96 protein-coding genes, 2 rRNA genes, 1 other RNA gene and 2 pseudogenes (2 of these 101 only partly in view) are annotated in these 115,343 nt (G+C 43.4%); 54 read left to right on the top strand and 47 right to left on the bottom strand.

What is annotated here, in order from left to right:
• A protein-coding gene (locus ABDD95_RS09495) for a transketolase C-terminal domain-containing protein (protein WP_345951648.1) crosses the window boundary here: on the top strand, window positions 1–625 show its 3' portion. It extends 332 nt beyond the left edge of the window; only the last 625 of its 957 coding nucleotides appear in the window; its start codon lies off the left edge, out of view; its stop codon occupies window positions 623–625.
• Between the two features lie 119 nt (window positions 626–744).
• Here ABDD95_RS09495 and uxuA read toward each other — a convergent pair whose 3' ends face one another.
• Window positions 745–1,941 carry a mannonate dehydratase gene (gene uxuA / locus ABDD95_RS09490; RefSeq protein ID WP_345951647.1) on the bottom strand — a complete coding sequence of 399 codons (1,197 nt, stop codon included), beginning with the start codon at window positions 1,939–1,941 and terminating at the stop codon, window positions 745–747.
• Between the two features lie 468 nt (window positions 1,942–2,409).
• On the opposite strand from uxuA, the gene ABDD95_RS09485 reads away from it, so the two are divergent.
• From ABDD95_RS09485 to ABDD95_RS09475, 3 genes are all read left to right on the top strand, one after another.
• Window positions 2,410–3,468: a LacI family DNA-binding transcriptional regulator gene (locus ABDD95_RS09485; protein ID WP_345951646.1), complete on the top strand. Its 1,059-nt coding sequence runs from the start codon at window positions 2,410–2,412 to the stop codon at window positions 3,466–3,468.
• A gap of 4 nt (window positions 3,469–3,472) precedes the next feature.
• Window positions 3,473–5,638 (top strand): alpha-glucuronidase family glycosyl hydrolase, encoded by a 2,166-nt coding sequence (locus ABDD95_RS09480; protein ID WP_345951645.1) that lies wholly within the window; start codon window positions 3,473–3,475, stop codon window positions 5,636–5,638.
• A 184-nt stretch (window positions 5,639–5,822) separates the two neighbouring features.
• On the top strand, window positions 5,823–6,971 hold the full coding sequence (locus ABDD95_RS09475; protein ID WP_345951644.1) for an MFS transporter: 1,149 nt from the start codon (window positions 5,823–5,825) through the stop codon (window positions 6,969–6,971).
• Window positions 6,972–7,068: 97 nt separating this feature from the next.
• On the opposite strand, the gene ABDD95_RS09470 is transcribed toward ABDD95_RS09475, so the two are convergent.
• From ABDD95_RS09470 to ABDD95_RS09455, 4 genes are all read right to left on the bottom strand, one after another.
• A complete protein-coding gene (locus ABDD95_RS09470; RefSeq protein WP_345951643.1) occupies window positions 7,069–7,422 on the bottom strand; it encodes a hypothetical protein in 354 nt (117 codons plus the stop codon).
• A gap of 707 nt (window positions 7,423–8,129) precedes the next feature.
• Window positions 8,130–9,800 (bottom strand): sodium/solute symporter, encoded by a 1,671-nt coding sequence (locus tag ABDD95_RS09465; protein ID WP_345951642.1) that lies wholly within the window; start codon window positions 9,798–9,800, stop codon window positions 8,130–8,132.
• Window positions 9,801–9,850: 50 nt separating this feature from the next.
• Window positions 9,851–11,182: a xylose isomerase gene (gene xylA, locus ABDD95_RS09460; protein WP_345951641.1), complete on the bottom strand. Its 1,332-nt coding sequence runs from the start codon at window positions 11,180–11,182 to the stop codon at window positions 9,851–9,853.
• A gap of 129 nt (window positions 11,183–11,311) precedes the next feature.
• Window positions 11,312–12,823 carry an FGGY family carbohydrate kinase gene (locus ABDD95_RS09455; protein ID WP_345951640.1) on the bottom strand — a complete coding sequence of 504 codons (1,512 nt, stop codon included), beginning with the start codon at window positions 12,821–12,823 and terminating at the stop codon, window positions 11,312–11,314.
• Window positions 12,824–13,205: 382 nt separating this feature from the next.
• On the opposite strand from ABDD95_RS09455, the gene glgX reads away from it, so the two are divergent.
• The 3 genes from glgX to treY are packed head-to-tail and all read left to right on the top strand — an operon-like array spanning window position 13,206 to window position 21,388.
• Window positions 13,206–15,338 carry a glycogen debranching protein GlgX gene (gene glgX, locus ABDD95_RS09450; protein ID WP_345951639.1) on the top strand — a complete coding sequence of 711 codons (2,133 nt, stop codon included), beginning with the start codon at window positions 13,206–13,208 and terminating at the stop codon, window positions 15,336–15,338.
• Window positions 15,322–17,163, top strand: coding sequence for a malto-oligosyltrehalose trehalohydrolase (gene treZ / locus ABDD95_RS09445; RefSeq protein ID WP_345951638.1), 1,842 nt, complete (start codon window positions 15,322–15,324; stop codon window positions 17,161–17,163). The genes glgX and treZ overlap by 17 nt, the downstream gene beginning before the upstream one ends.
• Entirely contained in the window at window positions 17,156–21,388 is a 4,233-nt protein-coding gene (treY, locus tag ABDD95_RS09440; RefSeq protein ID WP_345951637.1) for a malto-oligosyltrehalose synthase, read from the top strand. Before treZ ends, treY begins: the two co-directional genes overlap by 8 nt.
• Before the next feature lie 97 nt (window positions 21,389–21,485).
• Here the strand turns inward: treY and ABDD95_RS09435 are convergent, their stop codons facing one another.
• Complete coding sequence (locus ABDD95_RS09435; RefSeq protein ID WP_345951636.1) at window positions 21,486–22,541, bottom strand: fatty acid desaturase; 1,056 nt, start codon at window positions 22,539–22,541, stop codon at window positions 21,486–21,488.
• Between the two features lie 113 nt (window positions 22,542–22,654).
• Between ABDD95_RS09435 and ABDD95_RS09430 the strand changes: the two genes are divergently transcribed.
• Entirely contained in the window at window positions 22,655–22,873 is a 219-nt protein-coding gene (locus ABDD95_RS09430; RefSeq protein WP_345951635.1) for a hypothetical protein, read from the top strand.
• Between the two features lie 52 nt (window positions 22,874–22,925).
• Here ABDD95_RS09430 and ABDD95_RS09425 read toward each other — a convergent pair whose 3' ends face one another.
• Both ABDD95_RS09425 and ABDD95_RS09420 read right to left on the bottom strand, forming a co-directional pair.
• A complete protein-coding gene (locus ABDD95_RS09425; RefSeq protein ID WP_345951634.1) occupies window positions 22,926–25,766 on the bottom strand; it encodes a TonB-dependent receptor in 2,841 nt (946 codons plus the stop codon).
• A gap of 28 nt (window positions 25,767–25,794) precedes the next feature.
• Window positions 25,795–26,631 carry a hypothetical protein gene (locus ABDD95_RS09420; protein ID WP_345951633.1) on the bottom strand — a complete coding sequence of 279 codons (837 nt, stop codon included), beginning with the start codon at window positions 26,629–26,631 and terminating at the stop codon, window positions 25,795–25,797.
• A gap of 401 nt (window positions 26,632–27,032) precedes the next feature.
• On the opposite strand from ABDD95_RS09420, the gene ABDD95_RS09415 reads away from it, so the two are divergent.
• Window positions 27,033–27,680 (top strand): hypothetical protein, encoded by a 648-nt coding sequence (locus ABDD95_RS09415; RefSeq protein WP_345951632.1) that lies wholly within the window; start codon window positions 27,033–27,035, stop codon window positions 27,678–27,680.
• 53 nt (window positions 27,681–27,733) lie between these two features.
• Here ABDD95_RS09415 and ABDD95_RS09410 read toward each other — a convergent pair whose 3' ends face one another.
• The 3 genes from ABDD95_RS09410 to ABDD95_RS09400 form a co-directional block, all read right to left on the bottom strand.
• A complete protein-coding gene (locus tag ABDD95_RS09410; protein WP_345951631.1) occupies window positions 27,734–28,234 on the bottom strand; it encodes a peptidylprolyl isomerase in 501 nt (166 codons plus the stop codon).
• A 23-nt stretch (window positions 28,235–28,257) separates the two neighbouring features.
• Window positions 28,258–30,273 carry a thioredoxin domain-containing protein gene (locus ABDD95_RS09405; RefSeq protein WP_345951630.1) on the bottom strand — a complete coding sequence of 672 codons (2,016 nt, stop codon included), beginning with the start codon at window positions 30,271–30,273 and terminating at the stop codon, window positions 28,258–28,260.
• Window positions 30,274–30,397: 124 nt separating this feature from the next.
• Window positions 30,398–31,306, bottom strand: a complete 909-nt coding sequence (locus tag ABDD95_RS09400) for an SDR family oxidoreductase (protein ID WP_345951629.1) — start codon at window positions 31,304–31,306, stop codon at window positions 30,398–30,400.
• Between the two features lie 217 nt (window positions 31,307–31,523).
• On the opposite strand from ABDD95_RS09400, the gene ABDD95_RS09395 reads away from it, so the two are divergent.
• The 3 genes from ABDD95_RS09395 to ABDD95_RS09385 all read left to right on the top strand — a co-directional run bounded on the left by ABDD95_RS09395 (window position 31,524) and on the right by ABDD95_RS09385 (window position 35,009).
• Window positions 31,524–33,794 carry a UvrD-helicase domain-containing protein gene (locus tag ABDD95_RS09395; protein ID WP_345951628.1) on the top strand — a complete coding sequence of 757 codons (2,271 nt, stop codon included), beginning with the start codon at window positions 31,524–31,526 and terminating at the stop codon, window positions 33,792–33,794.
• A gap of 338 nt (window positions 33,795–34,132) precedes the next feature.
• Complete coding sequence (locus tag ABDD95_RS09390) at window positions 34,133–34,501, top strand: helix-turn-helix transcriptional regulator (RefSeq protein ID WP_345951627.1); 369 nt, start codon at window positions 34,133–34,135, stop codon at window positions 34,499–34,501.
• Window positions 34,502–34,709: 208 nt separating this feature from the next.
• A complete protein-coding gene (locus tag ABDD95_RS09385; RefSeq protein WP_345951626.1) occupies window positions 34,710–35,009 on the top strand; it encodes a hypothetical protein in 300 nt (99 codons plus the stop codon).
• 25 nt (window positions 35,010–35,034) lie between these two features.
• Here ABDD95_RS09385 and ABDD95_RS09380 read toward each other — a convergent pair whose 3' ends face one another.
• Complete coding sequence (locus ABDD95_RS09380; protein ID WP_345951625.1) at window positions 35,035–36,492, bottom strand: tetratricopeptide repeat protein; 1,458 nt, start codon at window positions 36,490–36,492, stop codon at window positions 35,035–35,037.
• Window positions 36,493–36,662: 170 nt separating this feature from the next.
• Here ABDD95_RS09380 and ABDD95_RS09375 point away from each other — a divergent pair, with 170 nt between their 5' ends.
• The 8 genes from ABDD95_RS09375 (at window position 36,663) to ABDD95_RS09340 (ending at window position 44,782) form a co-directional block, all read left to right on the top strand.
• Window positions 36,663–36,866: a hypothetical protein gene (locus tag ABDD95_RS09375; RefSeq protein WP_345951624.1), complete on the top strand. Its 204-nt coding sequence runs from the start codon at window positions 36,663–36,665 to the stop codon at window positions 36,864–36,866.
• Between the two features lie 33 nt (window positions 36,867–36,899).
• Window positions 36,900–37,106 carry a hypothetical protein gene (locus tag ABDD95_RS09370; RefSeq protein WP_345951623.1) on the top strand — a complete coding sequence of 69 codons (207 nt, stop codon included), beginning with the start codon at window positions 36,900–36,902 and terminating at the stop codon, window positions 37,104–37,106.
• 307 nt (window positions 37,107–37,413) lie between these two features.
• Entirely contained in the window at window positions 37,414–38,787 is a 1,374-nt protein-coding gene (locus ABDD95_RS09365; RefSeq protein ID WP_345951622.1) for a dipeptidase, read from the top strand.
• A 117-nt stretch (window positions 38,788–38,904) separates the two neighbouring features.
• A complete protein-coding gene (locus ABDD95_RS09360; RefSeq protein ID WP_345952100.1) occupies window positions 38,905–40,251 on the top strand; it encodes a deoxyguanosinetriphosphate triphosphohydrolase in 1,347 nt (448 codons plus the stop codon).
• 178 nt (window positions 40,252–40,429) lie between these two features.
• Complete coding sequence (locus ABDD95_RS09355; protein ID WP_345951621.1) at window positions 40,430–41,167, top strand: DUF4290 domain-containing protein; 738 nt, start codon at window positions 40,430–40,432, stop codon at window positions 41,165–41,167.
• Window positions 41,168–41,390: 223 nt separating this feature from the next.
• Entirely contained in the window at window positions 41,391–42,698 is a 1,308-nt protein-coding gene (gene murA / locus ABDD95_RS09350) for a UDP-N-acetylglucosamine 1-carboxyvinyltransferase (protein ID WP_345951620.1), read from the top strand.
• Window positions 42,699–42,823: 125 nt separating this feature from the next.
• Window positions 42,824–44,059 (top strand): MFS transporter, encoded by a 1,236-nt coding sequence (locus ABDD95_RS09345; protein ID WP_345951619.1) that lies wholly within the window; start codon window positions 42,824–42,826, stop codon window positions 44,057–44,059.
• Between the two features lie 81 nt (window positions 44,060–44,140).
• On the top strand, window positions 44,141–44,782 hold the full coding sequence (locus ABDD95_RS09340) for an HAD family hydrolase (RefSeq protein WP_345951618.1): 642 nt from the start codon (window positions 44,141–44,143) through the stop codon (window positions 44,780–44,782).
• Here the strand turns inward: ABDD95_RS09340 and ABDD95_RS09335 are convergent.
• The gene (locus tag ABDD95_RS09335) at window positions 44,776–45,291 is read right to left on the bottom strand and encodes a DinB family protein (RefSeq protein WP_345951617.1); all 516 of its coding nucleotides are present in this window, start codon (window positions 45,289–45,291) and stop codon (window positions 44,776–44,778) included. The two genes, ABDD95_RS09340 and ABDD95_RS09335, sit on opposite strands and share 7 nt — an antisense overlap.
• Window positions 45,292–45,374: 83 nt before the next feature.
• On the opposite strand from ABDD95_RS09335, the gene ABDD95_RS09330 reads away from it, so the two are divergent.
• From ABDD95_RS09330 to ABDD95_RS09280, 11 genes are all read left to right on the top strand, one after another.
• Entirely contained in the window at window positions 45,375–46,952 is a 1,578-nt protein-coding gene (locus ABDD95_RS09330) for a PQQ-dependent sugar dehydrogenase (RefSeq protein WP_345951616.1), read from the top strand.
• 179 nt (window positions 46,953–47,131) lie between these two features.
• On the top strand, window positions 47,132–48,565 hold the full coding sequence (locus ABDD95_RS09325; RefSeq protein WP_345951615.1) for a L,D-transpeptidase family protein: 1,434 nt from the start codon (window positions 47,132–47,134) through the stop codon (window positions 48,563–48,565).
• 171 nt (window positions 48,566–48,736) lie between these two features.
• The gene (gene ssb, locus ABDD95_RS09320; RefSeq protein WP_345951614.1) at window positions 48,737–49,072 is read left to right on the top strand and encodes a single-stranded DNA-binding protein; all 336 of its coding nucleotides are present in this window, start codon (window positions 48,737–48,739) and stop codon (window positions 49,070–49,072) included.
• Window positions 49,073–49,900: 828 nt separating this feature from the next.
• On the top strand, window positions 49,901–50,326 hold the full coding sequence (locus ABDD95_RS09315) for a response regulator (RefSeq protein ID WP_345951613.1): 426 nt from the start codon (window positions 49,901–49,903) through the stop codon (window positions 50,324–50,326).
• Window positions 50,301–51,410, top strand: coding sequence for a sugar transferase (locus ABDD95_RS09310; RefSeq protein ID WP_345951612.1), 1,110 nt, complete (start codon window positions 50,301–50,303; stop codon window positions 51,408–51,410). The genes ABDD95_RS09315 and ABDD95_RS09310 overlap by 26 nt, the downstream gene beginning before the upstream one ends.
• Before the next feature lie 19 nt (window positions 51,411–51,429).
• Window positions 51,430–52,113, top strand: coding sequence for a TolC family protein (locus tag ABDD95_RS09305; RefSeq protein WP_345951611.1), 684 nt, complete (start codon window positions 51,430–51,432; stop codon window positions 52,111–52,113).
• A complete protein-coding gene (locus ABDD95_RS09300; RefSeq protein WP_345951610.1) occupies window positions 52,113–54,395 on the top strand; it encodes an AAA family ATPase in 2,283 nt (760 codons plus the stop codon). Before ABDD95_RS09305 ends, ABDD95_RS09300 begins: the two co-directional genes overlap by 1 nt.
• A gap of 157 nt (window positions 54,396–54,552) precedes the next feature.
• Window positions 54,553–56,034 (top strand): O-antigen ligase family protein, encoded by a 1,482-nt coding sequence (locus ABDD95_RS09295; RefSeq protein WP_345951609.1) that lies wholly within the window; start codon window positions 54,553–54,555, stop codon window positions 56,032–56,034.
• On the top strand, window positions 56,031–57,275 hold the full coding sequence (locus ABDD95_RS09290; protein WP_345951608.1) for a glycosyltransferase: 1,245 nt from the start codon (window positions 56,031–56,033) through the stop codon (window positions 57,273–57,275). Before ABDD95_RS09295 ends, ABDD95_RS09290 begins: the two co-directional genes overlap by 4 nt.
• A 48-nt stretch (window positions 57,276–57,323) precedes the next feature.
• Window positions 57,324–58,226, top strand: a complete 903-nt coding sequence (locus ABDD95_RS09285) for a beta-1,6-N-acetylglucosaminyltransferase (RefSeq protein WP_345951607.1) — start codon at window positions 57,324–57,326, stop codon at window positions 58,224–58,226.
• 52 nt (window positions 58,227–58,278) lie between these two features.
• Window positions 58,279–59,916, top strand: a complete 1,638-nt coding sequence (locus tag ABDD95_RS09280) for a hypothetical protein (protein WP_352432933.1) — start codon at window positions 58,279–58,281, stop codon at window positions 59,914–59,916.
• A 4-nt stretch (window positions 59,917–59,920) separates the two neighbouring features.
• Here the strand turns inward: ABDD95_RS09280 and ABDD95_RS09275 are convergent, their stop codons facing one another.
• Window positions 59,921–60,859, bottom strand: coding sequence for a glycosyltransferase family A protein (locus tag ABDD95_RS09275; protein ID WP_345951605.1), 939 nt, complete (start codon window positions 60,857–60,859; stop codon window positions 59,921–59,923).
• On the bottom strand, window positions 60,852–62,327 hold the full coding sequence (locus ABDD95_RS09270; RefSeq protein ID WP_345951604.1) for a flippase: 1,476 nt from the start codon (window positions 62,325–62,327) through the stop codon (window positions 60,852–60,854). Before ABDD95_RS09270 ends, ABDD95_RS09275 begins: the two co-directional genes overlap by 8 nt.
• 499 nt (window positions 62,328–62,826) lie before the next feature.
• On the opposite strand from ABDD95_RS09270, the gene ABDD95_RS09265 reads away from it, so the two are divergent.
• The gene (locus ABDD95_RS09265; protein ID WP_345951603.1) at window positions 62,827–63,477 is read left to right on the top strand and encodes a response regulator transcription factor; all 651 of its coding nucleotides are present in this window, start codon (window positions 62,827–62,829) and stop codon (window positions 63,475–63,477) included.
• Between the two features lie 43 nt (window positions 63,478–63,520).
• Here ABDD95_RS09265 and ABDD95_RS09260 read toward each other — a convergent pair whose 3' ends face one another.
• The 3 genes from ABDD95_RS09260 to ABDD95_RS09250 all read right to left on the bottom strand — a co-directional run bounded on the left by ABDD95_RS09260 (window position 63,521) and on the right by ABDD95_RS09250 (window position 67,441).
• Window positions 63,521–65,392 (bottom strand): sugar-binding domain-containing protein, encoded by a 1,872-nt coding sequence (locus tag ABDD95_RS09260; protein WP_345951602.1) that lies wholly within the window; start codon window positions 65,390–65,392, stop codon window positions 63,521–63,523.
• A 714-nt stretch (window positions 65,393–66,106) separates the two neighbouring features.
• Window positions 66,107–66,988 carry a manganese catalase family protein gene (locus ABDD95_RS09255; protein WP_345951601.1) on the bottom strand — a complete coding sequence of 294 codons (882 nt, stop codon included), beginning with the start codon at window positions 66,986–66,988 and terminating at the stop codon, window positions 66,107–66,109.
• A gap of 192 nt (window positions 66,989–67,180) precedes the next feature.
• Complete coding sequence (locus tag ABDD95_RS09250; RefSeq protein WP_345951600.1) at window positions 67,181–67,441, bottom strand: hypothetical protein; 261 nt, start codon at window positions 67,439–67,441, stop codon at window positions 67,181–67,183.
• A gap of 269 nt (window positions 67,442–67,710) precedes the next feature.
• Here ABDD95_RS09250 and ABDD95_RS09245 point away from each other — a divergent pair, with 269 nt between their 5' ends.
• The gene (locus ABDD95_RS09245) at window positions 67,711–68,853 is read left to right on the top strand and encodes a glycosyltransferase family 1 protein (RefSeq protein WP_345951599.1); all 1,143 of its coding nucleotides are present in this window, start codon (window positions 67,711–67,713) and stop codon (window positions 68,851–68,853) included.
• A 243-nt stretch (window positions 68,854–69,096) separates the two neighbouring features.
• Window positions 69,097–69,464, top strand: a transfer-messenger RNA (tmRNA) gene (gene ssrA, locus ABDD95_RS09240).
• Window positions 69,465–69,708: 244 nt separating this feature from the next.
• Here ssrA and ABDD95_RS09235 read toward each other — a convergent pair.
• The 12 genes and pseudogenes from ABDD95_RS09235 to ABDD95_RS09180 form a co-directional block, all read right to left on the bottom strand.
• Complete coding sequence (locus ABDD95_RS09235; protein WP_345951598.1) at window positions 69,709–70,947, bottom strand: hypothetical protein; 1,239 nt, start codon at window positions 70,945–70,947, stop codon at window positions 69,709–69,711.
• 123 nt (window positions 70,948–71,070) lie between these two features.
• Window positions 71,071–71,642 (bottom strand): annotated as a pseudogene (locus ABDD95_RS09230) (TlpA disulfide reductase family protein).
• Window positions 71,643–71,729: 87 nt separating this feature from the next.
• Window positions 71,730–72,443 (bottom strand): DUF4625 domain-containing protein, encoded by a 714-nt coding sequence (locus tag ABDD95_RS09225; protein ID WP_345951597.1) that lies wholly within the window; start codon window positions 72,441–72,443, stop codon window positions 71,730–71,732.
• 11 nt (window positions 72,444–72,454) lie between these two features.
• Window positions 72,455–73,144 (bottom strand): hypothetical protein, encoded by a 690-nt coding sequence (locus ABDD95_RS09220; RefSeq protein WP_345951596.1) that lies wholly within the window; start codon window positions 73,142–73,144, stop codon window positions 72,455–72,457.
• A gap of 31 nt (window positions 73,145–73,175) precedes the next feature.
• Window positions 73,176–73,655 (bottom strand): DUF4625 domain-containing protein, encoded by a 480-nt coding sequence (locus ABDD95_RS09215; RefSeq protein ID WP_345951595.1) that lies wholly within the window; start codon window positions 73,653–73,655, stop codon window positions 73,176–73,178.
• A gap of 13 nt (window positions 73,656–73,668) precedes the next feature.
• Window positions 73,669–74,604, bottom strand: a complete 936-nt coding sequence (locus tag ABDD95_RS09210; protein WP_345951594.1) for a DUF4625 domain-containing protein — start codon at window positions 74,602–74,604, stop codon at window positions 73,669–73,671.
• 28 nt (window positions 74,605–74,632) lie between these two features.
• Window positions 74,633–75,976, bottom strand: a complete 1,344-nt coding sequence (locus tag ABDD95_RS09205) for a TonB-dependent receptor (RefSeq protein WP_345951593.1) — start codon at window positions 75,974–75,976, stop codon at window positions 74,633–74,635.
• A complete protein-coding gene (locus ABDD95_RS09200; protein WP_345951592.1) occupies window positions 75,958–77,046 on the bottom strand; it encodes a carboxypeptidase-like regulatory domain-containing protein in 1,089 nt (362 codons plus the stop codon). The genes ABDD95_RS09205 and ABDD95_RS09200 overlap by 19 nt, the downstream gene beginning before the upstream one ends.
• A 253-nt stretch (window positions 77,047–77,299) precedes the next feature.
• Complete coding sequence (locus tag ABDD95_RS09195; protein WP_345951591.1) at window positions 77,300–77,647, bottom strand: hypothetical protein; 348 nt, start codon at window positions 77,645–77,647, stop codon at window positions 77,300–77,302.
• 509 nt (window positions 77,648–78,156) lie between these two features.
• Complete coding sequence (locus ABDD95_RS09190) at window positions 78,157–78,987, bottom strand: hypothetical protein (protein ID WP_345951590.1); 831 nt, start codon at window positions 78,985–78,987, stop codon at window positions 78,157–78,159.
• Window positions 78,988–79,015: 28 nt separating this feature from the next.
• Window positions 79,016–79,468 (bottom strand): nuclear transport factor 2 family protein, encoded by a 453-nt coding sequence (locus ABDD95_RS09185; protein WP_345951589.1) that lies wholly within the window; start codon window positions 79,466–79,468, stop codon window positions 79,016–79,018.
• 7 nt (window positions 79,469–79,475) lie between these two features.
• The gene (locus ABDD95_RS09180; RefSeq protein ID WP_345951588.1) at window positions 79,476–79,934 is read right to left on the bottom strand and encodes a nuclear transport factor 2 family protein; all 459 of its coding nucleotides are present in this window, start codon (window positions 79,932–79,934) and stop codon (window positions 79,476–79,478) included.
• 221 nt (window positions 79,935–80,155) lie between these two features.
• On the opposite strand from ABDD95_RS09180, the gene ABDD95_RS09175 reads away from it, so the two are divergent.
• The gene (locus tag ABDD95_RS09175) at window positions 80,156–81,334 is read left to right on the top strand and encodes a histidine kinase (protein WP_345951587.1); all 1,179 of its coding nucleotides are present in this window, start codon (window positions 80,156–80,158) and stop codon (window positions 81,332–81,334) included.
• Window positions 81,297–82,031, top strand: coding sequence for a response regulator (locus ABDD95_RS09170; RefSeq protein WP_345951586.1), 735 nt, complete (start codon window positions 81,297–81,299; stop codon window positions 82,029–82,031). Before ABDD95_RS09175 ends, ABDD95_RS09170 begins: the two co-directional genes overlap by 38 nt.
• A 665-nt stretch (window positions 82,032–82,696) precedes the next feature.
• On the opposite strand, the gene ABDD95_RS09165 is transcribed toward ABDD95_RS09170, so the two are convergent.
• Together ABDD95_RS09165 and ABDD95_RS09160 are read right to left on the bottom strand one after the other, a co-directional pair.
• Window positions 82,697–83,599: an AraC family transcriptional regulator gene (locus ABDD95_RS09165; protein ID WP_345951585.1), complete on the bottom strand. Its 903-nt coding sequence runs from the start codon at window positions 83,597–83,599 to the stop codon at window positions 82,697–82,699.
• A gap of 21 nt (window positions 83,600–83,620) precedes the next feature.
• Window positions 83,621–84,550, bottom strand: coding sequence for an alpha/beta fold hydrolase (locus ABDD95_RS09160; RefSeq protein WP_345951584.1), 930 nt, complete (start codon window positions 84,548–84,550; stop codon window positions 83,621–83,623).
• A 340-nt stretch (window positions 84,551–84,890) separates the two neighbouring features.
• Between ABDD95_RS09160 and ABDD95_RS09155 the strand changes: the two genes are divergently transcribed.
• Together ABDD95_RS09155 and ABDD95_RS09150 are read left to right on the top strand one after the other, a co-directional pair.
• Entirely contained in the window at window positions 84,891–85,469 is a 579-nt protein-coding gene (locus ABDD95_RS09155; RefSeq protein WP_345951583.1) for a TetR/AcrR family transcriptional regulator, read from the top strand.
• 50 nt (window positions 85,470–85,519) lie between these two features.
• Window positions 85,520–86,296: an SDR family oxidoreductase gene (locus tag ABDD95_RS09150; RefSeq protein WP_345951582.1), complete on the top strand. Its 777-nt coding sequence runs from the start codon at window positions 85,520–85,522 to the stop codon at window positions 86,294–86,296.
• Between the two features lie 82 nt (window positions 86,297–86,378).
• Here ABDD95_RS09150 and ABDD95_RS09145 read toward each other — a convergent pair whose 3' ends face one another.
• Window positions 86,379–87,491 (bottom strand): FAD-dependent monooxygenase, encoded by a 1,113-nt coding sequence (locus ABDD95_RS09145; RefSeq protein WP_345951581.1) that lies wholly within the window; start codon window positions 87,489–87,491, stop codon window positions 86,379–86,381.
• A gap of 99 nt (window positions 87,492–87,590) precedes the next feature.
• On the opposite strand from ABDD95_RS09145, the gene ABDD95_RS09140 reads away from it, so the two are divergent.
• Window positions 87,591–88,562 (top strand): AraC family transcriptional regulator, encoded by a 972-nt coding sequence (locus tag ABDD95_RS09140; RefSeq protein WP_345951580.1) that lies wholly within the window; start codon window positions 87,591–87,593, stop codon window positions 88,560–88,562.
• Here ABDD95_RS09140 and uvrA read toward each other — a convergent pair.
• A complete protein-coding gene (gene uvrA, locus ABDD95_RS09135) occupies window positions 88,554–91,079 on the bottom strand; it encodes an excinuclease ABC subunit UvrA (RefSeq protein WP_345951579.1) in 2,526 nt (841 codons plus the stop codon). The two genes, ABDD95_RS09140 and uvrA, sit on opposite strands and share 9 nt — an antisense overlap.
• A 186-nt stretch (window positions 91,080–91,265) precedes the next feature.
• Between uvrA and ABDD95_RS09130 the strand changes: the two genes are divergently transcribed.
• The 5 genes from ABDD95_RS09130 to ABDD95_RS09110 are packed head-to-tail and all read left to right on the top strand — an operon-like array spanning window position 91,266 to window position 93,926.
• Window positions 91,266–91,685 (top strand): MarR family transcriptional regulator, encoded by a 420-nt coding sequence (locus ABDD95_RS09130; RefSeq protein ID WP_345951578.1) that lies wholly within the window; start codon window positions 91,266–91,268, stop codon window positions 91,683–91,685.
• The gene (locus ABDD95_RS09125) at window positions 91,686–92,087 is read left to right on the top strand and encodes a DoxX family membrane protein (RefSeq protein WP_345951577.1); all 402 of its coding nucleotides are present in this window, start codon (window positions 91,686–91,688) and stop codon (window positions 92,085–92,087) included.
• A 23-nt stretch (window positions 92,088–92,110) separates the two neighbouring features.
• Entirely contained in the window at window positions 92,111–92,788 is a 678-nt protein-coding gene (locus tag ABDD95_RS09120) for a type 1 glutamine amidotransferase domain-containing protein (protein ID WP_345951576.1), read from the top strand.
• Between the two features lie 25 nt (window positions 92,789–92,813).
• Window positions 92,814–93,236, top strand: coding sequence for an organic hydroperoxide resistance protein (locus tag ABDD95_RS09115; protein ID WP_345951575.1), 423 nt, complete (start codon window positions 92,814–92,816; stop codon window positions 93,234–93,236).
• Between the two features lie 57 nt (window positions 93,237–93,293).
• Window positions 93,294–93,926, top strand: coding sequence for an NAD(P)H-dependent oxidoreductase (locus tag ABDD95_RS09110; RefSeq protein ID WP_345951574.1), 633 nt, complete (start codon window positions 93,294–93,296; stop codon window positions 93,924–93,926).
• Window positions 93,927–94,257: 331 nt separating this feature from the next.
• Here the strand turns inward: ABDD95_RS09110 and ABDD95_RS09105 are convergent, their stop codons facing one another.
• The 6 genes from ABDD95_RS09105 to ABDD95_RS09080 form a co-directional block, all read right to left on the bottom strand.
• Entirely contained in the window at window positions 94,258–95,145 is an 888-nt protein-coding gene (locus ABDD95_RS09105) for an NAD(P)H-binding protein (protein WP_345951573.1), read from the bottom strand.
• A 27-nt stretch (window positions 95,146–95,172) separates the two neighbouring features.
• On the bottom strand, window positions 95,173–96,237 hold the full coding sequence (locus ABDD95_RS09100; RefSeq protein WP_345951572.1) for an alkene reductase: 1,065 nt from the start codon (window positions 96,235–96,237) through the stop codon (window positions 95,173–95,175).
• Between the two features lie 79 nt (window positions 96,238–96,316).
• Window positions 96,317–97,360, bottom strand: a complete 1,044-nt coding sequence (locus ABDD95_RS09095; protein ID WP_345951571.1) for an AraC family transcriptional regulator — start codon at window positions 97,358–97,360, stop codon at window positions 96,317–96,319.
• A 492-nt stretch (window positions 97,361–97,852) separates the two neighbouring features.
• Window positions 97,853–98,575, bottom strand: coding sequence for a LytTR family DNA-binding domain-containing protein (locus ABDD95_RS09090; protein ID WP_345951570.1), 723 nt, complete (start codon window positions 98,573–98,575; stop codon window positions 97,853–97,855).
• A complete protein-coding gene (locus ABDD95_RS09085; RefSeq protein WP_345951569.1) occupies window positions 98,572–99,609 on the bottom strand; it encodes a histidine kinase in 1,038 nt (345 codons plus the stop codon). Before ABDD95_RS09085 ends, ABDD95_RS09090 begins: the two co-directional genes overlap by 4 nt.
• Window positions 99,606–101,021 (bottom strand): alpha/beta fold hydrolase, encoded by a 1,416-nt coding sequence (locus ABDD95_RS09080; protein ID WP_345951568.1) that lies wholly within the window; start codon window positions 101,019–101,021, stop codon window positions 99,606–99,608. The genes ABDD95_RS09085 and ABDD95_RS09080 overlap by 4 nt, the downstream gene beginning before the upstream one ends.
• Window positions 101,022–101,485: 464 nt before the next feature.
• On the opposite strand from ABDD95_RS09080, the gene ABDD95_RS09075 reads away from it, so the two are divergent.
• The 8 genes and pseudogenes from ABDD95_RS09075 (at window position 101,486) to ABDD95_RS09040 (ending at window position 107,951) form a co-directional block, all read left to right on the top strand.
• The gene (locus tag ABDD95_RS09075) at window positions 101,486–102,499 is read left to right on the top strand and encodes an SDR family NAD(P)-dependent oxidoreductase (RefSeq protein ID WP_345951567.1); all 1,014 of its coding nucleotides are present in this window, start codon (window positions 101,486–101,488) and stop codon (window positions 102,497–102,499) included.
• Between the two features lie 24 nt (window positions 102,500–102,523).
• The gene (locus tag ABDD95_RS09070; protein ID WP_345951566.1) at window positions 102,524–103,351 is read left to right on the top strand and encodes an AraC family transcriptional regulator; all 828 of its coding nucleotides are present in this window, start codon (window positions 102,524–102,526) and stop codon (window positions 103,349–103,351) included.
• 294 nt (window positions 103,352–103,645) lie between these two features.
• Window positions 103,646–104,431, top strand: a pseudogene (locus ABDD95_RS09065) (TonB-dependent receptor).
• 140 nt (window positions 104,432–104,571) lie between these two features.
• Window positions 104,572–105,408: an AraC family transcriptional regulator gene (locus ABDD95_RS09060; protein WP_345951565.1), complete on the top strand. Its 837-nt coding sequence runs from the start codon at window positions 104,572–104,574 to the stop codon at window positions 105,406–105,408.
• A gap of 73 nt (window positions 105,409–105,481) precedes the next feature.
• Window positions 105,482–106,021 carry a YbhB/YbcL family Raf kinase inhibitor-like protein gene (locus tag ABDD95_RS09055; protein WP_345951564.1) on the top strand — a complete coding sequence of 180 codons (540 nt, stop codon included), beginning with the start codon at window positions 105,482–105,484 and terminating at the stop codon, window positions 106,019–106,021.
• 1 nt (window position 106,022) lies between these two features.
• Window positions 106,023–106,943 (top strand): ketopantoate reductase C-terminal domain-containing protein, encoded by a 921-nt coding sequence (locus ABDD95_RS09050; RefSeq protein ID WP_345951563.1) that lies wholly within the window; start codon window positions 106,023–106,025, stop codon window positions 106,941–106,943.
• Between the two features lie 83 nt (window positions 106,944–107,026).
• The gene (locus ABDD95_RS09045; protein ID WP_345951562.1) at window positions 107,027–107,623 is read left to right on the top strand and encodes a DUF1572 family protein; all 597 of its coding nucleotides are present in this window, start codon (window positions 107,027–107,029) and stop codon (window positions 107,621–107,623) included.
• Complete coding sequence (locus ABDD95_RS09040) at window positions 107,586–107,951, top strand: nuclear transport factor 2 family protein (protein ID WP_345951561.1); 366 nt, start codon at window positions 107,586–107,588, stop codon at window positions 107,949–107,951. The genes ABDD95_RS09045 and ABDD95_RS09040 overlap by 38 nt, the downstream gene beginning before the upstream one ends.
• A 119-nt stretch (window positions 107,952–108,070) precedes the next feature.
• On the opposite strand, the gene ABDD95_RS09035 is transcribed toward ABDD95_RS09040, so the two are convergent.
• Window positions 108,071–108,988, bottom strand: a complete 918-nt coding sequence (locus ABDD95_RS09035) for a helix-turn-helix transcriptional regulator (RefSeq protein ID WP_345951560.1) — start codon at window positions 108,986–108,988, stop codon at window positions 108,071–108,073.
• A gap of 91 nt (window positions 108,989–109,079) precedes the next feature.
• A complete protein-coding gene (locus tag ABDD95_RS09030) occupies window positions 109,080–109,847 on the bottom strand; it encodes an SDR family NAD(P)-dependent oxidoreductase (RefSeq protein WP_345951559.1) in 768 nt (255 codons plus the stop codon).
• Window positions 109,848–110,070: 223 nt separating this feature from the next.
• Here ABDD95_RS09030 and ABDD95_RS09025 point away from each other — a divergent pair, with 223 nt between their 5' ends.
• The gene (locus tag ABDD95_RS09025) at window positions 110,071–110,811 is read left to right on the top strand and encodes an SDR family oxidoreductase (RefSeq protein WP_345951558.1); all 741 of its coding nucleotides are present in this window, start codon (window positions 110,071–110,073) and stop codon (window positions 110,809–110,811) included.
• Between the two features lie 48 nt (window positions 110,812–110,859).
• Window positions 110,860–111,768, top strand: a complete 909-nt coding sequence (locus tag ABDD95_RS09020) for a helix-turn-helix transcriptional regulator (protein WP_345951557.1) — start codon at window positions 110,860–110,862, stop codon at window positions 111,766–111,768.
• A gap of 36 nt (window positions 111,769–111,804) precedes the next feature.
• Here ABDD95_RS09020 and ABDD95_RS09015 read toward each other — a convergent pair whose 3' ends face one another.
• The 5 genes from ABDD95_RS09015 to ABDD95_RS08995 form a co-directional block, all read right to left on the bottom strand.
• Window positions 111,805–112,380 (bottom strand): Crp/Fnr family transcriptional regulator, encoded by a 576-nt coding sequence (locus ABDD95_RS09015; protein ID WP_345951556.1) that lies wholly within the window; start codon window positions 112,378–112,380, stop codon window positions 111,805–111,807.
• Window positions 112,381–112,396: 16 nt separating this feature from the next.
• On the bottom strand, window positions 112,397–112,750 hold the full coding sequence (locus ABDD95_RS09010) for a DUF1330 domain-containing protein (protein ID WP_345951555.1): 354 nt from the start codon (window positions 112,748–112,750) through the stop codon (window positions 112,397–112,399).
• 9 nt (window positions 112,751–112,759) lie between these two features.
• Entirely contained in the window at window positions 112,760–113,116 is a 357-nt protein-coding gene (locus tag ABDD95_RS09005; protein ID WP_345951554.1) for an isomerase, read from the bottom strand.
• Between the two features lie 405 nt (window positions 113,117–113,521).
• Window positions 113,522–113,633: ribosomal RNA gene (gene rrf / locus ABDD95_RS09000) — 5S ribosomal RNA — on the bottom strand.
• A gap of 154 nt (window positions 113,634–113,787) precedes the next feature.
• Window positions 113,788–115,343: ribosomal RNA gene (locus tag ABDD95_RS08995) — 23S ribosomal RNA — on the bottom strand (it continues 1,329 nt past the right edge of the window).

The following is a 115,343-nucleotide window of genomic DNA, read 5'->3' as shown; positions in this document are numbered from 1 at the left end:
TCACGCCGGCTTAACCCTGGGCGAAGATGGCGCTACCCACCAGATATTGGAAGACTTGGGTATGATGAAAATGCTGCCGGGTATGACCGTTATCAACCCGTGCGATTATAACCAAACCAAAGCTGCTACTATTGCCATTGCCGAGCATCATGGCCCGGTTTACCTGCGTTTTGGCCGCCCGGTAGTCCCTATCTTTACCCCTGCCGATCAGGTTTTTGAGATAGGTAAAGCATGGATGGTAAGCGAAGGTACCGATGTTACCATTATTGCAACCGGCCACCTGGTATGGGAAGCCATACAAGCCGGCGAGCAACTGGAGGCTATGGGGATTTCTGCTGAAGTAATCAACATTCATACTATTAAACCGTTGGACGAAGAAGCCATCCTTAAATCGGTCAGCAAAACACGTTGCGTGGTAACTGCCGAAGAGCATAACCGTTTAGGTGGTCTGGGCGACTCGGTAGCACAGGTACTTGTTAAAAACATCCCCGTACCACAAGAGTATGTAGCTGTTAACGATTCATTCGGCGAGTCGGGTACACCTGAGCAACTGATGGAAAAATATAAACTAAATGCTCCTGCTATTGTAGCAGCTGCGCAAAAAGCTATACAGCGTAAAGGATAATCATTTACAAAATACGTAAACCCCCAAGGCCGTCAATACTAATGGCCTTGGGGTTTATAATTAGCCGGTTTTTAGGTTAACCCTAGGCGTTGTCGGCCGGCTGAGTGGATCACCGACTGTTAATCTGCGAATAACGTACGTTTAATACCCATCTCCAGTCCGCGCAGCTCGGCCAGCCCTTTTAAGCGGCCAATAACCGAATACCCGGGATACGTATTGTAATTGTAATCGTCGAGTAATTTGTGACCATGATCCGGGCGCATAGGCATGGCAACATCCGTACGGCCGCTGTCGAGGCGTTTCTTTTGTTCCAGTATAATGTTCTTCATTACCGCATACATATCCGTACTACCCTCCAGATGATCGGCTTCATAAAAGCTGCCGTCTGCCTCGCGATGCACATTGCGCAGATGCAGAAAATGAAAATGCTCACCCAAACGGGTCACAATACCAGGCAGATCATTGGCCGGATTAGCGCCTAAAGAACCGGTGCAAAATGTAAGGCCATTACTTGGCGATGGACAAGCGTTAACAACGTCGACCAAATCCTGCTCAGTAGATACTACACGAGGCAAACCTAAGATAGAGAATGGTGGATCGTCTGGATGCACACACATCTTAACGCCCAGTTTTTCAGCATCAGGGATAATAGCTTTTAAAAAGTAGGCCATGTGCTGCTTTAATACTTGCGAATCTATGTGTTCATATTTTTTAAGATACACCTTAAATTCATCAATCGTAAACACATCATCAGTGCCGGGCAAACCAGCCATTATAATATTCGTAAGCTTGATTTTTTCCTCGGCGCTCAAGCTGTCAAAATACTTTTTAGCTGCTTCTTGCTGGGCGGGTGTAAACTCCTGATAGGCTTCGGGCCGCTGTAATATGAAAAGATCAAACGCGGCGAGTGCAGGTGCATCATAGCGTAAGGCGGATGCATTGTTTGGTAAACGATAATCGAGGTTGGTACGTGTCCAATCCAGCACGGGCATAAAATTGTAGCACACTGTACTCAGGCCGGCCTCAGCCAGATTTTTAAGCGTTTTGATATACTTGTCAATGTATTCATCACGCTCAGCACTGGCTATGCGGATACTCTCATGTATATTCACACTTTCCACTACCGACCAGCGCAAACCTGCTGCTTCAATTTCAGCTTTACGTTTATTGATTTCTTCCAGGCTCCACTCCTCGCCTGCAGGTATATGATGCAGCGCATTTACAATGCCGGTTGCCCCGGTTTGTATAATGGCTTGTAACGTAACCGGATCAGACGGACCAAACCAGCGGAAAGTTTGTTCAAGGTTGTTTATCATATTTCTTTTAAATTATCAGACCTGTATGAAATCACTAATCTAATTTCCGAACCACAGCAAGGTAGCTTTCTAAAATGCTTGACGAAAATATTTTTCCTTCCTATTTGTAAACATGGCAACTACCAGCAAAATGCCACTGCCAATTTCAACAAGCCTGCTAAATAATTACTTATAAGACGTATTGCTACTAACAGTGACTGGTAACTGTCTTAACAGAACAAGGCGCAATTTACAATGCAGAACGTAATTTGGGTTTCGGTTTTTAAAACTGCAAACATTTATTTACAATTGCAATCGATTGTATTGATTATTTTGTACTTTCGCTAATAGCGTTTCAATAGCGCGAAAACCAATTTAATGATTAACTAATTTTCAGACAACAAATTGCTTAATGTGGGGAGACCTTGTGAACGTTGACGGTGCTTATTGAGTATTAAATAACAATTAATAGCTATTAATACTAACTTTATGCTGTTAAACACTGATACTGACATGAGTAATCCGGAAAAAGAAGTTACTATATACGACATAGCTAAAAAGTTAAATATATCGGCCGCTACAGTTAGCCGTGGTTTGATGGACCATCCATCGGTAAACATCAACACCAAACAAAGGGTACTGGAGGCCGCCCAAAGTATGGGTTACCGGTCTAATCACTTAGCAAGTAACCTGCGGAAGAAGAAGAGTAACATTGTAGGAATAATTGTGGGTAACCTTAATAGTAGCTTTATGTCGAATGTAATTTCGGGTGTTGAAAAAGTACTGAGCGATGCAGGCTATAACCTGATCATTAGTCAATCGCTGGATAATATTGCCAAAGAGGTAAATATTGCTCAAGCGATGTATAACAACCGTGTTGATGGTTTGCTGGTATCACTAGCTTATGATACTGAGAATGCAGACCACTTTGAGAGCTTTGTTAAGCGAGGTATTCCACTGGTGTATTTTGACCGTGTATGGCCCCACCCACAGTGCCCGGGTATTGAAATTGATAACGTTAAGGCGGCTTATGAAATTACCGAACACTTGATAAATCAAGGTTGCAAGCGTATAGCACACGTTACCGCCTATAAATTAAGCGCCGTGGCAGCTGATCGTTTTAAAGGTTTTAAGCAAGCGCTGGACGACCATAATATAACTTTTGACGAAGACCTGGTTTTGCTCACGCAGCTTACACTACAAGCTGGCCGGGAGGCAGCTCATACAATACTAGCTATGCCTGAGCGCCCTGACGGCGTTTTTGTAACGAACGATGCCTGTGCGGTTGCATGTATGCAGGAGCTCAAGCGTCATGGTATCCGCATTCCGGAGGACATTGCCTTCGCCGGTTTTAATAATGATACAGAAGCCAGCATTATCGAGCCTAATTTAACCACTGTAAACTACAAGGGGTACGATATGGGCGAAGTGGCTGCAAAAATATTAGTTAACCGATTGCATAATAACAAACACCATGTAGCCGCCGACAACCGACTGATACAAAAGTCTGAGTTGATTATACGCGACTCGTCTCTTAAAAAAAAATAAAACCATGACCAGACCATCTGCCTGCGTTATCCTGTTCCTCTTTTTGTTCAACATCACCAACACTAAAGCCGAAGATGGATACCGCCTGTGGCTGCGTTATGATAAGGTTAAAAGTACCGCTTTGTATAACGGCTACCGGCAGTCGGTTAAACAACTAGCGTTTACTGGTTCATCAGCAACTGCACAGGCCGCAAAAAAAGAATTGTTAGATGGCTTGCAGCAAATACTGAGTTTGCAACCTGCACAGGTAAGTAACATAACCGCAAATGGAACGCTGATTATTGGCACGCCCAAAAGTTCGAAAGTTATTGCTACTTACAGCCCGGAACTTCATGAGTCGGGCGATGAAGGCTATTTTATAAAATCAGCAACTATAGCTGGTAAAAGCTGCCTCATTATTGGCGGCAACACAGATAAAGGTATTTTATACGGCGTATTTAACTTCTTAAGACTGTTGCAAACCGGTCAAAGCCTACAGCAAGTATCCATCAATGAAAGTCCAAAAATTAAGTACCGTTTACTAAACCATTGGGACAACCTCGACCGTACGGTAGAACGAGGGTATGCAGGCTCTTCCATTTGGAAATGGCATAAGCTGCCCGGATATATCGATCCTCGGTATCTTGATTACGCTCGTGCCAATGCTTCTATTGGAATCAACGGTGCAGTAGTTAATAACGTAAATGCAAGTGCGATATCTTTAACTAAAGACTACCTAATTAAAGCGGCAGCATTAGCCAATGTGTTTCGCACTTATGGTATGAAAATTTACCTGACCGCACGTTTCAGTGCGCCTATCGAAATTGGCGGTCTCAAAACTGCAGACCCGCTGGATGCAGGCGTACAAAAATGGTGGAAAGACAAAGCCGATGAGATTTACTCTTATATACCCGATTTTGGTGGCTTTATTGTAAAAGCTAATTCCGAAGGCCAGCCCGGCCCGCAAACTTATAACCGAAACCATGTTGATGGTGCCAACATGTTAGCCGATGCCTTAAAACCACATAACGGCATTGTAATGTGGCGCGCGTTTGTATATGACGATAAGGTGCCGGACGACCGTGCAAAACAGGCTTATAATGAGTTTAAACCGCTCGACGGGCAATTTCGCAGCAATGTTATTGTGCAGGTAAAAAATGGTGCTATTGATTTTCAGCCGCGCGAACCTTTTCATCCACTTTTTGGTGCTATGCGCAAAACGCCGCTTATGATGGAATACCAGGTTACGCAAGAATACCTGGGATTTTCTACTCACCTGGTTTACCTGGCGCCGTTGTTTAAAGAATGTCTTGAATCGGATACCTATGCAAAGGGCAAAGGTTCAACCGTGGCTAAAGTAATTGAAGGGAAAGTAGATAACCATGCACTTACGGGTATGGCCGGTGTAGCAAATATTGGCTCAGATGTGAACTGGACCGGTCATCCTTTTGCCCAGGCTAACTGGTATGCATTCGGCCGCCTGGCCTGGAACCCGGCATTGAGCTCAGATGCGATAGCTGATGAATGGCTGCGCATGACGTTCAGTAACGACAACACCTTCATAGCCCCGGTAAAACGACTCATGCTCAGCTCACGCGAAACTGCGGTTGACTACATGACCCCGTTGGGCTTACACCATATTATGGGCACCGGCGCGCACTATGGCCCAGGGCCGTGGGTTAGCGATTTAAGCCGCCCCGACTGGAACCCTGTGTATTATCACAAAGCCGATTCGGCTGGGGTAGGTTTTGACCGCACCTCAAAAGGCAGCAATGCTGTTGGCCAATATTTCCCCGAGGTGCGCGAGCAATTTGAGAACATACAGACCACTCCTGAAAAATACCTGCTCTGGTTCCATCACGTGAGTTGGAACTATCCTATGCCATCGGGCAGAACCTTGTGGCAGGATTTAGTGCATCATTATTACCGGGGTGTGGATTCTGTTCGCAGCATGCAAAAAACGTGGAGCCTGATGCAAGGCAAAATCGACAATTCGCGTTTTAACGAGGTGAAACAGCTCCTGGCCATACAGGAGCAGGAAGCCGTATTTTGGCGTGATGCCTGCGTGTTATACTTTCAGAGCTTTTCTAAACAGCCTATACCTGCCGGTTACGAAAAGCCTGAACATGATCTGGCGTATTACCGCAACAAAAAATATTTCTTTCTGCCTGGCATAGGTGGTGTGCAGTAATACATGAAGGTAAAAGCTAGCAGAACAGGGGTGTTTCATCCAGCAAGATCTCTACTTTAATAGTTTTTAAGGGACGTTCTGCAAAACCAGTCCAGCGTACGATAGAAATATCTTTATACAGCACCTTCCACAATTCTGAAATTCTTTACACCATCACCCCGGTATAATCTTATTTTTGCCGGCAATGACAGAGGTTAGGAACAGGTCGCCGCGGGAGTTGCGGATAGGATGTGCTGTATTTTTTTTTATTTCAGGCTTCGGCTACTCTTCCTGGGCCTCGCGTATACCATCGGTGCAGCAACACCTAAATTTGTCTGAGGCGCAATTAGGAACCTTATTATTTGCTTTGCCTATAGGCCTTATGTTAACTCTGCCAGTTACCGGGCGTTTGTTAAGCCATTATGCCAGCCGCACCATCATGATGACGGGTGCACTGCTTTTCAACATTGTATTATTCTTTTTAGGCTTAGGAACCGAGGTATGGCAATTCTATATCATTTTATTTGCCTTTGGTGCTGCGCGCAACCTGTTAAACTTGTCGGTTAATGCTCAATCGGTAGGTGTACAATCGTTATATACCAAATCTGTAATCACCACCTTTCATGGTATATGGAGCCTGGCTGGCTTTGCCGGGGCTGCTGTTGGCTACCTCATGGTTCGCTTTAATATTGGTTTATTTTACCACTTGGGCGCAGTTAGTATTTTGCTTTGTATTACATCCTTATATTTTTATTCGTACAGCTTTTACGAAAAGCCCAAGCCGGTTGAGCGCAAGCCATTTTTGATACTGCCCGACCGTTACATGCTTAAATTTGCCATCATCTCTTTTGCTTGTATGGCCTGTGAGAATACGATGTATGATTGGAGCGCTATTTATTTTGATAAGGCCATACATGCAGGTCAATCAGCTTCAACGGCAGCCTTTGTTGTTTACATGGTAGCCATGACCACCGGCCGTTTTGTTGGCGACAAATTGGTAGTACTTACTGGCATTAAAAACCTTTTAAATTACAGTGGCTGGTTTATTTTTTGCGGGCTTACATTAGCTGTTGCCCTTCCCTACCCTGTTACCGCTGGTTTGGGATTTATACTGGTTGGTTTGGGTGTATCATGCGTTGTGCCGCTGGTTTTCAGTATTGCAGGCAAATCGGCTAAACTAAGCAGCGGTGCCGCTATCGCGTCTATATCTACCATCGGTTATTTTGGTTTTTTGCTCGTGCCGCCTGTTATTGGTTACATGGCGCAAGCTTTTAGTATGCGGTGGTCGTTCGGATTAATTGCCTTATTGGGTGGGCTGATTGTGTTGACGGTTAGGAAGATTGAGGAAGAGTAAATATCCTGCCGCTTCATTAACGATTAAGAGTCTTTGAGTAACAAATGTACATGGAATGGTTCCAGAAACAATTTTCGGTATAATAACTTAGGCACTTTTACACAATTGGGAAATATTTAACACTCCACTCGTTACCATCCTTCATATATAAGGTAAATGTATAATTGTCAGTCCACCTGCATTTTGCATAATATATAAACTCCCCATTATAAGCTTCAACATTTACCAGCAGTTCTTGTTTGATTATTTCACCATTCTTCCTTTTTATAATTCCGGTTGCCATAAAGCGTTCTATGTCCCAATAACATTGTATATAGCCCAATAAGTCTTTAGAGGGTGACATCAATGACTTCAAAGTAAATTTGTATTCAAGATTCAAACGGATACAGGAATCAAATGCATTGATTAAAGGTTGCTTCTCCCAATCATTTACATCGGCTAATAAAAGCATAGAAGTATGCAGTAATGTCAACAATAACCTTTTTTTTTCGATGCTCCCAAGTTTTAAGAAGGCCGAAATACAAAATATCTTTCGACTACTGCTACATTGCCATAGTCATTATCTTTTATTAGAACACCGCTTTCCTCTTCCCGTCTATCATTAACCAAAATAACTACATTTCGATACGGTCCGGTATCATACTTTTTTAAATATGACCAATAATGTTCCTGTATGCACCATGTATACCGGTTAAATTCTGATAATGGATGTTTAAAGACCGTTTTGACTGAAATTTCTTTTAACTGCATACTACTGCATCACTGGATGGGTTAGATGATGAGCAAGGTGTAGAATGAGTATAATAGTTGACTGTTGTATAAGATGTATTTGATAGAAGCATAATCCACTTTATATGTCATTTAAAGCATTGTTGTAAATTACCAATGGTCAGAGTGAAGTAAAACAATAAAAATATGAACCTGTAATAAGGCAAATATAGTCAAACCCAGAACTATCTTGCTGACCACTTTAATTATCTCAACGCTTGCAAAAACGACGAAGTGCCAAATACTATACTTAGAATACTTCGAAGCACAAACTTGTAGATTATTTAACCCCATACTGGGTTTATATTACTGTACAGTCTTAAAATCATGCTATTAAAAAAAGGCGGCTATATTAAAGATAGCCGCCTTTACAATTATTCTAAATGCTGCTTACCAAAGTAAGGTATAAATAGCTACTAGAATACCACAGATAATCAATGAACCTATGGCAAACGAGTTAGATGTTTTGAACATTGATGCATCCACATCCAAGCCGTTGGTTTTAACGCCACGAGCGGTTTCGATGGTGCTGATGATCCACATACCAATTATACAGATGATGAACACAAAGCCCATACGGTCAAGGAATGGTATTTCGTATAAACCACTGTCTTTGTTAACCACTGCAAATCCAACCGGACTTAGGAACGATAGATCCATAAACTCTGGTAAAAATTTAAATAATACCGAGAAGATGAAACCGCCTATAGTTGCGAAAAGAGCTGCATTTGATGTTGCTTTTTTCCAGAAGAAGCCTAGGATAAACATGGCGAAAATACCGGGGGATACAAATCCTGTATACTCCTGAATAAAGGTAAAGCCACCTTTTTTGTCAATACCCAGGAATGGAGAGATAACCACACCTAATATCATGGCCACAACAACGGTTATTTTACCTACCGTTACCAATTTATAGTCCGGCGTTTCAGGCTTCAGCTTTTTGAAAATATCAAGCGTAAAGATGGTTGCAATACTGTTTGCTTTACCTGCCAAAGAAGCTACCACCGCCGCTGTTAACGCCGCAAATGATAAGCCTTTAAAGCCGGTTGGCAGTAAGTTTAACAACACTGGATAGGCGTTATCGGGATTAGCTTTTAAGCTATTCTGCGCATCACCTGCAAACACTTGATCTTTATACAACACGTAGGCTGCAATACCAGGTAACACCACAATTAGCGGCATCAGTAGTTTCAGGAAGGCCGCAAACAAGATACCGCCACGAGCCGTTTTTAAGTTGGCACCCAGCGCACGTTGGGTAATGTATTGGTTACATCCCCAATAGTTCAGATTCACGATCCACATACCGCCTAAAAGTACAGTTAAGCCCGGCAGGTCAATATATTTAGGATTATCACGTTTTAAGATCATGTGGAAGTGGTCGTTAGCCTTTTCGCTCATCACCTTCAACCCGTTAAATATACCTGTAGTACCATTATGCTCGGCAACCAGGGTAACCGCAATATAGGTGGTTACCAAACCGCCTAGTATGAGGAAGAACACCTGTATTACGTCAGTAAAGCCAATTACCTTCATACCGCCCAGTGTAATAATTACGGCAAAGAATGCAAGCGCAATTAAACACACGGTAAAGTTGATGCCTGAGATACCATTAACTGCAATTGCACCCAAGTACAAAATAGAGGTAAGATTCACAATTACATACAGCAACAACCAAAACACAGCCATAATCATGGCTACGGTGCTGTTGTAGCGCTGATGCAAAAACTGCGGCATGGTAAAGATTTTATTGCGCAGATAAACCGGAATGAAGAATATTGCCACGATTACCAATGTAATAGCTGCCATCAGCTCATAAGCTGATACTGCTAACCCCATTGTAAAGCCGTTACCGCTCATGGCCACAAACTGCTCGGCGGATATGTTAGAAGCAATCAGCGATGAACCTATGGCCCACCAGGTTAACGACCCCTCCGCTAAAAAGTAATCTTTAGATGTTGCATCAGCATTACGCTTGCGGCGATATACCCACAAACCATAAACGGCTACAATCAGGAAGTAAATCAGGAATACAGCGTAGTCTCCCGTGGTTAATTCTTTCATTTTTTAAATGTATACTTTGGATTAATTGGTTTAACTGGCAACAAGTATAATTAAATATACCGGTTAATCAAATTTTCGAGATACTCCTGTTTTCCACTAATGGTGGCAGGTTCGCCGTTTTCAATGGCGTAAGCTCTCAAATCTTCTAAAGTAAGCTTGCCTTCTTCAAATTCCTTACCTTTTCCACTGTCGAATGAGGCATAGCGGTCGGTAACAATTTTGGTATAATCTGATTTTTGCAGAATGTTATCGGCAATGATCAATGCCCTTGCAAACACGTCGGCTCCACCAATGTGCGCATAAAACAAATCGGCCGGATCAGTTGAGTTACGGCGTATCTTAGCATCAAAGTTAATACCACCACCTTTTAAGCCGCCGGCACGCAGCAATACCATCATATACTCAGTTACCTCGGTTATATCATTCGGGAACTGATCGGTATCCCAGCCGTTCTGGTAATCGCCGCGATTTGCATCCAGTGAACCCAGTAAGCCAGCATCAGCAGCTACCTGCATCTCATGCTGAAAGGTGTGACCGGCCAGCGTAGCGTGGTTTACTTCCAAATTCAACTTAAAGTCGTTCATCAAATCGTATTTCTGCAAAAAGCTTAAGCAGGTTGCCGCATCATAATCATACTGATGTTTGGTTGGCTCACATGGTTTTGGCTCTAAAAAGAAATTACCGGTGAAACCGTTCTTGCGGGCATAATCCTTAGCCGCATGTAAAAACTTGGCCAGGTGTTCCTGCTCACGTTGCATGTTGGTATTTAGCAGGCTCATGTAGCCTTCTCTGCCACCCCAAAACACGTAATTCTCGCCGCCCAGGGCAATGGTTGCATCCAGGGCCGCCTTTACTTGTGCAGCGCCATGGGTTAACACGTGAAAATCGGGGTTGGTAGCTGCACCGTTCATATAACGCTTGTGCGAAAACAGGTTTGCCGTTCCCCACAGTAATTTAATGCCACTGGCTGTTTGCTTCTCTTTGGCGTAATCAACCAGGGTTTGCAGCCTGCGGTCGTTTTCGTTAACATCGTTGGTATAATCAACCACGTCTACGTCATGAAAGCAATAGTATGGCAGGCCCAATTTGGTAAAAAACTCAAATGCTGCATCCATCTTATCTTTAGCACGTTCTACCGCATCAGCTTTTTCATCCCAGGCGAAATCATGCGTTGCACCGCCAAAAGGATCACTACCATTACCGTTAAAAGAATGCCAGTACGAAACGGCAAATTTGAAATGGTCTTTTAAAGATTTGCCTGCTACAATACGGTTTTCGTCATACCAGCGGTAAGCCAATGGATTATCGCTCTCCGGACCTTCGTATTTGATCTGATCAATACCTTGGAAATACTCGCGGTCGCCTGTTAAAATGCTTGCCATTATAATTGTTATTAAGTGTTTGTTTTATATTAAGTTAATTTTGATATATCGAATTGTATAAGAGCCAATTACCCGGCAAAATAATTGTAACATTACACATTAATCGAATGCATAGCTACTAAGCTTGAATTACTTGAGGCTTTCTGTCTCAATGGCTTGTTCTGCAATAAGTTGCTTTTCGAGCAGTAACTTCCATTGCTGGTATACCTCTTCAATTTTGTTACCCCCCTGCGGTTCTATTACCTGCACCTTTTCCATACCGGTAAAGGCTTCGGCCGGTGAGGTGAATATACCTGCGCCAATACCCGCACCTAACGCAGCACCTACGCTGCCGTCGTTGTTATACAATTCAACCGGTACGCCGGTTACGTTTACAAACGTTTCGGCAAATAAATCACTTAAAAAGAGGTTTGCTTTGCCGGCGCGTATTACCGTAGGGTTCATGCCATTTTCGCGCATTATATCCAATCCATAACGGAAAGCGCAGGCTATCCCCTCCTGCACCGCCCTGAATATGTGAGACTGGCCATGCAGGTTTAAATCAATATGATGAAAGTGTACACCTACCAGCTTGTTGTTGAGCATGCGTTCGGCACCGTTACCAAAAGGCAAAATGCGTAAGCCGTTACTGCCAACAGGGGCTTGCCGGGCAAGCTCATTCATTTGGCCGTATCCAATATTAGCGCCGAACAGGTTTTTAGCCCAACGGTTTAAACTACCGGTGCCGTTGATGCATAACAATATGCCTAACCGCTTTTGCTCTTCCGCATAATTAACATGCGCAAAAGTGTTTACACGCGATTGCGGGTCGTACGCCAGTTGGTCGCTTACACCGTAAATAACACCCGAAGTTCCGGCTGTAGCAGCCACCTCGCCAGGGTTTAAAACATTTAGGGAAAGTGCGTTATTGGGCTGATCGCCAGCTTTGTAAGCAACCGGTATACCGGCTTTAAGTTTAAATTGAGAAGCTACAGATGATGTTAAGGTACCATGACCAGAGAAAACCGGGTTTACTGTTGGTATCAGTCCATCAGCAAAACCAAAGAAACGCATTACATCATCAGAGAGGCCATTTTCGAGGAAATCGTAAAATATCCCCTCAGATAATGCAGATACCGATGTAGTGATCTCGCCGGTTAACTTCATGGCAATAAAATCACCGGGCAGCATAATTTTGTCTATGCGGGCGTAAAGCTCTGGTTCATTCTCTTTTACCCAAGCCAGCTTGGCCGCCGTAAAGTTACCGGGTGAATTGAGCAAGTGCGACAGGCTTCTTTCCTCACCTATGGCTTCAAAGGCTTTATCTCCGTATTCAACCGCACGGCTATCGCACCAAATTATACTGTTACGCAAAACCTCCTGGTTTTTATCAACCAGTACCAGGCCATGCATCTGGTAGGCTATACCTATCGCAGCTATATCCTCCGGATTGTATAAGCCGGTAGCATGGCACCGTTGAAGAGCCTGCTGAGCCTGCTCCCACCACATATCTGGCGATTGCTCGGCCCAACCCAGCTGAAGGGAGATAATGGGTGATTCCGTATCCGGATATTGCGCCGATGCCAGGGCCTTTTGCGAATCAGCATCAACCACCGATACCTTTACGGATGACGTGCCGATATCAATACCTAATAGTAACATGGTTTATGTATATGTAATTTAAATTCAAAAACAGTGGTTAGTGTATCAATTGGGGCTTACAAAAACGAAGGTAATCTAAAATTTTTGCCTTTTGCAATCGATTGTCAAAGATAGTTTGATTTTGTTACCAAGCAAGAGTTAGTGTAAAAAAAACACATCAGTATTTTTCAAATTCAGGATAATTTTTGTAACTAAACGTAAGAGCCGTCCCTAGCATCGGCTCCCTTACAAGTCAGCTCTTGGTGTAATTTACCCTCTGGGCCAATTATTCTGATTGTTACCTATTAACTATTGATGCTTTCGTCAGCTCCAGTTACAACTTTGTTGTGTATTTTTTTTGTGTAAGCCCAAACATTTTTTACGGCAAAACCTTCATTGCTTTATGAAAGTAAATAGTTTTCCGGGCAAACCATTTCCGTTGGGTGCCACACCAGATAGCAAGGGAGTAAATTTTGCCATTTATGCCAGCAATGCCACCAAAATCGAATTATGTTTATTTAAAACAGCCGATGATGAAATAGAATATACTAAAATAGAGCTCACCGAACGTTCACACTATATTTGGCATACTTATATACCCCACTTAAAACCGGGACAACTGTATGGCTACCGTGTACATGGCCCGTATGAGCCTGAAAATGGCTTACGCTTTAATGCGAACAAGTTACTTATAGATCCCTATGCAAAAGCCATATCGGGTGTTATTAACTGGCACGATGCGCTATTCAATTATGATGTTTACAGCGAAGAGAAAGACTTAAGCTTTAGTGAAACAGACAGCGCGCCTTTTATTCCCAAAAGTGTGGTAGTTGATCCTAAGTTTGACTGGGAAGGCGATTGTCCGCCGAAAACACCTTACCACAGCACCATCATCTACGAAACGCACGTTAAGGGATTCACCAAATTACATCCTGAAATTCCGGAAGAGATCAGAGGTAGCTATGCGGCTATTGGTCATCCGGTTACTATTGAGTATTTAAAAAAGCTGGGGATAACCGCTATTGAGCTGATGCCGGTACACCAGTTTGTGGCCGACAGGCATTTGGTTGAGCAGGGTCTTACTAACTACTGGGGTTACAACACTATCGGCTTTTTTGCGCCTGATGTACGTTACGCCAGCAGTGGCAATTGCGGCGAGCAGGTTACCGAGTTTAAGCAAATGGTAAAGGAGCTGCACAAAGCTGGTATTGAAGTAATACTCGACGTGGTATATAATCACACTGCCGAAGGTAACCAGTTAGGTCCAACGTTGTCATTTAAAGGCATTGATAACGAAGGTTACTACCGCCTTACCGAAGATAAGCGCTACTACATGGACTATACCGGCACGGGCAACACGCTAAATGCCAACCTGCCCAATGTACTTCGTTTAATTATGGACAGCCTACGCTACTGGATTACCGAAATGCACGTGGACGGCTTTAGGTTTGACCTGGCCTCTACCCTGGCGCGCGAGTTGCACGAGGTAAACCGTCTGAGCGCTTTCTTTGACATTATCCATCAGGATCCTATTATATCACAAGTAAAGTTAATTGCCGAGCCATGGGATATTGGAGAGGGTGGCTATCAGGTTGGTAAATTCCCACAGGGATGGGGTGAGTGGAACGGTAAGTACCGCGATTGTGTGCGTGATTACTGGCGTGGTGAGAACAGCACCCTGGCCGAATTTGCGTCACGTTTTACCGGCAGTGCCGATTTATACCAGGAAGATTTAAGAAACCCTACAGCCAGTATCAACTTTGTAACCGCACATGACGGCTTCACGCTAAATGACCTGGTAAGCTATAACGAAAAACATAACGAAGCTAACGGCGAGGATAATAACGATGGCGAGAGCCATAACCGCTCTAATAATTACGGTGTAGAAGGTCCGACTGATGATCAGGAGATTAATCAGATCCGCGAACAACAAAAAAGGAATTTCATTACTACGTTGTTCCTGTCGCAGGGTGTGCCCATGCTAGTAGCCGGCGATGAAATAAGCCGCACACAGGGGGGTAATAACAATGCCTATTGCCAAGACAATGAAATATCTTGGCTTGATTGGGCCAATGCCGACATGGAGCTGTTCGATTTTACTTCTAAGCTTATACATTTCCGCCGTAAGCACCCGGCTTTCGCTCGTAAGCGCTGGTTCAGAGGAACGCCTATTAAAGGAGTGGAAGACATTGCCTGGTTTTTGCCTGAGGGAAGCCAGTTAAGTGACGATCACTGGAATAATGACTTCGCCAAATCGCTGGCTGTGTTTATAAACGGCAGAGCGCTACGCACACGTAACGAGGTTGGTGAAGCTTTAATTGACGACGGGTTCTATGTAATATTTAATGCACACTGGGAATCAGTTGATTACAAATTACCTGAAACATTATACGCCAAAAACTGGACGAAGATCATTGACACTACCGAGAATGAAGTGGCCGATGATGAAACTTACGAAGCCGAATCTGTAATTACGGTTAAGGGCCGTTCCATTGTTGTATTACACCATCCGGTAATTTATGACCAAAGCAACTAAAGTAATTGATATACGCCCTGGTATTAGCGTAAACGGTGGCGAGGCCAACGTGTGGTTATGGGCGCCTAAGGCCAAAAGTGCAAGTGTTAAAATACACGAAACAGGCGATAATTTACCTTTAACGCCTCAAGAATATGGTTACTGGCATATAAGCACCAATCAGCTCAAAGATGGTAGTCTGTACCAAATTGTGCTGGATGGCCAGGACCCCTTGCCCGACCCTGCATCTTTGCACCAGCCGGAAGGTGTACACGGTGCATCGGCCGTAGTTGACCTGAACGCACAGCAATGGACCGACGGCAGCTGGGATAACGTAAACCTGTCAGACTATATCATATACGAACTACACACCGGTACATTTAGCAACGAAGGCAATTTTGAAGGCATTGAAAAAAAGCTGGATTACCTGGTAAACCTAGGCATTAACGCCATTGAGATTATGCCGGTCGCGCAGTTCCCCGGCAATCGCAACTGGGGATACGATGGTGTGTTTCCGTACGCAGTTCAAAATTCGTACGGTGGCGCCAAGGGCTTACAAAAGCTGGTAAATGCTTGCCATAGTAAAGGACTGGCTGTAGTGTTGGACGTAGTTTATAATCACTTAGGCCCCGAGGGTAATTACTTTAACGAGTATGGGCCCTACTTTACTGATAAATATAATACGCCTTGGGGCAACGCCGTAAATTTCGACGACGCAGGTAGTGATGCTGTAAGGCATTATTTTATCGAAAACGTACTGATGTGGTTCCGCGATTTTCACATTGATGCCTTGCGGATGGATGCCGTGCACGCCATCAAAGATTTCGGAGCGCAACACATTCTGGCTGAAATTAAAAGCCGTGTTGACGAACTGATGGCGCAAACCGGCAAACGGCACTACCTCATTATTGAATGTGATTTGAACGACACCCGCTTTATCAACCCGCTTGATAAGGCTGGGTTTGGTATGGACAGCCAGTGGATCGATGAATTTCATCATGCTCTGCGCATTACAGCTGGCGGAGAGCAAACGGGCTACTACAGCGATTTTAACGGCATTGCCGATCTGGCTAAGTCATACAATGATGCTTATGTATACGATGGCCAGTATTCGCCGCACCGCGATAAACATTTCGGTATAAAAGCGACAGATAATCCGGGACAGCAATTTATCGTTTTCTCACAAAATCATGACCAGGTGGGCAACCGCATGCTTGGCGAACGCAGCAGCGAGTTGTTCAGCTTCGAGATGCAAAAACTGATGGCCGGTGCCGTATTGACTGCGCCCTACCTGCCTATGCTGTTTATGGGTGAAGAATGGAGCGAACCGAACCGCTTTATGTACTTTGTAAGCCATACTGATGCTGAACTGGCAGAGGCGGTGCGCAAAGGCCGTAAAGCTGAGTTTGCAGCATTTCATGCTCAGGGCGAAGCGCCCGATCCTGTGGCCGAGGAAACTTTTAATAATTCGAAGCTGCAATGGAATTTAACCGAGGGGGGGCAGCACCAAATTATGCTCAACTTTTACCGCCAACTGATAGCTTTACGCAAACAGCTGCCGGTATTACATATTTTAAACCGCAAGCGGTTAAATGCGACAGCTAATGAGGAACAAAAAACGCTGATTTTGCACCGTAAACACCACGTGCAGGAAGCTGTCATTCTCATGAACTTTTCTGTTAACATACAGACTGTATATTTACCCGATACAACATCATCCTGGAACAAACAATTTGACTCAGCAGACGCACAATGGAACGGACCAAAAGCGGCAGCCAATACATTGGCCGGCGGCACAAGCGTTCAGTTACAACCCGAGTCTTTTTTAATATATATCAATGAATAACCCTGTTGCTACCTATCGAATTCAGTTTCATTCGGCATTTACGTTTGATGAATTTGAACGCATCATTCCTTACCTGCAAAAGCTTGGCGTAAGTACTATTTATGCTTCACCAGTTTTTGAAGCGGCGCCAGGCAGCACCCATGGCTACGATGGCGTAAACCCGCACCACATCAATCCAGAGGTGGGTACCGAAAAGCAACTCAAAACCATTAGCCAAAAGCTAAAGCAAAATAACATCGGCTGGCTGCAGGATATTGTTCCTAATCATATGGGGTTTCATCCAAACAACCCTTGGTTAATGGATCTGCTCGAAAAAGGCAAAATGTCCTTATATGCTAATTTTTTTGATGCCGTTTGGACCAGTGCCTTATTCAGAGATGAACCTTTAATGGTTCCTTTTTTGGGCAGCCCGCTTGAAGAAGTTATCAAAAATAATGAGATTACGGTTGATTTCCAGCCACAACAGGGACTTGTGCTGGAATATTATGACAATTATTACCCCTTAAGTCCGGCATCTTATCCACAAATTTTACAAGCAACCGGTGAAGAAGTGCCGCAAGCGCTTCAAACTCTGGTAAAGCAGGTAAGCAGTGTACAGCTAATTACCGAGACCGGAAGCTGCGCACTAAAATGGTCGGCCTGGAAACAGCGATTGATTAAGGCTTTAAAAGATGAAGAAGTAAAACGATACTTTGATCAATGCTTATCAGCTGTTAATGATGATAAGGAAAAGTTAAATCAGTTGGCTAACAGCCAGGCTTACCGGCTGTGTAGCTGGCAGGAAACAGATAAGAGCATTAACTTTCGCCGATTCTTTACAGTAAACAGTCTTATATGTCTTAACATTCAGGACAAGGCCGTATTTGACCACTTTCATCGCCAGATCAAAAACCTGGTAGAGAACGGCACATTCCAAGGGTTGCGTATCGACCACATTGACGGCTTGTACGACCCTACCCAATACCTGGAACGCCTGCGCGAGCTGGCGGGCGATGATACTTACATAGTAGCCGAAAAAATACTGGAAGAAGGCGAAGAACTGCCCGAACATTGGCCTATTCAAGGTACGTCCGGCTATGACTTTCTAGCACAGGTAAACAATGTACTAACCAACCAAACGGCCGAAAAGCGCTTCACTGCATTTTACAGACACTTGGTTGGCAGCGAGCAACCCATACCCGAACAAATTGCCGAAAAGAAAGCTCACATCTTATCGGAACATATGGGCGGTGAGTTGGAAAACGTGTATCAGCTGTTTAACAAACTTAAATTAGCCGATAAAAAGCTTTTAACTGGACTTGACGGAAAAAGCATAAAAGATGCTATTGGTCAGCTGTTAATCTACTGCCCTATCTATCGTTATTACGGCAACCAGTTACCGCTGCAAGGCAAAGAATACAGCGCTGTAAAATCGCTATTTAAGCAAGCAAAAAAGCAGCAGCCAGAATTGAAGGCTGCGTTGAACTTGCTGGAGGTAGTTTTGCTGGAAAAACCAAAGCTGGGCAATAACGATTACAACAAACGAGCGTTACAATTTTATCAGCGGCTAACACAGTTTAGCGGTCCTTTAATGGCTAAAGGCGTTGAGGATACATTAATGTACACCTATAACCGCTTTATTGGGCATAACGAGGTTGGCGATGCGCCCGATGCTTTTGGTGTGAGTGTTAAGCACTTCCATCAGCTCATGACACAGCGGCAAAAGCTTTGGCCACTGGCATTAAACGGCACCTCAACCCATGATACTAAACGCGGCGAAGATGTACGCGCACGTTTAAACGTATTGACCGATCTGTCCAAAACCTGGTTTAAAACGGTTAAGCAATGGCAGGAACTCAATGCTGGCTTAAAGCACGACAACGCACCTGATGCCAATGACGAATATTTCATCTATCAAACTATTGCAGGCGCCTACCCCATGCCCGGCGAACCGGATGATGACTTTGCCAACCGACTACAGGAGTATTTGACGAAGGCGTTACGTGAGGCTAAAGCACACTCCGACTGGGCTAATCCTAACGAAGCTTACGAACAGGCTACGCTTAATTTTGCAGCAGCATTGCTGGATACCGACAGCGAATTTTGGGCCTCATTTGAGAAACTGCAGGAAAAGATAGCCGACCATGGCATCATCAACTCACTCTCACAGGTTTTGCTTAAGTTTACCTGCCCTGGCGTACCTGATGTTTACCAAGGCTGTGAGTTGTGGGATTTTAGTTTGGTTGACCCAGATAACCGCAGACCAGTTGACTATGAAAAGCGTGGTGAATTTTTAAATGACATTATCAGTAACATTCATAACGAAGAACAGGTAGAACAGCTTTGGCAAAACCGGTACAACGGCCAAATTAAGCAATGGCTTACTTATAAATTATTTATTAAAAGGCAGCAGTCGGCCGATTTGTTTGCACAGGGTAGTTACATACCACTGCGTGTAAAAGGTGCCTACCAGGATTATGTAATGGCCTTTGCACGCCGTTACCAGCAACAATGGTATATTACTGTTGTACCGCTGCACCTGGCCGAATTATGCCGCGAGCAAGACCGCGACCTGAAGAACCTAAAGTGGAAAAACACACGCATATTATTACCTGAAGAAGCGCCATCATCCTGGAAAAATGTCCTATCGGGCGCTGAAGGACAAATAGACAGTAGTAGCATCCGCATCAAAGATGTATTTGGTGAGTTGCCTATAGCTCTACTTAAACTCGAACATCAGGAAAACACAAGAGGCGCTGGTATACTGATGCATATCACTTCGCTCCCATCACCTTTCGGTATTGGAGACATGGGGCCAGAGGCTTATAACTTTGCAGACTTTTTAAGCAGGGCGGCGCAAAAGTACTGGCAATTGCTGCCGCTTAATCCCACAGGGCCCGAGCAAAACTTCTCGCCGTACAGTTCGGTAAGCAGCATGGCCGGAAATCCATTGCTCATCAGCCCAGAACTATTGGTACAAGCTGGTTTACTTACCGATGGAGATCTGAAGGATTTGCATTTGGACGTAAAAGAGCAAGTAGATTTCCGCAAAGCTTTGAAACACAAGAGCGAATTGCTTAGCCAGGCGTATCAAAATTTCAAAAGCGGAAATTTCAGCGTCTTAAACCAGCAATTTCAAAAGTTTTGTGAACGCGAGGCGTACTGGTTAAATGACTTTGCCTTGTACATAGCCATTAAACAGCATCATGATAACAAAGCATGGTATGAGTGGCCTATAGATTTGCGCCAGCGCAAAACTGCTGCGCTTAAACGCTACGCCGTACAAAATGACGCCGAAATTGAGCAGGTAAAATGGATACAGTTCATTTTTAATGAGCAATGGCTGGCTTTAAAAAATTACTGTCATATACAAAACATCAAGCTATTTGGCGATCTGCCATTTTATGTAAGTCATGATTCGGTTGATGTTTGGGCTAACCCCGAAAGCTTTAGCCTCGATGCTGAAGGTCAAATGATAGGTATAGCCGGCGTTCCACCCGACTACTTTAATGCGGATGGCCAACTGTGGGGCATGCCTGTTTACCGTTGGGATGTTATGAAAGCGCGCAACTACGACTGGTGGGTTAAGCGCCTGCGCAAAAACATGGAGCAGTTTGACCTCATAAGGCTCGATCACTTCCGTGCATTTTCGGCCTACTGGGATGTGCCCGCCGGTGAGGAAACGGCCAAAAACGGCAAATGGAGAACCGGTCCTGCAAGCGACTTTTTTAGAGTTGTTAAAGAAGCATTAGGTAGTTTACCGTTCGTGGCAGAAGACCTGGGGGATATTGATGCTCCTGTTTTTGAATTGCGCGATGAGTTTGCATTTCCGGGTATGAAAGTGCTACAATTTGCCTTTGGCGATGAACTGCCAGACTCGTTGTACATTCCGCATAATTACCAGGAGAACTATTTGGTCTATACCGGTACACATGATAATAACACAACGGTAGGTTGGTATAACCAGGATGCTAATAAGAACGTACGTAAGCAAATAGAGCAGTATACGGGTCAATCGGTTAAAGCTAAAAACATTCATGCAGTACTGGCTCGCACCGCTTATGCTTCAACAGCTAAAATAGCCATACTGCCCATACAGGATGTAATAGGACTTGACGAAAGCGCCCGCATGAACAACCCATCATCGGCAAAAGATAACTGGGGCTGGCGCTTACTACCGGCCTACCTAAAGCCCGATGAAGAAGAGCGCTTACGGGAATGGGTGAAGCTGTACAACCGCCTGTAAAGGTTATTGGATGCGTGCAGATATAAACTGCAAATCAGCAATCAGTATTAACAACAAAGGATGTGAAAATTCACATCCTTTGTTTGGTTTACTTTCCTTAGCCTATTACTTTATCCAGCACTACGTCTTTAGCCTTTTTTTGTGGGTGGTAATACTCCTTTAAAAACTTCTTTTTAGAGTCATGATACTCTGTAACACCGCCCATTAAACTAAGGAGTCTGATGTAACACCACGCCAAATCTACCTGATGCGGTAAAAATCCGGAACGGGCGCTTTTAGGGTATAAATGATGGTTGTTATGCCATTCGCCGGCTACAATACCAGGCCAGATCTGGTTAATAGACATATCACTGCGGTTATAATCTGTTCCTTCGCGGCGCTTATCTTCGCCTTTACCGTGGCCTTCATAATTAAAGGTGCGTACGCCTACAGCCCAAAAGCCGGCAGCACCAAATAAGGTACAGGCAAGAGGGTGTCCACCAATCATATAAAACACGAAGTACCAAAATCCCCAGTTAAGCAATATACCGCCAATAGTACGCATAGGATTAGCTAAAGTACCCCACTTTTGATATTGCGCATAAGTATTAGATATTTGCCCGGTGTGCTGCATTAATTTAACGCAACGATTGTACGCGTTTTCGTCCATATTACGGGCAATAGGCTGGTGATTTACGTCGGCCAAAAAACAATACAAAAACCCGCCCTGCGCATTGTAAGGATCACCTGGCTGGTCTGATTTGGCATGATGCACGTGGTGCGAGATCACATATATTTCTTCGGGAATAATTTTAAGAGTAATATTCTGCGTAATAAAACGCCAAACCGGGTTACGAAACTTATAGGCCCTGTGGGTACAATAGCGGTGGTACCAAACTGTGCCATGCGAACCCATTACAACCATGCTGTAAACTGCAGCTATGGCTAACAATTTAATACTGAAAAATTTAAAAATGAAAAAGCCAAGCGGCACCGCCAGGCAAACAATCATCATCCAACTGGTAAAAGACAACCAGTTCTTCTTCGTCTTGAAAATGTTTAATCTTTTAAAAAACTCCCTGAATATATCTCCCGCTTTAGGCTTTGATAAATTTCCGTCTCCGTCTGTCCAACCATAAGAAGGCTGTTCTAACACACTATCTATAAATGCCATAAATCCTGGGTGTCTGTTTTAAATTAATTAGTGGTCTGTAAGGTAGGTATATTATTTGGACTATTTCTAAATTTGTTTACAACCTTGCGCGGTATTAAGCGTTATTTAGCATTATGGAAGACTTTGGAATAACACTGGCTGTAAACGGCCAGCAAATAGCAGCTACCGTGCATCCGCATATTGAAGGCGAAAGCACTTATTACGATATTGTAACTGATGATTTTACCATCAGCATTTACAAAGATACCATGTACACTTGGGCTGCCGATGTGAATGCAGGCTTCAGCAATGAGGAAATACAAACCATTGGCGAGCAGTTGAACGATTATTAATAAAAAGGGCTTCTGTAAGAACAGAAGCCCTTTTTATATTGATTATATGCTTTTAATAAAAGCTGCCATCTCCCCTTCGACGCATTGGCCGGCCGTTACGGCTTGGCGAGCCCGACCATTTTTGAAGGTTGGTGCGCACGCTAAACATAAAATAACGACTAAGGGCATTTGATAATGTATTTGTATAGCCGTTATCATTAATAACCTGGTTGGTAAAGTTGTTTTGCTTTAAAATATCGAATACTTGTATCCTGAAAGTAAGGTTACGGCGCGCTAGAAAATCTTTTTCGATATACCCGTTTATAACCAGCGGATTACTTGAAACACTTTGCTGAATATTACCTCCGATGAAGTTTTTACTTGCTTCGTAGCCAATAGTCAAAGACCTTTCTTTCATTAAAAAGAAGCGTCCGTCTATAGCGAGTGCCGTACGCTGCAACGTTGTTGTTGATATGCTGCCCACTGTCAGAAACGTTTTGGTATAATCATAAGAAATAAACGGATTAACCTCTATTGATTCGTTGGGGTTAATGCGTGGGCCAAAGCGCTGGTTTAAACGCCATGCATTGGTTGTGGTAGGCAAGTTATCAACCATAGCCAGGCTGTGGTTAAAGGTTACACTGCCATTTAATGATAAGTTATACTTACGATCGGCCAGTTGCTTAGCTAAATTATAGTTACCCCCGGCACTATAAGAACCGCTAAGGTTAACATAATTAGTTTGGTTAATGTAAGCTTTTTTGTTAGGATCGGCAGGGTCAAGTATCCTTACGTTATTGGTTGCAATTTGATTGCGAACGGTACTTCCGTACAAATTAACTGATATGTTAAACTTTGAATTAGAGAGGTAGTTATTATACTGTGCATTTACATTATGCCTGAAAGAGACCTTCAAGTTAGGGTTACCCACAATAGGATTTTGCCTGTTAGAAGTATCTATGATGGGTTGTATTTGTGTAAATGATGGCTCAACCGGGCTGCCCGAGTAGTTGATTGACGCCCTGTGCTGCCTTGACCACTGGTATTGAAAACGTGCAATGGGAATTACAAAAAAATTATTTCTTGTTGTTCTGATATTGCCCCTGCTTACATTGTCGCCGGTAAGGCTGGTAGGCACCGCAGTAACACCGAACGACAAGTTATATTTTGTTTGATTAAGCCGATAGTTGAAAGCTAAACGCGATTCTGTAAAAGCATAATTATATACATTGTTTAAGCCTTCGCCCATGGGTAGTCGTAAACCGCTGGGTGCTATACTATCTGTTAAAGCATTGTTGTCATATCCGCGGTAATTAACTTGGGCATTAAATTCAAACTGTGAAATTAAAGACAAGGGCTCAACGTAAGTTACGCTCGTTCTGAAATTACGCGTGAGATTGTCACGTGTAATAAGCCGGTGTGTATTTAAATTGCCAGTAACTAAACCCAGATTGTTTTTATAGCCAATAAGCGTGTTTTGCTCATTATCTTGCTGCTGATTGGTGTGGTTATAGCTTAATTGAATTGACGCATTACGCCGTGGTTTCTTAAATATATGTTGATAAAAAATTATTCCTCCAAAATTAGGCGTCGTATTGGAGCTGATGTTGCTTCCATTATTATTCTGAAAGCGCAAGCCGCTATCAGCCCTGCTTGAGTTGCTGCTGGCACTACTACTGTTGATGTTAATAGTTGGAGTAACCCTTAAAAAGTTAGAGCTATCGGGGCTGTACTCAAACTCAAAACTGAAGTTGTGCTGTTTGTTGTTATTAAGCTGATTGCTGTTTCTAACAAAAAAAAGTGTATCTGATTGAGCCGTTCCATTGGGTAAACGGCTTTGATAATAGCTCTGACCGTAACTGTTATTTACAGAATTTACGTTAGTATAATTATAACGATAATTCATGTTTACCTCAATTTTAGGGGTCCACTGATCGCGGTAAGTAATGCTCGGGCTTCCTGATGTCGTAGTTCCACCAGATCCTGTAGCGCCGGGAGCACCGTTATTGCCGCCGCCAGCACCACCTGCACCACCAGCTATGCCACTTGAGGCCACGCCATTTACGGTGTTTCTGAAGTTGCCATTTATATTCAACACCTTATTACCATCCCGTCTTTCGAGTGCAACACGGCTTTCGTACCTGCTGTTGTTGCCTCCGCCGGCATTTATCCGCGCCGTATTACCTACAGACCGGTCAGCGCGGGTTGTTATGTTTAATACTTTTTGTGGATCTCCATCCTTAATACCGGTACGAGCGGCCTGGTCGCCATAATCATCCACAACCTGTATTTTTTCCACCACGTCTGCCCCTAACGATTGGATAGCCCTGGCTAAATCACCGCCGGCATAATCCTTTCCATTTAGTTTAGCTTTAGTAATTTGCTGACCTTGATGCGTTACCGAGCCATCGCTGCCCACTTCCATACCTTCCATCTTCTTTAACAACTCGTCGACTGTAGCATTAGGCCTTACTTTGTAATCGCTTGCACGGTATTCTACGGTATCGGTTTTGTAAGTGATGCTGGGTGCGTTAACTACTACTGCCGCTAACTGATTGGATTGAGCTCCAAGAATAATAGGATCGAGTACCAGGCGGGCCACGGCATCGTTATTAAGCATGCGCCTCACCAGTGGCTTAAAGCCAATACTTGTGATGCTTAGCACAAACGTAGCCGACTTTATATTTTTAAATACAAAAATACCATCGGCATTTGTGGTCGTTACGGTACTGTCGGTAGCTGTTTTTAATTTTACGGTAGCACCTATTATGGCTTCGTCAGTACTGTCTTTGACTATACCGCTTACCTCGCGAACGGGCAAGGGCGGCCGGGCATTGCCACCACGGGCTGGCACCTGCGCAAACAGTTTGGCCGCGAATAAAATAAAGGTAATTATCAGTAAGGTTTGTTTCATGTGTAAGGTTTAAAGTTGTAGTAAGGTATTAAGGCTTAGCCAGTTTGTATTTGCCCCAAAAATCGGTAGCTGTCATCATATCCATCATCTGGCCTCCAAAGCCGCCACCGCCAAAGCCGCCACCATTTCCGCCGCCGTTGCCGCCACCGCCGTCTCCTCCACCCTGGCGGTTAGCGATGCGCATACCGCCGCCGTTGCCCATTTGTATGCCATTCAGTTTGACATTGTAAGCCAGCTCGGTTTGCTTTGACGCATCGAGTTCAAGCAACTTTAGCGGAATGGCCAGTTCGTAAAACAAATTGCCCTTTGTATCGAAGTTTATGACCGTTTTAATACCGTAAGTATTATAGATAGAAACTAATGTGTCAGTAATTTCTTTAACCCCGGTTACGCTGAGTTCTTTCATTCCGGCAACTGCTTGCTTACGCGACGCTACTAAGGCAACGGTATCAACGTCGCCTCCACCCTGGCGGCCTCTACCGCCCCCGCCCATGCGAAAACCGCGGCCACGGGTTACAAACGGATAAACAAAGGTAGCGGCATCTTTCTCCTTCTTCTTTCCGTCTTTGTTAATAGTAAAGGTTAACCCACCGCCCAATAGCTTATTTATATTAATTTGATCGGTAGAAGTAATGGCCAAATAAAGATTGTTAGCGTCATTAGCAAGTGTGTATCTTAACGATGTGCTTTTGTTATACTCGGGTAAAGTTCCCCACTCGTTATGTTTGCCATCTATCTTAACAGCTGCAGGCGCTTTAACGCCCTCGGCCATACCCGGTTTCTTTTGGGCTAAAACGCTGCCTCCAAGCAACAGGCAAAGGCCTATGATTTTCCACGACTTTTTATAAGTGTTGTTTAGCAACATAAGTATTTATGTATGTACAGATGAGCCGGTTTTGTATATATACGCCGAACTAACCTTAGGTTTATAATATGATGCGCTATTTTTAAAAACATTGCATATTTTAATTATTGCGCTTACCAAATTTAACGGTAAATACACTAAGTATTAAAAATTACTAAGTAATAAATTGAATACAAAAGCATAAATTATAAACTTGTTACACTAAAATTCACGTAGGAAAAATATTTTTTTAAACCGGTTAAACCTACATCCGTCAATACACTCTATCATCAGTTATGACAATTAACTTCTTGGCGTTTACAACCAAACATCACACCCTTTGTTTATTATTGCGTAATAAGCTAGCCATGGTAAAACATATCAATTTATGCCTTTTTTTCTTATTTGCTACCAGCTGTTGCATGGCCCAGGAGACTGTTGCGCGTGAGCGTAAACTAACCCCAGAGGTTGTTGAGGAGTACACGGTTTTAAAAAGCAATTATGATGTAATGCAAGGCACCTATGCTGCTTATTTAAAAAAGACGCTCATTGCAGCGGGCCGTTACAACAACAATAAGAAAGTTGGTACATGGTCTTTTTTTGATAGTAAAGGCGTAGTAAAGCAACGCTTTAATTACGACGAGATGTCCTTAACCTATGAAGCCCCGCAAGAGCAAGGCAGCCAGATCACATATGTTGTAGATGATTCCTTAAAAAACGATTACAAGTTTTCGCGTCCGATCAGAATTGGGGGTAACTATTACGGCTATTTACCTTATATTAATCTGGTGCGACTGCCCGCAGAGCTAAAAAACCTCCAAAATGAAACGGAGAAGGTAAGAATGGAGCTCTTAGTAAGTCCGGGTGGCAGACTTGCCGAATTTAAACTACGCATACGCTCTGTTAATGCGGTGGATGATGGAGATGATGTACTTTTGAATGTAAATGTTAACCTGCTGGCCGATGAAGACAAAATATATATGGCCGGCAAGCTGAACGACAATCCAGTACCAGTACGCATACTAATTCCTTGTCAATTTTACAGGACCGACAGAATAAGATTACCATAAAAAAAGCCGCCGGAGAAGTTCCGGCGGCTTTTTTTATGGTATGTCTCGTTTTCTTAGTGCTGATGAAGGCCATCTGGACCATGAGCATGCCCGTGCGACAATTCCTCAGCATTGGCCGGGCGCACGTTAATGATCTCACCTTTAAAGTGTAATTCCTGGCCCGCCATTGGATGGTTGAGGTCTACAATAACTGAGTCTTCAACTACTGATACCACCTGACCTTGAAAACGGTTGCCTTGGTTATCTTGCAAAGGCAAAACTGCACCCACTTCTGGCATATCTGTACCATCAAACATTTCTTTAGGCAAATTAGCTACAGCTTCATCGTTATATTCACCGTAAGCATCTTCGGCGCTCAATTTAAAATCAAAGCTATCGCCGGTTGAAAGTGTGCTCAGGTTTTCTTCGAACCTTGGCAGCATCTGACCTGCGCCATACAAAAAAGTTAATGGCTGCTCCTGGGTTGCACTTTCAACCAAAGCTTCTGAGCCGTCTTCCTGGTTAACATACAAATCGTAGGTTAACGATACGACGTGTTGTGATTCAATTTTCATTAGATAAATTTTTAATTAATAAGCTACGAAAGCAAAATTTGTTTTAAAGCCTCCGTTACCGAGTAAGCCGGTATTCCGCAAGTTTTGTCCTTACAGATAAATATACGGCTTTGTGCAGCTACCCTGTTTTGCAGTAAAGGTAAGTTTTCTTGCGTACCGCCCAAGATTATTTTGTTAGGTATATAGTGCTTTTCCCACTCCTGGCGCACAGCATGTGCATCATTACCAGTTATAGCAACCTCATATAAGCCAGCTATTTCCTCCAATAACAACAAGGTCCAGTTGGCGTAAGATGAACCATAGTTGGCCATATAAGGCATTACATTGCGCAACAACTGCGCTGATATTTCCTGATAACGCTGATGTTCAAGAAACAGAGATAACTTTTTTAGACTGCGCGCCATTACTGAATTGGATGATGAAATAACACCGTCCATAATTTCAGTTTTACGGGCTATAAGCTGCTCATCATCCGCAGGGGTATAATAAAACATTCCTTCGCCCTCGTCATAGTAATATGCAATGCCATTATCGGCAAGTTTTTGCGCAACATCAAGCCACTGTTTGTTGAAGGTAACCTCATATAAGGCAATGAAGGCCTCTATAACGTTGGCGTAATCATCTAAAAAGGCTATAACTTTTTCTTCTCTGTTAACACCAGGCCTAAAGATACGGGCCAGCCTGTATTTTTCGGTAATGAGGTTTTGATGAATAAATGTGCCGTTTTGAATAGCTAATGCCAAGTAGCTTTCGTTGTTAAATGTACGGTAAGCTTCACAAATGCCCTTCAACATTAAGCCATTCCATGATGCTAAAATTTTATTATCCAATCCTGGCCGTATTCGGCGGCTTCTAGCTTCAAAAACCCTGGCTTTTGCAGCTGCAATTGCGCTTTGCAAAGCACCGGTTTCCATGCCCAATTTATGGGCTAATAACTCGTCCCGCTCGTTTCGGTATAGCACGTTGGTTTGTTCTTCTTCCCAGTTACCATCATCGGTGACGTGATAGTAGATGCAGAACAAATCTGCTTCATCGTCCAAGATATTTTCAATTTCTGCCTTCGTGAAGGTGTAAAACTTGCCTTCTATCCCCTCACTATCTGCATCAAGTGCTGAGTAAAAGCCAAAGCCCGGCGAGGTTAATTCACGCTTTACAAATTCAATCGTTTCCTCAACCACCTTATTGTATAACTCATCCTTATTCCAAACATAGGCCTCGGCATATAAGCCCACCAGTTGGGCATTGTCATAAAGCATTTTTTCAAAGTGCGGCACATGCCAGCGCCCATCAACCGAATAACGGGCAAAACCGCCTCCTATATGATCATAAATGCCCCCAAATGCCATTTTATTCAGAGTAAGTTCAACCTGGCGGGCTACGCTTTCATCCTGCATGAGGTGTGCAAAGCGCATGAGGGTTAACCAATTATTAGGCATCGGAAATTTAGGCGACCTGCCTGTACCTCCTTCGGTGGCATCGAAATGTTTCTTCCAGTTTGTGATAATGGTCTTCAAATCGGCAGCTGTGTACCGCGGTTGTTCGGCAATCAGATCTACCGACTCAAATTGCTGGATGCCCTCGGTTAAGCGCTCAGCATATTCCACAGCTTCATTGGGTCGGGTTCCGTAAAAATCTGCCAGGCTAGTGAGGATATTTATCCAGTTCTGCTTGGGGTAATAGGTACCACCGTAAATTGGACGCTGATCAGGCAAGCAAATACAGTTAAGGGGCCAGCCGCCGCGGTTGGTCATGAGCTGTACGGCGCTCATATAAATTTGGTCAACATCGGGCCGTTCTTCTCTGTCTACCTTAATGCAAACAAAATGTTCGTTCATTAGTGTAGCTACCTGCTCGTCCTCAAAGCTTTCATGTTCCATAACATGGCACCAGTGGCAAGCCGAGTAACCAATGCTTACAATGATCAGCTTGCTTTCATCCCTCGCTTTTTGAAGGGCCTCGGTTCCCCATGGGTACCAATCCACCGGGTTGTTGGCATGTTGCAGTAAGTATGGCGATGCAGCATTGGCAAGATGATTCATAACGATTTAAATTTTTCCTGTATTCTTAGAATGAACCAGCAGATGAAACTAATGGTTTTATATATAAGCAATAATGCCGTACAGCTACTCCTATACGGCATTATTAAATATGGGTTAGAAAAGCTTATTCCTTGTGGTCATGCCCTTCATGCGAAGGGAAATCGCCTTCGGTGCTGCCGGTCTGGTTGTTGATGGTTACCCGCTCTTCGGCTGATGCCGCATGCTCAGTATGCTGTTTACCGCTGGTACTTGGTGCGGTAATACTTGCTGTAACCGCTGCTGCGGCATTATCGGTAAGCAAGTTATTAAACAGCATATTCGCTTTATTCATTATACCTGGTACTACTTTATCACTCCCTGCCTTTAGGCCTTCAAAAGCAGCAGCCGCTACTTCCTCAGGTTTGTAAAAGGTCATTTTTTTGTAGGCCACCGTATTGGTTGCTTTTGCTTTGTGAAAGAAATCAGTATCGGTAGCATTAGGCAACAGTGCAGTTAAGGTTACATTGGTATCTTTTACTTCTTGTATCAGCGCTTCAGTAAAGGACAGTACAAATGACTTAGCAGCAGCATAAACCGCCATTAATGGCGTAGCTGATTTTGCCAACGATGATGACACATTCAATATTTTGCCATCATTACGGGCTACCATTTCTTTAAGGTAGTATTTGGTTAAACTAACCAATGCGATTACGTCCAGATGAATGATGTCAATATCACGGTTAAGGTCGGTATCTATAAAAGCGCCATACTCCGCTTGCCCCGCGTTATTTACTAAGGCATCAACAGTTATACCCCATTGCTGCGTTTGTTCGTAAATGGCTTTAGCCGCACCGGGTTTGAACAAATCCTGCGCTATGGTTTTAACTTCTATATCGCACTGTTGCTCCAGTTCGCGTGCTACTTCTTCAAGGCGTTCATCGCTCCGGCTTACAATAATAAGGTTGTAGCCGTCCATGGCAAATAATTTTGATAACTCGTATCCAATTCCACTGGTACCGCCGGTAATCAGCGCATATTTGTTGTTGCTTTTCATAAGTAAAGTTGTTTGATTACTATAGTTAACAATAGCACGAGCAAATTGTATAGCATTTTAATATATTTTTAATTACCAGCTTATTGATAGCTTTCATGAGGTTCTATACTGATGGCAAGTAGCCAACATTAGATCGGTGGCCGCTTATCTGATATTATCTTTCGGGCTTTCGCACCAAAACTTTAATTTCGCAGTTTAAGAAAACGAGGAAAAGATTTTGGATTACTTACAGGGATTAAATCCGCAGCAAAGGGCTGCCGCAGAGCAAATACAAGGCCCTGTGATGATTATTGCCGGTGCCGGCTCGGGTAAAACCCGGGTAATTACCTACCGTGTTGCCCATCTTATACATAAAGGTGTTGACCCTTTTAACATATTGGTGCTTACTTTTACCAACAAGGCCGCCAAAGAAATGCGGGAGCGTATTAGTAAGGTTGTTGGTGCTGAAGCTAAAAACATTTGGATGGGTACCTTTCACTCGGTATTTGCCAAAATTTTAAGGGTTGAGGCTACAAAGATTGGCTACCCAAGCAATTTCACCATTTACGATACAGACGATAGTAAGAGCGTGTTAAGGGCCGTTTTGAAAGAAATGAACCTTGATGATAAATTGTACAGCCCCAACTATGTGTACAACCGCATATCGGCTGCTAAAAACAATTTGGTATCGTGGCAGGAGTACCAGCAAAATGAGCAGATACAAGCTGACGATTTTTCAAACGGCCGGGGCCATTTAGGTAAGGTTTATGAAATGTACGCCACCCGCTGCTTTAAATCTGGCGCTATGGATTTTGACGACCTACTGTTTCAAACCAACCGCCTGCTTAAAGAGCATACGGATGTACTTTACAAATACCAGAACAAGTTTAAGTACTTGATGGTAGATGAGTATCAGGATACCAACTTTTCGCAATATTTGATTGTAAAGAAGCTTGCTGCCATCAATGAAAACTTGTGTGTAGTGGGTGATGATGCGCAAAGTATTTATGCCTTTCGTGGTGCCAACATTCAAAACATATTAAACTTTGAGAAGGATTACCCGGATCTGAAGGTGTTTAAACTGGAGCAGAATTACCGCTCTACGCAAAATATTGTAAATGTTGCCAACAGCATCATTTCTAATAACAAGGAACAGCTTAAGAAAAACGTTTTCTCCGAAAAAGATCATGGAGATAAGATTAAGGTAATTCGGGCTTTTAGCGATAATGAAGAAGGCAAGACCATTGCCGAAACCATTATGCAGGAGCGCACTACGAAGGGCCTAAAATGGCACGACTTCGCTATCTTATACCGTACCAACGCCCAGTCTCGTTCAATGGAAGAAGGTTTGCGAAAGCTGAATATTCCTTACAAGATATACGGCGGCCTTTCCTTTTATCAGCGTAAAGAGATTAAAGACTTAATTGCCTATTTCAGGCTTACTTTCAACCCTAATGACGAGGAGGCACTTAAACGTGTAATTAATTATCCCCGCCGTGGCATTGGCGATACTACAATTGATCGCATCATCCTAAGCGCCGGGCAAAACGACACCACGCTTTGGGAGGTTGTAAAGGAACCTTCTAAATACCTGGATGGCCGCAGTGCGGGTGCTGTTGGTGTGTTTTCTACGCTTATACAAAGCTTCCAGGTTATAACACAAACTTTATCGGCTTATGATGCCGCCCTGCACATTGCACAGCATTCGGGCGTGTTGAAAGACCTTTATGAAGATAAATCAGTCGAGGGCTTGAACCGGTATGAAAATATACAGGAGTTATTGAATGGTATCAAAGAGTTTTCGGAACGTGAAGATATTGAAGACCGCAGCCTGGATATTTTCATGCAGGATGTGGCCTTGCTTACTAACGATGACAACGACAAAAACCCCGACGCTGACACCGTATCTTTAATGACCATCCACTCCTCCAAAGGGTTGGAGTTTCCGCATGTGTTTGTAGTAGGCTTGGAGGAGAACCTGTTCCCTTCGCAAATGTCGCTTAATTCGCGCAGCGACCTTGAAGAAGAGCGCCGCTTGTTTTATGTGGCCGTGACTCGCGCCGAAAATAAGCTGACAATAAGCTACGCAACTTCACGCTTTAAATTTGGCACATTAATAAACTGCGAGCCAAGCCGCTTTTTAGATGAAATAGATGCTCAATATTTGGAGCTCGACTTTAAGGCCAAACCGCAAACCGGCAACCCCTTCTTTGATGACGATCGCAAAGCATGGAGCCGTAATGCCGATACATTCTCAAAGCCAAAACCACCACCCACTGTTAAAACTACCTCGCTTTTGGCAAAGGCACACGTGCCCTCTGCAGGTTTCGCCCCTTCTGACACTTCTAAACTACAAGTTGGAATGGAAGTTGAACACGAGCGTTTTGGTTATGGCAAAGTGATCAATTTGGAGGGTAATAAGCCGGATGTAAAAGCAACCATCTTTTTTAAAGAAATAGGCAACAAACAGCTATTGCTAAAATTTGCCAAACTGCGCATTGTAGAGTAGCATCATCATTAAATTATTTTAAAGGCAGTCCGTTTGGACTGCCTTTTGTGTTTAGTTATTTTTTTAAATGATAATGTACAAGAAACATTAATGTGCCTAATTGACTAAAATCATTAATAATTAAGTAATTGATATAGCTTAAAAGGTAAATATTGCCTCAAAGTGAGTAAATAATTAAATCAATTACCCATTTTATGGGGAATTTAATCAACACTTTTAACTAATAAGAATTAAAAACCCTCTTTAACGCACTGTTATGAGCTTTTTCAATTGATGGCATCTGGTTTGAATTAATGTTTAAACACCCCTTTTCCCTAATAGGTGTTTAAACAAAAATTATGAGTCCGTTAATCAACAACAAAGCAGTAAATTCTGTTGGCAACAACATTCGCACACTGCGCCATCAACGCGGCTGGAGCCAAGAAGATGTAGCAAACCGTTTAGGTATTTCAATACCCGCCTTTTCAAAAATCGAAACCGGTATAACCGATGTCAACCTTTCGCGCCTGGAGCAAATAGCCAGCATTTATGAAATCAGCGTGGTACAACTATTAGGTTTAGGCTTAACCGATACCGAAAAGCAGTACACAAGCATGAGCGTAGCACAAAAAAAGCTAACCGACCGCGAAGCGGAGATTGCAGACTTGCAACGCAAAGTAATTGAGCTGTACGAAGAGTTACACAATAAAAAATCAATCGCCGTATAAATACGTGCTTTGTTTGCTTTATGTGACACTTCTGTTGCGTAAATAAGATAGTAACCTAGTAAGGTAAGTTGTGCCGCAAAATTGATTAAACGTTAGGTTAAATACGTTTACTTAAAATCAATTATTGCGGCATTTTCTTTTAAAAAAGGTTTTTAATAGTATTTGGAGTAATAATTGTAAGTACAGCTTATAACAATACTAAGTTGTAATGAGAAATTATCTATTATCCACGTCCACTGATGCAGCTTTAAAATTAGGTACCATCCACGACCCGGATACTAAACTTAAAGTAACCGTAATAGATTTACTTAGTTCTACATATAAGCCTCGTAAAGGTGAGGTAAGCTTTTATGTAACTGCAGGAAATAAGAAATTGGCTTTTGAAACACAAGGCTATCGCCGTCATCGCAAATTGCTTATACTGCAAATGGTGGCCTGGTATTGTGTATATTTAGGATTACTGGAAGCACAAATTCATTCAAGTTTGCCGCTATTAAGAATAGCTTAATCTACTAGCCCCAACATAAGCCAACCTACATGCCGGCACGCTGAGGATTGTGCAACATATCGCTCATGTCGATGATCTTGTCGTCGATCTCAGATACACATTTAATCATCATTTGAATACATTCTTCCTGACTTACCAAACCCTCGCGTTCAAGGTTCATTAAACCTTTAAGTGTAGCTATAGGGCCACGTATCTGGTGAGACAAGTGTGAAGAATAATCAGACAACTTCTTGTTCTTTAATTGAAGGTCTTTGGTGCGCTCGTCTATAATCTCTTCAAGGTGATGATTGATCCTGTCCAGATTATCTTTTTGATTAGAAATTTCAGTATTTAATTCGGTAAGCTTTTTATTAGTTTCTGCCTTACGCTTAACGTTGCTAACAAGTAAAACGATTACAAGGGTTAAAAAGGCAGCCAGTATAACCGTACCAATCATGGTATTTCTGGCATATTCCTGCTTAAGCATAATTTGCTCATTCTTGAGCATCATCTGTTCGTTTTTACGTTTAAGTTCTTCTTGCCGGTAATTAGCCTGGTACAAGCTCAATGCTGCTGAGTTACGCGACTTATAATCAATGCTATCCTGCCTGTAAATGCTTTGCAGATAGTTTAGCGCCTTCTCGAAATTTTTACGTTTTAATTCGAGTAAGTAAGAAGTAATCTGATAGCTATGATCTATCTTTTCATTTTTACTTAGCGCCGAGTAAGCTTTGCCCTCAGTTAAGCACTCCTCTGCTTTCTTAAAATCTCCCTCTGCTATATATATTTCAGCTAAAGTCAAGTTAATCTGTGCTACAGGCTGGTTCAAATCAAGAATCTTGGCTTGCTCAATGGCTTTGAATAAATACTCTTTGGCTTTACTATAATTAGCCGTAGCTGAATAAATAACACCCAGATTTTGCATAACTGTAATACTTAAAGCCGGATTATTTATTTGCCGAATAATATCGTAGCTCTTTGTATAGCTAACCAAAGCTTTACTGTAATTAGTTTGCAATTGGTAAACGTTGCCAAAATTCAGATAAATTGACGCTAAAATATTTTTGTTATCGATATGTTTTGTATGGTATAAATTTACAGCGGCATTTAAATACTCCAGGCATTTATCGTAATCTACGTCAAGATATAAAGAGCTAATATTCAAGTAAATACGAGCTTCACCTAGTGCATCATTTGATTTTTGAAACGCAGCCAGTGACGAGAGGTAGTTTTCGATAGCTTTTTCACTATGCCCTATATAATACTCTCCAATACCTCTTACACGGTATGCGTTGGCTACACCTTTAGAGTAGTTTAACTTCTTAGCAATGCTTAACGCACGATCTGCATACTTGATGGTTTGCCTTGCATCAGTCATGCGCATTTCGTAGCCGCGTATGTAAAGATTTACCACTTCTGTAGTATCCTGCGCCTTGTTAATTAGCGTCGCTGAGGCTAATGATGAAACAAGAATCAAGATTAGAAAAGTAAAAATCTTCTTCATTAAAGGTTGTATTTCACTAACACGCATCAAATGTCATAAATATACTAGAATGCGCGGCACAAAGTGCGAAAAAAATATTTTTTTAATTTTTTTTTGAATGTGTAAAAACTTCTTTACATTTGCAGTGTTACTTTATATAACAGACATAATTAACTACTAAACAAACTGATATGAAAAAGATTTTCGTTATTGCTGCATTACTTGTTTCTACAGGAGTTATCTCTTCATGTACTAAAGAGAGCGATGTTGCACCAGCCAGTCTAAATAAAAAAGTTGCTACAGAAGAAACCTTAGACAGCGAAACAAACGTTGATGGTAAACTTGGCGTTGGCGATGGCGGCGTTGATTACCCACCAACCAAAAAACCTAGATAATAATCTCAGCTCAACTTACTATTTACATTTACCATGAAAAAAATATTAATCTTATCAGCAATATTTATTGCATCGGGTAGCGTATATACTTGGGGTCACGGCAATCAGGTTAAGCCAACTAACGTATTGACAAATAGTACTGTAACTGCAATCAAATTAGCTGAAGCAAAAGCGGCTTTAAGTAAGGCTAATACTAAAAACGTTAAAAGCAATTTAGGTACTGCCGACGGTGGTATTTAAAATAACAATACTTGATATATTATAATACTTTCCAAAAGTAGTATTATATGATAAGTGAAGGCAGTAAACTCTTTGCATATAGTATAATAATAGGTTTAAAACTAAATATTATATAGTTATTGCGCAACGGCTGTACAACTTTTGTGAGTAGAATGTGAATACAATTCACACTTACAGCATAGATTTTGTAACATGTTCTCGCTATTGTTTACTGCCCGGTTTTATTAACGTTGAGATAATCACTGGTTCAATTTATATACTGTTAGCATGTATATAATTATATATTTGCTTTTTTAGTAAAGTAAGTATGCAAATTATTAAACAGTACATAGAAGACAACAAACAGCGCTTGCTCGACGAGTTGTTTGACCTGCTGCGTTTCCCGTCGGTTAGTGCCGACCCGAAGTATAAAGACGATGTTTTAAAAACAGCCGATTATACTGCGGCCAAATTACAAGAGGCCGGCGCTGATAATGTTGAGGTTTGCCAAACGGCCGGCTACCCCATTGTTTATGGGGAAAAAATTATTGACGCTTCTAAACCAACAGTTTTGGTTTACGGCCATTATGACGTACAGCCGCCGGATCCGCTGGAGTTATGGAAAACGCCACCGTTTGAACCAACCGTTCGCGATGGTAAAATATATGCCCGCGGTGCATGTGATGACAAAGGCCAATTTTACATGCACGTAAAAGCCTTTGAGTTGATGATGCAAACCAACACCCTGCCTTGTAACATCAAATTTATGATTGAGGGCGAGGAAGAAGTTGGCTCAAATAACCTTGGGCTATTTGTAAAAGCAAATAAAGAAAGGCTCAAAGCAGATGTGGTGCTCATATCTGACACTTCAATGCTGAGCATGGAAACACCGTCATTAGAAACCGGTTTGCGCGGACTTTCATACCTTGAGGTGGAAGTGGTTGGCCCTAACCGCGATTTGCACTCAGGCGTGTACGGCGGTGCAGTGGCTAATCCGGCAACCATACTGGCTAAAATGATTGCTTCTCTCCACGACGAAAACAATCACATTGCTATACCTGGTTTCTACGATGATGTTGTTGAGCTAACTGATGACGAGCGCAACGCTTTGAACGCAGCGCCTTATAATGAGGAAGAATACAAGAAAGACCTGGATATCGCCGAAGTTTGGGGCGAAAAAGGCTATTCAACCCTTGAACGTACAGGAACACGGCCAACTCTTGAGGTAAACGGCATTTGGGGTGGATATATTGGTGAGGGTGCTAAAACAGTATTACCATCAAAAGCCAATGCAAAAATATCAATGCGCTTGGTGCCTAACCAAAGTTCTGATAAGATAACGCAACTCTTTACCGATCACTTTAATCATATAGCACCGCCTTACGTTAAAGTGAAAGTGACACCACACCATGGCGGCGAACCTGTAGTTACTCCTACCAATAGTGTAGCCTACCAGGCTGCCCAAAAAGCTATAACCGAAGCATTCGGTGTAGAACCTATACCAACTCGCGGGGGTGGCAGCATTCCAATTGTGGCATTGTTTGAAGCAGAACTGGGCATCAAAACCGTACTAATGGGTTTTGGTTTAGACAGTGACGCACTGCATTCTCCAAACGAAAAATACGATATATTTAATTACTACAAGGGCATTGAAACTATTCCACTTTTTTATAAACACTACGCAGAACTGAGCAACAGTTAATTGCCTTAACAGTAATTAAAAACAAATACCATATAAGCCGGCTAATCGCCGGCTTTTTTTGTGGATAAAGCAAAACTTTCACAGGTACAAATTTCATTGTAACTTGCCCGCTATATGATGCAATGGGAAAAGCTTATTTCGGCCAAGCGCTGGGGAGTTGAAAATAACGAAGCGCAGGATCATGACAAAGCCAGGTCGCAGTTCCAAAAAGATTATGACCGCCTTATATTTTCGTCACCTTTTAGGCGCTTACAAAATAAAACGCAAGTATTCCCTTTGCCCGGAAGTGTGTTTGTGCACAACCGGCTTACGCATAGCCTGGAGGTGGCCAGTGTTGGTCGGTCTTTGGGTACAATATTCTATCAAAATCTTAAAAAGCAAGAAGCTGATCTAGACCAGCGCCTGCCCCTCATCAGCGAGGTAGGCAATATGGTAGCTGCAGCCTGTTTGGCTCACGACATGGGTAATCCTGCATTCGGCCACTCTGGCGAATCAGCGTTGTCCCGGTACTTTACCGATGGTGATGGTTTAGCTTTTAAGCCCAAATTAACCGACGAACAATGGCAGGATTTTACGCACTTTGAAGGAAATGCGAATGCTTTTAGACTGCTCACCCATCCTTTTACCGGTAAAGGTAACGGCGCTTTTGCCCTAACCTACACAACGCTTGCATCAATTGTAAAATACCCTTGCGCTGCTATTGCCGGCCACGTGAAGGGCAACATCCATCAAAAGAAGTATGGCTTCTTTCAATCCGAACAAACGTCATTCCAGGCAATTGCCGAAGATTTGGGGCTTGTTAAGGTACAGGGCAGCCCACTAATTTACAAACGCCATCCGCTGGTTTATTTGGTTGAAGCGGCTGATGACATCTGCTACAGCATAATTGATTTGGAAGATGCACACCGGCTTAAGATATTATCTTACGCTCAGATTAAGGAACTGTTGATGCCCATTTGTAACAGTACACGCATGGCAAACTGGCTCGAAACTGAATTTGAGGACGAAGACGCTAAAGTAAGCATCATGCGGGCCAAGGCGATCAACAACCTTATTACCGCCTGCTCTAAAATTTTCATGGACAATCAAGACAGTATCTTAAGTGGCAATTTTAATCAGGGCCTTACCGACGCGTTAGAGGAACCGTTTTTGACGCCATGGAACGCTATCAGTAAGATTTCGGTTCAAAAGATATACAACTATCAATCGGTGGTGCAAATTGAGGTAGCCGGATACAAGGTTATGGGCGGTTTACTTGAAGAGTTTATACCAGCCGTACTTCACAATAGTACAAGCTACCATAATAAGCTGGTTAAGTTAATACCCAAGCAGTTCATCACTCCTAATACCGATCTGTACTCAAAAATTCAAAGCGTGTTAGATTTCGTTTCGGGGATGACGGATTTGTATGCTGTAGAGCTTTATCGCAATATTAAAGGTATTTCGTTCCCCGCAATTCATTAAAAAGGGGGAATTATTACAATCAGGTCAAATTTATATAGGTATAACTAACACAATTTAGTTTATATTTGCGTTACTCTGTTAAAATTACATTAACTTATCAAAACACTGTTGCTCCCATCCTCTCCGAATACTTATTGAGGCACAGGCACGGAACTAATTTTTTTATTTAAACAATTACATGGCTGCAAAACTTACGCCTGGAGAATTTGATTATAACTCAACCCGCAGTAAACTCCTTTTAACCGAATATGGCCGCAATGTGCAAAACATGGTCAAATATATAGTTGCACTGCCCACTAAAGAAGAGCGCAACAAATATGCTAACGTTGTTATTGAACTGATGGGCTTTTTAAACCCGCATTTGCGCGACGTAGCCGATTTTAAACACAAGCTTTGGGATCACCTGCACATTATATCCGACTACAAAATAGACGTTGATTCACCTTACCCATTGCCATCACCAGAAGCTATTCACTTAAGGCCAGAGCCGCTTGGGTACCCCAATCAACGTATTAAATACAAGCACTATGGAAAAACCATTGAGCTGATGATAGCTAAAGCCAAAAGTATTGATGAACCGGCGCGCAAGCAACACATGGTACAGGCAATAGCCAATTTCATGAAAATGGCTTATGTTCAATGGAACAAAGATTCAGTAACTGACGAAAGCATCCTGGCTGATTTACGCGAACTGTCAAACGGCGAATTGCGGTTAGAAGAAAATGTTAATTTGAACAAGGTGGACTACCGCGCACCGGTTCAAAACACACGCGGCAATAATCAGAGCCGCAGCAATAACCAAAACCGCAGCAATGGCGGCGGCGGGCAGCAAAATCGCAATAACAATCAAAACCGCAACAACAACCAGCGCAGTAACAACCAAAATCGTGGCGGCGGTGGCCAGCGCAAATATTAATTGATCGGGCTTTTTATCTTTTTGTTTTGAGCTCAAGCTGAAAGCCGCTTTTAGAGAAGCTTTTGTTATTTACCTAAGCAGGCCATTATTGCTCAAAAATGGCAGTTAGCTATATTGAAAACAATTTGGCCTGCGCAAACCAATTATCGTTTTTTGCATTTATTATTTCATCTTTGCAGAAATTAAACCGGCCATAGTGTCTGTTAAACACTATAGTATTATTATGAAGAATGCTTTTGTAATTCAGGGTGGTAAACCTTTGAAAGGCGAAATTATACCTCAGGGCGCTAAAAATGAAGCCCTACAGATATTATCGGCTGTACTTTTAACTAGCGAAAAGATAACAATCAGCAATATTCCGGACATAAAGGATGTTAACAAGCTCATTGAGCTATTAGGTGATATGGGTGTTATTGTTGAACGCCTCTCTGCCGATACCTATAGCTTTGAAGCTAAAGACATCGACCTCGATTTTTTCCAGTCAGAGGCTTTTAAGGCCAAAGGCGGAAGCTTGCGTGGTTCAATCATGATTGTTGGTCCACTGCTGGCTCGTTTCGGTAAAGCATCAATTCCAAAACCGGGTGGCGATAAAATTGGCCGCCGCCGTTTAGATACCCATTTCCTGGGATTTGAAAAATTGGGCGCACAGTTCAATTATAATCCGGAGGACGGTTTCTTTAAGGTAGATGCATCTGACCTTAAGGGCACTTATATCTTACTAGACGAAGCATCAGTTACTGGTACTGCTAATATAGTTATGGCTGCCGTGCTGGCAAAAGGCATCACCACTATTTATAATGCGGCATGCGAGCCCTACCTACAACAACTTTGCAAAATGCTGAACCGCATGGGCGCAAAAATCACCGGTATAGGCTCTAACCTGCTAACCATTGAGGGTGTAACCGAACTACATGGCACCGAGCACCGCATGCTGCCCGATATGATCGAGATAGGCTCGTTTATTGGTTTGGCTGCCATGACAGGTTCAGAAATAACTATTAAAGATGTTCAGTACAAAGAGCTGGGTATCATTCCCGACACTTTCAGACGCCTGGGTATTAAGTTGGAGCTTCGCGGTGATGATATTTTCATTCCCGCTCAGGACCATTATGAAATAGAAACCTTCATCGATGGTTCCATCATGACTATTGCAGATGCCCCTTGGCCTGGCTTTACCCCCGATTTGTTAAGTATTGTGCTGGTTGTGGCCACACAGGCTAAAGGTTCTGTCTTAATTCATCAAAAGATGTTTGAAAGCCGCTTGTTCTTTGTAGATAAGTTACTCGATATGGGTGCGCAAATTATTTTGTGTGATCCGCACCGTGCAACGGTAATTGGCTTAGATAAGCAAGTACAACTGCGCGGTATTTCAATGACATCGCCTGATATTCGTGCCGGAGTATCGTTGCTAATTGCAGCGCTTTCAGCTCAGGGCCAATCAACAATTTACAACATTGAGCAAATTGAGCGCGGCTACCAACATATTGACGAACGACTAAAAGCTTTAGGTGCAGACATAACACGGATCTGATTTACCAGATAACCGATACTGTTACAAAACCCACTGCTTTTACGTTAAAGGCAGTGGGTTTTTTGCTATAAGCCACTTCGACACTAAATTCAAACCCAAACAGAAATTCAACCTCTTCTTACACTATGTTAGCTTACACCGCTCAATTGTACAGAAACGCTTATAGCGGCTTATCGCGCAATAGCTGGTTTCTGGCTTTAGTTTTACTGGTAAACCGCAGTGGTACCATGGTGCTGCCCTTCATGACAATCTATTGCACGCAGCAACTGCACTTTACCATAGCACAAGCCGGCGTAGTAATGTCTATGTTTGGTGTAGGCTCTTTGGTTGGAGCTTTCCTGGGCGGCAAAATAACCGACAAGTATGGCTTTTACGACGTGCAGTTTAGCGCACTCATTAGCGGCGGCTTACTTTTTCTTCTATTGGGATTCCAAACCGGCTTTTGGTCGGTCTGTATAATTGCCTTTGTATTAAGCGTTTGTAATGATGCGTTCAGACCGGCCAACTCAACCGCTGTAGCACATTACAGCACGCCCCAAACACGCACCCGCTCCTATTCATTAAACCGGCTTGCCGTTAATTTGGGTTGGGCGTTCGGCGGCGCCTTAGGCGGGTTTTTAGCGTCAGTAAACTATCACCTGCTTTTTTGGGTAGATGGCTGCACCAATATATTATCAGGGTTACTTTTGCTAAAGCTAATGCCACGAACGGCTGTAGTTAAATCTATAACGACCAAAGTTAAAGGCTACACTAAAGGTACTTCTGCTTACAAGGATGGCATATATTTACTTTTCCTGTTATTTACGGTACTTTTTTCTATCTGCTTCTTTCAACTGTTTACCATGCAACCGGTTTTTTATAAAACACAGTGGCATTTTAGCGAAACGATTATAGGCATGCTCATGTCGGTTAATGGATTGCTTATTATCGCCGTTGAAATGGTGCTAGTACATAAACTGGATGGAAAAAAGCACGCACTTATTTACATTGCCCTGGGCGTAATGCTAACGGGTATTGGCTTTGCAATAACAAACCTGTTGCCTGGCTTTTTATGGTCGGCGCTGATAGTTGTGCTGTTTATAACCATGGGTGAGATTATGAGTATGCCTTTCACTAACGCTTTTTGGATCTCCCGTGCTACAAGCGAAAATACAGGCCAATACGCTGCGCTGTATAGCATGTCGTGGTCAACAGCACAAATTATAGCCCCCGCTTTAGGCAGCGTGTTAATTAACTATAATGGCTATGCATTTTTATGGTGGGTAACTAGCGGCCTGTGCATGACATCTGCTGCCGGATACCTGCTATTGTATCGGTATAAATTTAAAGCACCATCGCAAACCGCTCTAGGAAATGCGTAATGTTATATTATCAGAGCGTGTTTTATGAAAGTATCTTAAACTCTTACTTAATGCGTTTGTTGAAGTTCTAAATATTTAACGATGATCAAAGCATTTATTCTGGATTTGGATAACACCATATACCCGGCTCCCTCTATTTCACATATTGTATTTAAGCCAATATATCAATTACTCGAGGAGCACCAGCAGGAAATTGGCAGGAACAAGCTGCCAGAAATTAAAATGCAGATGAATAAAAAAGCCTGGCAAAAAATTGCGGAAGAACATGGCTTTAATGATGAGTTGACAAAAAAGGGCGCAGACATACTTCGCGAAACTGAAGTGGACATACCTATGCAAGCGTTTAGCGACTACGAGCTGGTAAAGCCGTTCGAGGTAGACAAATTTTTGGTCACAATGGGCTTCACAAAAATGCAGGAAGGCAAAATCAAGATGCTGAACCTTGATCAGGACTTCAAAGAAACATCTGTTAACGACCCTGAAAAATCTGAAGATACCAAGAAAGAGGTTTTTGAAAGTATCTTAAAAAGACACGGGTATAAGCCAGAGGAAGTACTAGTGATTGGCGACGACCCTGACTCGGAAATAAAAGCCGGAAAGGACCTGGGCTCGCCCACTGTGTTGTATGACCGCCAAAACGAGTTTAAAGATGAGCAGGCCAGCCACCGCATTCAAAATTTTTCGGAGCTTGAGGCCATAGTAGCACAATACAATCATCAGTAACCAGCCAGTAAAACCTTTGCAGTTACCAGTAATTGCCCTACATGCCGCATGGTATGCTCGGCCGAGTGGATATATAATCCTATAACGGTAGAAGGTACCTGCGCACGGCCAACGCCCCTAACGTCGGTCAGTTCAAGCTCACTGGCGCTTTTAAGCTGAGCTATGGCAATGTCTACCTGCCGGTTAAATCGCTCAATCAGTTCCCTGGTGTTATAAGTTTCCGCCGAAGGCTTACCTTCGGCGGCTAAAGCGCTAAGTTGTGCATGGTTTAAACTTTCTGCACGTGCATAGGTAAATAACCTATCCAACACTCCGGCCAGGTGCTGCAAATGGAACCCAGGTGAAGCCATACCGGCAGGTTTTAACCACAGCAGCTCCGCAGGAAAATTATTCATTAACTCTTCCACTTCTTCACGTGCCTGTAACAAGGCGTGAGCAACAGGCTGCAGCAACGCAGGCATATCAGGAAGCGGTCCACGCAACCAAACCTCAGGTAGTTTATTAACCATATCAGCAAACTTAAAAAAATACCCGCTTATTACATGGTGGTATTCAGAACAACTACGCGGTTTTAATTGTCTAAAAATTAACCATGAAGAAATTACTTACCCTAATACTTACAATTAGTTGTATGGCTAATGCAAATGCTCAAGTGATTGAAGGCCCCATGCATGAAAAATTTGCAGTACGCATTGTGGCCGATAAGTTAAGCGATCCATGGGAGATAACTTATGGTGCCGACGGCCAGCTATGGGTAACCGAGGCCCGCGGCTACAGGGTAAGCCGAATCGACCCGGCGAATGGCACCAAAACCGTATTGCTGGATCTGAGCCGGGAAAAGAATTTCCCACGATATGATAAAATGAAGAAAGAGGTTAGTGGTGGCAAGCCCTGGCCCCAAGGCGGGCTTATGGGTATGGCTCTGCATCCGGGCATACTTAAAGGTAAGCCCTACGTTTACCTAGCTTATATATACAACTTTGCAGGTGCCGATAGTACTGGCAATGGATGCAAGATTGGTGAACGAGGATGTTATTTTACAACCCGCATTATTAGATACGAGTACCAGGCAGCCGAACAGAAGCTTACTAATCCCATAACGCTTTGTGACAGCATACCCGGCAGTAATGATCATAATGGTGGCAGGTTGATGATAGCGCCGGTTAACGGTAAAGATTATCTTTTTTATACCGTTGGCGATTTAGGCGCCGGGCAATTTAATAATGGCGGTCGCCCTAATCATGCACAGGATACGCACTACTACGAAGGCAAAGTACTGCGCTTTAATGTTGAGCCTGATACAGACGCAGGTAAGTTTGATAGTTGGATACCTAACGACAATCCGTTTAACAATAGCCGGCAAAACGCAGTATGGAGTTACGGGCACCGTAATGCCCAGGGTTTAAGCTACGCTGTTGTTGGCGGTAAAGGTCGAATCTATTCGTCTGAACATGGGCCCTATTCTGATGATGAGATTAATATTGTGGAGAAGGGAAAAAATTACGGGCATCCCCTTATTATTGGCTATGCGGATGGCAACTACAACGGATTAGCGGCCAGTGTTTCAGATAAAGAAATACTTCCAGGTACATGGCACACAACGTATCCGTTAATTACTGATGAAAAGAAAAATGCAGCAAAAATTGGCTTAGTATTATATCGCAATCCAATCAAAACACTTTACCCCAATAGCCATAACTTTTTACAAAATCTTTTTGAAGGTGTAAAAAACAACACCGGGAAGGATACCGAGTGGCCATCTGAAGCACCAAGCAGTATAGAAGTTTATACATCGGCGGCTATACCAGGCTGGCAAAATTCGCTGCTACTGCCTGCTTTAAAGGGCAGTAAGCTGGTACGTTTAAAATTGGACGCTGAAGGCAACCAAATTATTAGCGATACCTTAAATTATTTTAAAGGCAATGTACGTTACAGGGATATAGCTATATCCCCAGGCGGAAAAAGCATTTACCTGGCGGTTGACAGCAACGCCATATCGTCGGGCCCTTCTGCGCACTACCCGCATAGTGTAAGCTACAGAGGCTGTATACTAGAGTTTACTTATGTAGGACAAGCCGATTCCCAATCAGTTCCAGCCAAGCCATCAAAACTGCCCGAAGGCACTATTAAGCGCAAAAGAAGTGCTGCGAATAACCCAAAGTACAGGTAATTCGATACAATAGCACTTGTGGTATAGTGATTGCTTACAGATGAACACATACATCGAACTTACCTATGATATCAATTATCCAAAAAAACAAAATAGCAAGGTGGCCTTTGCTTATTACAGCGGTTTGTGCCACGCTACTGGTTGTACTCGAGAGCTGCCATAAAACTAAGCGCTCTGATATGGCCCAAACTATTTACAAAGTAAATAAGAACAAGGCTTTCAACAAAGTTACACCCGAGGGCTTCGAGCCGGTATTTAAACAGGTACTGGCCGCAAAAAAAAGCAAACTTAAAAACCCAGTACTTATAACCACCTTCTATGAGCAGAATGGTTATGACCCTGCCTTAGTGCTTGACCATATGGCTGGTGAAGATTTAAAAACTTTGGCTACTTACCTAAAACGCTCCGGCGAGCACGGCCTGGATCCAAAAATGTTTCAGGCAGATGAGGTGAATAACCTGGTTAATAAATTTTATAGCAAAGACGCTATTAAAACTACCGAAGAAGCCTACCAAAACATGGCGGAGCTTGAGGTGCTATTAGCTAATTCACTTATTAATTACACCAATGCCTTGCAATACGGCGTAATTAGTCCGCGTAAAATTTACGCCCGTTACTTTACCAAAACATTACGTCCTGATAGTGTATCAATGAGTAAAGTATTCGGTATTGCAGATATGAAGCATTTTTTGGATAGTATTCAGCCTAAAAACCCGCAGTATATAGCATTACAGAAAGCATTAATGAGTAATGTACAAGTGCCTGGCAAAACTCCTGAAGAGACTGACCGCATATTGAAAGTAAACCTGGAGCGCTTGCGCTGGAAAAACAAACCGACAGAAAAGAAATTTGTACTGGTGAACATCCCTGACTATCGCCTGGACGTAGTGGAGAATGGCAAGTCGGTTATGAATATGAAAGTTTGCGTGGGCGAAGGCCGTAACATTGACCGTGCCGACAACTTGGTTGAGTATGATGAAAGTGATAAGGTAGACCGTCCGTTTTCGCGGGAAACGCCACAGTTAAATAGTATGATTTATTCGGTGCAGGTTAACCCGGTTTGGAACATACCTAAAAGTATTGCCAGTAAAGAAATTATGGTTCGGGCTGCACAGGACCCTTATTACCTGGCCAATAACAATATTGATGCTTACAAAGGCGGACAGGTTGTTGAAGATCCTGAAACTATTGACTGGGCATCAGCCAATAAAGATGAGTATGATTTCAAACAACGTCCTGGTGATGATAACGCATTAGGTAAAATCAAGTTCCTGTTTAAAAACAACAGTAGCGTTTACTTGCACGATACCCCTGCCAAACTAGCTTTTGACAAGCCAATGCGTGCGGTGAGCCATGGCTGCGTACGTGTTGAACGTCCATTGGATTTGGCACATGCGCTATTTGGCGACGGCAATAAATTCCAAACCATTAAGACTGACATGGGTATGGATAATCCTAATCCGGAAGATATTCAATTGCCGAACAAAGTAGGTGTCTACTTAACTTACATGACTTGCTGGCTTGATGAAACTGGGACATTACAGTTTAGGCCAGACGTTTACGGCTTAGATATCGTATTATTTGCTCATATGAACAAATATTTAACTGCATAATCCTCTTAAGGAAATAAAAAGCGGGATAAGCCGAAATGCTTATCCCGCTTTTTTTTGTGCATTTTTCCGCAACCATATTGGGTATTTACAGAAGTGTTTTTGAGGTATTAATACAAGAGCGTGAAAATCCGAATGCTCATTTTTGTGCAGTACTATTTAAGCAAAATACCCATGGTAGGAATTAACAAGGTCATTCTGGTTGGCCACTTAGGTCAAGACCCATTCATCAGACAATTAGATGGGGGCATTTCTGTAGCCAGCTTCCCGTTGGCCACATCAGAAAATCATCAAAAAGGCGTAGAAACCGAGTGGCATAACATTATAATGTGGCGTGGCCTTGCTGATGTGGCGGCCCGGCTTTTGCAACAAGGTAAGCTGGTATACATTGAAGGTAAATTACGCAAACGCGACTTCATAGACAGCTACGGAAACAAAAAACAAACTACTGAAGTATTGGCCGAAAGCTTTACCATACTTGGGCGCACAACCGATTTTGAGGCGGCTTAGGTGGTAACACGCTAAGTTATCGTTTTCCCCAGACCTAAATGCAAGGCCATCGTAGGTTATCTATCGTGGTAATCAGCCAACTCCAATTAATTTAAGGCCCGAATTTGTATTCTTTGTCAGTAGTTGATACTAGCACTCATTTACATTAACCGTTTTTCTGTAAACAAAGCCATTATGAAGCGCACACACGTTTATAATGGCTTTTTTTAAAGGCTACACTTAATAATTGGAAGTTCGGATCTATCACGTCTTCATTGTTTTTTATTTGATATTGCGCTAATCTTTCCAATCAACTAACACGCTTTAACAAAGTTGAGAATAGATATTTAACTTAAATATATTATTTACTGACCATGCCTATCACAGTTGTTTCCAAAAAACTGCACACCTACTAAAGTACTTTTAACTACTGCTTAAAGCACATCTTTCCCAAACTATCCTACAGCTATAAAGCAGTTCTTAATGGCAATATGCATTATGATACTTCAAATAATAAGGCCAAATGAATGACTTGTTACGAGCCGGTATACCAATCTAATTGCTAAAAGTTTTAAATATTTGAGCTTTTGTTTATAAAAGTCGCAATTAAAATCATCGCTAATTAAAATTAAAATAAATACCTGTTTAAAAACAGGTATTAAAACATATACTACTCAGGTAAATATACTCCATGGGCAAAAATATGTCCAACTACCTTTGTTACGTAAACTATTGGTTAAACATCTCTCCCCTAACATGTGATCAATTTGTAAACGAAAGGCAAATAGTATACGAATATTAACCCATTCGAAAAAATACTTAAAAGGTCATAACAATTAAATATTAATAATGATGAGACTTTACCCAAGTATAACCAAGAAAACGAAGCTAAAAGAGCAGATTTTGATTGTGGACAGTGAATGGAACATGCTTAAACTACTATATGCGGTTTTGTCCGATCAATTTGATCTTGTAACAAAAAATAGTTCGGTTGATGCTCTGCAGTGGTTAGAAAGTGGCAACAAGCCAGCTCTGATCATTACCGAATTCCAACTCCCTTATCTGGATGGTGCTTCCTTCATCAGGCACCTTAAGTACAGCGGCATTTTTAACAGCACGCCAGTTATAGTCCTTTCTCATGCTAATGATATAGAGGCTAAAATCAAGAACGTTGCTTTCCAAGTGGGCGCCATTATCTCTAAGCCCTTCAATCCATCTTACCTCATTTTTAAAATTAATACGCTGCTACATGAATACAAATCTGCAATGGCTTGAAATGCCCCAAAACCAGATATCTGCCTGGCAGATAAATATCGGCTACGCAGGAAAAGATTTTAAAGAGATGGTGCAGGCAGAAATGCCCGACGCTTATCTGATAAATTGCTTTGAAACTATTGATGAGCTGAGCAACTCTATTCGCCACTTATCAGTATTGGAGATGCCTGATGTTTTGATGATGGAGGTGGATGATGCCGAACAATGCTTTAGCTTTATTGAAGCGTTGCGTAAGGACGAGCATTTGCGGGATATTTTGATCGTATTACTTTCAAAATTTGATAACGAGGAATGGAAAAAAAGGGCTGCAGCTTTAAAAGTTCATGACTTTTATGTGTATCCTTTTAGCATTGTGCATTTGCATGAGCGCGTTAAACTACTGCTTAAGTTAAGGATACTCAAACCTTACAATAACAATCATCAAATTCTTGATTATCAAAAGGAGTTTATTTACCGCATGCCGCCAAGCAAGCGCCTTTTTGATATTGTATGCTCGGCGTTAACGCTTTTGTTTTTGGCGCCGCTGTTGTGTGTTGTTGCATTGCTGGTTAAACTGGAGTCTCCGGGGCCGATTATTTATCGTAGCAAACGCGTAGGCACTGGTTATAAAGTGTTCGACTTTTACAAATTCCGTAGCATGCAAACTGATGCAGATAGTAAAGTGACAGAATTTCAAAAAGTAAATATGTACAGCCAAAACAGTAACTCAACTGATAAGGCTGTTTTTTTTAAGGTAGCTAATGACCCACGTATAACCAAGGTTGGCCAGTTTATACGCAACACCAGTATTGATGAATTACCACAGCTTTTTAACATCCTGCTGGGTGATATGTCTTTTGTGGGTAATCGTCCGCTGCCGCTTTATGAGGCTGAACTGCTGACTTCAAATGAGTGGTCTATGCGTTTTTTGGGCCCGGCCGGCTTAACCGGACTGTGGCAAATAACCAAACGCGGTAAACGCGATGTCTCGGAGCAGGAACGCAAAGAACTGGACAACTACTATGCGCAAAGGTGCTCTTTCTGGCTCGATCTAAAGATAATTCTCAAAACGTTCCCGGCGCTCATACAAAAGGAACAAGTATAGCTTAAACGTCAAACATACCATGAACATTCAAAAATTTAAATTGCCTCTACTACTCCTGCTCTTTTCCACTAAAACACTCATTGTGAAATCGCAGGAAAGCATAGTCCCGCGGGTATCCGGCGAATACGTCGATAAACTGGTGCGTGTTGCACAAAAAAATTACCCTGAGGTAACAGCACGAAGCCAGCAAACAGCTATCGCTAAAAACAAGATTACTCAAACCCAGGTAAGTTGGCTCGACGCCTTTAACGTATCTTACTTTTACAGGCCAAACCGTACAGTTGATATTGTTGACCCCAACTTATTTAACGGTTACCAATTAGGTGTTAGCCTCAATCTGGGCAGTTTGTTCCAAAAGCCATTTGCCACCAAAGAAGCCAAACTAGAATATAAAGTTGCCCAATTACAAGAAAGGCAATATAACCTAACTATCACTGCCCTGGTAAAGGAAAGATACTTTGCCTACTTAGAGCAAATGGGGCAGCTAAGGCTGCGTACCAAATCTTACACCGATGCCGAGGCCCTGGTTAAACAGCTACGGTATAAGTTTGAGAAAGGCGAAGCTCAGTTTGATGACTATCAACGGGCTTTAATCCTGTCTGCAGAGCAAAATCAGCAACTTATACATGCCGAAGCTGGTGTATTTACCACCAAATCGGCTCTGGAAGAATTACTGGGCGATAAATTAGAAAATGTGAAGTAATGGAAATCAGAAATTATTTTTTACTGCTAAAAAGGCACAAATTGATGCTCATCATCATACCAGTAATTGCCATGATTGCTGCATATGCTTTTGTACGTTATCTGCCTGATACCTACGTGGCCAAAACGCAAATCATAACAGGCCTCATCGATCAATCACAACAAGTACTGGATAACAATAACCGCAACGATAACAGGCGCAATGACGAGTTTACTAACCTGATCGAAACCATGCAACTGGATAAGGTAATGAGTCAGGTTTCTTATCAGTTAGTTATTCATGATCTTACCAGCGGCAAACCGTTTCGTAAAATGAACAAGGCAGAAGACTTTAGCCCCGCTATGGGCAAAAAGATCGTGTCGACCTTGAAAGAAAAGCAGCAATCGTTTGGCTTGCTCAATCCCTCTAACCCGTTAGAAAAGAATATAGACTCGCTCACGGCTTCGATGGGTTATGATGCTGGCCAATTGTTAAAAAAGAACCTCAAAATTTACCATTTTGACGGCAGTGATTTCATCATCCTGGAATGTGAAACCGAAAATGCTGCTCTATCGGCCTTTATCATCAACCAGTTATCAAACAAGTTTATTACCTACTATACCAACTATGTTGGTCAAGGCAGGTATAAATCTACTGAATTTTTGGCAAGCCTGCTCAACGAGAAGAAAACGGCAATGCGCGCAAAAATTGACGAACTGCAGAATTATAAGATCAAACACAACATCCTCGACATGACAAACGAGGCGAAGGATGTTTACGGACAGATTAGCAGTCTTGAAAGTTACCGTCAGCAGGCAGATAAAGATGTTATTGCTTACAGAGGCGCATTGAAAAGTATAGACGGTCGCTTTAACCCGAGAGATCGCCGGTACCTGGAGTCAACAACTGCTAAGGTAAACAGCAGCATTCTCTCCACCCGCGAGCGATTACGGGTTATGAATAATAAATACTTAGAGAACAACTTTGATCAGCGCTATAAAAAGAGCGTTGACTCCCTTCAAGATGTGCTTTCTGAGCAAATTAACGAATCAACTGATAAATATATATCTAACCCTTTAGCCGCTAAAGACAACCTGGTGCAGGAGAAACTAAAAATGGAGAACAGCCTGGAGCTGGCCCGTTACAGTTCAGGCTCTCTAAATCGCCAACTTAGTCAGCTAAAAGGACGCCTAAATTCGCTGGTGCCTGCCGAAGCTGTAGTAAACTCGTTAGAGCGGGATATAGACGTGGCTACCAAAGAGTACCTGGATGTGCAGGATAAGTATAACCAAGCCAATGTTGCCAACATAATGCCGGTTCAACTGCGTCAATTACATTCAGCATTGTCGGGTGCCAAGCAACCGTCTAAAAAAATATTTTTAGTTGCAGTAAGCGGCGTCGTAAGCTTTGCCTTGTGCATGGTGATCGTGCTCTTGCTTTTCTACATAGACGATTGTGTACGCAACCGTGAAGATCTGGAACGCATTACGAAAATGCCGGTAATAGGCGAACTGAACCTGGTACCCGAAATGGCAGGAAAGAAGATACAGCCCAAACAAGAAAAATACGTTAGTGGCAGCATCACACTGTTCCGGAACTTATTGCGCAACATCAGGTTTGAGATCGACCGCGTAGCCTCGAAAGATAAAATATTTGCAATAACCAGTTTAAACGGCACTCAAGGCAAAACACTCTTTTCGTTCAGTTTAGCTTATGCATACGCTATAAGCAACAAAAAAGTACTGTTGGTTGACGGTAATTTCAGTAACCCGCTTATTAGCGAGACAGCTAAGCCTAAGCTTTACCTGGAAGATTACCTGCGCGGCGCAGAGTTTGAAAACAGCACTATTTACACACAAATTGCCGACGCCGCAGAGAGCGACAAACTCATCAGGCTGCAGGATATAGACGCCAATAATAGCATTACAACCACCATTCAACGCCTGAGCACACAAACACCTCAGATACAAGGCGGCATGGACCGTATCAGCATTATAGGCAACCGTGGCGGCGATACTTCACTATTCGAGATCAGCAATCAATCCAGCATTCGCAAACGCCTTGATGATCTGAAGTCAAAATTCGATGTCATCATTATTGAGACTGGCTCACTAGACACTTTATCTAAATCAAAAGAATGGATGCAGTTTTCGGACAAAACCATAGCCGTTTTTGAAAACAATCAAAGTATCAAGAACGGTGCTAAGGCAGGAGTTAAATACCTGCACAGCCTTAACGGCAAAATGCTGGGTTGGGTACTAAACAAAGTACCTGTAACCTATAAAGAAGCCGTTAAATCTTAAGGCAACGCAAATGGACAAGCATTATAAAAGTTTGAAAGACGATTTGCAGGCGCAACTAAACCCAAGGCAAAAAGCATTAAAGTTAATTGCAACTGCAATAGCATTTATAATCATGTCAGGGTTCCTGCTTAAAATCGTTTTGTTTTAAAAATACGGAATGATGTTAACTAAGAAAATAAAGACATATAGCTGGACCGACCTGTTTTATCAACCGGCGGGATACCTGATTATGTCGCTTGTAGCGCTGATTCTGAGCGCTGCAATTATACATTGGGGCGTTCCGGCAGCACTAACTATACTCGGCTTGGTTATAGGCTTACCAATGGTATATGCCATAGTTGCCTATCCGAAGTTCGGTATCATGACGCTGTTGATTAGCTCATACCTCATCATGTGGATTAACCGTATGGTACTCAACTATCCTATGGGTACCGTTATGGATGGCTTGCTCATTCTTTTGGTTGTGGGCTTTATTATCAAGCACAAGTACGATAAGAAATGGCGCTTCCTTGATGATTCGGTAAGCATAATGATGATGGTGTGGATTTTATACAACACCCTGGAACTGTTTAACCCTTACGCACAATCACGTGTGGCCTGGTTATTTACCATACGTACTATAGGCATTGTGGCACTTACATATTACCTGTTTGCATTTCATATAAAGTCAGCAGGTTTTATAAGGCTTATATTCAAAACCTGGATTGGCTTATCGGCATTTGCCGCGGTTTATGCCATTTTTCAAGAGTTTCATGGCTTTTTGCCGTTTGAGCAGAAATGGCTCGACGCTGATCCAAGTGCATCCAGCTTGTACTTCCAGGCAGGACGCTGGCGCAGATTTGGCATTTTTTCTGATCCGGTTGCTGCTGCTTATAACATGGCAATCAGCAGCTTACTTTGTTTTGTGCTCATTTTTGTTACCAAATCAGTATTAAAAAAGGTAACGTTAGTGCTGCTCATGATGCTCTTTGCTATGGCAACGCTGTACGCTGGCATCAGGGGTGCATTTATTCTCCTTCCAGCGGGGCTGTTCTTGTTCTTCCTGCTCAAGCTTAACGCCAAAACACTGATACTGGGGATCATCTTTGCTATGGGATTTGCCGTGCTTATACGGGTACCTACAACTAACACGGCACTATGGCGGTTCCAAACAGCTTTCCGGCCATCAGATGATGCTTCGTTCAACGTAAGAAAGAACAACCAAAAACGTATACAACCCTACATACAAACGCATCCAATTGGCGGGGGCCTCGGCTCCACCGGTACCTGGGGGCAACGTTTTTCGCCCGGCACTTACCTGGCATCTTTTCCACCAGATAGCGGCTATGTACGTGTAGCTGTAGAAAGCGGCTGGATTGGCCTGGCGCTGTTATGTGCATTGTTCTTTGTGATTCTGCAAAAAGGCATCACTAATTACTTTGCTATCCAGAACAATGAGTTAAAACATTACTGCCTGGCTATGGTGCTGGTTGTATTTGCGCTGAGCATAGGCAATTACCCACAGGAGGCATTGGTACAGTTTCCCATAAATATCTATTTCTACTTGGCTATAGCCTTAATTGGCACTACGCTTAAGCTCGACAAACAGCTGCAGCAAAATCAACAAAACCATCACCACCTTAAAAACATAACCCTATGATTAAAAACAGAGATATTTTGGTAGTTGGCCAGCAAGCCTGGGATATTGAGATAGGTAGCAATTGCAAGAACATTGCACTCGAGTTTAGTAAATATAACCGGGTGCTTTACGTAAACCCACCGCTGGACCGTATTACCATGTTAAGGCAACGCCATGATGAGAAGGTTCAGAAACGTATGGCTGTTATAAGGCATGAGCAGGAAGACCTGGTACAGCTTGGCCCTAACTTATGGAATCTTTATCCAGATAAATTAATTGAGTCGATCAACTGGATTAAAGCTCACTGGCTTTTCGATCTGTTAAATAAACGTAACAACAAACTTTTTGCAAGCGCCATAAAAAAGGCTTTACATGTTTTGGGGTTTGAAAACGTCATCATTTTTAACGACAGCGATATGTTCAGAAGCTTCTATTTGAAAGAGCTGCTCCAGCCAGACTTAAGCATCTATTACTCGCGTGACTACTTGCTGGCTACTGATTATTACCGCCATCACGGTAAAAAGCTGGAACCTATGTTGATTAGCAAGAGCGACTTATGCGTAGCTAACTCTGAATATTTGACGGATTACTGCAAAAAATATAACCCTCACTCCTATTACGTTGGCCAGGGTTGCGACTTAACTACTTTTACTGACGTGGATACTAACGTAGTTCCGGCTGATATAGCGCGTATCGGTAATCCTGTTATTGGTTACGTAGGTGTGTTGTTTTCTGCAAGACTTGATATTAATATACTGGTACACATAGCACTGAACAACCCGGACTGGAACTTGGTTCTTATTGGGCCGGAGGACGAAAGCTTCATTAACAGTAAACTGCACCAGTTAGATAATGTACACTTCTTAGGCGCTAAAGCTCCGGCAGAATTACCTGCTTATATTAACGCTTTTGATGTATGTATAAATCCGCAGGTGTTGAATGAACTTACCATTGGCAATTACCCACGTAAGATAGACGAATACCTGGCCATGGGCAAACCGGTGGTAGCAACAAAAACACAAGCAATGAAAGTGTTCGAAAAACACACTTATACGGCATCTACTAAAGAGGAATACCCTGCATTAATTAGAAAAGCACTGGTTGAAGACAGCCCACAAGCACGTATTAACCGCAAAGGGTTTGCTGCAGGACACACCTGGACCAACAACGTAAATGAGATATACGAAGCCATTATAAAAGCCATTGATATTAACGCTTATAACACGCAGAAGAAAACAACTTCTCACCATCCTATACCCTAACTTATAGTCATCATCTAACCACTATAGTTAAACATCTTATCTAAAAACATGCCTTCTAAATTAGCACACTTAATTCTGGCCCATGCCTATCCAAAACAACTCGAACGCCTGATTAATCGCCTGCAGCATGCTGATGCCGATATTTATATACACCTGGATGCTAAATCCAAAATAAAAGATTTTATACACCTGCAGTGTAGTAATGTTTTTTTTGTGAAAAAGCGTACCTCGGTGGTTTGGGGAACTTATAGTCTGGTGCAAGCTACATTAGACGGCATGTATGAAATCTTGCATGCTCAAAGGTCTTACAGCCATATCAACTTGTTAAGTGCGCAGGATTATCCGTTAAAATCAGCAGATGAGATACAGCGCTTTTTTCAGGATAACACTGACAAATCATTTTTAGATTCGCCGGTAATTGGCGAAGGATGGATGGACGGTGTTCACCGTGTTGAAAATTTTAATTTTGGCGATTATAAATTCCCGGGTCATTACCTTCTGCAATATGCTGTTAACTTTTTAAGGATAAAAAAAAGGGTTCCTGCTGGCCTGATACCTTATGGCCGTTCGCAGTGGTTTACTATCACGCCGCAATGTGCCGAGTTTATGATTAATTACCTCGAGTCACATCCGGATGTTAAACGCTACTTCAGAATGAGTTTTGCACCAGATGAATTTATCTTTCAAACTATTTTGGGTAACTCACCTCTTAAGGATACTTTAGTAAACGACAATTTACGCTACATTAATTTTCCGGCTGGCCATTTGCACCCCACTACTATAACCACGGCTGATGCGGTGGCATTAACCACTTGTGGAAAGCTGTATGCCCGAAAATTCGACCCGAGAACTGACAGCGTTATATTGAATTATCTGGACTGGGTAGCCCAATTTGGCATAGATCTCGACTCGCAAGAATTTAAGTGTTTAAAATATATCTTCAATTCATAAGAATAAAAAGCTAGCGCAACTATAACCTAAATTAAAGCCATAACGTATGCTGATGCAGTTTTACATATTTGATATTGTATTGGTGATGATGGCTGTTACCCGTAAAGTTGCTTTCCTTTTTTTATTAACTATCCCTTCTTTAATAGACTGTCGCAAATTTAACCACACTGAGGAGGCAATTAGTGTGGTTAGTACGCCGCTTGCACAAGGCGACACTACAGCTTTTAAGAATTTGCTTGGCGTTAATGCCTTTGAATGGAATTTTTTGCAAAACCCGGCCGATGTAAATAACGGCATGCAAATTTATGAGCCTAAAATGCAGGTGATTAAAACTTTTGCAGGCGTAAGGCACTACCTCGATTGGGGACGTATAGAAAGCAAACAAGGACAGTTCACATTTAGCCCAACCCATAGCGGTGGTTGGAACCTGGATGCCATGTACCAGCGATGCAAAACAGAAAATATAGACGTGCTGGTATGCTTGAAAACCTGTCCTGACTGGCTGTTACAAACTTACCCCGGTAACGAGCGCGATGCCGAGAACGTGCCGATGCCTTATGGCTCTGACAAGTTACAACCTAAAAGCTATGTATTGCAGGCTAAGGCGGGCTTTCAGTTTGCGGCCAGGTATGGCAGCAACTTAAATGTTGAAAAAGCGCTCCTAACCTTAAATACTACTCCGCGGTGGACCGGCGACCAAGTTAATGAAGTTAAAACAGGCTTAGGTTTAATTAAGTACATTGAATGTGATAACGAGCGCGACAAATGGTGGAAAGGCGATAAAGCACACCAAAGCGCTGAAGAATACGCCGCAAACTTATCAGCTTTTTACGATGGGCATAAAGGCACATTAGGTAAAGGAGTGGGCGTAAAAAACGCAGATCCTAAGATGCAAGTTGTTATGGCCGGTTTGGCCGCAACCGATGTGCAATATGTAGCTAAAATGATAGACTGGTGCAAGCAGAACAGGGGCTATAAAGCAGATGGTTCTGTCAATCTATGTTTTGATGTGATCAATTTTCACCTGTATTCCAACGACCACCAATCTAACAACGGCAAAGCCACTCAGGGAATAGCGCCTGAACTGTCTGAAGCGGGTAAGGTAGCGGCCGATTTTGTAACCTTAGCTCAAACTTACAAGTTACCGGTTTGGGTTACAGAAGCTGGATATGATATAAACCAGCAAAGCCCCCAACGCGCTGTAAAGGTTGGCAACAAAGATGAACTAAAAACCCAGGCCGACTGGACCATTCGTACATCGCTGCTGTACGCTCGCTTTGGCATTAAAAAAGTGTTCTTTTATGAACTCTTTGACGACAACCTGGCCAATCCTACACAGTATGCTTCATCCGGACTGGTTACAAACGACCTGAAGAGAAGGCCGGCCGCCGATTACATATTGCAAACCAAAAATCTGTTAGGCAATTACAGTTACCGTGAAACCATATCCAAAACACCATTAGTTGATGTATATCGAAACGGCAACAAGGTTATCTATGTGTTAACCATCCCCGACCAAACGGGGAAAAACGTGGCTTATAATCTTTCGTTACCCGGCGTAAAACAAGTGACTGTACATCAACTGCATGCTGGCACCGATGCTATGCAGAGCCACCAACAAAGCGTTAGCAACAATACCGTAGCGCTCACCGTAACAGAAACGCCTCTATTTGTAGAGGTAAATAAATAGATTATTAATGGGCTGGCTTTGGCAATAAAGCTTGTTTAATTAAATAAAGCCGTTGCCGTAACGAATAATATGTTTTCGTGACTTCGTTTAATCCCATTGCCTCCTCAAAAGCACGATATATATTTGGAAGATTATCTCGGTTTACAGAATGCTTTACACTCAAAAATATAGTGTACTGTCTTTTAACTAATGTTGTAAGCTGCGATTTATCAATGATGTTACGTTGATGTAACACCTTATACAAGCGCACGTTTTCAATAAAGTTGTTACCTGTACTGTAAAAGCGGCTGCTTACATCTTTATTATGGTTGCGGAAGTAATTTAGTATCTTACCTGATACAAACACATCTGATATCTGTAACAGTGATACCCAAAAAAGCCAGTCGCCGCTAAACTTAAACTGGGTATACTCCGTATTTACACGGTTAAACAGCTCTTTGCGCCATACGGCCATACTGGCGTTTACTACGTTGTTGCCATTAAGCATGTATTTTTGGATAAACCCACGGCCATTCTCGGTATTGGCATAGAAAGGATAATAAGTGGTTTCCTTTACTATATTAGGCTCATAATAATAGCATGACTGGCAAAATGCAAGCCCAACATTTGGATTGGCCAACAGGCCTTCCATCAAGGTTTCCAGCAAAGTTGGCTCGCACCAATCATCACTTTCTGCCAACCAAATAAAATCACCTTTGGCTAGCATAACACCTTTTTGCCACTGCTTAAAGGTACTACCGCTGTTTATTTCGTTAAAAACTATATTACTTACCTTAGGATTGTCGCGATACGTTTCTATTACTTCCCGGCTATTGTCAGGTGAACAGTCGTCAAGTATAATAATCTCAAAGTCCTGGTATGTTTGCTTCAGGATAGAATCTATACGCTGCTTCAAATAACAAGCGTGATTATAATTGGGTATTATTACTGAAACCTTAACCATAAATTTGAGGATTTTTAGCAGATAAACTGCGTTTAACAGATAAGAACTTGTTGGTGACAAAAGGCTGTATAACCTCATTGATCAACTGTTCTTTAAATAACAGCTTTTGAAATAAGATGTAGAATAGCGCACATGCGGGTACTGCAGTAAGTATCAGGTAATATACATTGTGATACTGCGCACGACAAAATAAAATGATGGGGATAAATACCAGTGAACTTGCCGCAGCTGTGATAAGCGGACGAAGCGAAAAAGTAAATGTATATAGCTTTTTAACAAAATAAATAAAAAACCCGGTTACTACCATTTCCGAAACCACATTAGCGATGGCTGCGCCTACATGCTCTAATCTTGGCACGAGCGTAAAATTGAGCACCAAACCGGTAACTACTCCACCCAATACAGAAAACAGCATTTGCTTGTCCTTGCCATCCGGAACCAAAATCTGGAACCCGAACAAATAACCAAAACCTATAGTGAGCGGCAGTATAGCAAGTATTTGCATAGCCTGCGTAGCATCCAGAAATTTGGCGCTTGAGAAAGCAACTATAAATTCAGGAGCCAATAACGCCAACCCAAATCCTATTGGAATAGAAAAGAATGCCGTAAACGCAAATGAGCGGTTTAAAGTAACTTGCACATCGTTATAATTTCGCAATGACAGGTTTTTAGCCAAACCAGGTATGAGCACCATTCCTAAGGAGGTTACTATAGGTAGGGCAATTTTAGAAAGCTTTACAGCAGCCGTATATAAGCCAACAGCATGCGTATTAGCTAAAAAGCCAAGCAAAACTGTATCCAGCATAGTATACATGCTGGTAGCTATCGTAGTACTAAATATGAGAAATAGTGGTTTAAGGTGCCGCTTTAAATCAAGTCCTTTTAGTTTAACCGACACGCTTTTATGTAGCCTTACCATATTAACCGCATTATTAGACAGCGTTGTGAATATGATGATGAGCAGGTACCAGTGATAATCTTTGCCCGAATGAATCAAAACAAACATGGCTATCAACGAAAACACCCTTATAACAATAGAACGGATGGCTACTGTTCGAAACTGTTCTAATCCTTCGTAAAACCAGTCGATTGAGGTGAAACTTAATAACACCAATAAAACAGACCATAAATACAGATCGGGGTTGGATTTGAAATCTGCTATGAAAAATAAGCTGGCTAAATAAACTACCGCCAACATTAAGCTTGTTCCAAAATAAATAACCGACAGTTCGGAAAATACATTGTTAAGCTTACTACGGTCATGTTTTGCTTTAGCTATCTCGCGTATGCCATACACGGGTATGCCCAGAGCAGCGATTAATCCAAAGTATTGTGCATATGACGTAATAAACTGTACTTTGCCTACGCCGGAAGGCCCAACAACTTTTGATACATAAGGGAAACTGATAATAGGAAATAAGATATTGGAAAGGGACAGCAGCAAATTAAAAAAATAATTCTTTTTCATGTAAAACAGCTAAATAAATTTTGCAGGACCAATATCCAGCTTACCCAACGCTATTTGCGTTAAGCGTAAGCAAATTTAACTTCAATAAAAAATACACAGTTCAGTATTAATACTGAACGCCCAATGTATAAGTATCAAAAAGCAACAATACTTCAGTATTAGTTAATATTTGACATAAACCTCCCCATTATTTCTCCCTGAAGTAATTATTAACAAATATTAATATTCCAAGCAGTTTTATTTGTTGATTCTGAGCTGATTATATAAAAATAAGCTGGTATATCTGTGTAACTAACAGGTAGTTAATGCGTAAAGCCCCAGTTGCATTTTTTAAAAACAAGTATTTCACCAATCATTTCGAGTAATAACCACATGGCGATTTGAGGGTTTATATTAACTAAACAGGTGTTTACCATTAAAGAAATAATTTTCCCTTTGGTTATAATTGTAATAATATCTAACCACGTTTTTTACCACGTTTTATACTAAGAAAAACTTTATGATAAATGTCATACTAGCGGAAGACCATGTTCTGGTCAGAAAAGCAATCAAAACACTGTTAGAAGCTGAGGCTGACATAACTGTTACTGGTGAAGCCGATAATGGCGAACAGGTAGTTGAACTCATCAAAAATAAAGTTCAGGCTGATATTATTTTAGCAGAAATTAATATGCCTGGAATGGATGCTATGGAAATGCTTGGACTATTAAAGGAAATGGCACCAAACAGTAAGATAGCGTTCCTTTCTATGATGGATAATGAGAAAAGTATTTTACAAGCCATACAAGCCGGAGCAAAAGGTTACCTTAACAAAACTATTGATGTATTTGAATTGCTGTTTGCAGTAAGACATATTTATAATAATGGTCAGTACATCTGTACTTCATCATCTATGGCGTTGCTTAACAAGATGCAGCAAATGCCGCAGATAACACCTGTAGAAATTAGTCCGGACACAGAATTTTCAGTGCGTGAAATTGAAATACTTACGCTTATGGCAGAAGGCTATACTAATTATGAAATTGCAGAAAAGCTGTTTACAAGCAAACGTACAGTTGAAAATTACCGACAGAACATGCTGAATAAGACCGGTTCACGTAACACTGCAGCATTAATAAAATTTGCTATCAATCATGGTATTGTTAAATAACAAGTACCAGACTGATAGCAAAAACTGATAATAGAATTAAAAGTTATGATTTTTGAGGTAGCGTATCTGCATCACCCTCTTGGCTTGATTTAAGTAAACCTTCGGGCACTTTTAGATCACCTGTTTCAAAATCTATAATTCCGTTTACTTCATCTTCAATATTGGTGGCCTGTGTATACACGTCGCCGGCTATAGGCCGTTTACGTAATTCTTTTTTAAAGAAAGCTATCTGCTCGGTACGTTCCTGATCGTTAGCAGGGCCACCGTAGTCAACAAAACCAAAGCCGCCCCATTCGCTAACAATTAGCGGAACTTGTTTACGGAAAAAGAACGGATCGCCCACAACGAGTGGAAACGCAGCTACACCCACCTGCTTACCGGCAACCAATTCATCTAATACCTGGCACCATTTCTCACGCTCGGGCGTGTATAAGTGTGCCGTAAGCAAATCGCTTTTTAGTTTACCCTGGTAAGATATATGTTGCCATCCATCATTATCAACCACCAAAAACTGAGGTTGACTAATTTGCATGTAATGATACATGTCTATAATATACTGGCGAGTTTCGGGGTTTGTTGCAATATCTTGTGCGCCCCAGTCCTCATTGTACAAGCTCCAGATTATAACTGATGGGTGTGTGGATATCAGCGCTAGCATACGCATCAACTCATCATGGTGGTTTGCACGGCTTTTGGGCGTAGACCTGTGTGGACTGGGTACTTCTACCCATAATAACATGCCCAACTTGTCGGCCAGGTTATAAATACGTGGGTCTACCCCTGCAATATGTATGCGCACCAGGTTACAACCCAGCTTTTTCATGGCATACATATGTTTTTTTATCTGCTCATAAGTAGCCACCCCGGGTTGGTAGAGTATGCCATCCAGGTAGATCGATTTATTGTTCAGGTAAATCCGGCTCCCTCTAGATTCAATTTTACGTAAACCAAAATTTGTCTCTATTTCGGCAATATAACCGTCAGAGTCAATCAGTTGTGCTACAAGACGGTATAAATGCGGATCCTCAGGCGACCACAACCTGGCGTCAGGTATCTCAATAACCAGCCTCTGCTGCTTCTCACCGGCCTCAAGTGCTAACTGGTACTCATCTGTGGTTATCGGGTCTGGCGATTCTTGCTTTCGGTTAAATACCTTTAGCCTGATGGTATACAAACCAGGGTCGTGTATGCGTGTAGTAAAGTTAAACCGTACCAAGTTATCTTCAACAAAGCTAACAACCCCTACCCTAGAGCGTAAACGGTTGCGTTCTACGGTTTCAAGCCAAATGCTGCGGACTGCACCTGTGTACGTCTGGTACCAAATGCCGCCGCGCTTATAAACTGATGACTCCTGCTTACCACGGGGCGTATCTGCATCCATAGTACTGGCAATGCGCACGGTTAAGCGGTTATTTTTGTGAAGAATGGCTGCATCCAACTCAAACGAGAACGATGTAGTTTCACCAATATGCAGCTCCTCACCTTCAATTGTTTTGAGTGGTAAACCATTAAGCCAAACTCGCGTCTCGTACCCGCATGCGCCAAATGTTAACTGCAGCAATGATTGCGGTGAGTGGGCATCAACCTCCAGTTCAGGCATCGGAAATTCCTTTTCATACCACACCACGATATTATCATGCCATTGCTGCGATTGAAGTGGATGTGACTTAGCCATGTGCATTTCCACACTGCCCGGCCACTGCGCAGTGTCATTATATTGGTGTGCAACATACCAACCTTCGGTCAAGCCTTTATTTTCAGGGTCGACGGCAAATTTCCAATCGCCATCCAGTAATAAAAAGGAGTTGGGACGGATAACTGCACGAGGTAGTGGATTGATATATCCTTCGTCGGCAATTATTTCTTCTTTGCTTTTGGTTAAGCTATAATTAGGGTGTGCTATCTCTTCAATCATAGTATCTAAAAAACGCTACTCTATCGGCTAAAGTATCCCTACTGATTAGTTTATGGGCTTATTAACCTATTTCCGCAGCTCAATAACTTTCTTAAACACTTTAACGAAAATATTTTCAATAGGTTTTTCCTTTTTTGCTGATTTAAACGATCATTGCCGATGATATTCCGTCATGTATACATTTCCAAAGCAATTCAAAAAGTAAATCGCGTGGCACTAGCGTAGTATAAATACAGCGTTCTCTGATCTTGCGTTTCTCTAGGCTTATTATTAGGCCGTTACGTTTCAAAAAAGTGCACTTTTATATTGGTATAGAACAAATAAGCTTACCTTACATGAATGTGGCGTTGATGGGTATAAATTTTATTGATCCTGCTTGTTTTTACGGCCATCATAGCCAAAGGCTTGACTAACACCTTCATGCATACGGCATCTATTGGTCCATACGCCATGTTACAATGAAGATCATACGTTTCTAACTGGGCGGTTCATATCAATGCTCCCGTTTAAGCACTACACAAAAACCACAGGCGTAAATAGTGCGGCACCGCCAACAGGCTCAAAGCCAAATATCAGGTCTAAGCCGTTATCAGATCACCAACAGATAGGCCGTGAAAATTAATCGAAATAACCTTGATTTTAATATGATTAAAATGGTATCAACAAAAACCAGCCTACAGCAATAGTTGCTACAGGCTGGCAATCATCTACTATTTAAGGCAAAATGGTATCTTTTATATTTTCGAGGATACCTTTGTCTGCACCACCAGTCATTTGCTGGGCCTGGGCAAACCCTTGTGGATCGGGTGGTGCCAGTTTAGGTTCCTGGCCCATAGGCTGGGCATATACATATTTGAACTCGCCTTTACCATCAATTGATGGGCCGCTGGCCCAACGTGCATTTGGTGGCTCAGGTTTCTCAATATTGGTTGAAACGAAAGCATAAGCAAACTCATTTACCTGCTCGCTTTCCGGGAATGTGTTAGGAATTGGTAGATTAACGTTCAAACCCCCTAAGTCTTCAAGCACGGCCAACCATTGGTTCTGGTGCATAGAATCGCGCGCTATTAAAAAGGCGAGCATGTCTTTCATGCCCGGGTCATCAGTTAATTGCCATAAACGTGTGGCTAAAACGCGGCCTGTTGATTCGGCCATAACATTGGCGTACATATCGGCCGCAATATTGCCGCTACCTACCACCCATGAACCGTTGAAAGGAACGCCATTCGCGTCAACCGCCATGGCTGCAAGGCCGGATGATAATACGTGACGGGGATCCATACCTCCTAAAATGCTACCAACAATAGCATTTTCACCAACAATCTTATCTTTAAGCTCAGTAGTTGCCCCTTCAAGATTAAGAGCAACAGCGGTGCTAAGCATTTCAATATGGGAAATCTCTTCGGTACCGGTGTCTAAAAGCATATCCCGGTATTTATTTGGGCCACGGCTACCCCAAGCCTGAAATAAGTACTGTAAACACACTCTGATCTCACCTTCAATCCCACCTATGGCCTGTTGGAGTAGTTTAGCGAATGCGGGGTTTGGTTTTTCTACACGTACCTCGTACTGTAGCTTCTTGTCATGATAAAACATACTTTGCTTAGTTTAATTTAAGTTAATTCACATTATTTAAACCGGCGAGTATCGAACCTATCAGCTGTTATCTTGTCTATTTAAATTACAACAGCATTTAGAGTCCACGCATCTGAAAGTACAAATGTTTTAACAACAATCAACCAAGCATGTTTTCTTTATAATTAATTATTTTACTTTTAAATCATTTGATCAACTAGGTGCAGTAGTTTTCTGCTGTTGTTGAACCGCATGTTCAATATTGGTAATGATCAGCTCTTTAAGACTTTTTCCTAACTTAAAATCACCAAATACCTTCCACTGACCATCATATTTTAAAAACCAATATTTGCCTGCTTTAAGGCTAACCTTATACAGAACGTATCCGTTAGGATAATACTGTTGCAATACAGTACTGGTAAACAACTGATGTAGGTAAGTGAATTTAAGTTTAAGAGCTTTATTAGCTGCCATATTAGTTAATATGTTTTAATTTAGAAACAACACAGTTTATCAGTACAGGCTACCAAACCAATACAAGTTGTAAAGGCGGATGCGCAAAACATCTCATATTTACAGCAAACTTACCAGATTCATTTTTTCACCACGGCGTATAAATACCTGCGTTTTTACCTATAAAACACTTAACTTTCAGGAAATAAATACAATTTTCAATTAGGTACTAAACCAAAAAGGCAGTTTAATTGTAGTATTAACAGATTGATTTTAATGCCTTTACTCCTATGAAAAAAATGATTAAGACTGCCCCTCGTAACCTGCTATGCTTTTCACATTTGCGCTGGGACTTTGTGTACCAGCGTCCACAACATTTGCTGAGCCGTTTTGCTGCCTACTTTAAAGTTTACTTTTTAGAAGAGCCGCTTTTTGAGGACTGCTCCGAGGCCAGCCTTTCTTTTTCACCACGCGAGGGCAACATTTTTGTAGGTGTACCTCACCTGCCGCACGGCCTTTCTGAACAGGAAGTGACCAGCACCGTGGGCAGCCTGCTTAATCAGTTTTTACAAGACAAAGACTTAGAAGACTTTGCCTTCTGGTACTACTCACCCATGGCCATGTCTTTCTCCGAAAAACATACGCCTAAGGTGATCATATACGATTGCATGGACGAGCTTTCTGCCTTTAAGAATGCCCCTAAAGCGCTTAAAGACATGGAAAAGAAGCTCATGAAGTATGCTGATGTGGTCTTTACCGGTGGTCACTCACTGTACGAGGCTAAAAAAAATCAGCATGCCAACATCTACCCCTTCCCTTCCAGCATTGAAAAGGAACACTTTGCCAAGGCCCGCAAAGCCAAAGCAGAACCGCAGGATCAGGCAGGGATTAAAGGTCCTAAGCTGGGCTTTTACGGGGTGATCGATGAGCGCTTTGATATTGAACTCATTCGCGGTATTGCTGATGCCAGACCCGATTGGCAGATCATGCTCATAGGCCCGGTTGTAAAGATCGACCCGGCTACTTTGCCCAAGAATGCCAACATCCATTATCTGGGACAAAAGACCTACAAGGAACTGCCGGCTTACCTATCGGGCTGGGATGTAGCCCTCATTCCTTTTGCACTGAATGAGTCCACCCGCTTTATCAGTCCAACTAAAACGCCTGAGTACCTGGCAGCAGGCATACCGGTGGTATCCACGCCTATCAAAGATGTGGTGAACCCTTATGGCACCAAAAACCTGGTGCACATCGGCGCAACGGCTCAGGAGTTTGTGCAGGCTATTGATCAGGAACTGGCCGTTGCTGACAGAAAACAATGGCTCAAAAAAGTCGATACTTTCCTTGCCCTTAACTCTTGGGATATGACTGCAAACGAAATGATGCGTCATATCAATAATTGCATTAATAACGATCTGTCAATAGCGAGTTAACTATAAACTTAAGTTATATATGAAGCCGTTGCTTAATTGCAACGGCTTTTTTTGTTAGTAAAGGATGGTAGCTATTGTATTTAGTATATGCTTACTTAAAGGTCTATTTCATCTTTAACTTAAAAAGATATTCAACTACTAATATGCCAACATTGTTAAAACAACTACTAGAATGTTAATTATCTGGCGCGAATTTTGTACATTTGTGATTACTTTAATCACCTGCATACGCAGATCAGAAATGGGGTCGACCGGAATTGACAGGATGGAGATAAGTAAGTAAGCATGCAGCGCGTTGTGTGAATTAGCGCTATAATCTGAACGCTCAAACTTACAAATGGCGAAAATAACTACGCCTTAGCTGCCTAATTTAGAATTAGCATAGCTTTTGTCCCGCCGGTTTTCCGTTTCATCGGATCGGCATACGGGGCATCGACAGATGAAACTGGCTTGCTTAAGGTGTGATAAGCGAGCGAGATAAAGCACCTACGGAAGACGGTACAGGTGAGCAACTGACCTTCCCCTTCCCGACAAATTAACAGAGCTAAGCATGTAGAAAGCTTACCTTATACCATGTTTGGACGAGGGTTCGAATCCCTCCGGCTCCACGAATTAAGGTCTAAATGTAAAAAAAAGGCTATAAATCGATGATTTATAGCCTTTTTTTTATGGATTCCAGTCTAATAGAGGGTAATTCTTGCTGAGGCTCTTTGCTTCTAATACCAATTCCATAATTAATATTTATGTGCACACTTGATCTGGTAGTTAAAATTGCTGAATCATACTTAATGCTTTGCGCCTGAATTTTCTAAAGCTGGCGGGTGCCGATCTGATCAGCACCCGCCACTTTCTTTTTTATTCGTGCCCGGCACTGCTCTCAAAACCGAAGAGGGTGAGCCGCACCGGTTTTGAACTTACTTTGTGTTTGATTACTTTGTTGAAATCGGCCAGGTCAACCTGATATACTTCACCTGATGCAGGAACGGCGATGTAAGCGAATTTGGTTGTTGCTTCCAGTACGGGTTTATAGGTATCAGCAGATGCTACTGATGAGATCACATTGCCTTCTTTTTTCAATGCCCCGGTTGACAGGTCATAGATCCGCAGTTTGCCATCGAGGGTCAACACCATCAGGTTCTTACCCGCATAGTCCACCTTGCATTGGAATGCATCGCTGCCGGCATAAATGGGCGTGATCTTATTACCGGTAACATCGATGAGGTAAGCACCTTTAGTGGCTACATAACCAATAAATTTTTTAGCCGACTCAGCATAATAAACGTTGGCTAACCTAAACGCCCCGAAGTTCTCCGGGTTGGGAATCAATTTCTGTTCGCCAGAAGCGCTGACCACCAGTACACCGCCTGCAGTTGCTGAAGCATTGGTAAATCCGCCAAAAACGGCAATATTTCCATCACTGGCATTGCCGTGTATAGCGCCGATCTCCAGGTTTGATGCCTGTACCAGGTTTCCACTTTTATTGATGATCTGTACACGGTTTGGAGATGCGCCACTGGTTGGCGCAACAGTTACGGCATAATTGCCGTTAGCGAACTGTGCCATCGCGCCATGGTGCGGTAACAGGCCGGCATTAACGGTTTTGAACTTTGCACCTGCGGTGTTGAAATCAGCATCATAACCCACGCTCAATGTTCCATCGTTATCATTAAAGATCAGTGACTCTGTTCCTATACTTTTAAAATGGGTAGGCTTCAAGCTAGTGGCTGTAATGGCAGCCCATTTAGCGTTACCCACCTCGTCCACATGATCCACATGCGAGGCAAGTCCACTGTCAAATACCTCCACCAGGTTTTGGTTTTGATACAAAACGGCGGCGTAGCGGCCGGAGGCTGTGCCGTAGAGATTAGCGAGCGGGTACTTGGCAGTGATCGCAGTTACCTTAGTATTGAACGGATCGATAAAGCTTAACTGCGTGCTCAGTTCGTCACTCACCAGCACCCTGACGTATTTCTGTTCCTTGTTAACTTGACCGTGTTGTTCCGGCTCCGGCTCATTGTTGTCTTTTTTACAGGCGGCAAATGCAAGCGTAATAGTTAACAGAAGGCCTAGGTTTCTTAAGTGTTTTTTGTTCATGTTGTAGATTTTATTGATAATGGATTGAATTGATGTTTTGCTAAATCGATGGTGCAAATGCATTTTTGCCCATCTGATGTTATGATAATTTGATATGAAAATGTATGGCAATGGTTCAGCTTTTTACAATAGACCGGTGATCACAGGTACCAATTTTTGGCTGAGCTCTTTCCGAACCGCTTCTTCATTAATTTTACCACCCAGCGTATAATACCTGATCTTTCCCTGTTTGTCGATAACGATCGTCGTCGGGTAGCCGAACAAGTGGTACAAATCTCTGCTAATGCTGGCGGCAGGGTCTGCAATCACCTGGATGGAAAATGGCACCGCGCGGAGATGCTTTACCAGGTCTGGTTCAGGATCACGGGCGATCGACATGAACAAGACGTCTTTGCCGGCGAACTGCTTAACAACTTCATTTAGGGGTGTAATCTCCATCGGCAAGGTGCACAGGCGATAAACCAGAAGTTGAGTATCACCACCTTTCCTTTTAGGTCTGCCAGGTGGAAGTTGATGCCGTCCAAAGTTTGGCCCGAGAATTCGGGAGCGGTGATACCATCCAGCGCACCCGGGCGTTCGATATCATATTTGTGCTCACCGGTGAACTTGGCGACGGCTTTGTCATAGTCATTGCTCTGCGCTTTTACCGAATGATGGGCAGTAAGCCCAAACAAGGTGCCCCATAGTGCCAGCATTTTAGCCAGGTTAATTTGCCGGCGCTTTCCGACGCGTATAGCTGACTTTAACTCTTTTGTCATAGCCGTTATATTTTACAGGTAATACTATCTGTCCAAATGATAGGCATACAGCGCTTGCTTACCAGCTTTATCGAATACAGTGATGTTGACGTGATAGTGTCCGGCAGGCGCACCGCTCAGATCGATGTCTTTGCTTAAACGATAAGAGGTCTGGTCTACCATTTCCTGATCCGTATTAGTAAAAGTTTTGGTCCATGCACTGGACTGAACCTCCACGACCAGTTTGGCGATCTTATTAGCCGCCTGGATCATTCCGGAATAATTCAGCGTTGAAGCAGATACCGTTTTTAAGGATGCCTCTGTGATGCGGGGCAGTGACAGATCCTTGATCACCTCGAAATTGACCTTCGCTTGCATTTTATTACCCGCCTCATCGGTGACGATGATCAGTAAGGTATATCTTCCGGCTCTCGCCGTTTCAGGGACATCGATATGCTCATGAAAATCGGCGCTTTTGCTCCCTGCATAAGGCATTGTATAAGTTTTGACGAAATCCCATCCATAGTTTGTCTCCGCAAGCGTGATCTGCACTTTGATGCTGGCAATCTTAGCCGGTGCTGTCACCGCTGCATCCAAATGCAGGTCATTGCCGGTGTAGGCCACCTTGGAATTATTGAGTCCTACCTCATCAATCGCTATAGACGGTTTATCTAAAACCACTGCTGCATCTTTTTGGCAGGCATGCAGGATGATGACCAACAAGGTCATCATCCATAGCTGTAAGTATTTGACTTTCATCAGCAGAAAGGTTATTGTTGATCGTATTTTCCGTAATAAGACAAACCGCTGAAGCGGAACACGGTCAATCGCTTGCCGGATACAAAGCCAAGCTCGGTAGTGCTGCCACTTTGATATTTAAAGCCAGACCCACCGATCAGCGTATAAGTGTTAGCGGTGTTCACAATGGTGCCGACATCAGTTCCGGAACCGTAAGACGTACCGGTGTTGGCAAAGTTGTATACTAACGCCGACCTGAAAAGTAAATCGCCCATTTTGTATTCATCACCTTTAAATACTTTGCCGGCGAGTTCATTCGTCGTTTTAACAGGTAACAGTTCACCTGTTGCATCATACTCCATGATCAAGGCTTTGTAGTAAGCCGAACTGACCTTCTTGTCCTTATCCAGCGCGAACCTGGCTATGCGTGCATTGCCGCCGGTCACCTCGAATGTCAGCTCCGTATCGGTAAGCGTGTAAGTACCGGTCAGGTTAGTTGAAGAGGAATTGATAAAGAGCGCTTTATTGTCTTCCAGTAACTGAATGAAGAAGACGCTGGTAGACTTAGTTCCGCTTCTTGAGGTCAGCGTGCCGGCAACAAAGTTATCGGTGATCACAAACGGCTTGGCTGGCGCTGGCGCTTCATCGTTATTTTTTTTACAGCTGCTGAAGATGAGCAGGTAAGCGGTCAGCGCGAGAACGGTTCTTTGAAGAAATTTCATTTTATGGTTTGTTATAGTAAATATTCGTTATTTAACTAGTAATCTTGATGCTTAAGCCTTTAATGGTCTGCCAGCCTTCCTTATCGGTAAGGCGGATCATGAAATGGTAATCACCCGGATCTATGTTGGCAGGTACGGTGATCTCCTGCTGCACCTCGTAAGTTTTCTGACCGGCGGGTATAGGATAAGTTTGGATAAGCAGGAAAGGCTTTACGGGCGTTTTAATCGCATCCATGTTGCAGCTTTCTACTTCTGTACTATGCGTATGGTGATCGAAATTGTGATGAATGTCTACACTTACTGATCCGAGCTGAATATTATCACTGAGTAGCGCCCTGAACGTAAATTTCTCACCGCGCTTAACGGTGCTGCATTGTTTGGGAAATGCACTGGTGCCGGTCACATTAATTACCGGATATTCGGTGTCAATCGCTTTCTGTGTTCCGTCTTTTTTACAGGCACTAATGCTCAAAATTAGGAGCATAAGTCCTCCGAGTAGTTCTTTTCTCATTCTTTATCAATAGTTAATTTATCGCCACCGGCACCTCGATATACTGGAAGTAGCCAATGTTGTAGGTGGTGTTCTTATAGATTACGCCGAAGTAATACGTACCGCTTTCCCAGGCTTTGGCTCCATTGATGGGGTTTGCTGTAGGTGTGTTGTTGTCCACATTTGCACCGATGGTAAACGCCGGAAATATGCGGATGGGCAGAAAGGTTACCGGATCAACTGTGGAGTTGGAAAAGGAATCAGATTTGTCCCAGCCTTTATGCTCTAAGACATCGTAGACGATTGCTTTGCTGAAATCAATTTTATCTATCGACTCGGGGCGATGATTATGTTTTTTGTTGATCATCAGGATGTACATTTTACCATCACCCTTTACATCAGTGATGGTTACCTGAGATTTGATCACATCGCCTTTCTTAAGCTTTGTTCCAGCGACAGTAAATTGCCCATTTCTGAAATAACGGGCGTCGTTAGCGAAAATATTGAATATACCGGCGTTTGGATTTACCGGCACATTAGCCGCCAGGTAGATCGTAATGGATTTCTTGACCTCCAGTTTGGTTCCGTTCTGATCATTAACAATAATGAAGAAATCGTATTTGCCTTCAGCTGCGTCCGCCGGGATATTGAAGTGTTTATGCACTGTAGCATTCTTTGCATCTTTATACTGGTCCCATGTGATCTCATGCTTCCAAGCTTTGCTGTAGGTTTCTCCGGCCCTTGGCATGATCTTGATCTGTACATTTTCGATCTTGGTTGCAGCCAAAACTTCAGCATTGAAATGGAAGTCTTTGTCAATAACGCCCAGTTCGTTGTTGTTTAGACCAACCTCAATATGGTCTATGGTTGGCTTAGCCGGGTCAGGTTCTTCGTTTTTGTCTTTCTTACAGGCCGAAAAAGTCGCCATCAATAGCAGCACTGCGGCCATGATCTTCGTGGATCTCATCATTTGTAGTTTTTGTTGTATCATTTGATTTTTAAATTGCTTGCTTGGGCTGTGACGATCTGATCAAGAAAGGCACTTTAAGTGAAAGGATGATATTTCTGCCAGCTTCAGGAAGCTCAATGAGCCGGTAAAAACTGGTATGGTTCAGGTATCGGGTATTCAGCAGGTTTTGCGCCTGCAGGCTGATCACCACAGGCTGTTTGTATAAGTGTAGTTTCGTTCCGGCCTGCAAATTGATCACTCGGTAGCCAGCTGTCTTTTTTTCAGGCGGTACAATGTTATTCTGTGCAGCAGTGATGCGATAATCTAATGATACATAAGTGCCTTGTAAATGGGTGCTCAGATTTGGCGACCAAGTGACATTAAAGAGCGCAGACGGCGGTGGCGAAAATGGCAGCGTAAAGCCCTTCTTGTTTCCTGAAAGTTGTTCGGCATATAAGTATTCAGCCAGGAATTCCGTGCTCAAGCTTTCGAGCGGCCGGTATTTTAGCTGGAGTTCCCCGCCGTACCGCACTACACGGCTTTGGGCATATTGAAATATCTGATTTCCGCCGCCTGCACCTGGACTGTGATCGGGCGTTGGGTTCAGGTAAATGTAGTTCGGAAAATAGTTATAGAAAGGACTGATCTGTACAGACCATTTCGCTTCGTTCCAACCTACAGACAGATCAGCCTGATAGGATCGTTCCAGGTTCAATGTCGGTTCTCCGAGTTCATAGCTGAAGTAGTGATAGTTTACGCCGTTCGCGCCAAATTCCTTAGTGATCGGCATCCGAAAGCTCTTGCCGATATTAAATTTAAGTGAAAATTGGTCTGGGTTGTAATTTAACCCCAAGGACCAAACAAAGCTGTTGAAGTTCCTGGTCAGGTCGTTTGCCCTGACTAATTCTTTCAAGGTTGTTACCCCATTCTCAGTCACAGGCGATTCAAACCAGTCTGAGTACTTGAATAGCCTAACCTGCCCGTGATCATAGCGAATGGCACCGTGCAAAAAAACTTTTTCACTTAGTTTTGATTTGTCATAAGCAAAGCCTCCCGCTGTTGTCTGCTTATAACCCGGCACCAAAAACGTCCATCCATTAATGGCGTTATCCTGGTGTTCACCGTTCAATCCAATGGTTAGCTCATGTTTGCCGAAGCTGATGCGGTCACGAAGATTGGCTGAATAGACGTGCTTATCATACTCTCTTTCTAGAGTGGCGGGTATCCGCATGTTATCCGGATATACCGGCGGCATGTAGCCATGATTGACGTACTGGCTAAACTCCTGACGAAAATTGTGCTGGTAACCTAGTTCCGTTTCCAGCATATGATCGCCGGTTTGGTAGGAAGTGCGGTTGATAAGTTTAAGATGGTTTACTTGCTGGCTGGGCATTTGAATATCACGCGAAGAAGCATCATGTAATGCGGTTTCACCATCCTCGGCTCCAGACCGTGAGCATTGGCAAAAAAGCCGCTGTTGCTAAAGGTGTTACTGAGGTAAAAAATGGAGCGAAAACGATCTCCTAAGTAACCGGTGTTGAAATGCAATCCGGTTTCCCTACCCGCCGTATTGCGCAGTTGGTTCTTATACAGGTCAACGGCATAGTCGTAAACATAGATCCTGTCGGTAGGTACGCGATAATCGCCGTAATTCTGGTAAGTGAACCGGGAGTCGAAGAACCATCGTTTGCTGCGGCCGAAGATATTGACCGTGTTTCCCCAAAGCTGATTGTTGGTCTTACCGATCAGGTCCACAGAGCCGCCCACCGTGTAAGGTGGCGGCGGTGGTACTGGTTTCAGATCGACAACGCCGGCAATAGCGTCCGACCCGTATATGAAGGAGGCGGCACCTTTGATCAGTTCTATTTCGCCAACTGCAAACTGGTCGATCTCCAGGCCATGGTCGGCTCCCCATTGTTGCCCTTCGTGTTTGATGCCCTTATCCACGACAACTACACGGTTGAAGCCAAGGCCACGAATAAGCGGTTTTGACTGTCCCGACCCGATACCGATTGTTTTAACGCCGGGCAAGCGTGATAACGTTGACATCAAACTGCCACCGAGGTTACGTTGGATGAAGCGCTGATCGACTATTTCAACGTTCAGCGATTCCGTCTGCTTACGCGCTTCAGCATGCTTATCTACAACTGTCACCTCATCCAAGGCCTGATTAAGCGGGTAGATTTTGATGTCTAAGGGCGCGTTCAGATCAGATACCGAGAGCTGGCGAACGACCTCTCGATAGCCCACATGGGAGATTTTGATTGTATAGTCGTCCGCGCGCACCATCTGGAAGCTGAATTGCCCTGATGGATCGGTTACGGTGCTTAATTGTACATTGACCAGCGTTACATGCGCACCGGGCAAGGCATGGCCATGATGATCCAGCACTTTGCCGGTAAGACGGGACTGTTGTGCAAGAGATGATTGGCCTATCAGTACGAAACCGAAGGTAATGCACACGAAAGGCCGGATTGATTACGGCGCAACCAGCCACCAAGACAGGAGACGATCAAATTCAAAACGTAGAAAAATGGGCATAACCGCTGGGGCATGCGATGAAAAATCAATGTGAAATTGGAAGCCTGATGCCAGTCAGGCGTAAGGGAGATGCGAAGACAGATAGTAAAACAACCGTACCTCAAGGTACAATAACGCAATGTCAGCTCAAGGCTAAATACGTTAAATAATACTTAAGTTTGGGGCATACCTGTACTTAGCAGGTAGCAGCAGGCGGACCTTTGTTTGTAAAGCCCTGAAGTGTGAATTTATAATTCCCGATAAAGTAATGACTGGTATAGGTTACCGGTTCAGGAATGGGTACTGTAAGTACGGGTGGATAAGAAAGATTGATTACTTTGCTGTGTTTATGCGCGTAAAACTCGCACACTTTACACTTTTCCGTAAGATAACTGGCATCTTCATCCGCAGACTGCTCCGTCTTAATACCTGATTTGTGACTGTGGAAAAGTTGCCCAACTGAAATACCAAGAAAAACAATGACCAGCAAGCAGGACATCATCCGGCAGCATTGGGTCATTATGGTTGTCTTTTCTTGTTTCACAATGACACAAAGTTGCATTTATTTAATTGAAAACAAGAAATCAAATTAATTTTGATTCAGAAATTTTAAAAATTTCGTAAAAATATGTTCTTGTAGAGCATATTTAACTGAAAAACTTTATAGTTAATGCATTGAAGGTCAATCCAAAAATGACTAAAATTATTGTGTTAAATCGTTGGACAACTTTTGCCATAACTCCTTAATTTAGATTAAAAAGTATTATACATTTAACCATAGATTGTATGCGAGTAACCCTATATCTGACTTTATCCGTTGGTAGTTCATAATCGTTTCTTTAAGATCAACTGCTCGGATTGCTGGTGTTTCCTGATATGCGCCTTCTTTGGAACTTAAAGCTTATGATCATTCTGAATTTGGCAATGGAAGGTTTTTAGTTTTATTTTATTTGCGGGATCAACAAATAGCCGAATGCAGTAGCGCCAACATTAAGCCATGCCTATAATAGAAAAACTGGTGTGAACAACTCTGCCCACACCAATCCAACTAGACTATTGCCTGATCAACCATGGTGTAACACCTTTCGGACCATACCATGGAAATGTACTTAATGCAGTTGATATCCGGGCCGCAGAAAACTCGTAGGCATCAACGTATAGTATCTTTCCATCGCTGGAAAGTACACCATAATACGGAATAGATGTAATTAATGGCTTGGCAACATCCGGGTTAACGCCAGTGAACGTAATACGCGAACCGTCCTGTTTATAGTTTTCTTTCCAAAAGATCTTATCATCATAAACGTAATAAACAGGTTTGCCACCCTGGTTATAAGTAGTTTGCCCGTTTTTGTCAAATGCGATCACGTTCACGTCCGGGAACCAATCGGGATGCTGGGGTTGCGACCATACACCAACGATACCGGGAGCATCTTTAGAGAATAGTTTCATATCAACCATGGAAATGATGGGTGAAGTTCCACCAGTGATAGTATGTTTATCAGCTGATATGGTGTAAACCTGTGGCGAATTGAATTGTTCATCGCCAGGCAGATCAAATAAGATCGTCACCGTGGTCTGCCCCTGAGCACCCTCTTCGACCTTTGTTATCTTTCCGTGAACATCGCCACGGCGCCATACGGTAAGTGTCAAATGCGACCAGGCCGTCACGTCGTTGCCCTCGCCGAACCTTAAGGAAAGCGGTCTTGGGAAGTAATGGTTCCCTACATTGGCAAGGCCGGTATATTCTGTGTTTGAAAAGCCGTACAAGCCTGTTGTGTTTTTATCCGGATCTTTCTGTGTTTTATCTTTTTTGCAACCTATACTTAACAAAAGTAGGTGCAATACTAATAGAGCTATCAGCAGGTGAATTGTTTTTTTCATAGTGGAGAAAATTATGGTCAAACCTTTGCTACTTTACATCAATGATGGTCGCCTGTCGGGCAATGATCCGCCAGCCGTTTTTCTCCTTTAGCCAGACGTTCGTATATCGGCGTGTCACTTTTCTCCCAGCGTTATCCGTTGCTTTCTCGGGCTCATTTTCTTCATAGCCCATCGTTACCGCCACCGGGCCGGTAATCGTTATCTTTTCGATGACACGGCTGAAAGTTGTATAGCCTATCTTGCCTTCCTTCATCAGCTGCCGTATTTGCGTAACGTTTACAACTGCATTCGCGGGGTTATTCACCACAAAACTGGGCGACCACAGCTTTTTGAGGGTAAGGGTATCGCCACTAATGGTAGCTTGTGCTTCCAGTTGATCCAGCTTGCGGATCTCGTTCTCGACGGTACTTTGAGCTAACGAGAATTTCATGGCGAATAATAGCGAAAATGTTAAGATGCTTACTTTCATGATCCTGGTCATATTTAGTTTATTTACTGTTTACCGGGAATAAGTTCTCGTCTACCTGCGTACCTTGGCCGGCCACACGGCACCAATTACCAGCGGTCTTGTGATATACTTCTAAACGGCGGACCTTGATATTCAGATCACGGCCATCAACAACGACATTTACGTTGATCAGCAGGTTGACCACGGCGGTGGTGCCTTCATAAATGCGGATGAATTCGTTACCAGGTACCGGTCTAACGGACTTAAATACCAGCTTTTCTTTTTTCTGCGCTTCAATCCACTGCTGACGAGTAAACGAAATGTCACCTTTCGGACCGACCGCGATCATATCCGCACAATCAAAGCTTGTTCCGGGGCCGTGGCTTAGCAAAAGTTGCCGTATCTCCTGGCGCTCCTTAGGATAGCTCGCCGTATCGATCTGCGCGAACGCGCCGAGCGATAATGAGGTCAAAAAAATTAAGGTGAATAATGCTTTCATAGTGATCGTTTTTGTTCAAACCTACGTGCATTAGTCATACAGAAATAGGAAAGTAGCCCGGCGTAGCCATTACGAAAACATACACTTGATCTTTGTCGATCAAATCATTTCGTCGTCGACGAAATGATTTGGTGGGCAGCTTATTTACGTTTGTCGAATAAGTGAGCTATGATAGCAGGCTTTGATAGCCAATATGTATCTTAGTGTGATAATGAAGTTCGATGCAGCAGATACCATTCATTTATTCCAATAGCGCCAAATGGCGCCTTTCGCGGCATTGGTGCTTTTGGCTGCTCTGGTTCCTGTTTCAGCTAATGCTGTATTCGTTCTCGCCATCACCAGCGTTGCAGCGACAGCCCTTTCTGCACCGGCTCATCATTACATCACCAGAAACCTTGATGTATTTGATCCCAAGTATATTTTTAGCTTACACGCTGATGTATCTGGTAATCCCTAAGCTGGTGTTGCCTGGAAAGTATGCCTGGGCTACTTTAAGCGCGATTGTGTTGGTGTTTCTAACCGCGGCTCTGTCAGCGGCTTTGTCTATGACAGTGATCGACTACATACGTCATCTCAATGCGGATAAGATTTCACCAATTATTGCACGCGAGCCCCATCCGGCATTTTATGTGCAATTCGGCGTAGCTCTGCTCGCCGGTCTACGGGGTAGTATCACAGTAGGCGGTGTAGCCGCTGCGATTAAGCTAATGAAGTGCTTTTATGAAAGGCAACAAGCCGCACTCATGCTAGAGAAGGAGAAAGCAAATGCCGAGCTGCAAATGTTAAAGGCGCAGTTGCATCCGCATTTTTTATTCAACACACTCAACAATATATACTCGTTCACACAAGAAGTTTCTGAAAAGGCATCGGGAATGATCATGGGACTATCTCAATTACTTCGCTATATCCTTTATGATTGCAGCCAACCATTAGTGCCGCTTGATAAAGAGCTGAAAATGATCAAAGATTATTTCGCGCTGGAATCAGCACGGTATGACCAGGGTTTAGATATTTCCGTTCAGATGCCCAAAGCAACTGACCATTTTATTGCTCCCTTAATGCTTTTGCCCTTCATCGAAAACGCGTTCAAGCACGGTGCAAGCCAGGTAACCGAGAGCCCTTGGATCAGTCTTACAATCTCACTTGACAACGATGAACTTTCCATGAAACTGATCAATGGACAACCGGTCAACGGCAAAAACCTGAACCCGGGAATCGGAATCGCTAATGTTCGTAAACGTCTGGAGCTATTGTATCCCGGTCAACATGAACTGGTGATCAATGATGAAGAAGAGATGTACATTGTTAACTTGAGGATCACGTTGGCAACCGGCTTTGCTGAGGGGGTCAAAACTGTTTATCATGGAACCGATCAAAAAATACAACTGCCTCATCATTGATGACGAGCCGCCTGCGAGAGAAGTATTGCGACGTTATATTACGCAGATACCGATGCTTGACCTCATCGGGGAATGCGGTAATGCAGTGCAGGCCATCAGCAAGCTCAAACAACACCGTATCGATTTGTTGTTCTTGGATATCCAGATGCCACAGATCACAGGGCTGGATCTGGTCGGCACATTGGTTAATCCGCCAAAAATCATCCTGACGACCGCTTTTGAACAATACGCGGTCAAGGCCTTTGAATTAGATGTTACAGATTACCTGGTCAAGCCTATACGTTTTGAACGTCTCCTAAAAGCGGTATTTAAAGCGCTGCCCGAGCAGGAGGCCCGCTATGGAATCCAAACATCAGGTAAAACTCAGGATACTGCGGATCAAGCTTTCCTGTACTTTCGAGCTGACCGTAAAATGATAAAGGTTATGCTCAAGGATATTCAATACATTGAGAGCTTAAAGGATTATGTAAGAATAAACACAACCAAAGAACCGGTCATTACCAAATACGCGATAACTTCGCTTGAGGCTATGCTTCCATCGTCCTCATTTATAAGAGTCCATCGTTCTTATTTGGTAGCACTCGATAAGATAGATTCTTATACCCAAGATGAAATAACCATTTCAAACAACGTGATTCCTATTGGTAAGATTTACCGGTTGCAGGTATTGAATATTTTGGCAGAAGCTAACGGTTGACACATTCGGGATTTCAAGAAAATTATAAAAAGCTTAATCATTAAGCACATTTCATAGATCTGATATTTTACTTCTTGGTTTTAGAAAAAAACTGCCTTTCACTTAGAACAACCTAAAAATAACCTTTCGTAGCCGATCCAGGTGTCCATCATTCCAAAGGCCTACAGACCGGTCAGCGGTGTGAGTGCATAGCCAAACTCAGTAAGATGATCTCTGCCTCGGCATATTCTTGATCCTGAACACCTTATTTGGTTCAGTCGTGTTTTGCTATTTTCAGCCAAATATCGGTATTGTTGTAATGTGAACCTCAACATCGCGAGCTTTATGGACTAAAGGATGGTCTCATTGATTCTTTAAAGGTAACCGGGTAATTACCGGCCTGATGCAATAGCAATTTCTGTCGGTAGGAAACCGCCAGTTACAATATGGCGGTTTCCTAAATAAACAGAATTGTCAATGCGAATAAAGTTGGTATGAAATTTCAGATCAAAATCGTAGTCATCTTTGCATTGTTTCCCCCTTGTAGTGATCTTAATTCGAAATTCAGAGTCTTCCCATTATGCTTTTTGATTTCTGGCATCTGCTTTTAGTTTACTAACCAATGCTTGTTAAGTAATCTAACATCCGCTATAGCTTGTTAAGGATGGTCGTATATCTCGGTGTGCTTAATTGAAAGAACGTCTGAAATCCAAAGGCGACATATTAGTTTTGAGCTTGAAGAGTTTACTAAAGGACTGGGGATGTTCGAATCCCAATTGATAGGCTATCTCGCTTATCGAAGCCTGGCTCGTCGATAACTGCTCCTTTGCTTTTTCAATTAGGTAGTTATGAATGTGTTGTTGTGCATTTTGCCCGGTAATTGATCGTAGCATATCACTTAAATAACTGGCACTAACGTTTAATTGCGCTGAAAGGAACTGAACAGTCGGAAGTCCGTGCTTGGCGGTGTGTGGTGACTGGAAGTAGGCTTGCAAAATCTCTTCTGCTCTTTGAAGCAAATCACTGCTTACCGCCTTACGGGTAATGAATTGCCGGCTATAGAACCGGTTGGAGTGATTCAGCAGCAATTCGATCTGAGAGATTACAACATCCTGGCTAAAATTATCAATTCTGCCTTTTAATTCTTCTTCAATACTTTGAAAAACAGAAATGATAATGGATTTTTCCTTTTCGGACAGATGCAGCGCTTCATGGGTAGAATAGGAAAAAAATCCATACGCTTTAATCTTCCTGCCAAGTTCGTAACCCAGTAAAAAATCCGGGTGGAAAAGTAAAGTATAACCCGATTGATCACTGAGTGGTTCGTGGCCTCCTGTGATCTGGTTCGGCGATACAAAAAACATTCCCCCTTCATCGAAATCGTAGTAATGCTGTCCATATTTGAACTTTCCCTGGAGATTCATCTTATAAGAGATCTTGTAAAAATTTAATATGTGCGGGTCGGGAAGCCTTTCCAACGGAACGTTACCTGTGGCGTTATTGATCAAACTTACCAGGGGGTGCATAGGCGCCGGCATGTCCAGCGCGTTATGCAACCTTGATAAAGAATCGAATCTATGATTAGACATTTCATCTTTCATATTGTCTTTTTATAATTTACTTTCAATGCTGCCTAATGCTCCCTGTACACCGTTAAGGCTTTTCTTGGCGTCTTCCCAACTTGCGTCGTTCGTATCAAATGCACTCCGAATATATGCCAAAATGCTTTCACATACAAAGGCAACACGCCCGGGATTTTCATCACTTGTCTCAAGGGCATCATACCCTGATATGCCACCAAAGATGTGCTCGGCGCCAAACACGGTCAGCAGATCCTTCGGGCCCGGGCTTTGGTAATAAGCGTCGGCACGCCAATTGTCCAAATCAGAAAACATCGGGTTTTTGTCTTTGTCGCCGTTCACAATAAGCGCTGGCAAAGTCATCGAGCCAAAATTAGAAGCCGCCAATACCGGATAATGATGCCTTACTGCGCCGGTCAATCCTTCCGGACCGCCAGGCAGGCCAATCATTACAGGAGCTTTTATCCGCGGTTCGGTTAAATTCACAATGTTGCCGGTTAAAGGGTCAGTAACTTCCATACCGGCCAGCATAGCAACCGTATGGCCGCCTAATGAATGGCCAATAGCCGCAATGTTTTCCTGATCAACCCTACCGGCTAAACCGGGTACAGTGGCTATGATTTGGTCCAGATGATCCAGGATAAATTTTAGGTCGGCCGGCCGCGAACTCCAAAACAAGGGTGCTTCGGGAAGGGATGCGGGAAGCCCAAGTGCTTTAGAATTTTGATGCGTAGGTTGGATGACCACAAACCCTTGTGCGGCAAAAAAATCAGCAACAGGGCCATAACCTCGGTAAGATGAAAGAAAGTTAGACGCACCATGCCCATGCGAAAGAAGAATAACCGGCAGGTTGTTTCCGCTGGCCGGAGCCGAAACTTTCATTTCCAGGTCCACGTGACGGCCGGAGACAGGTAACACAACGGGACTAAAACTGATGATTGGAGTTTGTGACTGTTTCATTTTTTATTAATTTTTTGATATAGTCAAAGGTCATCAGCTTTCAGCTCCCGGGCGTAGTGAAATCGGGGCATTACTTAGCCAAACTCCGGAAAAGGTAGCGATGGCCAGGTGAAGAATGTTAAAGCGACATTGACGGCATTACCAACGATACAAGGTTTGAACACACTTGCCGTGTTTTGCTTCTATTACTTACAGAGACACGATTAAAACTATTCACCGCGAAGATGACCGATCTTACTAATCAAATCTTCTTGAGACATTCGCAAAGCAGGCTGACAATCCCATGATTATGACTCAAATCTGAAACACTTGTTTCAGATTTGAGTACCTTTGTAACCTCATGGCCAGGAATGTAGAATTTAACGAAGCTGTAGCGATCCAGAAAGCAATGGAAGTTTTCTGGAAGAAAGGCTATAATGCTACCTCGCTGCGCGACCTTACCGATGCCATGCAGATCAACAGCAGCAGCCTGTATAACACCATTGGCGACAAGCAGGAACTATTTGTGCGTTGTGTGCAGCACTACACCAATATCAGGAAACAGGATTGGGACAAGCGCTTAACGAGTAAAAGGTCGCCATTGTCGGTGTTAGTAGATTACATTCATGAAGCAGTGAATATCATTATAAACGGTGAAGATGGCTGCATGGCGGTGAAAAGTGCGTTTGAGGTAGCTACGAATGACGAGCGCGTTAAGCAGATATTGGTAGCTGATGATCAGCGTTCTTACCAGTTTTTACATGATCTTATCCAAAAAGCGATGGATAAAGGCGAGATCCGCAATGATGAAGATCCGGCTTTGCTGGCCGATTATTTCAACAGCACCTGGACGGGCTGGTACGAGTCTTACATCCTGCACAAAGACCCGATCAAGATCAAGCGCATGGCGGAATACTTTATTAAACAATTAACCAAATAATTTTTTTAACCTATTCTGAAACAAATGTTTCAGAATTTTACAACAGCAACATGGAATTAAAAGATTTAAAAGGAAAAAGAGCACTTGTAACCGGTGGTACAAAAGGTATAGGTAAAGCAATTGCCGACCAATTAGCAGAAGCAGGTGCAACAGTTATAATTAGTGCCCGAGCAAAGCCCGAGGATACAACTCATCACTTTATCGCGGCAGACCTAACAGATGCAGATCAGGTAACGGCGCTTGCTAACGAAATAAAAAATACTTTTGGCGGCATTGATATATTGATCAATAACGTAGGCGGGCTAACCACACCAGGTGGCGGGCATAGCACACTTACCGATGCACACTGGCAACAGGAGTTGGATCTCAATCTGATCTCTGCCATCAGGCTCGACAGAATATCGCTACTACAAATGATAGAACAAAAAAGCGGCGTGATCATACATATATCATCTGTTGCTGGTAAACAAGCATTATGGAACCTGAACTTGGCTTATGCTGTTTCGAAAGCCGCGCTGAACAGTTACAGTAAAGCCCTGGCCACCGAACTGGCCGACAAAGGCATACGGGTGCTTACTGTTGCACCTGGCGCTACCAGAACAGAACCGATGGTCAAATTCTTGAACGACTACGCAACTTCAGCTGGAATTACACCGGAAGAGGGAATGAAACAACTGATGGCACAAACCGGCGGAATACCGATGGGCCGTATGGCCGAGCCGGTAGAAGTGGCTCAGCTCGTGCACTTTTTGGTGTCACCATCTGCTGCTTACCTGACAGGAACTATATACGCTATTGATGGCGGTTCGTTACCTGTGGTAGGATAGCCAACCTTAAGCCAAATTTGAAGTCTTCACAAATTTTCGAAGTATATAACAAGGTCTGGTCGCAATGACCGGACCTTATTAATCACTCCTGTTGATTAGTCCAAGCCTCAAAAGATGCCTGTAGCTCCTCCAGCGTTTCGGGCAATTGTACCCGTAGCGAACTGTCAACACGTGCATGAACACTTTCTACAAACGGCCTGAAGCCTTCGTTATACTTTTTAAACGCAATTTGGTGATCTTCGTTGGCGTGCAGCTCTTTGGCTAATAACGTTGCGCCCTGCATAGCCAAACTGGTACCCATGCCGGTGAAAAAGCTTGGTGCATAAGCGGCATCGCCAATCAATGCTACCCTACCTTTTGTCCAGGTTGGCATTTGGATCTGGCAGGCCTCATCAAAATAAAGATCATTGGCTTTAAGCATGGCTTCTAATATTTCCGGCAGCTTCCAATTGGAGTTGCCTGCAAAGTATTCCCTTAAAATTTGCTTTGGCCGCTCGCGATCACGGTAATGCCAATCGAGTTTGGGTGCACGGAATACAAGGATGGCATTCGCCGCATCTTTAAACTGAAAGATCACTGCCTGCTTACCCAGTTCGCGATACACAATACCCGTAGATTTTGGCCGACCGGTTTGGATATGATCCGCAGCAGCAAATGCAAAGTAAACTCCCAAGAATTTCTTAAAGTCATTTTCGGGACCGAATACAAGCCTCCTCACAGTAGAATGGGTACCATCAGCGCCGAATACATAGTCGTAAGCATTGCTTTCGCCTTTTTCGAAGGATACTTCCACACGATCATCATGCTGGGTTAATTTGGATATACTATTGCCAAAAACTATCTCCACCTCATTTTTTGGAATGGACTCATAAATAATTTTCACAAGGTCGCCACGGTGTATTTCAATGTCACCCAGATACTCCGGCAAACTATTAATGGCAAACCTGGCAAGTGTTTGATCGTCTGCACCCACAATCTCATCGGTGTGTATAAACTCATTGGCTTTTATTTGATTATAGATGCCCATTTCTATTGCTACGTTTAGGGCGTCGCCACGTACATCAATCGGTGATCCGGCTGTTCTCAGGTCTTTGCCTAATTCTACTACAGTTACGCCGTAACCAAATTTATTTAACCAATAGGCCAGCGTTAACCCCGCAAAGCTGGCTCCGGATATTAAGACTTGTTTTTTCATTGCTTCAATTATTTTGTAATAACACGTTGTTGATAAGGCAAAACTAATTGTAGCTTTACAAGTAAAATATCCCATAGACTAATATTTTTAATCGAAAAGATGAATATGGACACCACTGCTGATAATCCCAAGAGCATACTCGAGTTTACAAATAAATTAGGGGTGGTTTTGGAAGACGTGTTGCAACACGTTCAGGTTACGCTGTTTAAAGGGCTTACTTTTTTACCCGAGATGGCCATGCACTTTGGCTCGTTTTACGTATTAGACGACTTTACCCGTGTAACGGGGCAATCGGATATATTAGATGGTATCGGCATTGTCTTCCACAACATTTTTGAGGGCAACGCAGATAACGGATCAAATAAGCAGAGAAACACGGCGCCGATGGAACCGCCTTATGTACGCATCTTCCCATATACCCTCCGTCAATCTTTAGATTTTAAGAAGAACACCCATGTTTCTCATGTCTCTATCAGCATCAGCGCCGGGTATCTGATAAACTTTTTAAAGGAAGAAGCAGAGCATTTTGATTACCTTTTTGACAGCGCCAATAATTTCTGGATAGAAGAATTGATGACAGATGATATTCTACGCACAGTAAACGATATTGTAAAAAAGGAAGAGCCGGGTGCCATGAAGAGTTTTTATTACAAAACAAAGGCGATGGAATTGCTTTACCATTTGTTCACCAGTTTAAAAAAGCGCGATGGTGCAAAGGGTGTAAAACTGAGCGCGAAGGACGTCAAAGCTATTTATCTCGTTCGCGACAAGATTGTTTCTTCCCTAAGTGAGCCCAAAAGCATCGATATCTTAAAGCAAATTGCAGGCATGAACGAATTGAAGCTACGCAAAATTTTCACACAAGTATTTGGCATGGGTATTTATGACTATTACCAGCATTTACGCATGAAAGAAGCCGCGCGGCTGATGCGCGAAGAAAGATTTTCGGTATCAGAAGCGGGCTACGAAATGGGATTTGAAAACCTTGGGCATTTTACCAAAGTGTTTGAAAAGCATATAGGTAAAAAGCCTAAAAAATATATTCAAAGCACAATGAACGCCTTAAAGTAAGTGTTTGGCAAGATAGGGCGCTGTTCGGCTCTGCTGATTCTTAACGATGTTTACTGGCTTGCCCTCCCCTACAATACGACCACCGGCATCACCAGCACCTGGCCCAATATCGATCACCCAATCACTGGCTGCAATAACGTCCATATCATGCTCTACCAGTATTACCGTATTTCCGGCATCAACCAACCGGTTTAACTGAGTAAGCAAACGTTCCACATCAGATGGATGCAGGCCAGTGGTAGGTTCGTCTAAGATGTAAAGGGTTTGGCCATGCTGGGCTCGCTGTAGTTCCGTTGCCAGTTTGATGCGCTGCGCCTCACCACCACTCAGCTCGGTAGCTGGCTGACCCAGCCGCAGATACCCTAAGCCAACTTCAACAACTACATCAAGTGCCCTGCCGATAGCCGGCTCCTCATTAAAAAAGGTTGCGGCCTCGTTAACGGTCAGTCCCAAAACCTCGGCAATATTCTTGTCTTTATATTTTACTTCCAGCGTTTTGGGGTTGTAGCGGGTACCGCCGCAAGTTGGACAAGGTGTATAAACACTCGGCAGGAACAACAGTTCAACCATCACCATCCCCTCCCCTTCGCAATGCGGACAACGGCCCTTGGCCACGTTAAAGGAAAATTGCCCTGCGTCGAACTTACGGGATTTGGCCGCCTTTGTAGCTGCAAATAATTTGCGTACATGGTCGAACAAGCCAGTATAGGTGGCCAGGTTAGATCGCGGGGTACGGCCAATAGGCTTTTGGTCCACCACCACTAACCTTTTAATGCCTTTCATTCCACTAATGATCCGGCCGCCCAGCGTCTGTACTTCTGTTTGTTCAAGCGGGTCTCCCTCTGTATCATCGGTCAATTCAATTTTTAAGCCTAACTGTTCTGCTACCAGTTCTACCAGTACCTGGCTTACCAGGCTGCTTTTACCTGAACCGGATACACCGGTCACACTCGTTAATACGCCTAATGGAAAGGCTGCGTTCAACTCGGAGAGGTTGTTTCGGGTGATGCCTTCCAGCTTCAGCCAGTCTTTCGGTGTTCTTGGCTCAATACTTTTCTTACCCGTGTTATTATATATATAATGCCTGGTTAGAGATTCGTTCACCTCCTGTAAACCTTCGGGCACTCCGCTATATAAGATATGTCCGCCTTGCTCGCCCGCGGCCGGGCCAACATCAACTATCCAGTCTGCATGGCGGATCACATCGATCTCATGTTCAACTACGAACAGAGAATTACCCGCAGCTTTCAGTTTATCCAATGCCCGTAAAAGAGCCTCGGTATCCGCAGGGTGAAGCCCGGCTGATGGTTCGTCCAAAACATAAACTACCCCGAACAGATTGGAGCGTACCTGTGTTGCCAGTCGCAGTCGTTGTAACTCACCTGGAGACAAGGTTGGGGTGCTTCTTTCAATGGTTAGGTAACCCAAGCCCAGGTCCAGCATTACTTGCAGCCGTGCAACCAAGTCTTCGGCTATGCGTTTAGCTACCTCAACTTTTTCGGGAGAAATTGACTGGATTTTTTTTAATGCTGCAGCTTCGCCGGTTCCATAAGGTGCGAATATTGTTGCCAGCTTATCCAGTGCAAGCCGTGACAGTTCGGCAATATCATAACCCGCAAACTTGACCGATAAGGATTCTTGGCGCAAACGCTTACCTTTACAAAGGGGGCACTCGCTGCTGATCATATACTGGCTTACACGCTTTTTCATCAGTGCGCTCTGGGAGTTGGCAAATGTGTGCCGCACATACCGGCGGGCACCGGTAAAAGTGCCCATGTAATCCGGCTGACGTTTGTTCCTTATAAAGCGTTTGATCTCCTCGTGCGAATAGCCGGAATAAACCGGTACTACGGGCTGTTCTTCTGTAAACAGGATCCATTCCCGGTCCTTTTTTGGGATGTCCTTCCATGGTACATCAATATCATAGCCCATAGTGGTCAGGATATCCCGCTGGTTTTGCCCCTGCCAAGCCGAGGGCCAGGCAGCGATGGCTTTTTCACGGATGGTAAGCGTATCATCGGGAACCATCGTCTTTTCGGTGATCTCATAAACACGGCCTAAGCCATGGCATTCGGTACAGGCACCTTCCGGTGTATTAGGCGAAAAAGATTCTGCATAAATGATGCCCTGCCCATCAGGATAATCTCCGGCACGTGAATACAGCATGCGCAGTAAGTTAGATAAGGTGGTAACGCTACCCACCGACGAGCGGGTGCTAACGGCCCCGCGCTGTTGCTGCAAGGCAACAGCAGGCGGCAGTCCTTCAATTTCGTCCACCTCGGGGATAGCCATTTGATTGAACAGACGCCGGGCGTAGGGTGAAACCGATTCGAGGTAGCGCCGCTGCGCCTCGGCATATAGCGTTCCGAAAGCCAGGGAAGATTTGCCCGAACCGGAAATGCCGGTAAATACCACTAAGGCATTACGTGGAATGTCAAGATCGACATTTTTAAGATTATGCTCACGTGCGCCGCGCACCTTAACAAAGCCAGGAAATTCTTTATTGGGTTTAGCCATTGCTTTTAAACGGTAAACGGGTTGCTAAGTTTGCTGCCTAGTCGCAGCGCTTAAAAATACGGCATCACGCCTTCCGCTCTCCGAACGAATATTACCTTGCTACCCGTAGCAAATTACGTTGAGCTGAATACATTTCACAAAATTATATTGTGCAAAACATTTATTTAGAAACGACGTTTAAGAAGCATGGAAGATTTACTTAAACTCGAAAATCAGATCTGTTTTCCGGCATATGCGTTTTCAAGAAATCTGACCAATTTATACAGGCCCTTGCTGGCTGAGCTAGATATTACCTACCCACAATATTTGGTATTAATGGTACTATGGGAACATAAGCAGCAAACCGTAAATCAACTGGGCGAAAAGCTATACTTGGACACCGGAACGCTTACGCCGCTTTTAAAAAGGTTGGAACAAAAGGGAATAGTAAGCAGGATCAGAAGTAAACAAGACGAGCGTATCGTTATGATCTCTTTGACCACCTCAGGTATTCAACTGAAAGAAAGAGCGAAGCACATTCCATTGGAGTTGCTTAAATGTACCAATATGTCTATCGATGAACTTCTGCAACTAAAAGCGCTTTTAAATAAAGTTTTAAGTAAATAAATGCATACCTCCAAAACTCAAAATGTTGCCCGGATCTTACTGGGTGCTTTTCTAACCTTCGCCGGTATAAGCCATCTTACTTTCAACCGCTCTGAATTTTTAGCACAGGTGCCCAAATGGCTTCCTGTTAATCCAGATCTGACTGTTGTACTATCAGGAATAGTAGAAATTAGTTTGGGCCTGGCGCTCATTTTTATGGTTAAAAACAAAAAATGGGTGGGCATAATTGTCGCCGTGTTCTTTGTGCTGATCTTCCCGGGCAATATTTCACAGTACATTAATAAAGTAGATGCATTTGGCCTTGATACCGATAAGGCAAGGTTAATACGATTGTTTTTCCAGCCTGTCCTTATCCTGTGGGCGCTTTGGAGTACCAATGCGCTCAAAAAGAAAAATTTATAGTTATATCATTAAAAAACTAAACAATGAAAGTTTTATTTGTAGTTACCTCACACGATGAATTGGGCAACACAGGCCACAAAACAGGTTTTTGGGTTGAAGAATTTGCCGCGCCATATTATAAGTTTACTGATGCAGGTTACGAGGTTGTAGTTGCCACACCTAAAGGCGGGCAGGCACCTATTGACCCTAATAGCGAAGCACCCTCAGCACAAACCGATGCTACTAAACGCTATTATGATGATGCCAAAGTGCAGGATGTTATTGCCCACACCCACAAGCTTACTGATGTGAACGCGTCTGATTTTGATGCCGTTTTTTATCCAGGCGGCCACGGTCCGCTTTGGGATCTGGCTAACGACCCAAGATCAGCACAACTGATTTTGGATTTTTACAATAGCGGCAAATTAGTAGGCGCGGTTTGCCATGCGCCGGGCGCGTTCAAGAACGTAAAGTTTGACAATGGCGAATCGTTTGTAAAAGGCAAAAAAGTAACCGGATTTTCAAACACAGAAGAAGCTGCGGTTAAATTAACCGATGTGGTGCCCTTTTTAGTTGAAACTGAACTGCAAAATTTAGGCGCTAACTATAGCAAGGTTGATGACTGGGGCATATATGTGGTTGAAGACGGTTTATTGATTACCGGGCAAAATCCGGCCTCGTCTGAAAGTGTTGCCGAAAAAATGATCACCCGTTTAAAATAATTATCAACTGTAAAAATTACAAAAAATGAAAACGTTATATACCGCGGATGCAACCGCTACCGGAGGCCGTAATGGCCATGTAAAAAGCAGTAACGGCGTATTAGACCTGGAGGTTAGAATGCCTAAAGCACTTGGCGGCGCCAATGATGACTATACTAATCCCGAACAATTGTTCGCTGCAGGTTATGCCGCCTGTTTTGATAGTGCATTGAATTTGGTGATCAAACAGGAGAAGGTTTCCACAGGTGGCACCACCGTAACCGCTAAAGTAAGTATAGGGCAAAATGATGCCGGAGGTTTCGGTTTGGCTGTTGAACTAGATGTAAACATTAAGGATATCGATCTGGACAAGGCGAATGAATTGGTAACCAAAGCACACCAGGTTTGCCCATACTCAAATGCCACCCGTGGTAATATCGAGGTAAAATTAGCGGTTACCAATATTTAAAAATCCAACAGCGGGCTTAAAATCACTTAGGCCCGTTGTTTATAAAATTGTTATCTAATGTCATTAATAGAAGATTTAAAGTGGCGATATGCCACTAAGAAATACGATCCTAGTAAAAAAGTTAGCCAGGAAGATATAGACAAAATTGTAGAAGCCGCACGGTTGGCGCCTACTTCTTCGGGCTTGCAGCAGTTTCGGGTGCTGGTAGTTTCAAGCCAGGAGATCAAGGAAAAACTTGCGCCAAGTTCGCTTAACCAAGAGGCAATGGTAGATTGTTCGCATGTGCTGGTTTTTGCTGCCTGGGACAGGTATACCGCTGAGCGGATAGATACTATTTACGATCGCATTACCGACGAAAGAGGGCTGCCGCGTGGAAGATTTAACAGCTATACAGATAAGATCAAAAATATTTATCTGAACGAAACTCCGGAGGAGAACTTTGTGCACACTGCCCGGCAGTCATACATCGGGTTTTCAATGGCCATTGCGCAAGCTGCCGAACTAAAGATTGACAGCACTCCGGCAGAGGGTTTTGACAATGCCTTGGTTGATGAATTGCTTGACCTTAAATCGTTAGGGTTAAAAAGTGTAACCTTATTATATTTAGGATACCGTGATGAAAACGATTGGTTAGCACCGATGAAAAAAGTACGCAATCCGGTTGAAGAATTTGTAATCGAGTACAAGTAATTTTTGCCTGTTATAAGGATTGATTCTTTGGTAGAAATCAAGAATCAATCCTTAATTGAAAGCCGGTTCATCTTTATAAACGATGATGATCTATCTTTAATAGCGTACTAAGACATAGGAGTTGAACGCCCTGCCCCTACCCTTTGAACGAAGGCCAATTTGCAGGAACCATTGGGCACGTGCTTGAAAATAATCTGCCTTGTGTTCTACATAAAGTGGTCCCGATAGGCAGTTCCTGTATAATTCAGGTAACGTCCAGCGTATTTATCTCTTAAGGCTTCAAATAGATTATTTGCTTTCACTATGCGTTGTTGATATGGATCAACTGAATTTAATTGCGTAAATACGCAGCTTTGAACTCTTCAGCAAACTTTTCCAGTTTGATCTGCCCGGTCACATTAGCACCGCTGGCAAAAAAGTCCCTAGTGATTATACCTGCCCTTACACCTTGTCCCATTTCAACAATTAGTCCCACTAGTTCCTCGGGTAATCCTCCGGCAAGCATGCCCTGTTTTAGTTGTTCATCAGGAATATTTGTCCAAACCATTTCAGGTTTTCCGATAGCCTGACCAAATACTCGTGCTATCTCTGCTCCCGTCGAAACATCACTTACCACATATTTCACTTCAAAGCCGTTTCCTTTAGCTTGTAACTCATCCGCAAGGGCTGTGGAAAGATCTTCGGGATGTGTAAGGGCTAGCTGGTCGTCACTGTCATAATTGTTACCGAAGATGCCCTGGCTTTTGATCAAAGGTATATCTCTCAAAAAGTTAATGAAGAAAAATCCTGACCTCAAAACAGTTACATTTACGCCGTCTAAACCCTGTAATATCCTCTCTACACGGTGTACACCTTGTACCGGGCCGGTACCCTGAGCAGCGTCTGCGCCAACGCTGCTCAGCATAACCACGCGCGTTACGCCTGCCGCTTTAATAGCATTTGCATAAGCCTGCCCGGCTTTAGCTATGTTCTCTATCATGTTACCCGGCCCCATTGATGGCGGCATCATGGTATATACGGCGTCTGCGCCTTTAAAGGCCTCAGTCAAAAATGTTTCATCGCTTATAGAGCCGACCGCAGCCTTTGCCCCCAAAGCCTCAATTTCGCTTGTACGATCATCTTTGGTGCTGATCACGGTTACTTCGTGTCCGGCTGCGATCAGCTTTCTTACTAATGGTTGAGCTACATTTCCTAATGACCCTGTGGTTGTAATTTTCATTTTTTATGTTTTATTAGTAGTTGATAATTAATTTAATTCGGGATAATCCGTGTAGCCTTCTTCGCCGGGAGTATAAAGTGTATTATAATCCGGCTCATTTAGGGGGGCGTTTTTCTCGATCCTCCTCATAAAATCAGGATTGGCCAAAAAGCTTCTGCCAAAAGCGACCAGATCTGCTGATTCTTCCTGTAATTTGGCTTCAGCAGTTTCTGCCGTAAATCCATTGCAATAGATAATAGTATTGGCGAAGGACTTACGAATATCCTGATGTGTTTTTTCCGGAATGCCTGGATTATTTGAAATGTGCAGGTATGCGATGCCCAACTGGTTTACTTTCCGGGCTAGGTGAACGTAAGTTTCATGTACTTCGGCTTCTTCATAGGCAGGCATATCGTTGGATGTTAAAAACGGTGATATGCGCAGCCCGACCTTATCTGCTCCAATAGAAGCTACTATTTTTTGTACAATCTCCAATGTAAGGCGGCTGCGGTTCTCTGTGGATCCGCTATAATTATCCGTCCGGTTATTGATGTGCGGATTTAAAGATTGCTCCAATAGATAGCCATGCGCGCCGTGTAATTCCACACCATCAAAACCTGCAGCTATGGCATTTTCAGCTGCTTTCACATGGTCGTTTACTATACGGTCAATACCTTCTTTATCCAGGGCTGTTGGGGCGGAGTACTCCAACATACCGGTATCTGTATAAATTTCGCCTGTTGCTTTAACCGTTGACAAACCCACCACATGATATCCCTCCGGCAAATTAGAGCTATGAGCTATTCTTCCGGTATGCATCAGTTGCAAAAATATTTTAGAACCACCTTCGTGCACGGCTTCGGTCACCAGTTTCCAACCTTCCACCTGGGCATCGTTAAAAATTCCCGGAATGCGGGGATAGCCTAAACCCTCGGGGCTGGGTGATGTACCTTCAGTAACTATAAGTCCGGCACCAGACCGCTGCTGATAGTAAGTGGCCATTAATTGATTGGGAATGTTATTGATGGCACGGCTACGGGTCATGGGTGCCATCACCACATGATTCTTTAATTGTAGGGGGCCTTTGTTATAAGGCTTGAATAACTTTTTCATTTTGCAGTGTTTTTGTTTACACTACAAAGTTGCCGCTAACTGCCGCCTCATAATAGCAGCAAAAGACACAAAAACAGTCCTATCCGGTAGAACCGTATCTTTTGGGCTTTAGCCCGTAATGCCTTTCAAACAAGCGGCTGAAATGACTGAGATTGGTAAAACCTAACTCATAACCAACTTCGGCAACCGAGCGCTTGCCCTGTTTAAGCAAGAAAGCCGCTTCCTCCATTCGCGCTTGTTGAAAATAATTATAGATGGTATCGCCAAAGGCCTGTTTAAAGAGCTGTTTTAGCTTAGTTTCACTCATGGCGGCGATCCCGGCTAGTTCAGACAGTACAGGTGGCGTGCTTAGGTCACTTAACACCTCATTTCGGATATGCAGCAACCTGGCAGCATCGGCGCTGTTGATGTTCTTGTGCGGTATGCTTTCGCGTTTTGATAATCTTTCAAATAACAGGTAAAGCAGCTCCTGCACCTTAACGTGCATATAAAATTGACTTAAACTATTACTTATATCCACTGCACCTAAATTCTTTTGTAGCAGGCGTATCTCTGCCGTCATCTTTTCCAGGAAAAGAAACGAATTTCCACTGCCTGTAATGGTTTCAATAGTAGTGTTCTGCTCCTTTAAGGCGAGCAGGCTTTTCAAGTATGCCGGAGAAACAGCAATGACCATGTAATGAATCATATAACCTGCCGGAAAGCGAATGGTAGAATTCAAATCGTTGGAGGTGACCTGAATCGCCGATTCGTCCCGCTCGGAGAACTGAATATGTGGATCGGAACCATAACTGATACCCAGCGGTTGTTCGTTACTATAAAAGAAAACAGTGATCAGTTCATTTCCCTGACCCGAAGCATTGCGCTTGATGATCAGGTCCTCTTTCAGCACATAATGGTGCTGGGTGATTTTAAATTCTGGCCCAAACGAAAGTTTGCGGATAGACCCATCCCCTAATGGTGCGGGGATAAGCATCAGGTCATTCTCTACTGTTGCGCCGATGTGCCGCGCGAAGTAGATCATGAAGTCGAAATCCGGTGTAGCGTTAAAGCTGAAGATCAATGTGCGTATGGTTTGCCTTAAAAATACAAAGATAATAACTAATGCTAGTGTGAATATCAAGGTTACATTTATGACAAGCAAAGGTATGTTCCGTAAAAATGTTGTGGTTAAGTACGGTCGCCTGCAGATTCTGTTTGATGAAAACGGATAGTTCATTATCAATAATAAAGATGATGTTTCCGACGCTATCTTTTTGTTACAAGGAAGATTATAGACCTGATACAGCAGAAACTCTTATTGTACATGCCGGTGAAACGATGACAAACGTTTTGAACACAGCCATGATACAGTATTGCTTTCACCAATAGTGGAAGTACAATTGCAAGCAACGAGCAGGTCGATCGAAGTCAGCAAATATCGAATGGCCTAATACCACAGACCCGCAGGTACAAGCTCGATAACCATTTACGGATTAAAACCTGATGGGAAATTTTAGAGACTTAAGCCATAAAATATTTCAGCGGATCTAAAGGAAAGCCATTCAAGGCTGTCTACTAATTTCACAAAGTGAATTTTCTGCTGAGAGTTCATATTCCATTTCTGTGAAAAGCGTCAATTTTTATCCAGTTCAACCCTCTCCTTAAATTTAGCAACCTGTCTTCGTGACACCTCAGTTGTGGCCCCATCGCTGAGTGTCACCTTAAGCCGGTTGCCAAAGGTCCGGCCCACTTTCAAGATATGCTTCAGGTTGATGATTTGCTGACGGTTTATCCGCATGAATTGTTTTGGATTAAGGGTATCTTCGAGTTGCTGGAGCGACCGCAGCATAAGCGGGTTTTGATCATCGAAGAAAACCTGGACATAGTTTCCTTTTGATTCAAACAAACGTACATTACCTAGTGGCACCAGCCAGGTTTTGTGCTGATCCTTGATAAAGATGCGGTGCTGTAAGTCATCCCCTGCCGGAGAAGTGGTGTTGACGCCAAAATGCGTGCACGCTTTCCGTATAGCCCTTGCCAGTCGCTCCGGAACAATGGGCTTTAGCAAATAATCAATAGCATGGTAATCATAAGACTGCAAAGCATAGTGCTCGAACGCTGTAGTGAAGATCACCGCCGGTAAATGTTCAAGCCTTTCAAGGATTTCGAAGCCGCTTGCGCCCGGCAGATGGATATCGAGAAAAACCAGGTCTGGCTTCACCAGCCGGATCAACTCTAAAGCTTTGTCGGCCGAATCAGCTTCCCCAACCAATAGGACATCACTATGCGCCCGCAGCAATTCTTTGATCTCTATACGGGCTAACCTTGAATCTTCTACAATGACTGCTTTAATCATTTTTGAATTTTTATAGTGACCACAACATTGGGTGGCAGCTCTTCAATGTGCAATGTTGCATTTTCTGCGTAGAGCAGCCGAAGCCTTTCTTTTATATTCTGCAAACCGATACCGAGATTTTCTTCCAACCGGTTTCTTTCGATCAGGGTACCCGTGTTTTTTATAACCAGTATAAGCTCATTATTTTCATGGCGAATATCGACCAGGATGTGGCCTCCCCTGCTTTGCAAAGCAATGCCATGTTTGATAGCGTTTTCAACTAATAATTGCAATATCATGGGAGGGATTGACTCTCGCAGGCAATCTTCATCTACTTGAATTTCATAAGTTAACCTTTCTTCGTACTGTATTTTAATCAGTTCAAGATACTGGGTAAGTATATTTACTTCTTCGGTTAAACTTATCTCCCGGCCGGTTGTGTGCTGAAGGGCATGCCTAAAAATCTCCGAAAACCTGGTGAGGGTTTGCCTGGCCAGTTGGGGATCTTCAAGAATCAAGGCCCGTATGTTGTTCAGCGCATTAAACAAAAAATGGGGATTAATCTGCGCCCTTAACGTTCCCAGCTGCGCTTGCCGCACTTCAGCCTCCAGCTGCCACTTCTCCACTTCCGTTGAATGATAACGCATGATGAGGTAATAACCGAGATAAACCGAATCCCAGGCCAGCATGATGCCCGTCAGCGGAACAATCTGAAACAAGATCGGTGCTATGGCAATTGTCCTTTGCCCAAGGAAAGCCAGCATCATCAGGATGAGAATAAAGAGCCACCCTAATGCCTGCACAAAAGCCGATGCAAATAAAAAAGCAATCAGCTTGGGAGCATCTATCTCGAGGTTTGCTTTGCGTTTTTTAAAATATACCCGGTAAAGGCTGGTTACCAGGAAACCGCCGGCACACATGCCAGCTAGGTTTAGATACAAATTCAAGTTACTGAACGACCCACTGGAATACTGGACGAGCCAGTTCAAAAAGCCTACGAGTAACCAGGAGGTAATTTGAACCGGCCAGAACCAGGATCGTTTGTGTTTGATCATTTCACTTGATTTATCCAGTCGCTCGCCTTGGTCAATGCAGACAGGTTGACTGTTTCATCTATCTGAGCATATTCGCTTCCGGCACCGGTGGTAGCCTGCTGCAAAAGATGATTTAAGCCGGGTAAAGGTACTATTTCAAAGTGTTTGTTCCCACCTTTTGTCAGCGCAGCTTTAATGCCGGCGAGATTTGCAGCACTTTGCACCTGCATATCCAGTGTCCCGTTGAGCGCCAGTACCGGGCAACGCAGTTTTTCCAGATTGCTGGCTGGGCGGTAGGATATAAAATAGCGGAACCACGGCGCATATAGCTGCCCAGCTGTTCTTTTTGCAATTTCTTCTATGCTTTGGCCACCAAGCGCATCTTTGGGTGTCGCCCGTAATTGTTGGTAGATCACCGTGTCCATTTTAACTTTGAATGCAGCATCAGGAAGCTCCTTATATCGGTTCATCGCCGCAAATAATTTTGTATTGCTGGATATTGATTGTTTAATGACATTTTCGGGAGCGCCTGATAAGCGCATCTGGTCCTTGCTTTGTTGCACCATGAGCTCAGTGATGGGTACACCCGGCGCTGCCAGTAAAACCACAAATCTGACCACTGGATTGCGCGCTGCAATCATGGGCGCTATCATCCCCCCCTCGCTATGCCCCATTAAACCTATAGCGGTGCCTTTAAGGTCGGGCCTGGATTGCAAATAGGCAATGGCCGCTTCAACATCATCCGCAAAATCCGCGCTGGTAGCCAAATTAAACCTGCCGGTTGATTTCCCAATGCCCCTGTCATCGTATCGCAATACCGCGATACCTTTCCTGGTCAGCCAATCGCTCCAAACCAGGAAGGGACGATGGTTAAACTGTGCTACTTCCTCATTGCGGTCCTGCGGACCGGAGCCACTGATGAGGATCACTACTTTTTTGGGCTTAGCGCCCGGGGGCAGGGTCAACGTTCCGGCTAGAACATTTCCGGCTTTTTGATTTTTAAAAGTAACTTCTTCCTGGCGGTAAGGAAATGATTCAGGGTCCTGCGGACGCTTGGCAGGTGCGGCCTTATTGTCGACAGGCTTGCTTGTTGTTAATTCCAACGGAAAGCTTGATGCCCCTTGTGTGAAAGTGCCGGTTATCTTATTGCTATCTGCCTTAAACCGGCCGGTGTAACTCATTGCAAACTTAAGAGCTTCAATGGTGAGTTGGTTATCAATTAGTGATGTTTTGTCGGTAGCTATCCCAGACGCTCCCTGATCTGGGCTATCCATTGTGGTTGAAAACCCGCCACCATTCTGCGTAATATGAAAGACCACATGAAGCGGCGAACCAGGTATTTTTAACGTACCGTACCAGGTGCCGGTAATGGTTTGCGCATGTGTAAACATTGCACCGAAAATTAGGAGGCAGGTTGACAGTATCTTTTTCATTTTTTTAATATTTAAGCCAAATATGCTCGAATCCGGCATTACCTGTTAGGGAATTATGTTGAACGGTCCTATAAAATGATGAGTGGTCGTATTTTATATGACAAGATGTATGGTAAGCCTGAATCTAGCTGGTTAAGGGCATGAGTACCGCTTCCATCCCAAACTGATCAATAGGTTTTGTTTGATAATCGGCCGTGTACTACGACCTATGCAATAGCAAAAGGCAAACTTTCTAAATTGTAGCTCATGAGCACGGTCATGTAGACACATAATATGATCGCTAAATATTTAATTGACGGGGTAAAGGAATAGAATAACTTTTTTGATTGATGATTGCACTTTCTCTATTAAATTTCCGTAATACTTAGTCATTTGACGCTCTCAACAAAGTAAATTGACCGTCTAAACAAAATCCGCCTTTTCCGATCCGCCTACATTTGTTCCATACATTTAATCATAATAAAATGGAAAAGAATAATTATCAGGGCTTATTACAGAAACCGATAGAATCGGGATTTAACGGAACAACGACAGCAAGCGAAGTGATCAATGGTATTGACCTTAACGGCAAGATAGCCATCGTAACAGGCGGCAATACAGGCATTGGTCTGGAAACGACAAGGGTACTTGCAGAAGCGGGCGCGACCGTGATCGTACCGGCAAGGGATACAGAAAAAGCCAAAAAAAATTTGCGTGGTATTCCAAATGTAGAAATAGAGGCAATGGACTTGATCAATCCTGATACCATCGACGCATTTGCTGAAAAATTCCTCACTTCTGGCAGACTGCTGCACCTGCTTATTAATAACGCCGGAATCATGTGGGTGCCCTTACAAAGAGACAGCCGCGGCATAGAATCACAACTGGCGACAAATTATTTGGGACAATACCAACTTGTGGCAAGGTTATGGCCGGCGCTGAAGGAGGCCAATGGTGCAAGAGTGGTCAATATATCTTCTTACGGTCATCAGATGGCCCCTTTCCATTTTGATGATCCTAACTTCGAACACAGAGAATACCAAACACTCTTAGGGTACGGACAATCAAAAACAGCCAGCAATCTGTTTGCGCTTGAATTGGACAATCGCGCCAGATCATTCAATGTCAGAGCATATTCACTGCATCCTGGTTCTATTGCAGGCACAGAACTGGCCAGGGATGCTGATATGGAATTATTTAAGCAAATGGGCTTCTTTGACGAACTTGGCAATATGCGTCCTGAAATTCTGGCCAGATTAAAAACCATTCAGCAAGGTGCCGCTACTACGGTATGGTGTGCTACCAGTCCTTTACTGGATAACATTGGTGGGGTGTATTGCGAAGACTGCGACATCGCCGAATTAGACCTCGGAAACTTCGGTCAAGATAATGGTTTAGGAACAAGAGGCGTGCAGCCTTACTCGCTGGATGAAAGCAATGCCAAGAGGCTTTGGGACCTAAGCCGTGAAATGACGGGCATCGACTTTAAGGTAATTTAATCTTGATTTGATAACTTTATCAAAATGGAACATATATCCAGATACCTTACCCAAGAGATTAAGCTTTCGTCATATGAAGACACGCTGTTTAAATCAGACCTGATGTTTGATGATCATATGCTTGTTTGGTTCATTTCCGGTGAAACAAAGATCATTCAATGGGACACCACCTTCTTTTTTAAAACTGGAGATATTTTTCTAATCCCGAGAAACCAGCTGGCAACCATCATCAATTATCCGAAAAACGGACAGCCGCATAAAACGGTGGTAATGCATCTTTCCACCGAACGGTTGAAGAAGTTCTATGAACATGCCGACGTTAAAAAGCCGTCACAGCCGGAACAAAAAATCTACTGCTTCAGTAACCATCCCTTATTGAAAAGCTGCCTCGCCTCGTTAATCCCTTATTTTGAGGTGGAAGGTGCATTTCCTGAGAGCCTGGCCTCGTTAAAGATCACCGAAGCCATCAGCATCCTGCGGATGATATATCCGGGGGTTGACAGCGTACTGGCCAATTTCGACGCGCCAGGCAAGGTTGACCTCATTAGTTTTATGCAGCGCAACTTCATGTTCAACATGTCGCTCGAAAAATTGGGCTATCTTACCGGGCGCAGCTTGTCAACCTTTAACCGAGATTTCAAAAAGCTTTTTAACACGACACCGCAAAAATGGCTAACTGAAAAAAGGCTCGAGCTCGCGTACTATCATCTAACCGAAAAGAAGAGGAAACCTACCGAGGTTTATCTTGAAGTTGGCTTTGAAGATTTATCTCATTTTTCATTTATTTTCAAAAAGAAGTACGGCGTTCCACCCAATCAGCTGCTTTTAGGTGGTGACGGAACACGATCGTGATAACCTAAAAGTAGTCATAACGGACAATAGACGTCTCGTCCACTTTGCTGCCTTTTTAATTAATTAAAACTACTCCCTTTCACAATAGTGAAGTGCTACGCGTAGGTTTTTAAAAAGCTGTGTAGTTTCCAGTTTTCGCTTAAAGTTCTCAGGCAGGCTGCCGCATCAAGTAAATTTCTGTCAATACCGCCATAAGGGGTACACTATTAATTGCATTATTTGCATACTATCCGCATCAGTACTGTTTGGGCAGAACGCTTCCGTTAAGGGTAATGTGTTGGACGGGTTGACACCATAGGTAAGGGTAAGCCGGGAAGCGGTTACCCTACTAACTTTGAGCTGAACCCCATACCTGAACGCGAACACTCGGAAACCCTGGAACAAGGTGACCCGGACCTGAAGCCAGAGTTTGTAGACCTAGCGGAATTGGGGCTAATCAGAACATTCACTAAAGGTTCATTCTTTACAACGCTATACTATTAAAACATCAAAAATCCTATACAGCGAGTAAACAGCGTATATACCGATACCATTCTGAACCGCGTGTTTACCAATGCAGATCGGGCAAGATCTATTGGGTTAGAGATTGGAACCAATGTGCAACCGGTAAAATGGTGGAGCTTATACTTGGCGGGCAACGTTTATAATTATAAGATTAATGGTACGCTTAACATCGTTGGTGTAAGCTCTTACGTCTCTAATGCTAATTGGGTGTATTCTGTTAACGCCAACACTAACTTTAAGCTCGGTGCCGCCTGGAACCTGCAAGGTAATGTTAATTACCTATCGCGCAGGGCAACGGCCCAAGGTGAAGATTCACGGTTCTTGGTGCCCAATACGTCCCTAAAGAAAACGTTCCTAAACGGCCGTTTCGCTGCTACGCTGCAATGGCAGAGTATGGATCTGGGCTGGAATACCTCAAACAAACAGCGCATCACCACCAGGAGACGCGACTTTTATACTACAACCAACTACATTTACGAAACGAACGTATTCCTGCTTAATTTCAGCTTTAATCTTAACAAATTAACCGGAAAAGCAAAGCTGCCGAACAGCAAATTTGGAGATAAGGAGTTTTAATCGTTTCACTTATGGAAGTTGCACTATAAGCGTAGCCAGTATCGTAGCTATTGATGCATTAATTGGCTTACAAAGCTAATGGTACTGACTGTTTTTATTATTTTGCCATTTTAAGTAAAATCTTGTCCGTACGTAACCATATGGAAATTTTTCAGGTGCCCGACGTTACCATAAACCAACCGCAAATTACCGCTGGTGAGGTGCGATTTGTAGATTATAAGGATATGGGCGGTCCGTTCAGAAACCGTGTGCTTTTTAAGCAGTATGCCTTCAGTTTTGTTCAAAACGGGCAAAAGCAAATTTACCGTGCAGAGGGAAGCACCATTTTAAAATCAGGGCAGGGAATGCTGATACCTGAAGGGCATTCTATTATAGCCGAACACAGCAATTCAAATGAACCCTATAACAGTATCATTATATTTTTTCCGGCCACGTTGGGTAAAGAGTTCATATCGTCCCGACAACAAAAGAACAACCGCAAAACAAATCTTGTTCCTTATATACATTTTAACGTCGACAGTTATATTGATGAATATATACGAAGCCTGAAGGCACTGATTATGAGGGGTCAAAAACTTTCTTTAGAATTAGGTAGTATTAAAGTACACGAGCTGCTGACCGCTTTATATGATCTTCATCCCGAACTGCTCACTTCCCTATTTAATGATCAGCATAATTTGTCACTAATGGGCATCATCGAACAAAACTTGTTCAAAGAACTTAGTATTGACGAACTTGCCTTCCTCGCAAACCGTAGTCTTTCATCCTTTAAGCGCGATTTCATAAAAACGTACGGCTTGCCGCCGCAGCAGTACATCCGTAATCGTAAATTGGAAATTGCAGGCAATGAACTTTTACAAGGAAGATTAGCCAGCGAGCTTTACCTGGACTATGGTTACCAGCATTTATCTAACTTTACTACAGCATTTAAAAAGAAGTTTGGCGTTACACCGTCGCATTACCGCAGCTCGTCGTAATCTGAACTTTTTGCAAAAAGCTTTGAGCTTTTCGCAATAATTAGTCGGTACCATTAGCGCCGATATTTGAGCCATGAAAAAAATCATGGTTTTCATTTTCCTGGTTGCCGTTTATAGCAGTCTTTTTGCACAAACATTTACACTGGCCAGTAAAGATCTTGGCGGGCAGTTCACAAACGAATTTGTGGCGGGCAATTTTGGTTGTAACGGTGGTAACCGTTCTCCGGAACTACACTGGTTTAACGCGCCGGCCGGAACCAAAAGCTTTGCCGTTACCATGTATGATCCCGACGCACCTACGGGCAGCGGGTTCTGGCATTGGGTGGTTATCAACATACCCGCTTCGGTTAACCAGTTAAAGCAAGGTGCCGGCAATCCTGACCTGAAAGTATCCCCCACCGGTAGTCTGCAAAGCCAAAACGATACTGGTGCACCCGGTTACCAGGGCCCTTGTCCCGATGGTGATACACCACATCGGTATCTGATAACCGTTTATGCGTTAAACACCGATAAGCTGGCTGCACCACCAAATGCTACGGCTGCACTAACTGGCTTTATGTTAAATAAGGCGGCAATTGCAAAAGCATCGCTGATCATTTACTGTAAAAAATAGGATGGCCGGGCGTATACATATCGTAGGATCCGGTGCAATAGGTAAAGCACTTGCTGTATGCCTGCTGAACGCCGGGAAAGATGCCGTATTAGTTAGAACCAGTGTAGACGGCGAGCCAGACAAAACAGAAACTATCAGACTGAACCTTCCTTATAACGGTAGATTGTTTGCCAATGTGACGATTAAAACGTTCAGTTCGCTTGATATGGCCCACGGCATCTTCATAGTGTGTAGTAAATCGTTCGTGAATGAAATGATCGCCCTGAAGCTGACGAATTTTGCCCTGAATGCACCGGTGATCTTACTTCAAAACGGCCTGAACGTTGAACGTGCTTTCGTAAACAAAGGGTTTACCCAATTATATCGCTGTGTATTAATGGTAACCAGCCAATTTGAAGGCGAGAGCGAACTGCGCTTCCGGCCGGTAGCTGCTTGTCCGATAGGGATAGTTGCAGGCAACGAAGATCTTAGCGCTCATATGGTGGAGCATCTGCATACATCGTGGTTCCCTTTTCGGTGCGAAGATCAGATTAACAAGTTTGTTTGGCAAAAAGTCATCATTAACTGCATTTTTAATTCTATTTGTCCTTTGCTGGAGACGGATAACGGTGTTTTTCATCGGGAGCCGGCGGCCATGCAGATAGCAGACCGCATCATTAAAGAGTGTGTTGATGTAAGTGTCCATTCAGGAATAGAACTCAATATTAAAGACGTGAGAGCGGCCTTTCTATTGGTAAGCCGCGCTGCTGACGGACAGATTATTTCAACTTTGCAGGATATCCGTAATAAACGGCCAACCGAAATGGAAAGCTTAAACCTGGAAGTTGCAGCCATTGCGCATTCAGGTGGTCTTGAAAACAAGGTGAACATCACCCGCACGCTGGGTGAGCTAACAGCGCTTAAGTCAATTTTAAATCGCTGAAGCAACTTCACAGTTCATCAGCACTTTTTTCACTTAGCTATAGCCGTAAAAAAACTAAATTGCTTTTTTAAACTACCAATACTATGAACAATGAATATTTGCAAAGCGCCATAAAGCAGTTTGAATATTACAAAATGCTTGGTGAAAAAACATTTGAGCAGTTGACCGATGATCAATTGTTTTGGCAGGCCAATGTGGAAAGTAATAGCATTGCTGTTATCGTTAAGCACCTATCGGGAAATATGCTAAGCCGATGGACGGACCTGTTGACCACAGACGGTGAGAAACCGTGGCGCGATCGCGACGCAGAGTTCAATAATAATGACATGATATCACGAAGTGACATGCTGAATTGCTGGAACGAGGGGTGGCAAACGCTCCTGGATGCACTTTACGCATTACAACCCGGCGATCTGGAAAAGATTATTTACATCCGTAACCAGGGCCACTCTGTACTGGAAGCCATTAACCGGCAACTTGCACATTATCCATATCATATTGGTCAAATCGTTTTCATCGGAAAAATGCTTGCTGGCCAATGGACTTCATTGTCGATACCAAGGGGTAAATCGGTAGGCTATAACACCGATAAATTCAGTAAGCCAAAAAGACGGCAACATTTTACAGACGAGATACTAAGCAATGGAAAGCAAAACGATGACACAGCAACAGGCAAATGAGTTTGCCAGGCAATGGATAGGTGCCTGGAACAGTCATAACATTGATCAGATCATGGAACATTACACCGATGACGTTGAATTTTATTCTCCGATGATTATCCAGCTCGGTTTTGACAGCAGCGGCAAAATCAATGGCAAACCCTTATTACAGCAATATTTTCAGATAGGTTTAACTGCCTACCCCAACCTTAGCTTTCAACTCCGCCATGTGCTTTACGGTATTAACTCGCTCGTAATTCACTATCAAAGCGTAAATAAAAAGTTGGCGTCCGAATTAATGCAGTTAAATGAATTATCAAAAGCCGCCTGCGTAATGTGCCATTATTAAACCACTCACTGTTCGGTACAACGGTAAAAATACTTTTCATTAAAAACTCTAATATTCGTTTAAGCCAGCACCGGTTATTAAGTGGTTACAGAGTACCTTCGAACGAAAATCTTAAATAATTAATTAAAAGATGATCTGAACTGCAAAGGTGATACTAGTGTTTTTATCTTGAACAACCTGCTAAAAGATTGAGAATGCTCAAAGCCTAACTGAAAGGCCACTTCACTTACAGTGAGGTTGGTAGTAGTCAGCAATTCTTTTGACCGCTCGATCAACTTTTCATGAATATGCTGCTGTGCGTTCAAACCGGTGAGCGAACGGAGCATATCACTTAAATAGTTTGGCGTATAGTTTAACTGCTCAGCCAGTTGTTGTACAGTTGGCACACCGTAATTAACGGGCCCGCCTTCCTTGAAGTAAGTATCGAGTTTGTGTTCTACCTGCTGGAGCAGGTCGCTGGTGGCTGCCTGCCGTGTAAGAAACTGACGCTTGTAAAACCGCTTGGCATAGCTTAACAGCAACTCGATCTGCGCAATAACCACTTCATGGCTAAAATCATCTATTCGACTGTTCAATTCTTCCTGAATGATTGTAAAGATTGCCGACACCGTAGTTCTTTCCTGCTCCGAGAGGTGAAGGGCTTCATTCGAGGAGTAAGAGAAGAATCCATATTGTTTAATCTTTGAGGCAAGCGGATAGCCCTGCAGAAAATCCTGATGAAAGATTAGTGAATAGCCCTCGTTTCCCTTGTAAATCGCCGTACTACCCACAACTTGATTGGGAGCAGTGAAAACCATGCTTCCTTCATCAAAGTCATAATAGCCCTGTCCATACCTGAATTTACCGCCTAACTTATTTACAAAAGAAATTTTGTAAAGCGTAGTTACGTAGCTTACTGGCAGCCAGCTCAGGTTAATCTGCTCTTCCCTGGTATCCAGCAGAGTAATTAAGGGGTGAGCCGGTCCCGGAATGTCGAGCATACGGTGTATCTCAGTGATCGATTTCAGTTTAACAACTTTTGGTGTGTTGTTTTTCATGCTGTAAGATAATAAAATACGACCGGAGCCTATTTCAGCTACCGGTCATATTTAAAGTAGATGTACGTTTATCCGCTACCCTTAAGCAGTGTTACCAAGGCAACGGACCTTCAGGGCCGGTAAAGCTGCCGGTAGGGCCGTCTGTTTCCAGAGCTACCCGTATCGGTTCACGTGAGCCAACTTCCAAACTGTCCGTACCCTGAAAATTATTTAACGCGGTAGCTGTGTAGCCGGGGCTGCTAGCGTTCACCTTGATGCCTTCTTTTTCCAACTCCAAGGCAAAAGCCAGCGTAACAGCATTCAGGGCGGTCTTGGAGGCGGCATAGACAATGCCGAAATTCTCTCTTGCCCAACATGCCGGGTCAGATATCCAGGTCAATGAACCTAGCCCGCTTGACACATTAACGATGCGTGCCGCTGATGACTTGCGCAACAAAGGCAAAGCAGCCTGGGTAACGGCGATAACGCCGAACACGTTAGTTTCCCACACGGTGCGCACTTCATCTAATGACACATTAACTGCCCTACCGGATGCCATAACCTCTTCCACCGTACGGCCGGGCTCACCGGCATGCGCAATACCAGCGTTATTGACCAGCAGGTCCAGCCGGCCATATTCCTTTTCGATACGTTCCACTGCTGCATTGATAGTTTGCTGATCCGTAACGTCCAGTTGAATTGCTTTCGCATTCTCGCCTATTTGGGCGGCTGCCTTTTCACCGTTCTTCAATTTACGTGAACCCAGGTAAACAATATAACCATTAGCAACTAGCGCTTTTGCAATCTCGTTGCCCACACCCTGGTTGGCACCCGTTACCAGTGCAACGGGTTGTTCTGTTGATGTTGTTTGACTTTCCATAAGAAGAAATGAATAAGATATAAGCAAAGGTGGGTATTCATTGTGGGGACACTGTAACCAAATCAAGGACATTTGTAACCTAAATGAAAAACGAGGAGTTCTTTGATATCATTACCATAAAAGGTAAATCTTTGCGCGCTTCACTAAAACGACTACACATCTGGCAATTTCGGCTACACGAAGTTCTATCCATTTTTTGAAATTTGCTTTATATAAGATGCTTATGAACAACGGAATCCAGAATAAAGTAATCGCAATAACCGGCGCCAGCAGCGGTATAGGCAAAGCAACTGCAGAGTTATTGGCAGCCCAGGGTGCAAAATTAATTTTGGGCGCTCGCCGGGCAGACCGGCTTAAAACGATTGTTGAAATTATTGACCAAAAAGGCGGTAAAGCTGCCTTTTTGGAAATAGACGTGACCAACCGTGAAGATCTCGTTAAACTGACGGCATTAGCGGTAGAGAAATTTGGCAGGCTTGACGTCATGATTAACAACGCCGGGGTCAGCCAATTATACAAGATGGAAGACCTGGATGTGGAAGGCTGGGAACAAATGATCGACGTTAACTTAAAAGGCACCTTGTATGGGATCGCTGCGGCATTGCCCATTTTTAAGGGACAAGGTACCGGTCACATTATCAATGTGATCTCTACGGCAGGCATCAGCATTGTACCCACCATGGGTGTTTATGCCGGAACTAAGAATGCAGTCCGTACTATCAGCGAAGCGTTACGCCAGGAATCGCAGGGCCGCTGGCGGGTAACCGGTATCTCGCCGGGTTATGTGGCTACCGAATTTGCGAGTAACATAAAGAACGAGGAAATTAGGGACACCATTCAGCAGAATGCAGATCAGATGGCCATCCCTGCCGAAGCCGTTGCAAATGCCATAGCCTACGCCATTAAGCAACCAGACAATGTGGACGTGGGCGATATGGTTATCCGCCCGTCCGTTCAAGGTTAAACCTGTATCTTTATAGTGATTGCTAGGATGACAAAATACAAAGCCTGAATGGACAAGCCGTTAAAATTTAACAACATAAGCGACCTGATGCGCAGGCTGAGTTTAACTCCGCCTGCACATCCGATGATGACATTAGTCAACTATGATCAGGTAAAGATTGACCTGCGTGACGCCGGCAGCTGGTTCATGCTGGACTTTTACAAGATCACTTTCAAAAAAGATTTTCATGGTAGTGTTAAATACGGGCCGGGCACCTATGATTTTAAAGAAGGTGGCATGGCTTTCTTAGCACCGGGCCAAGTTGTACAAATGACTGCCAATCCCAAGGACTATGAGGGTTACGCGTTATATTTTCATCCTGGAATGTTAGACGGTCATTCAATGGCAAACGGTATTCACAACTATGGATTCTTTGATTATGCAGTAGCTGAGGCATTGTTCCTGTCTGAGAAAGAAAAGCAGATTATTGAAACGCTTTTCGAGGCTATCGCAATTGAACTGGATAATTCAATTGATCAGTACAGCGAGAATGTACTTGTATCCCAACTCGAACTGTTACTCAACCATAGTGACCGTTTTTATAACCGACAGTTTCTGACCCGGAAGAACATGCACCATGACCTAATCGGCCGCATGAACATTTGGTTGAACGAGCGTTTTAACGGTACAGATCCGTTGATCAACGGATTACCTTCACCACAGGATATCGCAACGCATTTGAATGTGTCACAGCGTTACCTTTCAGATATGCTTAAAACACTCACCGGTAAAACCACCCAGCAGCATATTCATTTGGCGCTGATAGAGAAAGCAAAAGTGTTATTAAATCAAACCAATTTGACCACAGCAGAGATCGCTTATCATTTGGGTTTCGAGCATCCACAATCATTTAATAAATTATTCAAACAGCGCACCAGTGTTTCGCCCGTACAGTTTCGGCGTGACCGGCTAAACTAAAATTGAAAGCGGTCATTTGCGAGGCAACGGGTTAGATCACAAATCCTTCTCTTTGCGCATCATACTTAGGAACGCCGCGGTTATGCCGAGGTAACTGGCAATATGCTTTTGGGATATGCGCTGTTCGAGTCCCGGGTAATGCCTGCGGAATTCACGGTAACGCTGCTCGGCTGTTTTTGACAGGTTTGAAGTAACCCGCCGCTGGAACATATCAAATCCATTTTGTGTGAGGATGCGGAAAAAACGCTCGAACCTGGGCACCTCGGCAAACAACCGTTCGAGCGCTGGTAAAGAAAAGTAACAAACTTCTGTATCTTCCAGTGCCTGGATAGAGTTGGTGGCAGGCTTGGCTTTAAAAAAACTTACGATATCACAAGCCCACCAATTCGCGGGATAAAAGCAGAGGTTGTGTTCCTGCCCGTCCTTATCGGTGTGGTACATGCGCAGGCAGCCTTCGTTAACAAAATAAATATGCCGTTCTACTTCGCCGGGGCATACCAGTATGCTGCGTTTGGCAACTGTATTGCGTTGCAACAAGGCAAGCACTTGCGCCTGTTCATCAGGCGCAAGTGCAATATGCAAGGCAAAGTTTAACAAGATAAGTTCAGACATGTAGCAAGTATAACTCTTAAAAGTCAGTTTTGCGCGTCATGAACAATTTCAACTCCGCTGTTCCAGCCTCACGAAGCGGGTTAGCTATTTCGTGATAGAGTTCGCTTTGCGCAATGGTTTTGAACGCTTCCGCACTAGGATATTCCACTATCACAATCTCGTCCCATTGCTCGTCTTCGTCGGCAACAACGTTGGCCACGACCTCGCTCACCAGTTTTACATTGACACCTTCAATACCCAGTTGCTGCACCACTTGGTTAAATGCAGGTATATACTGTTCAAAGTAAATCTTTTTATCCCTAAATTTGATCATGTTCAGCATCAAAACAGGCCCTTGGCCCGGCTCGATATTCGGTAATGTGATCATCATGATCTTCTGCTAAAAAAAGCCTATGATACGGGTAATGCGGTTCTCGCTGTCAAATTCAAAATAATCCATACCCTCAACCGGGTATCCTTCGGGACGGATGGCCAGCCAACGGAATCGGCCGCTTTGATGATGTGTTTGCGGCTCAGCCAGTACCTGAAACTTTCTTGGCCCCATCTGTCCGTACGAACTGATGATCAGGTCGGTGATCGCGTTTGGTCCGGTAATGGTATCCGTTAAGCGATCAGTATAAGTGCCCTCCGGCGCCCAGCACTTGCTGATCTTTTCAAGGATGGCTTCATGTTCGGTCTCATTCCATGTACTCGTGTAAGTGATAATGGTTTCTTCGATACTTTTGATGTTTTCCATAAAGCAAAGGTCGGGGTCCTGTACCGGAAAAAAGTTCAGGTAGTTGAAGAGTTTAAATGATAGTGCCTATAATGTTATAGGCGTTAATGATTGTTCGCAGAACCGTTTTTTATGTTTCAGTGTCTAACCACAAAAGTTTAAATAGCGGGACGTATCATTAATCTTAGCCTCACTAAGTTAAGTTCACAACGCAGTGATTGACTAGGACTGTTTGCCCTTATCTCCGTGCTGCTGCACTGCAGATAATCCATAGGGTTGAACATGCTACCTGGAAGGCTGGGAAGCTATGGTGTAAGCGGGGAATAAGTTGAGTGGAGGCTGTTTTGAAACAATCAGCGAGGTGTGTTAGGCTATAAAAGCAGAAAACCCCCTGTAATGCTTAGTTACAGGGGGTTAACTGAAAAGGTTTGGCGCCGACCTACTCTCCCACATTTTACTGCAGTACCATTGGCTCTGGCGGGCTTAACTTCTCTGTTCGGAATGGGAAGAGGTGGACACCGCCGATATAGGCACCTGAATATTTTTAATGTTTTTGAGCAGTCCTTTATGAAACGGACTACCTTAAACAATGACAATAATTGAAAGAAGTAATGTTAGTTCTGAGTAAACAACAGCACATGTTGTTTTTGATGGTATGGTGTGACCGGAAAGATCACACCACTTATCTGTTGACGAAGAAAGCTTCGGGCAATTAGTATTACTCGGCTATGATGTCACCACCTTTACACCTGTAACCTATCAACGTAGTAGTCTACTACGACCCTCAATGGAAGTCTCATCTTGTGGCTAGTTTCGCACTTAGATGCTTTCAGCGCTTATCTATTCCCAACGTAGCTACTCTGCAGTACAGCTGGCGCCATAACAGATTCACTAGAGGTTAGTCCAACCCGGTCCTCTCGTACTAAGGTCAGCCCCACTCAAACTTCCAACGCCCACAACAGATAGGGACCGAACTGTCTCGCGACGTTCTGAACCCAGCTCGCGTGCCACTTTAATCGGCGAACAGCCGAACCCTTGGGACCTTCTCCAGCCCCAGGATGTGACGAGCCGACATCGAGGTGCCAAACCTCCCCGTCGATATGAGCTCTTGGGGGAGATCAGCCTGTTATCCCCAGCGTACCTTTTATCCTTTGAGCGATGGCCCTTCCATGCAGAACCACCGGATCACTATATCCGTCTTTCGACCCTGCTCGGCTTGTCTGCCTCACAGTCAAGCAAGCTTATGCTATTGCACTCCACGTACGGTTACCAAGCGTACTGAGCTTACCTTTGAAAGCCTCCGTTACCTTTTTGGAGGCGACCACCCCAGTCAAACTACCCGCCAAACAATGTCCTCTGCCGTGCAGAGTTAGACACCAAATACAGAAAGGGTGGTATTTCAACGTTGACTAACCGACTCCTAGCGAAGCCGGATCACAGTCTCCCACCTATCCTACACATCCTGTATCCGATATCAATGTTAAGTTGTAGTGAAGGTGCATGGGGTCTTTCCGTCCCGTTGCGGGTAACCGGCGTCTTCACCGATACCACAATTTCACCGAGCTCATGGCTGAGACAGCGCCCAGATCGTTACACCATTCGTGCAGGTCGGAACTTACCCGACAAGGAATTTCGCTACCTTAGGACCGTTATAGTTACGGCCGCCGTTTACCGGGGCTTCGATTCAATGCTTCGCCTTGCGACTAACATCCCCTCTTAACCTTCCGGCACCGGGCAGGTGTCAGGCCTTATACGTCATCTTTCGATTTTGCAAAGCCATGTGTTTTTGTTAAACAGTCGCCTGGGCCTTTTCACTGCGGCTGCCATTGCTGACAGCGCCCCTTCTCCCGAAGTTACAGGGCCATTTTGCCGAGTTCCTTAGCCATGAATCACTCGAGCACCTTAGGATTCTCTCCTCGACTACCTGTGTCGGTTTACGGTACGGGTTTTGATAACCTGAAGCTTAGCAGGTTTTCTTGGAAGTCTGATTACCATCACTATCACGCCACCCGAAGGCTTTGTGTACTATCAGCTTTCAGCAAACAATGCGTACTTTACTACATCGCCTATACCTACGGCCTTTAACGTTCTATTCCGTCAGAACGCGGATGTGTCACTACTCCGTCACTGCATCGCAGTTATCAAAAGTACTGGAATATTAACCAGTTGTCCATCGGAATCTCCACTCGGATTATCCTTAGGCCCCGACTAACCCTGATCCGATTAGCGTTGATCAGGAAACCTTAGT

Source organism: Mucilaginibacter sp. PAMB04274, from assembly GCF_039634385.2.
In the GTDB taxonomy this organism is placed as follows: domain Bacteria; phylum Bacteroidota; class Bacteroidia; order Sphingobacteriales; family Sphingobacteriaceae; genus Mucilaginibacter.
The sequence above is the reverse complement of the archived record's forward strand: the minus strand, read 5'-3'. Positions and strand labels throughout refer to the sequence as shown.

Coding starts and splice junctions, on each gene's coding strand:
- uxuA (WP_345951647.1), bottom strand. CDS start 1,941: ATGATAAACAACCTTGAACAAACTTTCCGCTGGTTTGGTCCGTCTGAT.
- ABDD95_RS09485 (WP_345951646.1), top strand. CDS start 2,410: ATGCTGTTAAACACTGATACTGACATGAGTAATCCGGAAAAAGAAGTT.
- ABDD95_RS09480 (WP_345951645.1), top strand. CDS start 3,473: ATGACCAGACCATCTGCCTGCGTTATCCTGTTCCTCTTTTTGTTCAAC.
- ABDD95_RS09475 (WP_345951644.1), top strand. CDS start 5,823: ATGACAGAGGTTAGGAACAGGTCGCCGCGGGAGTTGCGGATAGGATGT.
- ABDD95_RS09470 (WP_345951643.1), bottom strand. CDS start 7,422: ATGCTTTTATTAGCCGATGTAAATGATTGGGAGAAGCAACCTTTAATC.
- ABDD95_RS09465 (WP_345951642.1), bottom strand. CDS start 9,800: ATGAAAGAATTAACCACGGGAGACTACGCTGTATTCCTGATTTACTTC.
- xylA (WP_345951641.1), bottom strand. CDS start 11,182: ATGGCAAGCATTTTAACAGGCGACCGCGAGTATTTCCAAGGTATTGAT.
- ABDD95_RS09455 (WP_345951640.1), bottom strand. CDS start 12,823: ATGTTACTATTAGGTATTGATATCGGCACGTCATCCGTAAAGGTATCG.
- glgX (WP_345951639.1), top strand. CDS start 13,206: ATGAAAGTAAATAGTTTTCCGGGCAAACCATTTCCGTTGGGTGCCACA.
- treZ (WP_345951638.1), top strand. CDS start 15,322: ATGACCAAAGCAACTAAAGTAATTGATATACGCCCTGGTATTAGCGTA.
- treY (WP_345951637.1), top strand. CDS start 17,156: ATGAATAACCCTGTTGCTACCTATCGAATTCAGTTTCATTCGGCATTT.
- ABDD95_RS09435 (WP_345951636.1), bottom strand. CDS start 22,541: ATGGCATTTATAGATAGTGTGTTAGAACAGCCTTCTTATGGTTGGACA.
- ABDD95_RS09430 (WP_345951635.1), top strand. CDS start 22,655: ATGGAAGACTTTGGAATAACACTGGCTGTAAACGGCCAGCAAATAGCA.
- ABDD95_RS09425 (WP_345951634.1), bottom strand. CDS start 25,766: ATGAAACAAACCTTACTGATAATTACCTTTATTTTATTCGCGGCCAAA.
- ABDD95_RS09420 (WP_345951633.1), bottom strand. CDS start 26,631: ATGTTGCTAAACAACACTTATAAAAAGTCGTGGAAAATCATAGGCCTT.
- ABDD95_RS09415 (WP_345951632.1), top strand. CDS start 27,033: ATGGCCCAGGAGACTGTTGCGCGTGAGCGTAAACTAACCCCAGAGGTT.
- ABDD95_RS09410 (WP_345951631.1), bottom strand. CDS start 28,234: ATGAAAATTGAATCACAACACGTCGTATCGTTAACCTACGATTTGTAT.
- ABDD95_RS09405 (WP_345951630.1), bottom strand. CDS start 30,273: ATGAATCATCTTGCCAATGCTGCATCGCCATACTTACTGCAACATGCC.
- ABDD95_RS09400 (WP_345951629.1), bottom strand. CDS start 31,306: ATGAAAAGCAACAACAAATATGCGCTGATTACCGGCGGTACCAGTGGA.
- ABDD95_RS09390 (WP_345951627.1), top strand. CDS start 34,133: ATGAGTCCGTTAATCAACAACAAAGCAGTAAATTCTGTTGGCAACAAC.
- ABDD95_RS09385 (WP_345951626.1), top strand. CDS start 34,710: ATGAGAAATTATCTATTATCCACGTCCACTGATGCAGCTTTAAAATTA.
- ABDD95_RS09380 (WP_345951625.1), bottom strand. CDS start 36,492: ATGAAGAAGATTTTTACTTTTCTAATCTTGATTCTTGTTTCATCATTA.
- ABDD95_RS09375 (WP_345951624.1), top strand. CDS start 36,663: ATGAAAAAGATTTTCGTTATTGCTGCATTACTTGTTTCTACAGGAGTT.
- ABDD95_RS09370 (WP_345951623.1), top strand. CDS start 36,900: ATGAAAAAAATATTAATCTTATCAGCAATATTTATTGCATCGGGTAGC.
- ABDD95_RS09365 (WP_345951622.1), top strand. CDS start 37,414: ATGCAAATTATTAAACAGTACATAGAAGACAACAAACAGCGCTTGCTC.
- ABDD95_RS09360 (WP_345952100.1), top strand. CDS start 38,905: ATGCAATGGGAAAAGCTTATTTCGGCCAAGCGCTGGGGAGTTGAAAAT.
- ABDD95_RS09355 (WP_345951621.1), top strand. CDS start 40,430: ATGGCTGCAAAACTTACGCCTGGAGAATTTGATTATAACTCAACCCGC.
- murA (WP_345951620.1), top strand. CDS start 41,391: ATGAAGAATGCTTTTGTAATTCAGGGTGGTAAACCTTTGAAAGGCGAA.
- ABDD95_RS09345 (WP_345951619.1), top strand. CDS start 42,824: ATGTTAGCTTACACCGCTCAATTGTACAGAAACGCTTATAGCGGCTTA.
- ABDD95_RS09340 (WP_345951618.1), top strand. CDS start 44,141: ATGATCAAAGCATTTATTCTGGATTTGGATAACACCATATACCCGGCT.
- ABDD95_RS09335 (WP_345951617.1), bottom strand. CDS start 45,291: ATGGTTAATAAACTACCTGAGGTTTGGTTGCGTGGACCGCTTCCTGAT.
- ABDD95_RS09330 (WP_345951616.1), top strand. CDS start 45,375: ATGAAGAAATTACTTACCCTAATACTTACAATTAGTTGTATGGCTAAT.
- ABDD95_RS09325 (WP_345951615.1), top strand. CDS start 47,132: ATGGCCCAAACTATTTACAAAGTAAATAAGAACAAGGCTTTCAACAAA.
- ssb (WP_345951614.1), top strand. CDS start 48,737: ATGGTAGGAATTAACAAGGTCATTCTGGTTGGCCACTTAGGTCAAGAC.
- ABDD95_RS09315 (WP_345951613.1), top strand. CDS start 49,901: ATGATGAGACTTTACCCAAGTATAACCAAGAAAACGAAGCTAAAAGAG.
- ABDD95_RS09310 (WP_345951612.1), top strand. CDS start 50,301: ATGAATACAAATCTGCAATGGCTTGAAATGCCCCAAAACCAGATATCT.
- ABDD95_RS09305 (WP_345951611.1), top strand. CDS start 51,430: ATGAACATTCAAAAATTTAAATTGCCTCTACTACTCCTGCTCTTTTCC.
- ABDD95_RS09300 (WP_345951610.1), top strand. CDS start 52,113: ATGGAAATCAGAAATTATTTTTTACTGCTAAAAAGGCACAAATTGATG.
- ABDD95_RS09295 (WP_345951609.1), top strand. CDS start 54,553: ATGATGTTAACTAAGAAAATAAAGACATATAGCTGGACCGACCTGTTT.
- ABDD95_RS09290 (WP_345951608.1), top strand. CDS start 56,031: ATGATTAAAAACAGAGATATTTTGGTAGTTGGCCAGCAAGCCTGGGAT.
- ABDD95_RS09285 (WP_345951607.1), top strand. CDS start 57,324: ATGCCTTCTAAATTAGCACACTTAATTCTGGCCCATGCCTATCCAAAA.
- ABDD95_RS09280 (WP_352432933.1), top strand. CDS start 58,279: ATGCAGTTTTACATATTTGATATTGTATTGGTGATGATGGCTGTTACC.
- ABDD95_RS09275 (WP_345951605.1), bottom strand. CDS start 60,859: ATGGTTAAGGTTTCAGTAATAATACCCAATTATAATCACGCTTGTTAT.
- ABDD95_RS09270 (WP_345951604.1), bottom strand. CDS start 62,327: ATGAAAAAGAATTATTTTTTTAATTTGCTGCTGTCCCTTTCCAATATC.
- ABDD95_RS09265 (WP_345951603.1), top strand. CDS start 62,827: ATGATAAATGTCATACTAGCGGAAGACCATGTTCTGGTCAGAAAAGCA.
- ABDD95_RS09260 (WP_345951602.1), bottom strand. CDS start 65,392: ATGATTGAAGAGATAGCACACCCTAATTATAGCTTAACCAAAAGCAAA.
- ABDD95_RS09255 (WP_345951601.1), bottom strand. CDS start 66,988: ATGTTTTATCATGACAAGAAGCTACAGTACGAGGTACGTGTAGAAAAA.
- ABDD95_RS09250 (WP_345951600.1), bottom strand. CDS start 67,441: ATGGCAGCTAATAAAGCTCTTAAACTTAAATTCACTTACCTACATCAG.
- ABDD95_RS09245 (WP_345951599.1), top strand. CDS start 67,711: ATGAAAAAAATGATTAAGACTGCCCCTCGTAACCTGCTATGCTTTTCA.
- ABDD95_RS09235 (WP_345951598.1), bottom strand. CDS start 70,947: ATGAACAAAAAACACTTAAGAAACCTAGGCCTTCTGTTAACTATTACG.
- ABDD95_RS09225 (WP_345951597.1), bottom strand. CDS start 72,443: ATGAAAGTCAAATACTTACAGCTATGGATGATGACCTTGTTGGTCATC.
- ABDD95_RS09220 (WP_345951596.1), bottom strand. CDS start 73,144: ATGAAATTTCTTCAAAGAACCGTTCTCGCGCTGACCGCTTACCTGCTC.
- ABDD95_RS09215 (WP_345951595.1), bottom strand. CDS start 73,655: ATGAGAAAAGAACTACTCGGAGGACTTATGCTCCTAATTTTGAGCATT.
- ABDD95_RS09210 (WP_345951594.1), bottom strand. CDS start 74,604: ATGATGAGATCCACGAAGATCATGGCCGCAGTGCTGCTATTGATGGCG.
- ABDD95_RS09205 (WP_345951593.1), bottom strand. CDS start 75,976: ATGCCCAGCCAGCAAGTAAACCATCTTAAACTTATCAACCGCACTTCC.
- ABDD95_RS09190 (WP_345951590.1), bottom strand. CDS start 78,987: ATGAAAAAAACAATTCACCTGCTGATAGCTCTATTAGTATTGCACCTA.
- ABDD95_RS09185 (WP_345951589.1), bottom strand. CDS start 79,468: ATGACCAGGATCATGAAAGTAAGCATCTTAACATTTTCGCTATTATTC.
- ABDD95_RS09180 (WP_345951588.1), bottom strand. CDS start 79,934: ATGAAAGCATTATTCACCTTAATTTTTTTGACCTCATTATCGCTCGGC.
- ABDD95_RS09175 (WP_345951587.1), top strand. CDS start 80,156: ATGCAGCAGATACCATTCATTTATTCCAATAGCGCCAAATGGCGCCTT.
- ABDD95_RS09170 (WP_345951586.1), top strand. CDS start 81,297: ATGGAACCGATCAAAAAATACAACTGCCTCATCATTGATGACGAGCCG.
- ABDD95_RS09165 (WP_345951585.1), bottom strand. CDS start 83,599: ATGTCTAATCATAGATTCGATTCTTTATCAAGGTTGCATAACGCGCTG.
- ABDD95_RS09160 (WP_345951584.1), bottom strand. CDS start 84,550: ATGAAACAGTCACAAACTCCAATCATCAGTTTTAGTCCCGTTGTGTTA.
- ABDD95_RS09155 (WP_345951583.1), top strand. CDS start 84,891: ATGGCCAGGAATGTAGAATTTAACGAAGCTGTAGCGATCCAGAAAGCA.
- ABDD95_RS09150 (WP_345951582.1), top strand. CDS start 85,520: ATGGAATTAAAAGATTTAAAAGGAAAAAGAGCACTTGTAACCGGTGGT.
- ABDD95_RS09145 (WP_345951581.1), bottom strand. CDS start 87,491: ATGAAAAAACAAGTCTTAATATCCGGAGCCAGCTTTGCGGGGTTAACG.
- ABDD95_RS09140 (WP_345951580.1), top strand. CDS start 87,591: ATGAATATGGACACCACTGCTGATAATCCCAAGAGCATACTCGAGTTT.
- uvrA (WP_345951579.1), bottom strand. CDS start 91,079: ATGGCTAAACCCAATAAAGAATTTCCTGGCTTTGTTAAGGTGCGCGGC.
- ABDD95_RS09130 (WP_345951578.1), top strand. CDS start 91,266: ATGGAAGATTTACTTAAACTCGAAAATCAGATCTGTTTTCCGGCATAT.
- ABDD95_RS09125 (WP_345951577.1), top strand. CDS start 91,686: ATGCATACCTCCAAAACTCAAAATGTTGCCCGGATCTTACTGGGTGCT.
- ABDD95_RS09120 (WP_345951576.1), top strand. CDS start 92,111: ATGAAAGTTTTATTTGTAGTTACCTCACACGATGAATTGGGCAACACA.
- ABDD95_RS09115 (WP_345951575.1), top strand. CDS start 92,814: ATGAAAACGTTATATACCGCGGATGCAACCGCTACCGGAGGCCGTAAT.
- ABDD95_RS09110 (WP_345951574.1), top strand. CDS start 93,294: ATGTCATTAATAGAAGATTTAAAGTGGCGATATGCCACTAAGAAATAC.
- ABDD95_RS09105 (WP_345951573.1), bottom strand. CDS start 95,145: ATGAAAATTACAACCACAGGGTCATTAGGAAATGTAGCTCAACCATTA.
- ABDD95_RS09100 (WP_345951572.1), bottom strand. CDS start 96,237: ATGAAAAAGTTATTCAAGCCTTATAACAAAGGCCCCCTACAATTAAAG.
- ABDD95_RS09090 (WP_345951570.1), bottom strand. CDS start 98,575: ATGATTAAAGCAGTCATTGTAGAAGATTCAAGGTTAGCCCGTATAGAG.
- ABDD95_RS09085 (WP_345951569.1), bottom strand. CDS start 99,609: ATGATCAAACACAAACGATCCTGGTTCTGGCCGGTTCAAATTACCTCC.
- ABDD95_RS09080 (WP_345951568.1), bottom strand. CDS start 101,021: ATGAAAAAGATACTGTCAACCTGCCTCCTAATTTTCGGTGCAATGTTT.
- ABDD95_RS09075 (WP_345951567.1), top strand. CDS start 101,486: ATGGAAAAGAATAATTATCAGGGCTTATTACAGAAACCGATAGAATCG.
- ABDD95_RS09070 (WP_345951566.1), top strand. CDS start 102,524: ATGGAACATATATCCAGATACCTTACCCAAGAGATTAAGCTTTCGTCA.
- ABDD95_RS09060 (WP_345951565.1), top strand. CDS start 104,572: ATGGAAATTTTTCAGGTGCCCGACGTTACCATAAACCAACCGCAAATT.
- ABDD95_RS09055 (WP_345951564.1), top strand. CDS start 105,482: ATGAAAAAAATCATGGTTTTCATTTTCCTGGTTGCCGTTTATAGCAGT.
- ABDD95_RS09050 (WP_345951563.1), top strand. CDS start 106,023: ATGGCCGGGCGTATACATATCGTAGGATCCGGTGCAATAGGTAAAGCA.
- ABDD95_RS09045 (WP_345951562.1), top strand. CDS start 107,027: ATGAACAATGAATATTTGCAAAGCGCCATAAAGCAGTTTGAATATTAC.
- ABDD95_RS09040 (WP_345951561.1), top strand. CDS start 107,586: ATGGAAAGCAAAACGATGACACAGCAACAGGCAAATGAGTTTGCCAGG.
- ABDD95_RS09035 (WP_345951560.1), bottom strand. CDS start 108,988: ATGAAAAACAACACACCAAAAGTTGTTAAACTGAAATCGATCACTGAG.
- ABDD95_RS09030 (WP_345951559.1), bottom strand. CDS start 109,847: ATGGAAAGTCAAACAACATCAACAGAACAACCCGTTGCACTGGTAACG.
- ABDD95_RS09025 (WP_345951558.1), top strand. CDS start 110,071: ATGAACAACGGAATCCAGAATAAAGTAATCGCAATAACCGGCGCCAGC.
- ABDD95_RS09020 (WP_345951557.1), top strand. CDS start 110,860: ATGGACAAGCCGTTAAAATTTAACAACATAAGCGACCTGATGCGCAGG.
- ABDD95_RS09015 (WP_345951556.1), bottom strand. CDS start 112,380: ATGTCTGAACTTATCTTGTTAAACTTTGCCTTGCATATTGCACTTGCG.
- ABDD95_RS09010 (WP_345951555.1), bottom strand. CDS start 112,750: ATGATGATCACATTACCGAATATCGAGCCGGGCCAAGGGCCTGTTTTG.
- ABDD95_RS09005 (WP_345951554.1), bottom strand. CDS start 113,116: ATGGAAAACATCAAAAGTATCGAAGAAACCATTATCACTTACACGAGT.